This is a genomic window from Trinickia sp. Y13 (assembly GCF_029522115.1).
Taxonomy (GTDB): Bacteria; Pseudomonadota; Gammaproteobacteria; order Burkholderiales; family Burkholderiaceae; genus Trinickia.
This window is the reverse complement of the sequence record NZ_JAKWFK010000001.1, coordinates 115,343-229,457: the sequence shown is the minus strand read 5'-3', so window position 1 is coordinate 229,457 and position 114,115 is coordinate 115,343. Positions and strand designations below refer to the sequence as shown.

The following is a 114,115-nucleotide window of genomic DNA, read 5'->3' as shown; positions in this document are numbered from 1 at the left end:
CGCTTCGGCCAAGACCTTATGCAACTTCGGCGCGTCGTCGTCGGGCGCCAGCACGCGCTTTTGCGGCGCAGGGCGCCCACGCCGCAGCATGGGCGCGCGCACGCCGTCGGTCGCGCCGTTGTCGGCGTCAAAGGCTGGCGACGTCACGTACGCGAACAGGTCTTCCTGCCCGCCGGCGGGCGGCTCGCCGCGCTTGCTCGCCTTATCCTTCTCCTCGCCGCCCGCCGCCTCGCGGCGATTGGCGGCCGGCTTGCGCCCCGTCTTCGGCGCGCCTTTCTGCGGCGCGCGCGGCGCGGCAGGCGCGCCCTCTTGCGCTGAAGCGGCTGCGGCGGCTTCCTCGTCGCCGCCTTCCGCCCCCGGCTGCGCTTGCGCGCCGGCATCGCCCTTGGTCTTGGCGGCCGCCCGCCGACGCGCAATCAGGCTGCGCGGACCGCGTCGCAAACCGCGACGCGGACGATCTTGGTCGCCACCGTCCGCAACAGGAGCGCCCGGTTCGGATGCGCCCGCCGGCTGGGGAGACGGTGCCTCGTCGCGGCCCGCGGCTTGTACGGCATGCCCGGGTGCGGACAAATCGGTGTCGTGGGTATTTGTCAAAACAACCTCAAATGTCTATCGCGCGCGCCCATTGCGGGCACTACGTGCGTTCGGTTACGTCAGGCTCTTCGCGACGCGGGTTCGTCGTCGGTGAATGTGTCCGCATCATCGGCGGGTTCGTCACGCTGCGCGCAGTGCTCGTGCAGCGCTTGCATCGAGTGCCGATCGGCGGCGGACATGGCGCCGTCCTCCGGCGCATGCTCTTGCAGCTCGAGATCGGTCTCGTTCGACGCGATTTGATCGGAGGCAGGCGCTCCGTCGCAATTGGCGTTCGCGGCATGAAGCGTGCCGCCTTCGACAGGCATGGCAACGTTTGCCAGCGCATCGGACGACGCACTCGCGCCGCCATGTTCTTGTTCGTCGCCGTCGATCGGCGCCTCGCCATCGCCCAACGCTGCGTCATCCGGAAATTCGATGGCGTGCTGCGCGAGCAGATCGGCCGCGTTCTGTGCGGAGGGATCCTCGAGCGGCGGCAACTCGTCAAGCGCTTTCAAACCGAGATCGTCGAGGAACTGCTTCGTCGTCGCATACAACGCGGGCCGCCCCGGCACATCGCGATGGCCGATCACTTCGATCCAGCTACGGTCTTCGAGCTGCTTGATCACTTGCGTGTTGACGGTGACGCCTCGAATCTCTTCGATATCGCCGCGCGTGACCGGTTGGCGATAAGCAATGATCGCAAGCGTTTCCAGTACAGCGCGCGAGTACTTCGGCGGCTTTTCCGGATGCAGCCGGTCGAGATAGGTGCGCATGGCCGGCTTGCTCTGAAAGCGCCAGCCGGTCGCCAGTGCGACGAGCTCGACGCCCCGCCCCGACCATTCGGTTCTCAGATCCTCAAGTAACGCACGGACTGTATCCGCCGATACGCCGTCGGCGAAAAGCTTGCGCAAGTCTCCGACCTTGAGCGGTTCCTGCGCGCAAATCAAAGCAGTCTCGAGGACGATCTTCGCCTCTTGGGTATTCATGCAGCTAGGTCAGACCCTGTGGTCAACGAACCGGATCAAACAGACGATATGGAACTGAAGACGCGCTCGCCCGATTCTGATCGGTCATATTGATGGGAGCACGGACCGGGGGGGGTGGCGATTCGAAACAGCTATCGAGCCAAGCCCAGCCGGACAAAGCAGCGGTTTTCCGGAGAAGGCGCCGCGTGACTGAACGCCATCTTACGCAAAAAGCCGGAGGCCGTAAACAACGAAACGAAACCCGCCCCGCGACACAAAGCACGGCGCCTCGCCAAATAATGGGCATGCCTGCAAACCGCTCCCGCGATAAAGGAATCGCAGCGCTTGCTGCGACTGCAAAGCCGTAATCGCAACGGCATGCGCCCGCCGCAAAGCAATTGCGCGCTCGCGAGCCAGCCGATGCGTCCTCGATTTATCGCACCGCAATAAATGCGCAAACGCGCACATGCCGGGCGCAAGGCTGCACAAGATTGGTGATTGCCCTGATTTCCGGCCCAGGCGTTTTGGCGTCTCATACGCCCCTAGCTGACGGCCCCGCAGCCCGGTGCGACGGGGCTGGCAAGCCTACGCCACGCAGATGGCACGCTTCATGCATTTGCTCGGCGCTGCGGGGGGCGCGGCGCGATTCGATGATCCGTTCGCGGCGCCAACCGGCTCGCTCGACACTCGAACCGGGTGTCTTAAGAGTGCGCGGCACGGGGCAGCGCACCGGAGTCAGTTTCGCAGAGGTGAGGACATATGGTGTTCGACGATTTAAGAGATAACGAGTGGGCGCTGGTCGAAACGCTGTTCGGTGCGGAGCCCGCACGGAGCGAGCGACGCGGACGCCCGCGCGTCGAGGCGCGCGCCGTCGTCAATGCCGTGCTGTGGGTGCTTTCGACGGGCGAAGGCTGGTCGAAACTGCCAGGCCGCTATCCGTCGCCGCCGACATGCCGGCGCCGTTTCGACGAATGGCAAGCGGACGGCACGCTGGTGGAGATCGTCAAACGTCTGGGCGCCTGCGGCCGGCAAATCTCGCTGCGCGGACGCATCGGCACCAGCACGATCAAGCCGCCCGCACCGCGAACCCAGGACCGGTTGCGCGGCGCATTCTGGACCAATCCGGAGTCATGGCGCGCGCCGGCCAAGATGGCGTAACAGCTGCTGCGAGCCGGTCGCCCTGACCGGCTTCGCAATGGCGCGAGCATCCGACCGATGCTCGCGCGAATCACGTGTATCTCGCCGCACGAGCGTGTTCGCTAAACGGCGACGCCGCCGTCACCGCGGCATTGCACCGCCGGCACCCAGCCGGCCATTGGGCGCGATTCATTCGCGATTCATTCGCGAACCAGCGCGCTAGCGCAGTGCGCTTCCCCCATTCCGAAACATCCATTTACTAATATTTACAGCGCCCTTTCGTTCGTGCGCCTATTGTGTGGCCATGCGCACATGCCGCCGGCAGGCCGTGCCGGGAGCTCATCGAATGAAGGCTGCGAATTTCACAACGCGTTGGGTCGTATGCAGCGTCGTGTTCGTCTGCGCCACGCTCGCTCGCGCACAACCGCCGCAAGCGCCGCCGCGGGCGCCGGAAATGCCGGCGGGCTGGCGCGCCCCGCCGCCCAATGCACCCTCAGCCGCGTCGGCGCCGCGCGGCAATCTACGCGGCGACATCGAAAACAACGCGCATTGGAACGACAGCGCCACCCATCCGCATTCCCCCCCTCCCCGCTGATCCGCGCGTATCGCGCGATTCAATCCATTCGATGTAAATAAAGGGAACCACTAGCCACCCAGCTAGTCGGAGTAAATGCCATGAGCACTGTGTGGCAGCAGAAATATCCGGTACCCGTATCCTCGCGATACGGGTTTTTTTTGAACGGCCTTGGCAATGGGGCCGCTGCAGCTACCGCCGAAACGGCGTTGCTATTGCCTCAAATCGACTGCGGCGGGCGCTTCGCTCGGGGAGTATTCGTTCAGGCGCGAGGTAGTCCAGGCGAGCATCCGCTCGTCGCGCGCGAGGCGATTGAATTCGGCGCGGCCTTTGTCGGTGAGCACCGCGATATCGACGGGAGCATGGAAACCGGCGCCCGGCGCCACCGTGCGCTGGCGAACCGTCTCCATCAAGCCGAGACCGCGTAGATATTCGAACACCCCCGGGCGCTTGGCCCACGGAACCTGACGATATTGCACTCGCCTGAGCGCTTCGAGCACCGCTTCGTTGGAATACGTGGTCATCTCGACTCTTTCTTAAAGTGCCGCCGTCGTTGTGACGGCGCTTGCCGTACGGCAGCCGGCGCAGTGTGCGCCGAGCCGCCGAGCCGGAGCGGCATCCGGGTGTACCCGGCGCCATCGTGTCGTGGGTACTGCCTATAATCGGGCGATTTGCCGCGGGTGGAAATAGGCGGCCGCCCGTGGTCCCTTTTTTGAATGCATCGCCAACTGAGCGCGATGCGATCCCCGAAACGATACGTTACCCCATCTCAATTGATCATATTCACTTTATTCGCGCTTTTTTCCGCAGTTTTCGTGCTATGGCGCCGCGCACGCAAGGCGATTGCCGTCGGGGCCGCCGCGCTGTTTTGGCTCCTTTCGGCCGGATGGTTGGCGGCCCCCTTGCTCGCAACGGTCCAGCATGACGAAGCGCCGACAAGACCGCCGCGCTTCGGCAATCGCACCGTCATCGTCGTGCTCGGCGACGGCACCCGATACGACGGGCAAGGCAACCTCGTGCCGAAAGCCGACGCGCTACGACGCATCGCGACGGCCGCTTCCTTGTACGCCCAATGCAAGCAACGAGCACGGCAATGCGAAGTGATTATGAGCGGGGGCAACCCGCAAGGTCATTCGGCTGCCGAGGCCGACAACTATGCGCCGTATCTGTTGCGCGCGAATGTCGCGCGAGAAGACCTCGTGCTCGAAAACACGAGTCGCACGACCTATGAGAACGCCAAACACGTCGCCCGTATTTTGCGCAACGAACATTACGATTCGTTGATGCTCGTGACGTCGGCATACCATATGCGGCGCGCACTCTTGGATTTTCATCGATTCGCACTCGAGCCCGAGCCGGTACCGGCGGGCGGGCGGATCGCCAAGTGCGGGCTTTTGCCGCGTTGGTCGAACCTGGTGGCCGCCAACGTAGCGATGCATGAACTGATCGGTACGGCCCAGTTCCACGTCTATCGCGCGCTGGGCTGGTTTTGACGGAGCGAATCCCGACATGTAACGAGACGTAACGAATCGTCGCATTTGCTCCACACGAATCTCGTACTTGGGCTTATGCTGGCTAGAATTTGCACTGTCCAGCCGGACGGGCAGCATCTGGACCACCACTTATCCACTTTTCGCACGGAGGCAATAATGAAGAAAGCGTCCCTGACTGTCTTGGTTTCCTTGTCGATGCTGGCCGGCGCCGCCTATGCGCAATCGGAAGGCGTGACGATGACCACCGATCCCGCCAAAGCGGCCGAGGTGGAGCAACGCGCTCAAATGTTGCAGCAGCAACAGGAGTCGATGCCGTCGCACGAGGCCATGCCGATGAAGAAGAAGACGCCTCACCACAAGATGACGAAAAAGCACAGCAGGAAGCACAAGGCCGCGGGCGCGGCGCCCGCGAGCGGGGCCAGCCAATAACCGCACAGCGTGTGCGGCGGCAAGCCGCGGGCGCATGACCAGCCGAAGCCGGTTTGCCGGCTTCGGCTTTCTTTTTTGTTCAGCGGCGAGCCGCGACGGGTGTGCTAAAGTCGCGCACCGAATCGTTTCACAACCCGCGCGCATGAGGATGCGAAGAGGACAGCATGAGCAACATCCAGTTGGATATCGAATGGACAGAAGCGGCGTCGCGCAAGATCGAAAAGCTGATGCCGCGCGGATCGCAAGAAGCCTATCTCGCTTTGCCGCCTGTCGAATGCCTGCCGATGGAAGGGGATGTCTTATTCCTCGGTCCGACGGGCAAACAGCAGCCGTTCATCGTGGTTGAACGCCAGTACCATCACGAAGGGGACGCAGACTGGACCATCATCTTGATTCTGGACGTGCCGCAGGCAAGCCACTGAGTTGCCTCGTATTCGTTCGTTGTCCTAACGAGTCGGGCGCCGCCTAAGCGCTCGCCGTCATGTCCGGTTCTGCCTGCCTCCCGCACGAAAAAATACCCGCGTTCCGTGGAACGCGGGTAAAACCGTCGCCTTACGAGGATAGACGACGGGGCCACCGGCGCTCGCGCACGAGACGCGAGCCGTGTCTTGCATGAGGCAGTGCTTCGAATGAATTCGGCCTGCTTCTATTGCCGTCGCGACAGCATCGAAACGCTTCGCAAACGGCCCCGGCAGATCGCCAATAATGGAAGTGAAGCGCCCACCCCGTCCCCCCTGCTTGTTGCCCTACCGACTGATAAAAGCAGTTTGCATGCCATTGCAAATCACGCGCGCAGCGCATTGATTTGCAAAGAAAATCCGAAAGCCAATCGAGAAAAACAGCGCAGTTGCCCAAACGTTACGCCGTAACGTCACGTGACACGCGGGGCTACGGGGAACACGGCGCATGCGGTTACACGCAAAGAAAAACCCGCCAGGCGGCGGGTTCTCATCGATGCTTCGCAGCTTGAAACTGCTATTGCCGCGGCTTAGCGCAATTGGTCCACGAGGAGCGACATGATCTCCTTTGCAGGCCCGGTGGTGAGCACGTTGTTTTTATCGTCGACGACTGCAACACGCGTTTGATTTTCGGTCACTGCCTTCACATTGACGCGATATTGCTTCGCCACCTTCTCCTTACGCCCGTGGAACACCTGGCTCCAGAAGCCTTGTTCCTCGGAGCTCTTGTCCTTCGGATCGACGTACCTGACGAAGTAGAGACCCGCATCGCGATCGCGGTCGTCGACGGTGAAGTTCGAACGGTCGAGCGCAACGCCGACGCGAATCCACGCCTGATCGTAGGGTTCGCCGAGGGTGAGTTCGGTCGACGTGTATTGCGCATTGGTCGATGCGTTTTGGGCGGCTTGCGATTGCGTGGAAACCGCGGCGTTGCGGGCTGCGATGGCTGCTGCGTTCGCGTCGGGCTTGCCGGACTTCGTCGCGGCGGCCGCACTCGCCGGCTGCGGCGCAATGTCTGCAGCGACGGGGCCGGCGGCGTCGCCACGCGCGTCGGCCAACGCGAGCCCCGCCATCAGCCGCTTCAGGTATTCGAGTTCGAGCGCGGGATCATTGGGCTTCGCTTCCCATTTGGTGGTGTCGTTGTTGACGCCGTCCAGCGCTTCGCGCATGCCCTTCTGACTGATGAAGACGTAGGTCCCGCCATTCGGCGCGGCCTCGAGACGCGTGCGGAATTTGTTGCGCTCGGCTGCAACGTACGAATTGCCCATTGCTTTGGACAGCGTGTTGCGGATGAGCCCTTGGTTGATCTGCGGACGCGTTTCGTTCCAGTCCGTTTCGAGCACGTGCTTGTCGCGCTGATCGACGACCAGCAAAAAGCCCTGCTCTTGCCAGAAGCGACGGATGCGCGGCCAGACATCGTCCGGCGAGCGGTTGTCGATCACGAGCCAGCTCTCGGTCCCGTCGCGTTGAATGTGCATGCCCTTGACGGGCGGCATGACCGCATTCTCGGGCGGCGCCACCTTTTGCACTTGCTGAAGCCCGGAGAGCGAGGCTTCGCCGCCTTGAGGCGGCAGAGAACGCTGATCGGCCGCTTCGTCGAGGAAATTCGGCGGCACCGCCAACGACGCTTGCTTCGACTTCGAATCGCTCTTGTAGTCGATTTTCGTGGGCGAGGACGTACTGCAACCGGCAACGAGGCCGCCGGCCAAAACCAAAGCGGCGAACCGCGAGGTAAAACGAAGATCGGTCATGTTCGGGAAATCCTTGCGCTTTCGCCGCCAGTGGTGAATGGATCAGCCGAGCATTTTACCGGGCTGGGCGACGCCTGTGCAAAAACACATCCCCGGCACGATTCGATCGAGCGCGCCGATGCGCCGAACACGGGGCTTCGAAGCGATCAATGGGGCGGCGAGCCGTGCTGGAGGATATGTTCGAGCGCTGCCGATTTCGCCGCTTCCTCAGCCTGCAGCGCGGTGGCGAATGGGCCGTTGGCGACGTGGACGATGGGCCAGTCGGCTTCGTCGCCCGGTTCGCCCGAGATCCTGAAGCGAGCGGCGAAACCGCTGGGCGCCGCGGGCACGACCTGGATATCCACCGAGATGCCTTCCATTTGATGCCGGACGAAGCCATCCATGGCCGCCTCCTTGTGCGTTGGGCCGCGCAGCGCGCATGCGTCGACGCGGGTGCTTCCGTAGACGCTGTGCGCCGGCGGGCATGTGCGGGTTGTGCCGCACGTTATGCTAGCACCGCGGCGTATGAGCCGACGCGGCGAGTGCGGCGGCTGCGCCGGGCTGGCGATTCGTCGCTGCGCGCGCCGCGACCAGTGGTAGAATCGCGTCCGCCCTGCCCGGGTGATGAAATTGGTAAACATAGCGGACTTAAGCGATTGAGTGCCCGGCTGGAAACGGTCGGTGCAGAACCCTTCAAATTCGGCGAACCCCCTGGCGCGCCGGCGCTTGCGATAACGATAGCGAGCGAGCCGATTGCGCCGAGGCAACGCCGAGCCAAGCCCGAAAATATGGCCTGCACAGCCAGGCCGTTTCGCGGAAGGTGTAGAGACTAGACGGGGGGCGCCTAATGCGAGGCGCACGAGCTTGCTCGTGTTCGAACGCGATGGCGAAGGCATAGTCCAGCGCACGAACGACGATGCGCGCATCGTCGGCATCGAAAGATGCAGTGTGACGAAAATCCGCCGCCTCACGGCTTGCCGGTTCGAGTCCGGTCCCGGGCACCACTGGTATGTTCCGGCTTGTGCCGATGTGTTTCCTAGAAACCCCGCTAGATCGAGGTCTTGCGGGGTTTTTCTTCCTTTGTGGACCGACTTGGTCCTTCGACAGCTGGTGGTATAGGGTGGTATTTTTGGTGGTATCTGGGGCGCTGCCGCCCTTCTCCGATAGGAGATACCACCATGCCGCTCACCGACGCCCAAGTTCGCAACGCGCGCTATAACCGGGATGGTACCGGCAACCGCTTGTCGGATGGTGGGCGCATGTATCTTAAACTCGACAAATCCGGCGCGAAGTACTGGCGAATGAACTATCGGTTCGCCGGCAAAGACAAGACACTCGCGCTCGGCGTCTATCCGGACGTTTCGCTCGCGGCGGCACGCAAGAAGCGGGAGCAAGTGCGAGAGAGGCTGGCTGCGGGGATTGATCCCAGCACAGCGAAGAAAGCTGAAAAGCGTGCCGCGCGGATCGCTGCCGCCAACTCGTTCGAAGTCGTCGCCAAGGGCTGAATGGAAGAACGAAAGACGGTTGTGGAGATAGGTCAATACGACAAGACGTTGGCCCGTTTCAAGAGCGACGTCTTTCCATGGCTGGGTAAGCGACCGATCACCGAGATCGACGCGCCGGAGATCCTTGCTGTACTGAAACGCGTCGATGGCCGAGGGGCGCGATTTACCGCATCGGATACGCAGCGAGATCAGCCGGATTTTCCGGTACGGTATTAAAGAAGGACTTTGCAAGTCCGACCCGGCCAAGGACCTGATCGGCGCCATCCCCGCGCCGGTTGAGAAGCATTTCGCGTCCATCACCGAGCCCGTCAAGGTGAGCGAGATGCTGCGGGCACTCGACGGGTTCTCCGGCACGTTTACCGTGCTTTGCGCGCTTAAGCTGGCACCGATGCTATTCGTCCGGCCAGGCGAGTTGCGGCAAGCCGAATGGCCGCAGTTCAACCTGGAAAAGGGAGAATGGCGCTACCTCGTCAGTAAGACGAAGACGGAGCACCTCGTGCCCCTTGCCACGCAAGCAATTGCGATCTTGCGTGAACTGCATTCGCTCACGGGGCAAGGGCGATACGTGTTTCCGGGTGCACGGTCGAGACTGCGGCCGATGAGCGATGCAACTATCAACGCCGCACTACGCCGGCTCGGGTATGACACTCGCACGGAGATTACCGGTCACGGCTTTCGGGCAATGGCTCGCACGATTCTGCATGAGGAGCTCGGACACAAGCCTGAGGTGATCGAGCATCAGCTCGCGCACGCAGTTCCAGACAAACTCGGATCGGCCTACAACCGGACGAAGTTCATCCGGGAGCGGCGCGTCATGATGCAGGAGTGGGCTGACTATCTTGATCGGCTCAAAGCTGGAGCCGAAGTCATTTCGATTACGGCTCGCACTTAACATCGAACGCGCAGGAGATCGAATCGTGTCGATGTTCAGCCTCCAACAGGTCTTCAGTATCAGGGCGAAAGTTAGTCATAGTCGAAAACGCGTCCTGAAGCTGCATCGATCGCGGCTGATTTTCGCCCCCTCCCCTTTGTTGCCGTGTATCGACGCGCGGGTCGTCCGCTTGCCTTGAGGGTCTCTTGCGATCCGACGGCTGGTGTCCTCCGCTCCAGCGCCGTGAGCCGGTTGCGTCAACATTGGCATCGGCAGCCGCCGGGCGATACAACGCATATTTGACTGCGCCAATGCTGACATCTAACCCTCGACTCGCCGCCACCTGGATGATTGATCTCTGCGAGCGTGTAGCCCTTCGCCCGCGTTGCGACGATTTGAGCCCGCATCTCCTTCATTGCCTCGCTGACGGTCACGCGTTGCTCGCTCCGGGGCTTTTCTGGCAAGGCCTCGAGCGCACAGAAAAATTCATCCCACTGCTCCCTCGGATACCTCTTTGCACCCGGCATGATTCGCTCCTATGCCTCACGTTCGAGACCATCATGCGAATAGGGAAACGTCCCGTCAATAGCTCCACCGATGCTCTATCTGCGAAGTTGGAACCGCTTGGGATACGCGAGAAACCAATGGAACAGAAAATTATTTTTAACCGTCTACGCACGCCAACAAGTTTGAAGGATGTAGGTTGCAGCGCCAGTTTCGTGAGCCAGCAAACTACCGTATTGCGATGCGCGACCATACAGACCGAACCAGGAGACATGCGGCAAGTAACGAGCCCTCGCCAAGGGTAACGCCGACGAACATGAGACCTCGGCCGGCAGGCTTGATCGGGTGCTCCACCGAGGCCGGACGCGCGCACTTCGCGAACCGGCGAATACGACCTCGCCGCCTCCGTGCAGTAATCTGCCAAACTGAGAATGGATATCGACGTGACATGCAGTGTTACCCACCGCAAATTCGCTACAAGTACCTCGCGAACCGCCGGCCCCGAGCGAACAGACTGCCGCTGTCGATCACTCCGTCTCGGTCGACCCCATGGTCGGCGCGGACCGAATACGCTCGCGGACTTTCGGAACACGAGTAATGGAATCGCGTGAATGACCTCACCAGCTCAGCGGGTCGACGTCGCGGAAATCGCCGAGTTGCATGACCGAAAGATAGTATTGCAAAAGTGATGGCAGGATAGGCTCGCGCCGGTTTTGGGCGCCATGCGCGTCGCGATGCTCTTACCAAACCTGAAGGTGCCGACCAAAGCCCTCCACAGTTCCCAACCTCGCGCGCACAGCCGTCGCAGCGGGGCCGGTCTAGCATGGCGGCCGTTGCCCTGACCACTCGTGCCCGGGATAATGCCCATACCTGTTGACTAACGCTGCTCGCACGGATGGCTGCATGACCGATTCTTTAAGCCCTTGGGGCGACGACGATTACCGACACTGGCTGTCCGAGCTCAAGCAGCGGGTTGAACTCGCACGCCAACGCGCAGCGGCGAGCGCGAATCGCGAACTCGTCACTCTGTACTGGCAGATCGGGCACGATATCCTGGACCGTCAACAGCGTCAGGGCTGGGGCGCGAAGGTCATCGACCGGCTCGCACGGGATCTAAAGGCAGCGTTTCCCGACATGCAAGGGTTTTCACCGCGCAATCTCAAGTACATGCGGGCGTTGGCCCAAGCATGGCCGACGCCCGCAATTGTGCAACAGGCCGTTGCACAATTGCCTTGGTCTCATATCGTGACCTTGCTGGACAAGCTCAAGGAGCCGGGCGCACGCAATTGGTACGCGGCCCAATCGCTCGAGCACGGCTGGTCGCGCAACGTGCTTGCGATGCAGATCGATACCCGCGCTTATTCGCGTGCCGGTGCCGCGATCACCAATTTTGATGCGCGACTACCACCACCGCAATCCGATCTGGCGCGCGAAGCATTGAAGGATCCGTACGTGTTCGATTTTCTGGGGCTGACGGAAGACGCCCAGGAACGCCATATCGAAACCGCGCTCACACGTCACATCACGCGTTTTCTGCTCGAGCTGGGTGCCGGCTTCGCGTTCGTTGGTCGCCAGTATCGGCTCGTCGTCGGCGGCGACGAATTTTTCATCGACCTGCTGTTTTATCACTTGAAGCTGCGTAGCTACGTGGTGGTCGAATTGAAGGCGACGCCCTTCCGTCCTGAATACGCGGGCCAACTCAACTTTTATCTGTCCGCGGTCGACGCGGAACTGAAGGGGCCCGAGGATCAGCCGACGATCGGCTTGCTCTTATGTCGAGAGAAGAACCGGCTGGTCGCAGAATACGCACTGCGCGGAATGACCAATCCGATGGGCGTTGCGGAATACCAGCTTCTCCGTCAGGTTCCGGAACCGCTCGAAGCAGGCTTGCCGTCGATCGACCAGATCGAGGCGGAACTCGGCCCCGACCTGCCCGACGTCGAATGAGGATGGCGTAAAACAAGCTCGGTACTAGGAACGGGCGGGACACCCGCGGCGTTTTGGCGACGTTCCGCGCTAGCGACTAACCGATCGGATCGGGTCGTCGGCACGCAGCCATTCGTTATCTTTGATTCTCGACGCACGTCCGCCCTCCGCCCTCGCCGCTTCGCTCTGTCTCATAGCAAAAGAGAGTTTCGAGGTCAAGCGAGATGCGTCCATACCAGCTCGCGGCGGCAAATCGGCCATTGCTGTCATTCACATGTGGCCAAGTACCGTGGGTGGCGAATGGCCGTCGCTGCGCGTTACAGTAGGGCGGAAGACGGCCCCGTAGCGGACGGCCCGGGGTTCGGTTCATGGCGGTCTGCTCGTGAAACGTCTTCCGCCATTCGTTACTAGACGCACGTGGCGCAGAATCGCACATTGCACACGCTCATTGACCGGAGCTCGATCGCGGATGTCGCGGTTTACGTTGCAATGCGATGCAATGCATTGCGATAAAATCCACGGAGACCAACCAATGAACATCAAAAATGGCCCACTCCTACGATTTGACGAAACTCGACCCATCGGCTTTTGAGCATCTGATCCTGGCACTCGCTATTGAAGTCTTGGGTCCGGGGGCAACAAATTTTTGTCCGGGACCGGATGGTGGGAGGGACGTGGTTTTTGAGGGCGAGGCGAATTACCCGAGTGCAAGGGAAAGATGGTCTGGCACGTGGTACTTGCAATGTAAGTACCATCGTCCTCATTTATCGAAAAACTCACAGGCTTGGCTCATCGAACAGATAAAGGCGGAGATTGCATTATTTGAAGAACCCGGAGAAGATCGTCAGTGGCCCGACAATTGGATAATTGCCACAAATATTGACCCCTCAGGAAAGGCGCAGACGGGCGCATATGACAAGGCGCGAGAACTTGTAAAGAAAGCGCGTCCAAAAATGAATTTCGATATTTGGGGCGGATCGAGGTTACTCACCTATCTGAAACGTTATCCCCTCGTCGCCGATCAATATTCGGAATTTATAACGCCCGGGGACGTTCTTGCAAAAATCAGAAATATCCTTGGTGACCTATATGCGGATGTCGGAAATATAGTCGACCACGTCGTCGTCAGCCAGGTTCGGCAATTTTCTGATATTTGCAACGCATAAAAAAGGGTATCGATTCACGATCGATCATCGTTTTCGATGGATTGCCGCAATTCGGTTGGCGCCATACCGAACGCGGTGCGAAATGCACGATAAACACGGAAATGCCGAGCGCACGCACGGTCATCGCGGGCGTGAGATCCGCTCGATGAAGATTGCATTCGATAAATTCGCGCACCATTTGCCGTCGCGCAGCGAGAACGGCGTCGCGACCGCGATCGGTTACGGACGAGGCAGTGTCGCGCGCGGCGGCGGTCAGCTGTGCCAGCGTTTGCAGCGCCGCGTCGGCAGCTTTGCTGTCGAGATAGTCGATCTCCCGACAAAAGGCATCGAAATAAGCCGTCAGCAATGCACCGATGCCGGCGCTCGGTTGAACGCCTTGTGCGGAATATTGCACTGTCGGATCGGCCCACGGATCGATGCGTGCGAAAGGAATCTTCAATATCGTGCAGTTGAATTCATGGCCGTCGGTTGGTGCGGTGGCGAACGGCAAATCTGAATCGCCCATGGCGAGCGTACTCGTTTCGACGACGAATCGATGGCGCCGATCCACCGCCTCGATCCACGCGGCGCCCGCTGCCTGACGGTAAAGAAACAAGGCGTTGCCCGGCGCAGCTTCGATTTGCTTGTCCAGACGATGAATGACGCAGGCGGATGCTCGCAGGTCCACGAGCGCGGTTTCGCCGATCGATTTGGCCGTGAGACTGGCTTGGAAAGCGGACCGCTTTCGTCGTTCGAGATCGAACGTCATGCCATAGAAGTGCGAGCACATTGCATCGCGCCAAAAATCGAAGCGCTCGCACTGTCGAACATCGTCCGTCGAGAAAGTGACCGTTGTTGACACGATGGAGTCAATCCCGGGCAACGCGGAGCCAGGCTCGTCAGGCTCGCTGGTTCGGCTAGTGTAGCAGCGCTCAAAAATGCAAATAATGAAACGTTGACGAGCGCGATTGCCGAAAGCGCCCTAAGCCGTTCTGCCAACTACTGTCTTGGACGCGTGCCAGAACTGGGCACGTTCCTGGCAAGCAGGATCCCCGAACTCCCCTGGCCGTGTATCCAATCGAAGACAATGACCTGGCGCCCGAGGTTTCCGCCGACTCTTTGAGACGAGCACGAAACGGAGAACTTCGTTACGCAGACCGGGGGCCATCCGAGGGGTGGGTGGCAAGCAATGCATCGCAGCGCTCGCGAAGGAAGGCATGCAACGCGTTGATCGCAGGCGACAGTTGCGCACGGTGAGCGCAAACCAAGTGCAGCGGCGCAGGCTCGCAATACTCCGGGGGAAATAACTCCACCAATCGGCCTTGCTTCAGATCGCCGATGAGGTCCAGCCGCGACTTGTAGACAATGCCTTCCCCGGCAACGGCCCAGCGGCGAACGGCATCGGCGTCATCGCTAATGCGATTGCCCGTGACTGCCACGGTGCGCTCACCGCCCGGCGGCGTAAAGCGCCAACGTTCATGGACCTGCTCACTCCAGACGTACCGCAGACAGTTGTGCCGCCGCAGGTCCTCGATCTTGGACGGTGCGCCATGCCGTTCGATGTACGAGGGCGCGGCGCACAATGCACGCCGGTTGTTGTCGACCAGCTTCATGGCCAGAAGAGACGAATCAGGCAACGCCCCATAGCGCACGACGGCATCCAGCGGCTGGCGGATGAGGTCGGCCGCACGATCGCTCATTTTCACGTGCAGCGACAAGCCAGGGTGCAGGTGCTGAAAGTCGTCCAGCCAGGGCAGCAGCAGGTTTCGACCAAAGTCGGACGGAGCGGACAGCCGCAACGGCCCGGACAACGCCCCCCGGCCGCTCGCCAGGGCCTGCTCGCCCTGCTCCAGCGCACCGATCATGACTCGCGCGTGCGGCAGATAACGCTCTCCAGCCTCCGATAGCTGCATGCTGCGCGTCGAACGGGTGAACAGGCGCGTGTCGAGCGCCTTTTCGAGCCGCTGCACCGACGCACTCGCCTGCGCGGGCGCGATATTCAGCTGGCGCGCCGCCTCCGAGAAGCTGCCGTAGTCGACCGTGCGCACGAAGATCTGAACGTCATCGAGTCGGATCATTTTCATCGAAACGCCGAAAGTGTTTGGTCTTAGCGGGCATTTATCCGTATTTCGATGAAAGATAACATGCTCTCACACACCTTTGGAGCGCACGTGTATGAAAGCCATCGCCTTCTATCAGAACCATCCCATCAGCCACCCGCAGGCGCTGCAGGACATCGAGTTGCCGACGCCGCAGTTGCGCGACCACGATCTGCTCGTGGAAGTGAAAGCGGTGTCGGTGAACCCCGTCGATACCAAAATCCGGCGCGGCGGTGACATTCCGGAAGGCGGAGCGCGCATCGCCGGCTGGGACGCGGCGGGAATCGTCCGCGCAACCGGTCCGCTGGCCACCCACTTCAAGCCGGGCGACCGTGTCTGGTACGCCGGTGACATCACGCGGCCCGGCAGCAACAGCGAACTGCACGCCGTGGACGAACGCATCGTCGGCCCCATGCCGGCATCGCTCGACTTCGCAGAGGCCGCGTCGTTGCCGCTGACGACGATCACTGCGTGGGAGCTGTTGTTCGATCGCCTGCGCGTTCAGGCAGCGAACCCGGCCGACGACAACGTGCTGCTCGTCATTGGCGCGGCGGGCGGCGTCGGCTCGATCCTGACGCAACTGGCGCGCGAGCTCACGGGCCTGACAGTGATCGGCACGGCCTCGCGGCCTGAAACCCGCGAGTGGGTGCTCTCTCATGGCGCGCATCACGTCCTCGACCACAATCAGGCTTGGGCGCCCCAGTTGGCTGCGCTTGGGATCGAGCACGTCACCCACGTTGCCGGGTTGAACAACAGCGCCGCCTACGTGCCTCAGATCGCCGCCGTGCTGCGTCCAGAGGGCCAATTCGCGCTCATCGACGACCCGGTGGGTCTGGACATCGGTCCGTTCAAGGGGAAATCCATCTCGATTCACTGGGAGCTGATGTTCACCCGCGCCATGTTCACCACGGACACCCTCGCACGGCAACACGCCTTGCTGCGTCGCGCGGCGCAGCTCGTTGACCAGGGCCGCCTCAAGCACACTCTGACGCGACGCATCGACGGCATGAACGCCGCAAGTCTGATCGAAGCGCATGCGCTGGTCGAGGCCGGCAACATGATCGGCAAGGTCGTCGTTGCCAACCCCTGAACCGTTCTGAAGCGGAGCATCAACATGACATCGCCAATCATCAGCACGGCCACGATCAGCCTCGAAGCCGCGCAAGCATTGCTGGCCGAAGCACGCCGTGCGTGCGCTGCGCGCGGGTTCGCCGCGACAATCGCGATTACCGATGCGGGCGGCCACCTGCGCGCCTTCGAGCGCGCGGATTCAGCCCCGTTCCTCACCGTCGACGTGGCCATCGACAAGGCATGGACCGCCGCGTCGTTCGGGATGGCCACCCAGCAATGGAATCTGTACATGGCCGAGCCCGCCGTTGCCCCGCTGGCGCACCATCCGCGGCTGACGCCGGTTGGGGGCGGCGTACCCATCTTCCACGAAGGGCGTCTGGTGGGTGGCATCGGTGTCTCTGGCGGAACGTCGGTTCAAGACCATGAGGCCGCCGAGGAGGCGCTGCGTCACGCAGGGTTTATCCAATGAGCGGGAAGTGCTGGCGGGTCGGACGCTGGATGAGCTACGAGATCCGTTTGAACAGCGTCGGATAATCTTCGACCAGCCAATTTTTATCGATCGCCAATTCTGCCTGGAACTGCCGGAATAGGCCCTCGTACAGATAGCGACGCCGAGGCTCGATGCACGTGTACGCCTGCTCGACGGGCTCGATCGTCAACGCCGGCAGCGCCAGATAGGCCACGCGAATTTCACGCCGCTCGCCCTTCATCAACCCGAGCCGACGGATGGGTAGCGTATTGGTGAACGGCGTGGCCGAAATGTCGACGTCGATGCAGCCATCGAGCGCTGCCAGCGGCTTGCCGTCGGTGTCATGCCAATGGCCATTGCCGTCAGCCGATACCACGAGCGTGCGCCCATCGGTCAGGGCGACCAGCACGCGTCGCACCGTCCAGTTAGGCGCCATCTCAACCCGGTAGTGCGCGCCATACGGCTTGCCAAAGCGCGCGCCCACGACCACTGCCTCGCCGACCACACGATCCGGCCATTCGTTCAACACGAGGTGCTCGGCGCCCACGCCCTCTTCTGCGACCCATTGCGCAACGGATGTCATCGCCGAATCCTCCCCAGGCTGAATTGAAGTCGTTCCGAGCGTAAATACACGATTTGCCGTCGGCGGTCAAAGAGCGCCGCTAAAGATTGCTCGTCGGACGGTTGGAGCCAGGTCTAACGTTTCGAAGCGACAGCGCGGCTTTCAGCGCCTGATTTCCGCCGTCGATCAGCGAAGCCCTTCTGGGTACGTAACGCGAATCGTCGTGGCAAGGCCGCTCGGCAGAAAAGACCTCCGTCGCAAAGATCTCCGCGTATAGGCACCACGAGTGCAGACGTTGCACCGGTGGCACCGAACTGCTGGCAAACTGTGCGAAACACCGATCCTGGGAGGATTGTGGTGTCCACCAACGCAAATGGCACGCAAGGCTTCGCGAAGAATGCACCATTGCTCATCGAGCAATGGCAAGGCATTACCTTCGCGGAACACGATCAGCCCATCATGCATCAGGCGGTGATCGGCCAGTTTCTGTCAATCGACAGGGCGGGCTCGATCATCGACAATCGAGCCGTCCACTTGGCTATCCGAGCCGTTAGCCTTCGACCAGCATGAATACCTCGACTCGATAGGGTTTCCCTAGCATTCATCACTGAAAATCACAGGATAGTAACCAGAGGAAGATAACGAATGGCGAATGATGATCGCACCAAGATAATTCCCAGGGGAACACCGGAATCAGCGGCTATGTCAGCGAACGTCAAACGAGCGATGGCAATCACCGCCACGCTCAACCGGTTGACATTCAACGATGCGGACGAAGTCCGGACTTTATTCAGCGATCTCATCGGCAAGAAGGTGGACGACAGCTTTTTATTGATACCACCGTTCTACACAACCGGCGGGATCGATATCAGCGTCGGGCGCAATGTCTTCATCAATCAGAATTGTACTTTCTATGACCTTGGCGGCCTCGACATTGCCGACGACGTGATGATTGGGCCGAACGTGAGCCTCATAACGTCCGGTCACCCCATTGAACCCTCCCAGCGGCGCAACGGCGTAATCGCAAAACCCATCGTGATTGAGAGAAACGTCTGGATCGCAGCCGGTGCGACCATTATCGGGGGCGTAACAGTAGGTGAGAACTCGGTGGTCGCGGCGGGATCGGTAGTCACTAAGGACGTTCCCCCGAATGCTCTCGTTGGCGGAAATCCGGCGAGGGTCATTCGTTCGATTGCTTGTTAAGGGAATATCTACGAAAGGTGTCGACGCGCGCTGCCCACGCGTCGCCGAGCGTAGCGATGGCATCGTCGGGCGGTGTACCGCCATGCGCGGACACTGGTCCGTCGTCCGGCGAACGGCTCGGGTCAGTATTGAACGAGAATCGTCACGCGTCGGTTCGCGGCATTCGCAGCCGCATCCTGACCGAGCACGAGCGGCACGTTATCAGCGCGCCCCACTGCCGCGAGGCGATGCGGCTCGATGCCTTTGTCGACGAAGAAGCGAACGACAGCACCCGCCCGCGCGGCGGAAAGCTCCCAATTCGACTCGTACTTCCCGCCGGAAATGGGCACGCTGTCGCTGTGCCCTTCGACGAGGATGTTCTTGCCCGAATGACTGGCGAGCACTTGCGCCACGCGAGCAAGGACATCGATCGAATCGGGCAGCAATCGCGCGTCGCCCGAATTGAAGAGGATCTTCGCATTGATCGCGATTTCGACGCCTTGCGTCGATTCATTCACGGTGATCGCATGCGCATCGCTCAGCGGTTCGAGCAGGGCGACGAGCGTGGCGCGAGCCGCTTTGCGGGCATCGGCCGCGGCGTCTTTCGCCGCTTGCATGCGCATGCTGGAAGCCTGCGCTTCGAATTTCTTGGTTTGCAAGTCGCGGTCTTTCGCCAGTTCGAGCACGTACAGCGCCAAAAAGAACACCATCAGTGTGGTGATCAGGTCCGCGTACGAGATCAGCCACCGCTCGGCGTGCTCTTCCGTCTGGTCGTGCCCGTCGTGCCAGTCATGCCCGATTTCGCCCGCAGCTTGGCGCTTGCCGTCCGCGAGAATGCTCATCTGCGCGCTCCATTGGAAAAATATCGGATCGCGCCGCCGTACCGGCGCGCGTTGCGTGCCTTGCTGGCGCTATCGCCGCTCAGCCGAGCGACTCGGCGGCGCGCTCTCGCACCTCGGCCGCCAGGCGCGTCTCGATCGTCTGCGGCGACTCCTTGCGAGAAATCGCCAGAAGGCCGTCCATGTACAGCTTCCTAAAACGCAGCTCGCTATCCACTTGCGCCTTGATCTTGCCGTACAGCGGCAAAAAAACCAGATTCGCGAGGGCGAGCCCGTACAGCGTTGCCGTAAAAGCCGTCGCAATGCCGCTTCCCAATTGCGCAGGCTCGAGCACGTGCCCGGTGACGTGAATCAAGCCGAGCACCGCGCCGAGAATGCCGAACGTCGGCGCATAGCCTCCGGCCTGCTGCCAAATCCGCGCCGCAGCCATTCGATTGCGCTCGTAGGCAACCAGCTCGCGATGCAACGCGTCCTCGAGCACAGCGGTCGACACACCGTTGGCGAGCAGTTCCAGACCCCGTTTGGCAAAGGCGCTAATGCCCGTCGCGTCGATCGATTCGAACGCCAGCATGCCGTTCAGCTTGGCTCGATCGCCCCATTCGAGCAGCGTCGACAAGCTCTCTCGGTCGACCTGGCGCGCTTTCATGAACGCGAGATGCAGTTGCTTGATCCCGTCGAAGAAGCGCGCCCAAGTGTTTTGAATCATGACGGCGCTCAGCGTGCCGCCGAGCACGATGACGAAGGCTTCCCCTTGCACCAAGGTGCTGAAATGCCCGCCTTCGAGCCAGAAACCGACGCCGATCGCGGCGGCGCCGAACAACGCGCCGATGACGGTAAGCAGATCCATGACCACTCCTAACGATCCAGCTTTCTACTTGGTTTGCGCTGCTTTACGCTTCGCGCGTCATCGGGGCCTGTGCGTGTCCATTAGCCGATTTGATCGAGCGAATGGTGGCAATGAAGCGCTGCTCGATGTCGTCGACTTCCGCTTGATCGATTTTCAAATCGCGTCGCATGACCCATGACACTTCCTTCTTGCGCGCCTCGGTCATCACCGAGAACAACTTGTCGACGATCGCCTGATCGCAGGCGCTGGCGGCAAGCTTGGCCAGATCGTAGGTATCGGTCGCGCTGACGGCGTCGAACAGCGTGCGGTGATCGACGAACTCGATGTCCTCGAGCGATTTGATCTCGCCGCTGCCGCGCGTGCGCTTGGAGAAGTAGCTCACGCCCTTCTCTTCCACGTAATGGAGCACCTTCGTTTTGCGAAACGCGAACAAATCCTCGGCGATTTCGTCGTGCGAGAGCTTGGTGAGAATCATCTTGCGCTCGACGCCGATCAGCGCTTCCAAATCGGACAGTTCGATCAATTCGAGCTCGCTGTTGATCGCGATGTCGAGATCTTGATCGCCCACTTGCTGAGCACGGTCGGTAATGCGCGCTGGATCGAACGTGACGACTTGCCGGTTCGATACCGCGTCCTGCCCCGCGCGCGAGTTGCCGCTCAGATGTTCGGCGCGGCCGGTGCCAAGCGAGACGAGGTTGAGTCTTTCCATGCGGCCGAGCATGGTCATCACGTGGGGCCGCGAATGGCCGGCAATGGCGCGGCACTTCTTGATGACTTCCGGAAGCGGCACCGAGACCTCATCGGGCTGCCCGCGACGCATGCGCCCGTCCATCGAATCGGCCGTGTCGGCGCCCGCCATCAGCGCGAGCACGTGCGCGTATGAAACGACGCCGGGCAGAAAGTCGGCGTGGGTGTAGGTGGCGAGCAAATCGTCTTTCTTGCGGCTGCGGCGAATCGTCGTACGCATGATGTGCCGCACGAGCGGCGAGGCGCGTGCCAGCTCTTCCTCGACCATGCTCGCATGCACGACCGTAAGTTGGCAGAACGAGAGCGCCTTAGCCGTGTGCGCCCGCGGTTCCGCCTGCAACAACACGGCCTCCCCGAAAAACTCGCCCTTGCCGAGCGTGGCCAGTACCACCTTCTTGTCGTCGCAGCGCGTCGAGAGTTCGATCTTGCCCTCGGTGATGACATAGAGGACAGGCTCTCCGGCAAAACCTTCCGAATAGATGACCTCGCCAGGCGCGGCGGTGCGCGTCCACGACGATCTTTGTTGGCTCACGATGCTTTCCCCGTTCGATTTTTTTTGCCCTCCACCCGCGTTGCACAACGGGCGAGGCGGCGAGCCTGGCCCTTGCCGCGGTAGTCGCGATGCTCGGCTCATGCGTGCGTTAACGTCGCGGCGCGCGCTTTTCTTTAGCGCGCGGCCGCACATCTTCAGACTTATCGGATCAGGTAAACACGCATCGACGGCGCCTTCTGCGCGGTGCAACCATCCAACGATTGGGGCCCCGCTCGACGCTCTTGGATCAACGATGCGCCTGCGCGCGCGCGGCACGCGTGCGCGCTGCCTTCTTGGCCGCAGCCGAGCGCGCGGCGGCGCCCTTTGTATGGGCGGCTTTCTTCGCCGCCGCGGAACGGCTCGCCGCCGGCCGCTTCGCCGCAGCAGTTTTCGCCTGCTTGGAGACCGCGGCGTGGGAAGCGCCCTTGGCGCTTTCGCGCTTGAGCACCGACTCCGTCGTGCGCGAGCGCTTGGCCTTCGTCTCCGTGCTGGCCGAATGCTTGACCTTGCCCTGGCCGGCAGCGACGTCCTTCTCGGCCTTCTTGCGGGTCGCTTCGCTCGTCTGCCCCTTCTTCGGCGGTTTCAGAGCGACGCCCGCACGGCGCGCCTTCGACAAGCCGATGGCGACCGCTTGCTTGGCCGAACGCACCCCATGTTTTCCGCTGCGAACATGGTCGATTTCCTCTTTGACGAATTCGCCGGCCTGGGTCGATGGGGCTTTGCCGGCGCGCTTGTCGGCTTGCGCTCGCGATAACGTTTTTCGTTCGGGCATGGGACACCTCCGTAAGAACGATTGCCTAGTGCCGGCTCACGCAACCCGTGTGCCCGCCGACCCCATTCCGGAGGCCCGGCCGCGCAGCAAACACGCCACGAATAAAAACGCCCGCATGCGGGCTTTGCAAGCGGGCGGCAGGACGGGACACTAGGATGATCCGCCCAGAGTCGATGCGATCGACGGCGCTATTGACGCCGTCGCTGCTGCAAGTATTGCTTCACATCGCTCATCGTGACGCGGCCGCTATGAGATGCGTCGATTTCGTCGAAGTGCTTGGCGATGTAGCCGAGCCCGTTCGTTCGCGCTTGCGCTTTCGTGATCGCCGCACCGTTACTGAGCACGGTATTCGCGCCCAGGCGCGATTCGATCCGTTGTTGCGCTTGCTGGGCCAGCGCGTTGCCGGTGGTGGGCATCACGGCCGCAGCCCGCGCACGCGGAAAATACGGCCCGTCGACACCCCCGCCGCGATTGGGCAAGTGTGCAGGTGCGACCGATTGCAGCGCAGCCGCATGGGCTGCTCCGGCCAGCGCGCTCAACGCGATCAGGGAAGAAATTCGTCGCAGCATATCGATTGGTGACATGATCCGCTCGCTAAAAAGGTAGCTGAAGTAACGCACAATCGCCAGTTACCGCGTGGCGGACTGTGCCGCCAGCGTGGCCGTGGCCGCGGGGCTTTCGTCGCTCCACGGCGGCGGCAGCATCCACAGGCCGAGCGCGCCGGGCGCTTGCTGCCCCGCGTAGAAGTCACGCAGGTCCGACTTCATCTTCGGCCGCGCTCGATCGTCCAGATAGGTCATGTGCCCGCCCGGATAGAACGTCACCTGCAAGTTCGGATTCAAGCCGGGAACGGTCTGCAGCCGCGCGAGCTGTTTCTCGGTATTGAAAAATGGCGTCGCGAGATCGTGATAGCCGTTGATGGCGAGCACCTTCAACTGTGGATTGAGCTCGATCGCCGCCAATAGATCGGGGATGGTATCGGGCAACGGCTGGCCGTCGTGCGAGAAGTCCCACGCGTAAATGATGGCGTCGTTCAGCGGCATGTACGTCGCGTTGGGCGCCGTGTAACCAAGGTAGTTCGGCATCTGCGTCGCCAGCGCAGTGGTGAACGGCTGCGAGATCAGAATGTCGGACGGGTCCCCGTCCGTCTGCAAGCGCGGGTCGGAATTGGGCAGCGCCACACGCCCGTCGTAGCGGCCGATCGTCGTGCCCGGCAACAACTCGTTATTGAACGGATTGATGTTGAAGTACCCGTTCAACGCTTGGAACGACAAGCCCGAGGACCAAGTCCACGATGCCAGCGTCGGCGCGCTCGGGAACACCGGTGTGCCCAAGAACGTCGGCACGCCCAGTTGGCTCAGCACCCACGACTGCGCGTATTGCTTGAAGTTGTCATAGTGCGTCGTGGCGAACAGTTCCGACTGGAACGCAAACAGCGCCGGATCGGCCTGCACCGGCAGCACGGTTTGCTTGAAATAAGATGCGACCGCCGCGTAGCCCGGATAGTAGCCGCTCAGCGTATCGGTATCGAGCTTGAGCGCGTTCATGTCGATCGTGTTGCCGCTCAGAATGGCGACGGCCTCGATCGCATCGGCGAAATAGTTCAGGATCGACGACTGCAGCATGATCCCTGTCAGGTGAACACCGGCCGATTCCAGCGCGAGCGCAAGCATATCCGTGCGTGGCGTGCCGTACGATTCGCCGTACAGATACAGCGGGGAATCGGTGCGATGGTTCGCGGCTACGTAGCGCCGAATGAAATCGCGCATGACGTTCACGTCGGCATCGCTGCCCCAGAACTTCTGGTTGGTGTTCGGGGCGATCGCTTCGGACAGGCCCGTGCCCGGCGGATCGATGAAGACCATATCGGTGGTGTCGATCAAGCTCTCGGCGTTCTGCACGAGCGGGTAGTTCGGCCAATCGGTCATCAACGGATCGGGCGTGGCGACCCGCGTAGGCGCGAACGAGCCGAGCCGCAGCCAAATCGAGGACGAACCCGGCCCGCCGTTATAGAAAAACGTCACCGGGCGCGGTTTGCCATCCTTGCTCGGCGCCGTATAGGCGACATAGGACATCGTCGCTTCGGCATTGCCGCCGAGGTCCGACGCCGTCAAATGGCCCATCGTCGTCGTGTAGTGGATCGCCTTTTTGCCGGCCGTCCACACGTGATGCATGACCGCCGCCTTCTCGGCCACCTGCGTGGGATCGAGGCTATCGCCGGCGCTCGCCTTGTAGGCGATCGGATCCGTATAGGGTTGATCGGCTGCAGCCTGCTGCTGATTGGTGGCTTGCGCTTGAGCCGGTGCGACTTGCTGGGCGTTCGCGCTCGCGGCTACCGACGAGCCGTCGCCGCCGCCGCATCCGGCCAGCGCGAGCGCGGCCGCTGCCATCGCCGTGAGCCAAAGGCCGCCGCCACGGCGACGCTCGCCGCCGGGGATACCACTCCTATCTCGCTTCTTCATTTTTGTCCTTGGTAGTTGAGTTGCCGTTTCTCGATGACCGTTCCTTCGACCGCGAACCGCTTTTTCGGCGCGCAATATCCGGCAACGGTCGAACATTCAGCCCTCTTCTCGATCACGACCAAGAGCCTGACTATCGAACCGCATGAATTAATACTGCCAATGCGAAACGTCTATAGAGCGCTTTTACTACTGGATTTCGGAGGGTAATACAGAGATGCCGCGAGGCGCGGCGATAGAAAACTATGCGCGAACCAATGTATTGTCAAGGGTCGCGGAAACTGAAATGCGCGTCACGCCCCCTGCGGAAAGCGAAACGCAGATCGCGTATCGGGTGGCGGCACGTTATTTCCGAAGCTTTTTCGCCTGATTAAATTCACAATAAAAATTGAAAGCAAATCGTCAATAAATATATAAAGGTCTTTCTACTTTATTGCGTAATTCATTGAATTTTCGAAGAAGCCGCAAAAAACCCACGCCGGAGTAAGTCGACGATCAACCTCGCGGAATTCGGCACAAACATTGCTGCGCGAGCCATATCTTCAGCATGTCATAGGAGCCGAGTCGATCATGGGCAGGCGAACGCAAGTGCTGCCCTGCCCGTTCAGCGCAGCGCCGCGGCGACGCCCTCTTCCAGCGCGCGCGTGTCGGTCGGGCGCACTACGCGCGCCACCTCCACGCCGTCGCGCAAGAAAACGAGCGTCGGCCACAATTTCACCTTGAACGATCGTCCGAGCGGCCGCCCCGGACCGTCTTCGATCTTCAGATGTCGCAATTGCGGCGCATGCCCGAGCGCTTCGACGATGTACCGCTGCGCGCCCTGGCAGTAGCCGCACCAGTCAGTGCCGAACTCGAGCACCGTCGCGCCCGTGAGCGCGTCGACTTCGGCGCGTTCGGGCGCCGTCCGCGCGTAACCGTTGTGTTCCGTCATCGCATTGCCCCCTTTTTAAGCGCCTTGGCCCATGCCCGAATCGGGCCTCACGGCGCGCTCGTCCCTGTTTCTTCGACTCCAACGATGCAACCATTGTGCCGCCGCCGGCGGTACGGCGCTTGCACAAGAACAAGGGAACAGGACGCCAACCGTTTCTTCGGAGGCTCGACTCTTGAAGCGCACAGAGAAGCGGGCGCTACGGCGTCTATCGCGATCGCATCGACGATACATGGAGGCTCCGCATGACGCGCTTTTCGAACGAAGTTCGCCCGCTTGCATACCCGGGCGCCCCTTCCGACCCACCGATCCCGGATCAACCGACCATCCCCGACGCACCGAGCCCCGGCACGCCGGATACACCCGACATCGGCACGCCCGAGCCGGAACCGGACCAGCAACCCGAGCAGCAGCCGGGCAGCCCACGTGGTTGAAGCGACGTTACGGGTTTCGCTGAGGGCGGTCAGAGCGCACCGGGACGAGGGAAGATGAGAATCAGCACGATTTTCAGGAACGCCCACGCGAAGAACAGCGCGCCGCCTAGGCCCGCTGCCGCGAACCACGGCGCCCATTGCGGCGACGGCAAGCGTGGCAAGGGCGGCAAGCGCCGGCGATGAAGGCGCGGTTGGCGCAGCCATGCGAGCAACGCCTCGCGCGTGTCGATTTTGTGCAGCGTCTCGAGCATGCCCGCCCCGCATCAATAACGTTTTTGCCTATTATTCGCAGCCGTTTTGATCAATTCAAGGCGCGCCGCACCGATTCGCACTGATTCGGCCGCGAAATCGCCGTTTCCCGCTTGCGCATCTCACATTTGAAGAATTGCCGGAGCGGCGCAATGGCGCATGGCTATCGGAATCCGCCCAATGCGCTACGCTCTTTACAATCGTTTGGATCTTCGGTTCGCGACGAAGGATAAGATTCGGGCACCGCCGCGCGGCCCTGCTGGGCCGCATCGATTTTCCCGTCTTCCCTATTCCATTCGGAGTCCTAACTATGTCGATGTCGAAACGCTTTCTCGCCGAGACGTTCGGCACCTTCTGGCTGGTGTTCTGCGGTTGCGGCAGCGCCTTGATCGCAGCGAGCTTCCCCGGGGCCGCCCATGGCTTGGGCATCGGCTTCGCCGGCGTAGCCCTCGCCTTCGGCCTCACGGTCCTGACGATGGCCTATGCGGTCGGTCATATCTCCGGCTGCCATTTGAACCCGGCCGTGACCATTGGGCTCACCGTCGCGCGTCGCTTTCCGATTCGCGATGTCGTGCCCTATATCGTCGCGCAATTGATCGGCGCGACGCTTGCCGCATTGCTGTTGCTGCTGATCATGAAGGGCAATCCGGCTTTCGATTTGGCCTCGAGCAGTTTCGCGACGAACGGTTATGCCGAACGCTCGCCCGGCCACTACACGCTGGAAGCGGCATTCGTCTGCGAAGCCGTCATGACGGGCTTTTTCCTATTCGTGATACTGGGCGCCACCGATGAACGCGCACCGGCCGGATTCGCGCCGATTGCGATCGGCCTATGCCTTACGTTGATTCATCTCGTCTCGATTCCGGTCACCGGCACGTCGGTCAATCCCGCGCGCTCGACGGGCCCGGCCCTCGTCGCCGGCGGCGACGCGCTCACGCAGCTGTGGGTGTTTTGGGCGGCACCGATGCTCGGCGCCATCGTCGCCGGCCTGCTTTACCCCGCGATTGCGGGCCATGCCGAAGCCGAGGCGCCGGCGCTGGCCGAAGCCGGGTTGGCTACGAGCGCGAAATGATAGGCGAAGGGCGATGGCCGGCGCGGCTCATGGCGCGCGCGCCGCGTCCCCTGCCAGATGAAAGACGCTGACCGCGGACTCGAGCGATTGGGTTTGCTGACGTAGTCCCACGGACGCCGCGGCAGATTGCTCGACGAGCGCCGCATTGCGTTGCGTGAGATCCGACACTTGCCCTACCGCATCGTTGATTTGTGCGATCTGCACGCTCTGCCCCCGGCTCGCGTGCACGATCTCCTGCAGCGTGTCGGTCAGCCGCGTCACGAACTGCTCGACCGTGTTCATCGTTTCGCCGGCGCGGCTCGCCGTCTGCGTCGCCGTCGTCACGGTATCGAGCGTGCTCTCGATCAAATCCTTGATCTCGCGCGCCGCGCCCGCGGCGCGTTGAGCGAGATTGCGCACCTCTGTCGCAACCACCGCGAAGCCGCGGCCGTATTGCCCCGCGCGAGCCGCTTCAACCGATGCATTGAGCGCAATGATGTTGGTCTGAAACGCGATGCCGTCGATCAGCGACGTGATCTCGGCAATCTTGCGTGAATGATCGCGCACTTGCGCCATGACCTCGACGGTGCGCTGCACTTCGCGCGCGGCCGATTCCGCCGATTCGGCCGTTTCATGCCCCGTTGCGTTGGCGCGTTCGGCGCCCAGCGCATTGCGTTCGGCCGTTTTCGTGATTTCCGCGAGGCTTGCCGTCGTCTTTTCGATCGCGCTCGCCTGCTCGTCGGTGCGATTGGCGAGATCGGCCGTGCCGTTCGCGAATTCTTGCGTCGCGCGCTCGATGACGTCGATCGACACTTTGGCGTCGATCAAAATGCCGATGAGCTTCGCGTTCATCTGATTGAGCATGCGCGCGAGCCGCCGCGCCTGTGCGTCGCCGCGCTCGGGGAACAACGCCTGAATGTGGCCGCACAGGACGTCCAGCGCGCTGTCGTTGAGCGCCCTGAGCGGCGTCAAGACCTCGCGCATCAGGTACACGCCGGTCGCCGCGGCCATCGTAATCCCGAGGCCGCCCAGCGTCGCGCTCAGCGCGAGCGCGGACATGCCAGGCACGAACGAGCGCCCCGCGGCCACGCTCTGCAGCAGAAACAGCACCATCAAGCCCAGCATGACGCCCCACAGGCGCAACGCGACCGGCAAGCCGAGCACGCGATCCACGATCCCGCGCCAGCCCGTGCGCACGATTTCTCCGCCCGATAGGCGCACGTTGCTCGCGTCCGGGCCACCGAGCACTTCGTAAAGGCGCGACGCTTTCGCGATTTGCTCGATGCTCGGCTTCGTGCGAACGGCCATATAGCCGACCTTGCTGCCGTGTTCGAACACGGGCGTCACGTTGGCCAGCACCCAATATGCTTGGCCGTTCTTGCGCCGGTTCTTGAGGACGCCGGTCCAGGGCTGGTCGCGCCCGATCGTCTCCCACAGATCGCGAAACACTTCGGGGGGCATATCGGGGTGGCGCACGAGGCTATGCGGCTTGCCCGTCACTTCTTCGCGCGTGTAGCCGCTGCTCTTGACGAATGCTTCGTTGACATAAACGATGCGCCCGGCGGTGTCGGTGCGCGAAATGGTGACATCCCGTTCGGACAAGTAGTAATCCTCGCCCGCCGCGGTCGTATTCTCGGTCATATTGTGGACGGCCTATCGATGCTGATGAACCGTCCTACGATACAAACAACCCCGTTGCGTCAGTTTGACGTGAGTCAAGCCGACGCGGCGGCGGCAAACGTTGCATCGATCGATGGTAGCCGCCCTAGGGCGGCGCGATCCGGCACTCGGGCATCGCCCGGGCACGGCGCGCCGAACGAGCGCGCTCAGCGCGCCAGGCGGAAGAAGAACAGGACCGTGCTGGCGGTGAAGATGCCGAACAGCGAAAGGCCCATGGCCATAGCGAGATCCATGCTGGCTCCGGAACGGTTTGCGGCTGAGGCGCGCGAGCGACGTGTGACGGATGACGGCAGAAGAGAGACCGGCTTGCCAACGGAATGAGCCCGACTTCGGCTCAAAAAGACAAAACACCCGCACGCGACGTCATTATGACGCCCGGATCCGGTCCCCGAAAGCGGCACTTTCCCCAGCAGGGTTTCTCCCGAGCGCAAGCCGAGGCACAATCGCATGTCGCGCCCGCCGCGCAAGAGAGCGCCGGCCGGCCGCCCCTTTTCCAACTCTCCGTTCGAGCGCATCCCACCATGACCGATTCACCGCAGCAGGCTTTCGTCGATATCGCGCACGGCGTCTCGCGCCTCCAGCTCGCCCCGCAGTTCGGCGGGCGGCTGCTCAGTTGGCGCATCGGCGAGGACACCGTCATCTACTGGCCCGAGCACGCCGACTGGAACAACGTTGCACGCGTGCGCGGCGGCAATCCGCTGCTGTTTCCGTTTCTCGGGCGGCACCGCGTGGACGGCGAGATCGGACAATGGCGCGACCGCCAAGGCGTGGTGCGCGCGTTGCCGATGCACGGCTTTGCGCGCGATTTGCCGTTTTCCCATGAGCGCGATGCCGATGGGCATGGCGTGCGCATGACGCTAACCGATACCGAGGCGACGCGCGTTCAATATCCGTTCGCCTTCCGTTTCGAAGCGGCGTATCGCTTGGCCGATCCGACTACGCTCGATGTGACCTTGACCACGACGAATTTGGGCGATGCCCCGCTACCCTATTACGCCGGTCATCACTTTTATTTCGCGCTGCCGCATACGGCGCGCGGCGAGACGACGCTCTCGCTGCCGCCGACGCAGCGCCGCCGTCAACTCGAAGACGGCTCGATCAGCACACCGGAACCGGGCGCTGCGCACTACACGCTCGACGATCCGCTGATCCACGATCGCTTCCACTGTCTGGACGGTATCGCCCCGCAGCCGGTGCGGCTCGAATGCCCGGCCCAACGCCGGCGTATCGAGATCAGCCTGGATCGGACCGGCTCGGTGCCCTGGTATGCGGTCACGACCTGGACCGAGACGGATACGTCGGATTTTTATTGCGTCGAGCCTTGGCTCGGACTGCCCGACGCGATCCACAATGGACTGGGACTGCGCTGGGTTCAGCCGGGAGCAACGGAGACGGCGTCGGTGCGCATCTCGGTTTCGGCGCTTTGAGCGGGGGACGTGCCTTCGGCCAAGCGCGGCTAGGTAGGCGCCACCGGTTGGGTCCCGCGGCTAGGCGCCTCCGGCCCGGCACCCCCATCCTATTCCCCTTTCCGAACATTCGTCGACATCGGCCCGTTACAATCGGACGTTTTGGCCGCCACGCCCCGGGGTGGGCGCGACGGCGCGTTTCGAAGAAGTCGAGCGAGGTTCAATGTTGCGAAAAACGATAACGCGGCTCGTATGCGCGCCGCTGGCGGCGGCGCTCGTCGCATGTGGGTCGGCGCCGGTCGCGCCGGGGTATTACCGCGTCGAGCGCGGCGACACGGTCACTAAGATCGCGCGCAACCATCGCGCATCGGTGCGAAGCATCGTCCGCTGGAACAACCTGACCAATCCCGATGCAATCGAAGTCGGTCAGTTGCTGCGCGTTGCGCCGCCGGGCAACGGCGCAACGGCGGGTTCATCGACGAGCTCGAACAACGGCAGCCCTGCACCGTCCACGAGCAACGCCGCCGCGCCGCGCGCCCTGCCCGGCGCGGCCGCTCCCGCCAACGGCATTTCGCTCATCTGGCCCACATCGGGCAAGGTCGTGCGCAATTTCGACGGCGTCAACGCCAAAGGCATCGATATCGCAAATGTTGCGGGCACACCTATCGTCGCGGCCGCCGCGGGCACCGTCGTCTATGCCGGCAATGGCTTGCGCGGCTACGGCAATCTGCTGATCGTCAAGCACAACGCCGATTTCTTGACTGCGTATGCACACAACCGCAGGCTGCTCGTAAAGGAAGGCGATCGAGTGACGCAAGGCCAAACGATTGCGGAGATGGGGGACACCGACAATGATCATGTGGCGCTGCACTTCGAACTGCGCTACGGCGGACGCTCGATCGATCCGTCGCGCTACCTGCCGGCGCGCTAGCATTGGCTTTCGCGCTTCTGTGGCCAGCGATGCGTGCGGGAACGCGAGGCAAAGGCGAGAAAAAAAGAGGCCCGACCGAAGCCGGGCCAACGGGGGTTCGGCGCAGTGAGGCAAAGGACCGGTTCGCCATGCGCCAATTGCAATTTAACAATTTTGCAATACACGCACAATGCGATTATTGAAAGAAAAGCGGTAATTGGCACATAGTGCCGAGATAATGTCATAGAAATACGCAATGGCTAGCGCAGTAGCACGGCGCGCCGCTGCGGCGAGCGGAGAGGACCGCTGTGCCCCGCCAATCAAGGAGCAGCGGACGCAGGCATAGCACGCGAACGCGCGGCGGCCCATTGATCAATCGACTGATCTAATCGGCCGAATTGAAATTGATCGGCATTTTGTCGAATTATTTTCGGGCGGATTATCCGGCCGTCCGAAGATAAGAGGAAAGAGGAGACACGGCATGCTTACCAGAACCGACAGCTACGACGCGCTCGTTCGGGCGTTCAAGTGGCGCATCCCCGAACGCTACAACATCGGCGTGGACGCCTGCGACAAGTGGGCGGACGGCACGGGCCGGCTTGCGCTCGTGTACGAGGCGCGCGACGGCGCGCTCTCGCGCTATACCTTCGACGAACTCAAGGCGTTGTCCAACCAGCTCGCGCACAGCTTCGAGCGCCACGGCGTCGCTCGAGGCGAGCGCGTCGGCATCTTTTTGCCGCAAGCTCCAGAAACGGCGCTCGCGCACCTGGCCGCCTACAAGCTCGGCGCGATCGCCGTGCCGCTGTTTGCGCTCTTCGGCGTCGAGGCGTTGCAATACCGTCTCTCGAACAGCGGCACCGTGGCGCTCGTCACCGACACAGCAGGGCTGGAAAAGATCGCGCAGATTCGCGACTCGCTGCCCGAACTGAAGACGATCTATTGCGTCGACGGCGACACGCAAGCATTGCAGGCCGCCGGGGTCCTGCCGTTTTGGCCGTCGCTCGATGAGGAGGGGCGCACCTTCGACGTCGTCGATACGCATGCCGACGATCCGGCCATCATCATCTATACGTCGGGCACGACCGGCAAACCCAAAGGCGCGCTGCATGCCCACCGCGTGTTGCTCGGCCACCTGCCCGGCGTCGAGATGCCGCAAGCGTTCTTCCCCGATCAGGCCCGCCTCATGTGGACGCCTGCCGATTGGGCTTGGATCGGCGGGTTGCTCGACGTGCTCTTGCCTTCATGGCATCACGGCATTCCCGTGCTCGCGCGCCGCTTCGAGAAGTTCGATGCCGAGGCGGCGTTCGATCTCATGGCGCGACACGGCGTCACTCACGCCTTTCTGCCGCCGACCGCGCTCAAGATGCTGCGCACGGTCGAGCGGCCGCGGGAGCGCCACGCGCTCTCGCTCGTCGCCGTCGCGAGCGGCGGCGAATCGCTTGGCGAGGAACTCATCGAGTGGGGCCGCACAGCGCTCGGTGTCACGCTCAACGAGTTCTACGGGCAGACCGAGTGCAATGTCGTCGTCAGTTCTTGCAGCGCGCTGTTCGAGCCTCGCATCGGCTCGATCGGCAAAGCGGTGCCGGGCCATGACGTGCAGATCGTGGACGATGCGGGCCGCGTGCTGCCGGCCGGCGCCGAAGGCAACATCGGCATCCATGCGCCCGATCCGGTCATGTTTCTCGGCTACTGGCGCAACCCCGAAGCCACACGTGAAAAATTCGCGGGCGAATTTCTCGTGACGGGCGACGTGGGCGTCATGGATACCGACGGCTTCATCCGTTTTGTCGGTCGCAACGACGACGTCATCACGAGTGCGGGCTATCGCATCGGCCCCGGTCCGATCGAGGATTGCTTGCTGGGTCATCCGGCCGTGCGCATGGCGGCGGTCGTCGGCGTGCCCGATGCGACGCGCACCGAGATCGTCAAGGCGTACATCGTGCTCAACGACGGGTACGCGCCCGGCGAGGCGCTCGTGCGGGAGATTCAAGACCACGTGCGCACCCGCCTGGCCGCGCACGAGTATCCGCGTGCAATCGCCTTCGTCGACACGTTGCCGATGACGGCGACCGGCAAGATCGTGCGCCGCGAGCTGCGCTCGATGGGTTGAATGCTGGGCGCAAAGCTCGGCGTTGAGTTAACGACGAGCGTCGATCATGGAGCGCTGCCGCCGCTACGGCCGGCCCGGCAGTAGCGGCCTCGGCTAGCGACGGGCGTCACGCCATTCGGCGCAATACGCCGTCGCGCAGGACCACGTGGTGATACAGCGCGCCTACCACGTGCAAGCCGATCAGCCCGAGCATGACCCAAGACAATACGCCGTGGACGTCGCCCAGCGCATGGCCGAACGCCGAACCGGTGGGCGAGAGCGCCGGCAGGTCGACGCCGAACAGCGCGAGCCGCCACCCGCGCGACGAGGCGTTCGCCCACCCCATGAGCGGTTGGACGATCAACAGCACGTAGAGCAAAACGTGCGTCAGATAGGCCACACCGCGCGTGAGCGCGGAACCTTCGACAACGCCCGGCTCTTTACGTAGAAAACGCCATAGCAGGCGCACGACCATGACCGCAATGATCGAGACGCCGAGCGTAAGATGGATAGCGATGAGTCCTACGGGTTGCATACCACGATGAATGTCCGGCATCGTCCATGCGACGACGTACTGCCCCGTTAGCAGCGCCACGATGAGCCAGTGAAGCAGACGGGCAAACGGGTCATATTTCGAAACGGTGAAGGCGTTGGCCATGATGTCCTCATAGATAGACGAATGCCAATGCGATCGCTCGCGCACACACGCCGCATGCTGCGCGAGCGCCATCGCACAATTAGGGCGGATTGTAGCGTGCGGTACCTTAAGAGATCCTTGCGCCGTGGCGCCGCAGTTGCAACATTGCGCTACACGCGATGGTTTATAGTGACGCCCCTCGCTTCGCTTTGACGCACTTCACCATGACTGCCCCTGAGCCCTCCGCCGCCGATGGCGGCCACAGCCCGCTTTATCTGAAACTGCTCGCCGAAACCGCGAAGATCGGCTGGACCGAACTCGAACGTTTTTTCGCGCGCGGCATGCTGCTGCGCGTCGCCCGCGATCTCGATCTAGTGACGGTGGCGGCAGCCATTGCCGAAGACGATGCCGACCAGGTGGCTCGATGGCTCTCGTCGGGTCTCGTCGAGCGCTTGATGTCGGAAACCGCCGCAGATTGGGCGGCGCGCGATCCCGACCTGTGGGCCGTGGTCGTGTCGCCCTGGGTTTGCGTACAAGAACGCGGTTAGCGCCCAGGGGTTCGGCCCGCCCCCTCTCTTTCGCCGCGCATGTTCTAGTATGTAATGGCGCGACTCGTTCGCGAAAGGAGACTGCCATGGACGCTGAATCGATTGCCGGGCTAGTTGGGCTTGCCGTCGGGCTGCTCGTGCTGCTTGCGCTGACGATCTTCGAGTCGCGCTCGTACAAGCGCGATCACGGCGGCGAAGGCATGATCCATCACTGGCTGGCCGAGCATCACATGCTCGACTGGCGTCGAACGAGGCACTGAGCTGCGCTCGCGTTCTCCGGCCTCGCGCTGCGAAACGCCGGCCATGCGTCGCGCGTGTTCTCGCGCGCGGCGCGCTCATGTGCGCGCGAACGCCTTGAGCGCCGCTTGCTCCGCGGCTAGCGTCGCCGGTAATTCCTCGAGCAGGAAATCGATCCAGGTACGAATTTTCGCGTCGAGATACTGACGCGACGGATAGAGCGCGTAGATGTTCAGCGGCATGGTCGTATATTCGGGCAATATCCAGACCAATTCGCCGCTTTTGAGCCAGCGCATGGCCGAATAGGTCGGCAACACCGCCACCCCCATCCCTTCGCGCACCGCAACCGCCATCGAATCGGCGCCGTTCACCTGAAATTTCGGCGTCGAGACGGTGAACGTTTCGACGCCGTTGGGGCCGTCGAAATTCCACTTATCAAAGGCCGCCGCCGGCGTGACGATGCGCAGGCAGTCATGGTTGACGAGGTCCGACGGCGTGCGCGGAACGCCGCGACGTTCCAGATACGACGGCGAGGCGCAAGCGATGCTGAACACGCTGCCGAGCCGCTGTGAAATCAGGCCCGAGTCGGGTAAGTCGTAACCGAGCACGACCGACACGTCGAAGCCTTCGTCGAGTAGGTCCGGAATGCGCTGCGCCAGCGTCAACTCGACCGCTACGTCGGGGTAGCGCTTTTGGTAGCGGGCAACGGCCGGCACGATGTACCGCGTGCCGAAACTCGCCATCACGTGCAGCCGCAACTTGCCGCTGGGCCGTGCGTGGGCGTCGCTCGCTTCGGCCTCGGCCTCTTCGACGTACGAGAGGATTTGCTGGCAGCGCTGCAAGTAACGCTCGCCCGCTTCGGTCAACGCGATGCGCCGCGTCGTTCGATTGAGCAGGCGCGTATGCAGGTGCGCTTCGAGATCGGAAACGGCGCGCGAGGCGTAGGCCGTCGTCGTGTTCAGGTACTGCGCTGCCGCGGTGAAACTACCCGATTCAACGACGCGTACGAAAACCCTCATGTTTTGAAGCGTGTCCATGCCCTTCCCTTGTCTGTCCGCCCTGCGATTGTTGCATATTGCGCAACGTCAATTATCACAGCCACGGCAAAGATCCCTTACATCCTTACCACTTATTTAACAATCAGCTGAAAAATATAATCGATCGCATTCAGTCATGTTCCGTTGGGAGAGAATCTTGCGATTGCCGATCGGCAAACTGCCCGTTGCGTCCGCTTTTCTTGCACTGTCGATAATAATCGCCGGATGCGCAAGCACGGGCGGCATTGCGCCGCAACGGCAGACGCTCGATGCGGCAACGCTCGACCCCGGCGCCGCCGTGCGCGCGGCCGATCGCAGCGCAGGCTGGCCCGACGCCAACTGGTGGCGCGCCTTCGGCGATGCCCAGCTCGATACGCTCGTCGCCGCCGCCATCGCAGGCAACCCGACCCTGGCAGCAGCCGACGCACGCGTACGGCAAGCGCAGTCGCTCGCGGGCGTCGCCGCGGCCGAACTCGCGCCGCATCTGAACGGCAACCTGTCGATCACTCGCGAGCACTGGCCCGACAATCCGTTGTATTACGGTCCCGGCCCGCTCGCCAATCAAAACACTTGGAACAACACCGGCACGCTCGGGCTGTCCTACCGGCTCGATCTGTGGGGCGGCGATGCCCGCGCGCATGAGCAAGCGCTCGACGCCGCCCACCAGCGCGCCGCCGACGAACGCGCCGCGCAGTTGGAACTCGAAGTCAATCTGGTACGCGCCTATATCGACTTCTCCGAGCAATTCGCGTTGCGCGATATCGCGGCCGATATGCTCGCGCGGCAGCGCGAACTGGCCGCGCTTGCGCGCCGGCGCCTCGCAGGCGGCATCGGCACGCAGCTCGATCTGAGCCAAGCACAAGCGCCGCTGCCCGAATACGAACGCCAGATCGAGGCGCTCGACGAAGCGATCGAACTCGATCGCAATCAGTTGGCGGCGCTGATGGGTCGAGGTCCCGGCGCGGGGGCCTCGCTGACACGGCCAGCGCTCGCGTTGGATGCGCCGGTCGGCCTGCCCTCGCAACTACCCGCCGAGCTCATCGGTCACCGCCCCGATGTGGTCGCCGCGCGCTGGGCGGTCGCCGGCGCCGCGCGCGGCGTCGATGTCGCGCATGCCGCGTTCTACCCCAACATCAATCTGCTGGCATCGCTGGGCGGGTTTGCCGCCGGCGGCCCCTTGTTCCAATTTCTGCATGCAGCCAACGGCGGTTGGACCGCCGGGCCGGCGCTGTCGCTCCCGATCTTCGAGGGCGGCGCCCTGCGCGGGCGCCTAGGCGCCGCGGCGGCGGGCTACGACGAAGCCGTCGAGCACTACAACGCCGCCGTGATCGCGGCGCTCAAACAGATCGCCGACCAGATCGTGCGGCTGCATTCGCTCGCGGCGCAAGAAGGCGATGCAATGCGCTCGGCGAGCCTCGCCGAGCGCAGCTATCGGCTCGCGCAAGTCGGCTTCGAACGAGGTTTGAACGATTACGTCAATGTGGTCGTCGGCCAGACGCAATGGCTCGGTGCGCAGCAACGCGTCGCTCACGTGCGCGCCGCGCGGCTCGTGGCCTACGCGTCGTTGATGGGCGCGCTCGGCGGCGGGTTGAGCACGCCGGCGGACGGACCCGAGAAGGCAACGATGAAACCCTCGCACGAAGCGGCGCGCACAACCATAGCGGCGGCGCGCGTCCCCAACGGCCCCGTTGCGCGCGAGGCGTCGGAGGCGTCGGCGTCCGGAGCCGCCCGCGCAGACAACGGCTCTCGTTAGGACGCGCATCATGGCCGATCCGACTGTCCCCCGTGCACGCTCGCTCGACGCCCTGCAGACCGCCTTCGCCGACTGGGCGAAGACCGACGCTCGCACTTGGATTTACTTGTTCAAGGCCCTGGCCGCCGCGTTCCTGGCATTGGGCATCGCGATGCGGCTCCAACTACCGCAACCGCGCACGGCCATGACGACGGTATTCATCGTCATGCAACCGCAAAGCGGTGCGATACTCGCCAAGAGCTTCTATCGGATCGGCGGCACGCTGGTCGGGTTGATCGCGACGCTCTTTCTGATCGCGGCATTCGCGCCCCAGCGCGAGTTGTTCCTGGGCGCGCTCGCCTTGTGGACCGGCATCTGCACGGCCGGCGCCGCACGCAACCGCAACTTTCGCTCGTACGGCTTCTTGCTGGCCGGCTACACGGCCGCATTGATCGGCATCCCCGCCGCGCAGCATCCCGAAGGTGCGTTTCTGGCGGCGCTCACGCGCGCGGCCGAAGTCGCGCTCGGCGTGCTGTGCGCCGGCTTCGTCGGCGCCCTCGTCCTGCCGCAGCAAGCCAGCTTGCAAATGCGCACGACGGTGCGCGCCCGCTTTTCGGCCTTCGTCGAATACGTGGCCGCCGCGCTCGCGGGGCGCGTCGAACGCGCGCAGATCGAACGCACCAATGCGCGCTTTCTCGCCGAAATCGTGGGCTTCGAAGCGATGCGCAGCATCGCCGTGTTCGAAGGCGCCGAGACGCGTGGCCGCAGCGGCCGTCTTGCGCGCTTGAACAGCGAATTCATGACGGCCTCCACGCGTTTTCACGCGCTCCATCAGTTGATGAATCGCCTGCGCGGCGCCGGCGCCACCCGGGCCGTCGAGGCGCTCGAACCGTACTTCAAGGAGCTCGCGCCGCTGCTGCATACGCCGGGCGAACCGGTGCTCACGGCCGCCGACGCCGTAGGCTCCGCTCGCAAGCTCGACGCGTTCAAGGCCGCGCTGCCGCGCCGCGTGCGCGAGGCCCGCATCGTGCTGGCCGAGCAGCCCGGCTTTCCCTTGCTCGACTTCGATACGGCCGCCGAATTGCTCTACCGGTTCGTCGACGATATGCACGCCTATGCGCTCACCTACGCATCGCTCGCGGCGCCCACGCATGAGCGTGAACGTTGGCCCGAACGCTACGAGCCGAAGACCAATGCCGTGCTGACCGCGATCGCAGGCCTGCGCGGGGCGATCGTGATGGCCGTGCTCAGCGCGTTTTGGGTTGCCTCCGCTTGGCCCAACGGCACGGTGCTCGTGCTCAATGCGGCCGCCGTCTGCGCATTGGCCTCTTCTTCGCCGCGCCCCACCCGAATGACCTACCAAATGGCCGCGGGCGCCCTCCTCGCAACGCTCGTCGGCTTCGTCGAAGTCTTCGGCGTCTATCCTCGCATCGACGGCTTCCCACTGCTGTGCGCGGCCCTCGCACCGCCGCTCGCCCTCGGCATCTGGATGACGACGCGGCCCAAGCTCGCGGGATACGGCGCCGGCTATTGCATTTTCTTTTGCGTGCTGGCGGGACCCGACAACATGGTGAGCTACGATCCGGCCGGCTTTGCCAACGATGCGATCGCGTTGGTGCTGTCGATGGCGGCCTGTGCGATCGCGTATTCGGTGCTTCTGCCGCCCTCGACGCCCTGGCTGCGCCGCCATCTGCTGGCCGATTTGCGGCGGCAGGTCGTGCTCTCCTGCCAAGCGCCGCTCGCCCGCCTGCGAGGGCGCTTCGAAAGCCGGGCGCGCGATTTGGCGTTTCAAGCCTATGCGCTGATGGAGCGCGACCCGGCCGCACGCCGCGACGCGCTCGCTTGGCTCATCGCCGTGCTGGAAGTAGGCCATGCCGTGATGGATTTGCGTCGCGAGTTGGGCCAACTGCCCAGCGATGCGCGCTACGCGGCAACGATGCCCTGGCGGCGCGCGATCGCGCGCTCGGCCAACACGCTGGCCGCGCTGTTCGCGCACCCTGCAGCCACGCGGCTGGATGCGGCGCTGGCCGCCAACGTCGACGCGATCGCCGCGACCCAGCAAGCGCTGGCCGCATTCGCGCCGCCGCGGGAAGACCGCCATCGCCTGCAACGTATCTTGAGCTACCTGCACTTCGTGCGCACGGCGCTCATCGACCCGCAATCGCCGCTCGCGCAGTATGCGCTTGCATCTCGCCGCGACGACGCGGCGCCTGCATGAAGGAGACGCCGCCCATGTCCCGCGAGATCGCCGTGCTCGGCGCTTTCATTCCCGCGCTCGTGCCGCTGTGCATCGGCGGCGCGGGGCTCACATGGCTCGTCGACCGCCTGCTCGCGAGCGTCGGGCTTTACCGTTTCGTGTGGCACCCGACGCTGTTTCGCGCGAGCCTGCTCGCGTGCATCTGCGGCGTCATCGGGTTGACCGTGTACCGCTAAACGTTAAACGCTGAACGCTGAACGCTTTTCCAACGACTCTCATCATGACGCTTCGACACATCATCGGTTTCATCGCGACGGCGCTCGTTTTCGTGCTCGCGTTGGCCCTCGGCCGCTCGCTCTGGGTGCATTACATGGACGAGCCGTGGACGCGCGACGGCCGCGTGCGCGCACAAATCGTCAACGTGGCGCCCGACGTCTCCGGCGCCGTCGTGGACCTGCCGATCGCCGACAACATGTTCGTCAAGAAAGGCCAAGTGCTGATGCAAATCGACCCGGCGCACTACCGGATCGCGGTGGAGCAGGCCGAAGCCGCCGTCGCAGCGAGCCGTGCTCAATGGCGCATGCGGCAGGCGGAGGCGGCGCGGCGCGCCGATATGGATAGCCTCGTCGTCTCGAAGGAAAGCCGCGAAAATGCAACGAGCGCGGCAGCCAGCGCACAGGCGCTCTATCAGCAAGCCTTGGCCTCGCTCGACGCCGCCAAGCTCAATCTCGCACGCACCACCGTCGTCTCGCCGGTGGATGGCTACGTCACCAACCTGTCCGTATTTCGCGGCGACTACGCGAGCGCGGGCGCGCCCAAACTCGCGATCGTGGACAGCCATTCCTTTTGGGTTTACGGCTATTTCGAGGAAACCAAATTGCCGCGCGTGAAAATCGGCGCGAAGGCGCAAATGCGCTTGATGAGCGGCGGCGTGCTGCAAGGCCACGTGGAGAGCATCTCGCGCGGCATCTACGATCGCGACAATCCGCAAAGCCGCGAACTCGTCGCCGACGTCAATCCGACTTTCAACTGGGTGCGTCTCGCGCAGCGCGTGCCCGTGCGGATTCACATCGACCAGGTTCCGGATGGCGTGGCGCTCGCCGCAGGGACGACGTGCACCGTGATCGTGTCGCCGGCTCGATGACGGTGTAACGTCGCCCGCATTTGCTTCGCCAGTACCGGCTGCGAGCAACGCGCGGGGGAGCAAAGACGATGACGCGGGCCAAATTCCGGCCCGCGCCGACAGCGACACCTAAGGATGAGGACCGAGGACTAACCGCCCGCGCGCAGCTTGAACTTGCCGACCAAGCGCTTGAGCGCCTGCGCTTGATCTTCGAGCGAACGCGCAGCGGCCGTCGCCTCTTCTACGAGGGCGGCATTTTGCTGCGTGCCGGCATCCATTTGCGTGACGGCGCGGTTCACTTCCTCGATACCCGCGCTCTGCTCGGACGATGCGGCCGAGATTTCGCCCATGATGTCCGTGACGCGCTTGACCGCTTTCACGACCTCGTCCATCGTTTGACCGGCGTCTTGCGCCAAGCTCGATCCGTTCGCCACGCGCTCGAGCGACGTGTTGATGAGCGTTTTGATCTCTTTGGCGGCAGCCGCGCTGCGTTGCGCCAAGCTGCGCACTTCGCCCGCCACCACGGCGAAGCCGCGGCCCTGCTCGCCCGCACGCGCGGCTTCCACGGCGGCGTTCAGCGCCAAGATGTTCGTTTGGAAGGCGATCCCGTCGATCACGCCGATGATGTCGCCGATGCTCTTGGCGCTGTCGTTGATCTGCCCCATCGTCGTGACGACGCGCGAAACCACATCGCCGCAAGTCGACGCGATTTCCGATGCGTTGTTGGCGAGCGCGCTCGCTTGCTTGGCATTGTCGGCGTTCTGCTTCACCGTCGAGGTGAGTTCCTCCATGCTCGTCGCGGTCCGCTCGAGCGACACCGCCTGCAACTCCGTGCGTTGCGACAAGTCGAGGTTGCCCATCGAGATCTCGCCGGCGGCCGAGGAGATCGCCTCCGCGCTCGCCGCGATTTCGCCGACCGTTGCCGCAAGCCCCGTTTGCATCTCCGAGAGCGCATAGAGCATGCTGGCGTCGTCCTTCTTGCCGAGCGCAATGCGGTTGGACAGATCGCCCGCTGCGATATGGCTCGCGATCTCCTTGGCATAGACGGGCTCGCCGCCCAGTTGCCGCGTCAAGCGCCGCACCACCGCCTCGCTGACGAAAAACGCGACGATCATCAGCGCGACGGTCATCGCCGCCATCATCAGGAACGACGACTTGAAGATGAACGCCGATTTCTCGATGGTCGCCTTAGCCTCGGTGCCGCGGCGCGCGACGAGCGCATCGACTTGCTTTTCGAGCTTGCCGGTTTCGACGAGCAGCGACACGTCCTGCATGCCCACTTGCCAGTTCATCTGCGACAGATCGAGCGATTGCGCCTTCACGAGCTTCACGAAATCGCGCAGATGGCCTGCCCACGCGCCCACGTCGGCGCTGAATTTCTTCTGCTCGGTGATGCCTTCGCTGTCCGACGCATCCGTGTATTGCTGCAGCGTCGCGAGTTCGCCGTTGATGGCGGCGAGCCCCTTGTCGACCTCGACGCCCAATTCGTCGCGCTCTTTGGCCGTCGTCGCCGTCAGCAACATCTTTTGCGCGCGGCTGGCGCGCAGCACGTCGGCGCGCACTTCTTCCGCGGCGCGGCTGGCGACATGGCCCTGTTCGTAGATCGATTTGGTCGAACCGTTCAAGCGTTCGATCTGTGCCAACGAGAACACGCCGATGACGAGGGTGCCCACGAGCACGACCGCAAATGCCAATCGCAACGACGCCTTGACCGACAAGCCGCCCGATTTCGTCTTCGCCGCGCGCTTGTGCGACCGGCCGCCGGCCCCCGCACCGTCAGGAACGAACCCCGCGCCGGACCGTTTGCCCAGCGAAACTGCCTTCATATGCAACCCCCTTCTCATTGCGCGCCACCGTGGGTAGGGCGACGAAAGCCGTGTGTACCTTCTCGGGTCAACGGCAACTTTGGTGTCGTTCTTTAATTCGCGGCCGCCGATGTAAACCCGATGTGGCGCACTCGTGGCGCGCCGCTGGCTTTATAACCCGCCAAAAAGACGATGCGGCGAGACGGCGAGCGGGCCGGTGACTTGCCCGCCTGCGTTGCCCCCGCGCGACAAAAGCCGGACTGGATACCAAACCCGATACCGGACCCACGCCGGGCCCGTCCTCGGTCGTCGCCGCACCGCGATGCGCCCCATTCTTGCACTGCCGGAGCAGGGATGTCCTGTTTGCGACAAAATTTGTCCTATTATTCCTTTCGAGACAATCTACACTCGATCCGTACCCAGACGAAGCGAATCCCTGCTTGCCGCGTTCGTCGCGGCACACGCTGTCTTTCTCTTTTTCTCACCGTGCGAACCATGCAAACGACAGTCCCCAAAGACGGCCTTGCCGCGGCGCAGGCAACGGCCGCATCGCCCCCGCTTCACGCCAACGCAAGCGCCGCCGTCTCGCGCACCGTCTATTCGGTGCTCGGCGCGATCAGCTTCTCGCATCTGCTGAACGACATGATTCAGTCGCTGATCCTCGCGATCTACCCGATGCTCAAGCAAAACTTCTCGCTGTCGTTCGCGCAGATCGGGCTCATTACGCTTACCTACCAGATCACGGCCTCACTGCTGCAGCCGCTCGTCGGGTTCTACACCGACAAGCGTCCGCAGCCATACTCCCTGCCGGTCGGCATGGGCTTCACGCTCTCGGGGCTCGTGCTGATGTCCGTCGCCGCGCACTTCAGCGTGCTGCTCATCGCGGCGGCGCTCGTCGGCTGCGGCTCCTCGGTGTTTCACCCCGAATCGTCGCGCGTCGCGCGCATGGCCTCGGGCGGACGCTATGGGCTCGCACAATCGCTGTTCCAAGTCGGCGGCAATGCCGGCTCCTCGCTCGGCCCGCTGCTTGCCGCACTGATCGTGATCCCGCACGGCCAGCGCAGCATCGCGTGGTTCTCGGTGGCAGCGCTCGTGGCGATGGTCGTCCTCGCCAACATCGGGCGTTGGTATAGCCGGCATCCGGCCACGAAGAAGAAGGCAAGCGCGCGGGCGCTGCATCCGTCGTTGTCGAAATCGCGCGTGGCGCTCGCGATCGGCGTGCTCGTGCTGCTCGTCTTCTCGAAGTACTTTTACTTGGCGAGCCTGAACAGCTACTTCACGTTCTATCTGATCGACAAATTCCACCTGTCGGTCCAAGCCGCGCAGATCCATCTGTTCGTCTTCTTGGCCGCGGTGGCCGCGGGCACGATCATCGGCGGCCCGGTCGGCGATCGCATCGGCCGCAAGTACGTGATCTGGGCCTCCATTCTCGGCGTCGCGCCCTTCACGCTGCTCTTACCCTATGCCAACCTGTTCTGGACCGGGGTCCTGACGGTCGTCATCGGGGTCGTGCTGGCCTCCGCGTTCTCGGCCATCATCGTCTACGCGCAAGAGTTGATTCCGGGCAACGTCGGCACGGTGGCGGGCTTGTTCTTCGGCTTCGCGTTCGGGCTCGGCGGCGTGGGCGCAGCCGTGCTCGGCGATCTGGCCGACGCAACGAGCATCGGTTTCGTCTACAAGGTGTGCTCGTTCCTGCCGCTGATCGGCGTGCTGACCGTGTTCCTGCCCAACCTCGAACGGAAACGTCAGGGGCATGCCTGAAGTTCAGCTTTGACCTCGCCTTCGCGCGGGGTCATTGCGGCTGAACGTCGCGCTAGCTGCCGGCTTGCTCCGTGGCGGCCCGCTCGCGCAAGAAACGCCCCAGCACGCCAGACGAATAACTTCCTGCTATATCCGTCAAGAATGTAGTGAACGAGGCCGTGGCGTGATCGTCGGCGGTGTCCGAAATCGTTCGCACGATCGCACACGGCACGCCATGTTCGAAGCATACCTGCGCCATCGCCGCGCCTTCCATCTCCACGGCCATCGCTTCGGGTAGCGCGCTCGCCAGCGCGCGCACTTCGCTCGCGCTCGACACGAAGCGGTCGCCGCTGACGATCAACCCTCGGTGCACGCGCGGTGCATCGAACGCGAAACGCTCCGCGAGCGCGTAGGCTTCTTCGGAAACGAAGCGCACGCAGGCGGCTTCGAGGGCGTCGGCGAGCGGTGCATGCGCCGGAAAATGCGAACGCTCCAAGAGCGGCACTTCGTAGCGCGGAAACAGCGGCGAGGCATCCATGTCGTGCTGCAGCAGTGCATCGGCCACGACGATGTCGCCCACGCGCACACCGGCCCCGACCCCGCCTGCCACGCCCGTAAACACCATCGCAGTGACGCCGAAGACGTGAATCAGCGCGCTCGCGCTGGCAGCGGCCGCTACTTTGCCGACACGCGCGAGCGTCACGACGCACGGCACGCCGTACGCGGTGCCGATGTGGTAATCGCGCTTGCCCAGCGTGACCGTACGCATGCCGCCCTCGGCGCGCATTGCTTCGATGAGATCGCCCAACTCCTGTGGCAACGCGGCGAGCACCCCCAGTCGAGGCGCAGCGCCGTCACCATTGGCGTTGCCCGCACCGTTCGTGGCGTTCATGTCGAGACTCATTCCACGACCTGCAATTTGGCCACGGCAAGCGCGAGCCACTTCTCGCCATGCCGCTTGAATCGGACTTGCGCGCGCGCATCGGCGCCTGCCCCCTCGAGCGCCGTGATCGCGCCTTCGCCGAACTTCGTATGAAAGACTTGCTGTCCGACACGGAAACCCGTATCGGCCGCACGCTGCTCGTTGGCGAAGGCGGGCAGCGGCGCCGCCTCGAAGTTCGCCGCATGGCCCCGATCGGGGCGCGCGAACCAATCGCGGTTCCATGCCGATCCTTCCGCACGGCCACCCCAGCGCGAGCCGGCCTCGACCTTCGGCGTCAGCCACTTGAGCGTGGTTTCGGGCAACTCGTCGAAGAACCGCGAGCGTACGTTGTAGCGCGTCTGCCCGTGCAATAGACGGCTTTGCGCGAACGACAGATAGAGCCGCTCCTTCGCGCGCGTAATCGCGACGTACATGAGCCGGCGCTCTTCTTCCAGACCGTCGGTCTCCATCGCACTGTTCTCGTGCGGGAACAGCCCTTCTTCGAGGCCCGTGATGAACACCGCCGTGAACTCGAGCCCCTTGGCCGCATGCACGGTCATCAATTGCACCGCATCTTGCCCCGCTTGCGCCTGACTCTCGCCGGCCTCGAGCGAAGCGTGCGACAAGAAACCCGCGAGCGGAGTCATGGTGTCGGGGTTTTGCGCCGGGTCGCTCGGGCTCGCGGCCTCGAGCACCACCGTTTCATCATCGAGCGAGGCGGCGCGCAACTCGGGCGCCGCCGTGGCGCCCGGCGCCAGCCGGATCGAACGCGCGGGCGTATCGAGCCCGTAACCCTCTTCGCTGACGAACGCGGTGGCCGCGTTCACGAGCTCCTGCAAGTTTTCGAGCCGGTCTTGACCTTCGCGCTCGTTCTCGTAGAAGACGGACAGGCCGCTCGTACGCACGACGTACTCGACCGTCTCGGGCAAGCTCATGCGCTCGGTTTCGGCGCGCATCTTGGCGATGAGCGTGGCGAACGCGCCTAGGCTCGTGCCGGCTTTGCCCGTCACGTACGGGATCGCCGCTGCCATCGAGGTGCCATACGAGCGCGCTGCGTCGGCCAATTGCTCGATCGAGCGCGCGCCGATGCCGCGCGTGGGGAAGTTGACCACGCGCGCGAACGCCGTGTCGTCGTTCGGATTGTCGATCAGCCGCAAATACGCCAGCGCGTGCTTGACTTCCTGCCGTTCGAAAAAGCGCAAACCGCCGTAGACGCGATAGGCGATACCGGCATTCACGAGCGTATGTTCGATCGTGCGCGATTGCGCGTTGCTGCGGTAGAGCACGGCGATCTCGCTGCGCGCGAGGCCGCTGTTGTTGATCAACGCGCGAATTTCCTCGACGATCCAACCGGCCTCCTGCGTATCGGTGGCCGCCTCGTAGACGCGCACGGGCTCGCCATGGCCGGCGTCGGTGCGCAAGTTCTTGCCCAAGCGCCGCGAGTTGTGGGCGATCAGCGCGTTGGCCGTATCGAGGATGTAACCGTGCGAGCGATAGTTCTGCTCGAGCTTGATCAGGTGGCGTACGTTGAACTCGCGCTCGAAGTCCAGCATGTTGCCCACGTTCGCGCCGCGAAACGCATAGATCGATTGATCGTCGTCGCCGACCGCGAAGATCGAGCCGGACGCGGCCCCGTTGCCTTGCCCTGCGAGCAGCTTGAGCCACGCGTATTGCAGCTTGTTCGTATCCTGGAACTCGTCGACGAGAATATGCCGAAAGCGCGCTTGGTAGTGCGCACGCAGCGGCGCATTGTGGGCGAGCAGCTCGTAGCAGCGCAGCAGCAGTTCCGGAAAATCGACCACGCCTTCGCGTTGGCACTGCTGGTCGTACGCGCGATACAGTTCGACGAATTTCAGATTGAAGCTGTCGCTCGCATCGACCTGATCGGGGCGCAGCCCCTGCTCTTTGGCGTTGTTGATGAAGTATTGAAGGTTCTTCGGCGGGTATTTCTCGTCGTCGACGTTCAGGCCCTTCATCAGACGCTTGATCGCGGACAGCTGATCCGCCGTATCCAGGATCTGGAACGTGGCCGGCAACCCCGCATCGCGGTAATGCGCGCGCAGCATGCGATTGCACAGGCCGTGGAACGTCCCGATCCACATGCCGCGCGTGTCGATCGGCAAGAGCGCCGACAGGCGCCCCATCATTTCGCGCGCCGCTTTGTTCGTGAACGTGACGGCGAGCACCGTGGCCGGCGAGGCGTAGCCTTGTTGGATCAGCCACGCGATGCGCGTGATTAGCACGCGCGTCTTGCCGCTGCCTGCGCCCGCCAGGATCAGCGCCGGTTCGTTCGGCAGCGTGACGGCCGCGTATTGTTCGGGGTTCAGGTTGGCGAGCAGTTCTGGCATGGAGGAAGCGGTTCTCTGCAACGGGAGGAAGCGGGCGGCGCCGCAGGCGGCAACGCTTTGGGAGCCGATCATTATAAGGCCGAGCGCCGTGCGCCTCTGCCGTCCCCTTATAATTGACGGTTTCGAACCTGCGATCGAAGGCCGGCCGCGGCCCGCGGCAGGTTGCGATACCGGATTTCATCTCACTTCAAGCATTTTTCGGCGGATTTCCAACCATGACCGACACCACGCTGGCGAAGAGTTTCGAGCCCCAGACGATCGAGGCCCACTGGGGCCCCGAATGGGAAAAACGTGGGTACGCAAAACCCGCTTTCAAGCCGGGCGCGCCCAACTTCTCGATCCAACTGCCGCCGCCGAACGTGACGGGCACGCTGCACATGGGGCACGCGTTCAATCAGACGATCATGGATGGCCTCACGCGCTATCACCGCATGCTCGGCGCGAACACGCTGTGGCTGCCCGGCACCGATCACGCCGGCATCGCCACGCAGATCGTCGTCGAGCGGCAACTCGACCAGGAAGGCGTCTCGCGCCATGACTTCGGTCGCGAAAAATTCGTCGAGCGGGTCTGGGCATGGAAAGAACGCTCGGGCTCCACGATCACGAGCCAAGTCCGGCGGCTAGGCGCCTCGATCGATTGGTCGCGCGAATACTTCACGATGGACGAGAAGATGTCGTCCGTCGTCAGCGACGTGTTCGTGCGGCTGTACGAGCAGGGGCTCATCTATCGCGGCAAACGTCTCGTCAACTGGGATCCGGTGTTGATGACGGCCGTGTCCGATCTGGAAGTGGCGAGCGAGGAAGAAAACGGCCACCTCTGGCATATCCGCTATCCGCTCGCCGACGGCAGCGGCCACTTGACCGTCGCCACGACGCGCCCCGAAACGATGCTCGGCGACGTGGCCCTGATGGTTCACCCGGAAGACGAGCGCTACGCGCATCTGATCGGCAAGCACGTGAAGCTGCCGCTCACCGATCGCGAAATTCCGATCATCGCCGACGACTACGTCGATCGCGAATTCGGCACGGGCGTCGTGAAGGTCACTCCCGCGCACGACTTCAACGACTACCAAGTCGGCCAGCGCCACAACCTGCCGCAGATCGAAATCCTCACGCTCGAAGCGAAGATCAACGACAACGCGCCGGCGGCGTATCGCGGTCTGGACCGGTTCGAGGCGCGCAAGCGCGTCGTTGCCGATCTCGATGCGCAAGGCTGGTTGGAATCGGTGAAGGACCACCGCTTGATGGTGCCGCGCGGCGATCGCACGGGCGTCGTGCTCGAGCCGATGCTGACCGACCAATGGTTCGTCGCGATGAGCAAGGGCGCGCCCGAAGGCACGTTCCATCCCGGCAAGTCGATCGCGCAGGTCGCGCTCGACGTCGTGCGTAACGGCGAGATCCAGTTCGTTCCGGAAAACTGGACGACCACCTATTACCAGTGGCTCGAGAACATCCAAGACTGGTGCATCTCGCGGCAACTGTGGTGGGGCCATCAGATCCCCGCCTGGTACGGCGAGAACGGCGAAGTCTTCGTCGCCCGCACCGAAGCCCAAGCGCGCGAGCAAGCGCAAGCGCGCGGCTACGAAGGCGCGCTCAAGCGCGACGACGATGTGCTCGACACGTGGTTCTCGTCGGCGCTCGTGCCGTTCTCCTCGCTCGGCTGGCCGGGCGAGACGAAGGAATTGGCCGCGTTCCTGCCCTCCTCCGTGCTCGTGACCGGCTTCGACATCATCTTCTTCTGGGTGGCGCGCATGATCATGATGACGACGCACTTCACGGGGAAGGTGCCGTTTCGCACCGTCTACGTGCATGGGCTCGTGCGCGATCACGAAGGCCAAAAGATGTCGAAGAGCAAAGGCAATACGCTCGATCCGATCGACATCGTCGACGGCATCGATTTGGAAGCGCTCGTCGCCAAGCGCACGACGGGCCTCATGAATCCGAAGCAGGCCGGGTCGATCGAAAAGAAAACGCGCAAGGAGTTTCCGGCCGGCATCGCCGCCTTCGGCACCGATGCATTGCGCTTCACGATGGCATCGATGGCCACGCTCGGGCGCAACGTCAATTTCGATCTCGCGCGCTGCGAAGGCTATCGTAACTTCTGCAACAAATTGTGGAACGCCACGCGCTTCGTGCTCATGAATTGCGAGGGCCACGATTGCGGCTTCGCCAAGCCCGGCGCGTGCGCGCCCGGCGATTGCGGCCCTGGCGGCTACACCGATTTCTCGCAAGCGGACCGCTGGATCGTCTCGCTATTGCAGCGCGTGGAAGCGGAAGTCGAAAAGGGCTTCGCCGATTACCGCTTCGACAACGTCGCCAATGCGATCTACAAGTTCGTCTGGGACGAGTATTGCGATTGGTACGTCGAGCTCGCGAAGGTGCAGATCCAAAACGGCACGCCGGAGCAACAGCGCGCCACGCGACGCACGCTGTTGCGTGTGCTCGAAACGGTGCTGCGGCTCGCGCACCCGATCATTCCGTTCATCACGGAAGCGCTTTGGCAAAAGGTCGCGCCGCTCACCGACGCCTATCCGAAAGATGCGGCGAGCGGCGAGGCCTCGATCATGGTGCAACCATACCCGCGCGCCGAAGAGAAAAAAATCGACGAAAAAGCGGAGCGCTGGGCCGCGGAGCTCAAAGGCGCGATCGACGCTTGCAGAAATTTACGAGGCGAAATGAACCTATCGCCCGCAACTAAGGTCCCTCTGCTGGTACACGGCGACGCCGGCCAATGGCAGTCGTTCGCCCCGTACGCACAAGCACTCGCCCGCTTGTCGGAAGTGCGCATCATGGCCGACGAAGCAACCCTCGACGCGCAGTCGCAAGGCGCGCCGATCGCGATCGTCGGCGGTGACAAGCTCGCGCTGCTCGTCGAAATCGACGCGGCCGCCGAGCGCGAGCGTCTGGGCAAGGAAATTGCTCGGCTCGACGCGGAAATCGCCAAGTGCGCAGCGAAGCTCGGAAACAAGGCTTTTGTCGCAAAAGCACCGGGTGCCGTTGTGGAGCAAGAGCAGAAAAGGCTGTCACAATACCGGGACACCATTGCCAAGCTCAGCGCACAGCTCGCGCGCCTTCCGGCCTAGTGCGGCGTTCGGTACATCGAACGCCGGACGTTGCGTTCAATGGGCACGTTGGTCCCAACAGTACTCGAGAATTAGGGTAACGCCATGCTAAAAGTCACCAAGGCTGTCTTTCCGGTTGCGGGCCTCGGCACGCGCTTTCTTCCGGCCACGAAGGCCAGCCCCAAGGAGATGCTGCCAATCGTCGATAAGCCGCTGATCCAATACGCGGTCGAAGAAGCGATGGCTGCCGGCATCACCGAGATGATCTTCGTCACGGGCCGCAGCAAACGCGCTATCGAAGATCACTTCGACAAATCATATGAAATCGAAGCGGAACTCGAAGCGCGCGGTAAGGACAAGCTGCTCGAACTCGTGCGCAGCATCAAGCCGAGCCACGTCGATTGCTTCTACGTGCGTCAGCCCGAAGCGCTGGGGCTCGGCCACGCCGTGCTGTGCGCCGAGAAGCTCGTCGGGGACAACCCGTTCGCCGTCATTCTCGCCGACGACTTGCTCTATGCCGAGCCGCCCGTCATGAAGCAGATGATCGATGTCTTCGATCACTATCACAGCTCGGTGATCGGAGTCGAAGAAATCCCGCCGCAGGACACGCGCTCTTACGGGATCGTCGACGGCAAGGAGTGGGAAGACGCCATCATCAAGATGTCGGGCATCGTCGAAAAGCCGGCGCCCGAAGTCGCGCCGTCCAATCTCGGCGTCGTCGGCCGCTATGTGCTCAAGCCGCGCATCTTCGATCATCTGCGCGCGCTCAGCCCCGGCGCGGGCGGCGAGATTCAGTTGACGGACGGGATTCAATCGCTGCTCGGCGACGAGCAAGTGCTGGCCTACAAGTATCACGGCACGCGCTTCGATTGCGGCAGCAAGCTTGGCTACCTGAAGGCGACCGTCGAATTCGCACTGCGCCATCCGGAAGTGGCCGAGGAATTCGAGCATTACCTGCGCACGCGTGCGCCCGTGATGGACAGCTGAGTGTTGCGCGCACCTTAGCGGCGCGATACGTCTCATCCTGCGCGACGATCTCGTCCAGCCTGCTGCCAACGAGTCGTCGCGCTTTGTTTTGCCTAGCCGCTGCGCTTACGCCGATCGCACTAGCGCCTGCGCATCAAAAACACGAACGTCTTATCCTGAGTCGAGCTTTCGACGATCTCATTGCCCGTTTGCTTGGCGAAGGCCGCGAAATCGCGCTGCGAACCAGGATCGGTTGCCAAGACCTTCAAAATCTGGCCGCTTTGCATATCCGCCAGCGCTTTTTTCGCCCTCAAGATCGGCAGCGGGCAGCTCAGCCCGCGTGCATCGACTTCCTTATGAATGTCCATCGGCCATTGACCTTTTAGAAAAGCGAACGCGCGCCCCCGCGAATGTGAGGCTTTGCGACAAAATCGCGAAAAGCGAATTTTACCGCAGCGCCGGGCCGCGCTCGAGCGGCCGTCGATGCCAACGCCGGCTTGCCACGCGGGCAAGCCTCGGATCAATCGGGATAGGCCGGAAACGTCTGAAACGTCTGAAGCGCCTATAACGTCACCGGCAACCCAGTCGCGAATGCGTGGCGCAGCGCGTGGCCGATGCGCGTCGCCTCGAGCGCATCGGCGAGCATCGCGCCGGCAGATGCCGCGGACCCCGCGCTCGTCGTACCCGCCCTGCGCGCGCACACGTTTTGGACGAACGCCTGCGCTTCGTGCAGGAACGCCTCTTCGAAACGGTCGAAGAAAGTCGGCGTGCTTTCGCTGCGCACGCCGCCCGCCTCGTAGATTTCCACGCGATTGCGCCGCGGGTTGTGACCGATCGCGAGCGCACCGCCCGTGCCGATCACTTCGCTCTGCGTATCGCAGCCATGCGCCATCGTGCGCGACGCGTAGAACACCGCCAATCTTCCGCCTTCGAATTCGACGACGCCCACGCCGTTGTCCACATCCGCGCATGCGCGCAGACCTTCGTGCAACGCGATCACGCCCGTGGCGAACGCACGCGTCGCCCGCGCGCCGTCGAAGAACCAGCGCGCAACGTCGATGTCATGCACCGTGCAATCGAGGAAGATGCCGCCCGAGGTCGGCGCGAATCGCACGAAAAAACCGTCGGGGTCGTTCAGGTCCGTCGTTTGGGAGCGCACCATGAACGCTCTGCCGATGGCGCCGGCGCTGGCCTTCTCGTACGCATCGCGGTAACTCGGATCGAAGCGGCGCATGAAACCGATCATCGCTTCGAGTTGCGGATATTCGCGCGCCACGCCGAGTACGCGCTCGCATTCGGCGACGTCGAGCGATAGCGGCTTCTCGCAGAAAACATGCTTGCCCGCCCGCAGCGCGGCGGCGATTTGCTCCGCATGCAACGACGAGGGCGTGACGAGCCACAGTGCATCGAGCTCGCGGTCGGCGAGCAATGCTTCGTAGTCCGAATAAAGCCGTGCGCTAGGAAGCGTCTCGCGCGCCCAATCGCGCTCTTGCTCGACGGGGCTGCACGCCGCCGCCAGTACCGCGCCGGGCACGCGGTAAGCCAAATTCGTTGCGTGGCGCTTGCCGAGCCGGCCCAATCCGGCAATCCCGATCTTCACGGGTGCACGCTCTGCCCTCGTCATCACAGTCTCGCTCCTCTCACGCTCATTCGCCCACCGCCACCACACAGCCCTCGCGCCACGAGCGCGTTGCGGCCTCGGCCAATTCGAGCGCCTTGACGCCGTCGGCGATCGTCGTGCGCACGCTCGCCCCTTGCGTCACGGCATCGAAGAAATGCGCGATCTCGTTCGCATAAGCGGCGCGATAGCGTTCGAGGAAGAACGCTTCGGGCAAGTCGCTCGATACCGCGCGCGAAGAATAGGCGAGCACTTCGGTCGGCCGCACGTTGCCGGCCTGCAGCATGCCCGCGCTGCCGAGCACCTCGAAGCGCTGGTCGTAACCGTATGCGGCGCGCCGCGTCGTATTGATCTGGCAAAGCCGTCCGCGTTTGGTGCGAATCGTGACGGCCGTCGAATCGATGTCGCCAGCATCGAGGATCGCCGGGTCCGTCAGGCAGCTTCCGCTCGCATGCACGGTTTGGGCTTCGTCATCGAGAATCCAGCGAAAGATGTCGAAGTCGTGGATCAGCATGTCCTTGAAGATGCCGCCGGAGCGGCGGATGTACTCGACAGGCGGCGCGCCGGGGTCGCGGCTCGTCACGACGAGCATCTCGGGCGTGCCGATTTCGCCTGCGTCGAGCCGCGCCTTGACCGCGGCGAAGGTCGGATCGAAGCGGCGCTGAAACCCGATCATGCACACGACGCCCGCCGCTTCGACGGCGCGTGCGCAGGCGCGCGCACGCTCGAGTTCGAGGTCGACGGGCTTTTCGCAAAAGATATGCTTGCCCGCGGCCGCCGAACGCTCGATCAAATCGGCGTGCGTATCGGTGCTCGAGCAAATGACGCTCGCGCCGACGGCGGCATCGGCGAGCGCCGCGTCGGCCTCGACCACCGTCGCACCGTATTGCGCCGCGAGCTCGGCGGCCGCGGCGCGATTGACGTCCACCACGTACTTGAGCCGCGCGCCCGGATGCCGCGCGAGATTGCCTGCATGAATGCGGCCGATGCGGCCCGCGCCGAATACCGCGACGTCGATCGCGTCGTGACTAATCATCGTATCCTCCAGTGTCCTTGGATTCTTCTACGTTCAACTCGAGCCGGTACGCAAGCGCGACGAACAGCGCTTGGCACAGGCAAATGGTGCTCGTCAGTGCGCGAAAGGCGAATGCGCTGCCTTCCTTGACGAATAACTGCGCGCTCGCGTAACGCCCGAGCGGCGATAACCGGCTGTCGGTAATGACCAGCGTTTGCGCTTGGTGATGATGGGCGACGCGCAAGCAATACTGCGTTTCCCGGCCGTAGGGTTCGAAGCTGATGGCGATGACGACGTCGCCCTTCTTCACGCTGCGGATCTGCTCGCGAAACATGCCGCCGAAGCCGGAAATGAGGTGCACGCGCTTGGCCGTGTGCTGCAGCGCATAGACGATGTAGCTCGCCACCGGGAACGAGCGCCGCACGCCGATCACATAGATGTTCTCGGCATGCTGCAGCATCGAGACGGCCGCTTCGAATTGCTCGTCGTCCAGCGTCGCTTCGAGCTCGTCCAGGCCGTTGCGGCAGGCGGCGACGAACTCGCGCGCGACGTTGCCGCCCGATAAGCGCCCGGGCTTTTCGTCGATCAGTTTGCGAATCCGCTGCTTATAGGTCTGCCCCGAAGGGCTCTGGCCCGCGTAGGCCTGCTTGAATACGGCCTGCAGATCGGAGAACCCCGAAAACCCGAAGCGCTGCGCAAAGCGCACCACGGCCGATGGATGCACGCCGCAGCTCGCGGCGATGTCGCTCGTGCGATCGACCATCACGCTCGCTCGATGCTGTTCGAGGTACGACGCCACGCTCTTCAATTGCCGGGGCAGCGCGTCGTAGGCATCGGCGACGCGCTGCATCAGTTCGTCGACGCTTGGCAACTCATCGGTGGTCTCTTCCTGCATGGCTCTCATCCTGTTGAACGGGCGCCGCGCCCTGCTGCTTGCTCATCGCTCGCTGCCCGGCGCGCATCGTTTCCCGACGATGCGGATTATAGGCATGTCCGCCTCGAAATGGAATGAATTTTCCATTTCTATCTTCAATGAAATTTTCTTTGCAATCCTGATCGAGTTGGCCTAATCTTTGTCGTGAGCGGCGCGCGCCGGTCGCGGCATCGCTCCTAACGACATAACTTCGAATAGGTGGAGACAAATGAGACTTTGCACCCGCAAGGCCGCAGTGAGGACATTCGCCGCGGCATTCACGTCCGCGCTGGCATTGGCGTTCGGTCCGTTCGCGGTGTCGTCGGCCCACGCGGCCGACGCCAAGTTCGTCCTGATCAGTCACGCGCCGGATTCCGACTCCTGGTGGAACACGATCAAGAACGCGATCAAGCAGGCCGACGAGGACTTCAACGTCGAGACCGACTACCGCAACCCGCCGAACGGCGATTTGTCCGACATGGCGCGCCTGATCGAGCAAGCGGCTGCGCACAACTACGACGGCGTCGCCACGACGATCGCCGATTTCGACGTGCTCAAGAGCTCGATCAAAAAAGTCACCGACAAGAAGATCCCGCTCGTGACGATCAACTCGGGCACGCTCGAGCAAAGCAAGCAGCTCGGCGCGATCATGCACATCGGCCAGCCCGAATACGTCGCGGGCCACGCGGCCGGCGCGAAGGCGAAAGCGGCGGGCATCAAGTCGTTCGTGTGCGTCAACCACTACGCGACGAACCCGGCCTCGTTCGAGCGCTGCCGCGGCTTTGCCGAAGCGCTCGGGGTCGACTTCAAGTCATCGACGCTCGACGCCGGCCAAGACCCGAACGGCGTGAAGGCGAAGGTCCAAGCCTACCTGCGCAACCATCCCGATACGGGCGCCGTGCTGGCGCTCGGGCCGCTTTCCGCCGATCCCACGATCCGCGCGCTCAAGGACATGGGCAAGGCCGGCAAGATCTGGTTCGCGACGTTCGACTTCGACAACGACATCGCGGCTGCAATCAAGGACGGCACGATCCAATTCGCGATCGATCAGCAGCCCTACCTGCAAGGCTATCTGGCCGTCGCCGTGCTCGCGATCGCAAAGCAAGACCATACGACCGATCCGCTGAAGATCGAAAAGGCGCTGCAAAGCAATCCGAAGTTCAAGGCTCGCCTCGATACCTACGGGCTGCAGCCCGTCTATCAGCCCGACACGATCCTCTCCGGTCCGGGCTTCATCACCAAAGCCAACGTCGACAAAGTCGTGAAGTACGCGGGGCAGTACCGCTGATTCTCACGCTTGCGGGCGCCCATCGCCCGCAAATTGAGCAGCGGCCTTTGCAATCCAGCTATTGAGCATCACGGCGCGGTTCGGACCGGTTTTCGCTGAACGGTCCGGGCCGCGCTACCGAAGGAGACATTCGATGGGCGTCGCCGATCATTTCCACGCCAACTTACGCAAAGAGGGGCAGCCGAACCCGCAGGGTTCCAGCTCGCTCGACGAACGTGTGCGCCGCGAATCGCGGTTCAAGCAGTTTCTCTCCCGCCCCGAGTTCGCCTCGCTCGCAGGCACCGTCATGGTGTTCCTCGTCTTCGCGATCGGCGCCGGCAATTCCGGGATGTTCAATCTCGACGGCATCATGAACTGGTCGCAGGTGGCGGCCTACCTCGGCCTCATTTCAGTGGGCGCATGCCTCTTGATGATCGCCGGCGAGTTCGACCTGTCGATCGGTTCGATGATCGGCTTCGCGGGCATGATGGTCGCGTTGCCGACGATGTATTTTCACTGGCCTATCGAACTTGCGATCGTCTTCGCGTTCGTGGGCTCGATGGCGCTCGGCGCGCTCAACGGCTACCTCGTGATGCGCACGAAGCTGCCTTCGTTCATCGTCACGCTCGCGTTCATGTTCATTCTGCGCGGCCTGACGCTGGCCCTCTCGGTCATGTTCGCCGATCGCACGATCATCTCGGGCGTGGGCGATGTCGCGGCCCAGAGCGCCTTTGCCCACGCCTTGTTCCAGGGCGTGGCGTTCCACGATCTGTTCCGCTGGCTCGGGCACATGGGCCTCGTCAAACTGCTCGACTCGGGCGAGCCGCTCGTGCCGGGCGTGCCGAAAGTCATCGTCTGGTGGCTCGCGCTCGCGGCGGTGTGCGCGTTCACGCTCGCCAAAACGCGCTTTGGCAACTGGATCTTCGCCGTCGGCGGCGATGCGAATGCAGCGAAGAACGTCGGCGTGCCCGTGCGACGCGTGAAGATTCGCCTGTTCGTGCTGACCGCGTTCTGCGCGTGCCTATTCGCCGTGCTGCAAGTGTGCGACATCGGCTCGGCTGCCGCCGACCGCGGCCTGCAGAAGGAATTCGAAGCGATCATTGCAGCCGTCATCGGCGGCACGCTGCTCACGGGCGGCTACGGGTCTGTCGTCGGCGCCTGCTTCGGCTCGCTGATCTTCGGCGTAGTGCAGATCGGCATCACCTACACGAGCATCGATTCGGATTGGTTCCGCGTCTTCCTCGGGTTGATGCTGCTGTTCGCCGTGCTCTTCAACCATTACGTGCGCAGCCGTGTCGCGCAATCGCGTTGATCGACGGAGACAACCATGACTTCCGCTACCCCTACCCAAGATCAAAGCGCCGACTGCATCCTCGCGCTCGAAAACGTCAGCCGCTACTTCGGCAGCGTGATCGCACTCAAAGACGTCACGCTGCGGCTGCGGCGCGGCGAAGTCCACTGCCTGCTCGGCGACAACGGCGCGGGCAAGTCGACGCTGATCAAGACGCTCGCCGGCGTGCATCCGCCGAGCGAAGGCCAATACCTCGTCGACGGCAAGAGCGTGCACTTCAATTCGCCGAAGGAGGCGCTCGATCTCGGGATTGCCACGGTCTACCAGGATCTCGCGCTCGTGCCGCTGCTGTCGGTCGCGCGCAACTTCTTCATGGGCCGCGAGCCGAGCAAGAAGCTGTTCGGGCTCGTGAACGTGATGGACATCGAAACTGCCGCCACGACGGCGCGCGACAAGCTAGCGGAGATGGGCATCCACGTGCGCGACGCCAATCAGCCGATCGGCACGATGTCGGGCGGCGAGCGGCAATGCCTGGCCATCGCGCGCGCGATTCATTTCGGCGCACGCGTGCTGATTCTCGACGAACCGACGGCTGCACTCGGCGTCAAGCAAAGCTTCAACGTGCTCAAGCTGATTCACAAGGCGCGCGAGCGCGGCATTTCCGTCATCTTCATCACCCATAACGTGCATCACGCCTACCCGATCGGCGATTCGTTCACGCTGCTCAATCGCGGCCGCTCGATGGGCACGTTCACCAAGGACACGATCAGCAAGGACGCCGTGCTCGACATGATGGCCGGTGGCGCCGAAATGCAAAAAATGATCGCCGAACTCGACGGCGCGACGATCTGACGCTCGAGAGCGCCCCCTCACGCAAATACCTATCGACGCGCTACACAACGTTTTTTCAGGACCCACTCCATGGTTGCCTCCCCCCCTTCTCATCCGTCCACCGGCCGCTTCGCCCCAGGGCGCACGCGCGACATCATCTGCCTCGGCCGCCTTGCGGTCGATCTCTACGCGCAGCAGATCGGCGCGAGGCTGGAGGACGTGACGAGCTTCGCCAAATATCTGGGCGGATCGTCCGCGAACATCGCTTTCGGCTGCGCACGGCTCGGGCTCGCCTCCGCGATGCTCGCGCGCGTGGGCAACGATCACATGGGGCGCTTTCTGACCGAGACGCTCGCGCGCGAAGGCTGCGACGTCAGCCACACGCGCGCCGACGCCGAGCGCCTGACCGCGCTCGTCTTGCTCGGCATCAAGGACCGCGATACGTTCCCGCTCGTCTTCCATCGCGAGAACTGTGCGGACATGGCGCTCGACGAAGGCGATTTCGATGAAGCCTTCATCGCGTCGAGCAAGGCGCTGCTCATCACGGGCACGCATTTCTCGACCGAGCGCGTGAATCGCGCGAGCCGGCGCGCCCTCGAATATGCACGGCGCAATCAAGTGCGCACCGTGCTCGACATCGACTATCGCCCCGTGCTGTGGGGACTCACCGGCAAAGCGGACGGCGAAACGCGCTTTATCGCCAATGAAAGCGTCACGGCCCATCTGCAACGCATTCTGCCGTTGTTCGATCTCGTGATCGGCACCGAAGAAGAGTTTCGCATCGCGGGCGGCAAGCACGAACTCATCGATGCGCTGGCGATGGTGCGCGCCGTGACGCCCGCCACGCTCGTGGTCAAGCGCGGCCCGCTCGGCTGCACCATCATCGAGGGCAAAGTGCCGGCTTCGATCGACGAGGCGCCGACCGAACGCGGCATCGAAGTGGACGTGATGAACGTGCTGGGCGCGGGCGACGCCTTCGCCTCGGGCTTTCTATCCGAGTGGCTGCGCGATGCGCCGCTCGCGCGCTGCGCGCACACGGCCAACCTGTGCGGCGCGCTCGTCGTCTCGCGCCACGCCTGCGCCCCAGCGATGCCGACGCCGGCCGAGCTCGACTACTTGCGCGAGGCCGTTAAGCGAGACCCGGCGCGCATGCGCCGGCCCGATCTCGACACGAAGCTCGCCCGGCTGCATCGCGTGAGCGTTGCGCGCGCGCCGCACGACGAAGTGCTCGGCTTCGCCTTCGACCACCGCAATCAGTTCTTCGAGCTCGCCCAGCAAACGGGGGCGAGCGAGTCGCGCATCGCGCAACTGAAGCGCCTGTTCGTCGACGCCGTCGCGCAAACGGAAGCGGCGCTCGGCTTGCAAGGGCGCATTGGCGTGCTCATCGACGACCGCTACGGCCAAGATGCGCTCAATGAGGCGACCGGCCGCGGCTGGTGGATCGGCCGTCCCGTCGAGTTGCCGGGCTCCTTGCCGCTCGTGTTTCAACATGGGCGCTCGGTCGGCACTGCGCTCGTCGCTTGGCCGCAGGAGCATGTCGTCAAGTGCCTGGTGCAGTATCACCCCGATGCGCCCATCGCCGAGCGCGTCGAACAAGAAGCGCAGCTTCGCGCGCTCTACGATGCCGTGCAAGCGAGCGGCCACGAGTTGCTGCTCGAAGTCATCCCGCCGCATCGCGACACCCTGCCCGCCGCGCCCGATACCGTCTTTCGCGCCTTGAAGCGGCTCTACAACCTCGGCATCCAGCCGGAATGGTGGAAGCTCGCTCCGCTGAGCGCCGAGCAGTGGCAGGCGATCGACGCGCTGATCGCCGAGCGCGATCCCTATTGCCGCGGCGTCGTGCTGCTGGGTCTGTCGGCCGGCGTCGACACGCTCAGCGAAGGGTTTCGTGCGGCGGCCGCCTCGACCACCTGCAAGGGCTTCACGGTGGGCCGCACGATCTTTCACGAGCCGAGCCGCGCTTGGCTGGCCAATGAAATCGACGACGCGGCCCTGGTTGCGAGCGTGCGCGCGACATTCGAAACCTTGATCGAAGCGTGGCGCTCGGCGCGAGCCGATAAGTGCGAGGCCACGCAGCCGCAAGCCACGCGGCGGGAGGCGGCGTGATGAACGTGCGTATCGACGAAACGACGCTCGACGCGCACAGCGCGGCAAGCGCCGAAGCCGGTCCGACGATTCGGCTGACGGCCGCGCAAGCGCTGGTGCGCTACCTCGCGGCGCAGCATGTCCAGGACGACGACGGATCGACAGCGCCGCTCTTCGGCGGCGTGTTCGCCATCTTCGGGCACGGCAACGTCGCGGGCTTGGGCGAGGCGCTCTATGAGCATCGCGATGTGTTGCCCACCTACCGCGCTCACAACGAGCAAGCCATGGCGCACAGCGCCATCGCCTATGCCAAAGCGCACATGCGCCGCCGCATGATGGCCGTGACGACTTCGATCGGTCCCGGCGCGACGAACCTGGTCACGGCGGCCGCCCTTGCCCACGTCAATCGCTTGCCGGTTCTACTGCTGCCGGGCGACATCTTCGTCTCGCGCGCCCCGGATCCGGTCCTGCAACAGGTCGAGGATTTCCATGACGGCGGCCTCTCCGCGAACGACACGCTCAAACCGGTCTCGCGCTATTTCGACCGCATCGTGCATCCGGCGCAGTTGCTAAGCGCCCTGCCGCGCGCGATCCGCGTGCTGACCGACGCCGCCCTAGCGGGTCCCGTCACGCTCGCCTTGCCGCAAGACGTGCAAGCGATGGCCTACGACTATCCCCGCGCCTTTTTCGAGCGGCGCGTCGTGCGGTTCCACGCGCCGACGCCCGGCGAAGACGAACTCGAAGCCGCGCTCTCCGCACTGCGCCGCGCGTCCTCGCCGATGATCGTGGCGGGCGGCGGCGTGCTCTATAGCCAGGGCGGCGCCGAAGCATTGCGCGCGTTCGCCGAGCGCCATGGGATCGCCGTCGGCGAAACGCAGGCGGGCAAAGGCGCGTTGCCGTGGAATCATCCGCTCAACGCCGGTGCGATCGGCGTCACGGGCGCGAGCGCGGCGAACGCGCTCGCGCACGAGGCCGATTGCGTCATCGCCGTCGGCACCCGACTGCAAGATTTCACGACCGGGTCCAATACCCTATTTGCGCAAGCGAGCGTCATCGGCATCAACGCCAACGCATTCGACGCGCTCAAGCATCAGGCGACGAGCATCTGCGGCGACGCCCGCGCCACGCTCGATGCATTGAGCCAGCGCCTGGGCGGCTGGCACGCGAACGCGGATTGGACGCAGCGTGCCCGCGGCCTGTGCGACGCATGGCGCGAGACCGTCACGACGCGCACGAACGCGCCGCGCGTGGACGGGACGCTGCCCTATGACGCCGACGTGGTCGGCGCGGTGCAGCGTTCAAGCTCAAACTCGCCCGAGGGCGACATCGCCGTGTGCGCCGCAGGCACGTTGCCGGCCGAGCTGCACAAGCTTTGGCGCGCAGCGCGGCCCGGCGGCTATCACGTCGAATACGGCTACTCGTGCATGGGATACGAGATCGCGGGCGGTCTTGGCGTGAAGCTTGCGCGGCCCGAGCGCGAAGTCATCGTCTTCGTCGGCGACGGCAGCTATCTGATGATGAACAGCGAGATTGCGACTTCGGTCATGCTCGGCGCCAAGCTCATCGTCGTCGTGCTCGACAACCGCGGCTACGGCTGCATCAATCGTCTGCAGCAAGCCTGCGGCGGAGCCCCCTTCAACAACTTGCTCGACGACTGCCTGCAGGGGCCGCTCGGCGCCCCCGCGATCGACTTTGCCGCGCATGCGCGCTCGCTCGGCGCGCACGCCGAGCATGTGGCCGACATCGCCGGGCTCGAAGCGGCGCTCGCTCACGCGCGCGCGGCCGATCGCACGTCGGTGGTGGTCATCGACACGGATCCGGCGCGCACCACCGACGACGGCGGCTGGTGGTGGGAAGTCGCCGTGCCGGAAGTGTCGACGCGCGAGGCGGTGCGCGCCGCGCGCAAGCAATACGAAACGAAGCTGGCCGAACGCAGCGGCGCACCCGCCGGCGAATCGAACCGGCGCAACGACGCTTGAAAGCGTTGCGGGCCCCTGACCGCCCGCAACGCTTTCGCAACGTGATACGAACCAAGGAACGCAGCATGACCGATTTTCAAGTGCGCATCGGCGTGAACCCCCTCTCGTGGATGAACGACGATCTTCCCTCGCTAGGCGGCGAGACGCCGTTGTCCGTCGCGCTCACCGAAGGCCGCGCCATCGGCTACGAGGGGTTCGAGCTCGGCAACAAATTCCCGCGCGAACCGGAGGCGCTCAGAGCGCTGCTCGCGCAGTACGACCTCGCGCTCGTCTCGGGCTGGTATTCGGGGCGGCTCGCCGAGCGCAGCGCCGAAGAGGAGATCGAGGCCGTCGGCCCGCATCTGGAGTTGCTCTCGAAAAACGGCGCGACCGTGATGGTCTACGGCGAAGTCGCGCAAACGATCCAAGGCTCGCCCGTCCCGCTCTATCAGCGGCCGCGCTTTTTCACCGCGGATCAGTGGGACGCCTATGCCGCGCGGGTCGATCGCTTCGCGCAATACACGCTCTCGCACGGCGTGCGCGTGGCTTACCATCACCACATGGGCGCTTACGTCGAAACGCCCGCCGATGTCGAGCACCTCATGCGGCGCACGAGCGATGCCGTCGGGCTGCTGCTCGATACGGGACACATCACGTTCGCGGGTGGCGATCCGCTCGCCACGCTCGAGGCCTACGCATCGCGGATTTGCCACGTGCATTGCAAAGACGTGCGGCCCGAGATCGTCAAATTGGCCCGTAATCGCGATTGGAGCTTTCTCGAAGCCGTGATCAACGGCGCGTTCACCGTGCCCGGCGACGGCGCGGTCGATTTCGCCGCCGTCATCGCGAGCTTGAAGCGCCACGGCTATCGTGGCTGGCTCGTCGTCGAAGCGGAGCAAGATCCCACCGTAGCGCCGAGCTTCGAGTATGCGCAGCTCGGCTACCGGACGCTGCGCGCGCTCGTCGATGCGGCGAGCGCCCCAACCGACACCGAGAGGGTCATCGCATGAGTCTGCTAGTCAAAGCCCAGCGCGAGGGCATGACGATCGCGCGCGTGACGCCGGAGACGGCGGCCTGGCGTTACGTCGGTTTCGCCGCCTACCGGCTTGCACGCGACGAGGTGCTGTATGTTCACGAAAGCGAGCGCGAATCGTGCATCGTCGTGCTCTCGGGCGCCGTGTCGATCGAAGCCGGCGGGCAGCGCTACACGAGCGTGGGCGCGCGCGACAGCGTGTTCGAGGATGCCGCCCCCTACGCTCTGTACGTGCCGCCCAATGTGCGCGCGACCGTGCGCGCCGAGCGCGACGCAGAACTCGGCGTAGCCAGTGCGCCCGCCAAGGGCCGCTACCCGGTGCGACTCATCGAGCCGTCGCAGATGAAACGATCTGTGCGAGGCAAGGGGCTCAATACGCGCTACGTCTGCGACGTTCTTCCGCAAACGGAGCCGGCCGAATCGTTGCTCGTCGTCGAAGTGCGCACTCCGGGCGGCCACTCGTCGAGTTATCCGCCGCATAAGCACGACGCCGACCAAATTCCGACGGAAAGCGCGTTGGAAGAGACGTATTACCATCGGCTCAACCCATCCCAAGGGTTCGCGTTCCAACGCGTCTATACCGACGCACGCGATCTGGACGAATCGATGGCCGTCGAGGACCACGACGTCGTGATGGTGCCGCGCGGGTATCATCCCGTCGTCGTGCCGTATGGATACGAGTCGTACTACCTGAACGTGATGGCCGGCCCCGAGCGCGTTTGGCATTTCAAGAACGATCCGGCGCACGACTGGATCGCGCAGCGCGACGCCGGTTGAGGAAGGCCGCAATCCTTCATGGTTTGCGCTCGGTTTCTTCCGAGCGCAAATCGCGCAGGTAATAGACGAAGATGGCGCCCGCGATGGCGGCGATCGTCGCCACCTTCAAGAGAAAGCGCACCGGCGCCTGGCCGCCGAGAAAATTGGCGACGAGCGACGTGCAATCGCCGATCAGCGTGATGCTGGCCACGAACAGCGTGAGATAGGTCAGCCATTTACGCACCTTCGACGCGCGCTTGGCGGGGTCGCGAGCAATCGCACGGCGCAACCGCCACCCGATGAACAGATAAATCGGCACGGTAATGATGAGCGCGGCCAGCGACCAGCGCACGCCGGCGAGAAACGCTCGATCGCCATGCCCCGTCGTCGTGGCTGGCGCGCCGGGAAACGCGTGGTCGATCCATTGAAAGACGAGATCGCCGAGATTGAAGGCGGCGATGTAAAGGGTCGTGAAGAGCAGCAGATACATGAATGCATCGCGTGCCGATAGATACGGCTTGGGCATCGGCACGGGAATAGGATAGTCGATCTGCGCGTAAGCGCCCAACGCATCGTCGATTTGATCGACGCGCCACCCGGCCTTGCCCAGAACCGAGCGGATCTGATCGCGCGGCAAGCCACGCAGCAGCGCGTCCCTCACGAACAGCGTCAATTCTTCGCTCGCAGCCAAGCGTCCCCCGTAGAAAGAATGCGCTCGCATGCATTCGTCCTCGCGCGCATACGACGCACTATAAGTGACCGTGCGGCCGTTGCCTATCTGGCGTGCACATCAGGGCTGCGTCACGCGCGCCGTCCGCGTTCGTGTGCCTCGCCCAAACCCACGTTTTGCGACGCGCTGGCCCGCGGCCTGCACATTCGATGACGCGATCCAAGCACATAAGCGCAAGCGCGCGATCGCAGTCGACGCCGAGCGGCGCATCGCCTGGGCGCTCAGCGCCCGCTCCCTATTGCAACCCATTCGTCGATGGTCTTGGCATCGAGCGTCCCCGCCGCGCCGTCGAAAACGATGCGGCCATGGCCCATCACGGCGACGCGCGCCGCCAAGCGCTGCGCCAGTGTCAGACGTTGCTCGATCAGCAGGACCGCGCCGCCCTGCTCGCACAGCCCCCGCAAGCAGTCGGCCACGGCGGCTACGGCCTGGGGCGCAAGTCCCTCGGTCGGCTCGTCCACGACGAGCAAGCGCGGCTCGCCCATGAGCGCGCGCACGAGCACGAGCATTTGTTGCTCGCCGCCCGAGAGCGCGCCCGCTTCGGTCCTGCGCCGTTGCGCCAGCATCGGGAAGCGCTCGAACGCAGCGTCGATCTTTCTTGCGGCCGAACGCCCTGCCCCGGGCTTGATGCCAAGGTGCAAGTTCTCTTCCACCGAGAGCGTGGGAAACACCTCGCGCTGCTCGGCGACGTAGCCCATGCCGAGGCGCGCGATCTCGAACGTGGGGCATGCGGCGATCTGCCGGCCGGCGAACACGATCGAGCCCGTGCGCCGCACGAGACCAGCGAGCGCTTTGGCGAACGTCGAACGCCCCGAACCGTTGCGGCCGCACAGCAATACGAGCTCGCCAGCATCGATGCGCAAATCCACGCCGTGCAACACCTGTGCCTGGCCGTACCAGGCGCAAACCGCGCGCGCTTCGAGCAACGCCGTCATGACGCAGCCTCCCCGCGCGACGCGCCCAAATACGCTTCGCGCACGCGCTCGTTCGCGGCGATCTCGGCTGGCGCGCCCGTCGCAACGATGCGGCCTTGCACCAATACCGACACGCGGTCGGCGAGTGCGAACACGGCGTCCATGTCGTGCTCGATGACGAGCAATGTCTTGCCAGCCGTCACGCCGCGCAACCATCGAATCGTATGCGCCGCCTCGTCTCGGTTCATGCCTGCCGTCGGCTCGTCGAGCAACAGCACGCGTGCGCCGCTAGCCAACGCGATGCCCAGGTCGAGGCGGCGCTGCGCGCCGTATTCGAGCGTACCTGCGCGCGTATGCGCCGCCTCGTCGAGTTCGAGCTCGGCAAGCAAGCGCCGGGCGCGCTCGTCCAGTTCGCGCGAACGCCGCCACCACAACGCCCAGGTCGAAAACGGCTGCCGCGCCGCTACGCCGCTGCGCGCCGCGAGCGCGCCGCACCACAGCGCGCACCGCAGGTTCTCGAGCACCGTCAGCCGCGCGAACACGCGCGTCGCTTGAAAGCTGCGACCGAGCCCTGCGCGAGCGAGGGCATGCGGGCTGCGTCCCGTCACGTCGACGCCGTCGAGCCGGACCGTGCCCGCATCGGGCCGCAGCACGCCGTCGACCACGTCGAACAGCGTGGACTTGCCAGCGCCGTTGGGCCCGATCAGCGCATGGCGCTCGCCAGCGGCGACGGACAGATCGACGCCGTTCAGCACGCGCGTCGGGCCGAAGCGCCGGGCGATGCCTTCGAGACTGAGTGCAGGCGCGATCGTCACTCGTCCTCTCCCGCAGGCGTTCCTACCCGCACGGCGGCGCGCAGCGCCCAGCGCGCCGCTGCCCCGAGCGCGACGAGCCCGCCCAGCGCCCCCTGCGTAGCCGGCGAAGTCAAATCGAAGGCGAGCCGCCCGAGGCGCCAGACGCCCCCGGCATCGGCAGCGAAGCGCAACGCATAGAGCGACTCCACGGCGATGACGAGCGCACCGAGCCATGCCGCAACGGCAACGCCGCCAAGCAGGTAGATCCGGCCCCGCGCGCGCCAGTCGAACGCGCCGATTCGCGAACGATGCGCGCACCACCAACCTGCGATGCCCTCGGGCCAGCGCAGCACGACGCCGACGAACAGCAAGCCGAGATAGACGGGCCATGCGCGCGACACGCCGGCCAATGCGCCGCTCAGCCCCGTCAGCACGAGCGCCCCGACGACGGGGCCGAAGAACGTCGACGAACCGCCGATGACGGTCGCGATCAAGACCGCCCCGGAGCGCGTCATCGCCACGCTTTCAGACGAAGCCAGCTCGATGTCGATCAACGTGAGCGTGCCGGCAATGCCCGCAAAGAATGCCGCGAAGACGAACATGGCGTACCGAACGCGGCGTGGATCGACGCCGAGCGCGGCAACGCGCGTTGCGTTCTCGCGCACGGCATTGGCGATGCGCACGAGCGGCGTGCGCGTCAGTGCGAACATGGCGGCGACCGAGAGCGCCGTCCACACCGCGATGACGGCATACGCTTGGCGCGGCGCGCCAAAATTCCAAGCGCCCCATGCGGGCCCGCTGCCGCGATCGATCGCAACGCCCGCCGCGCCGCCGAATCCTTCGGGCAGCGTCCATACGGCAGCGGCGACCAGTTCGCCGATGCCGAGCGTGATCATGGCGAACGCAGTGCCGGCGCGACGGGTGGCGATGGCGCCAAAGAGCGCGCCGCACACGGCCCCCGCGCAACCGCCGGCAAGCGGCAGCCACGGCAGCGCAACGCCGCCGCGATTGAACCAGTGGGCGGCGGCGAATGCGCCAAGGCCTGCGAACGCCGCATGACCGAACGACAGCAACCCGGTCTCCCCGAGCAGCAAGTTATAGGAGAGCGCCAAGACGATCATCGCCGCCGCTTGCGCGAGATAGCCGAAGACCCAACTGTCATGAACGAAAAACAACGGCGCCGCGAGCAGCACAGCGCCGGCGGCCCAACGCGAACCTGCGCCGAGATGGCGACCCTGCGCACCGTCGGCGCGTGCGCACCCATCCGTCGGCTTACGCATCGCCCTCGCGCCTTCCGAAGAGACCGCGCGGCCGCCAAGCCAGCATCGCGATCAGCAACACATAAGGCACGAGCGGCGCGGCTTGGGCCACGGTGAGCTCGGCCCAGGCCGATGGCAGGCGCACGCCGACCGTATGCAAGAGAGCGCCGAGCGAAGCCGTCGCGCCGACCGCCCACGTTTGCACGCACCCGATCAGCAACGAAGCGGCGAACGCGCCGCCGATGGAACCCAACCCGCCCACGATCACGACGACGAAGACGATGGAGCCGACGGCCTCGGCCATCCCCGGCTCGACCACGGCGAGCGGCGCGCCGATGACGCCGGCAAGCGCCGCGAGCCCCGTACCGACGGCAAACACCCACGTGCCGATGCGCGCAACGTCGTGCCCGAGCGCCTCGACGGCGCGCGCATGCGTCAGCGCGGCACGCAAGACGAGGCCGGTGCGCGAAGTGCGTAGCAACGCATACAACGCGCCGAGCGTGGCGACCGACACCATCATCATGAACGCCCGATAGCGCGAGAACGTGGCATCCCCCCAGCTCATCAACGGGCCATCGAGGATTGGGGGCAACGCGATCGACACGCTACCGAGCCCCCAGACGAGCTTGACGAATTCGGCCAGCAGGTAAGCCACGCCGAACGTCAGCAGCAACTCGTGCAGCGGGCCATTCACTCGCGCGCGCCGCAGCAGCGTGCGCTCGAGCGCGGCCCCCGCGCCCCCCGCGACGACCGGTGCGCACAGCAGCGCAAATCCGAACCCTGCGTGAGCCGCGATGCTGTAGCCGAGATAGCCGCCGAGCATATAAAAGCTCGCATGCGCGAAGTTCAACACGCCGAGCATGCTGAAAATCAGCGTAAGCCCGGCCGACAACATGAACAGCAACAGCCCATAGCTGACGCCGTTCAGCGTGGCGACGGCGAATGCCTGCACCTTAGGCTCGCCCCTCGTCCACCGCGACGACGAGCGGCGCGAGCGCGCGGCGCAGCGGCTCGGGCAACGCTGCAGGGCGGCGCGTGGCGCGTTCGACATAGACATGCACGAAGTGCCCTTGCGCGGCGGCTTGCGCGTTCCCCTCTTGGAACAGCGCGACCTCGTAGCGCACGCTCGAGGCGCCGATACGCGCCACGCGCAAGCCGGCTTCGACGCGCTCGGGAAAAACGAGCGGCGAAAAATAATTGCATTGCGTCTCCACCACGAGCCCGATCGTTTCGCCGCGCTCGAAATCGAGCACGCCCGCGCGGATCAGGTACTCGTTGACGACCGTGTCGAAGTAGCTGTAGTAGACAACGTTGTTCACGTGTCCATAGACGTCGTTATCCATCCAGCGTGTCGTAATGGGCAGGAAATGACGATAGGCGTCGCGCGACGCGGGCGTGGGTTTGCTCATGGTGCGAAAGCCGTTGGCAATGGGCGGGATGAAGCGGCAAGGAATCGGACGACGGGGCGCGCCGCGAACGGATGCCGCAACGCGCGGAGCGCCGTCATTGTCCCGGCTTGTCGACGAACTCGAACGGCAAGCCGCGGCGGCGCATCCAATCGGCAAGCGCGAGGCCCGTCGCGGCGCGCCAGGGGCGCAGCTTGGCCGGTTCGACGAGCCGATACTCGAGCAGTTCGGGCGAGAGCGAGATTTCGCCTTCCGCCTTCACGTGATAGGCGACGATCAACTCGTTCTTGCGAATGAAGTCGTAGACGCCGACGAGCTCCGTCTCGCGAACGTACAGCGACGTTTCCTCGAGCACCTCGCGCGCGATACCGGCCTCGGGCGTTTCGCCCTGCTCCAAGAAACCCGTGATCAGCGCAAACATCCCTTCGTCCCAAGCAGCGTTGCGCGCGAGCAGGATCTTGCCTTCGTATTCGACGATCGCTGCGACGACGGGAAGCGGGTTGTTCCAGTGCACGAACCCGCACGCGGCGTCGGGGCAAACGTGACGTAGGCGACCGCCCTCTTCGGCGGCATCCGGCCGTTGGACGAGCGTGCTCGCACAGCGTGGACAGAATCGATAGTCGCTCATAGGGGTGAAGAGGCCGGCAGGCGCCGGCCGTTGGCGGAAACGCGCTAATTCTAGCGGCTTTGCGCCGACGTGTGCCCCGGGTCAGTCATCGGCCGAGCGCGATTTGACCGCAACCGCGACGAGTCCCACGGCGCCGACGAGCAGCACGAGCGCGGCGAGCCAGAGCGCAGGGCCGAACGACCCGACCCGCGCGGCGATCGGCGCGGCGACGAGCGGCCCGGCGATTTGGCCCACGCCATACGCCGCCGTCGCGTAACCCATCAGCCCCGCCGCGTGCTCGCCATGCAGCCGCCGCGCCTCGCGCATCGCGAACAACGTGATCGCCGTGAACGGCAAACCGATCAGAATGCTGCCCAGGGCGAAACCGGCGGCAGTCGGGAACACGATGCCGAGCGCGATGCCGGCCGCCTGCACGAGATAGCACAGCGCGAGCAGCGCGCGGTTGTCCCATTGGACCGGCATTCGCGCGGCGAGTAGCGACCCCGGAATCAGCGCCGCACCGAACATGGGCCAAAACAGATCCGGCCAGTTCGATCCTGGCAGCGCCTGACGGGCGATCACGGGCAAGAAGGTAGCCGTGATGATGTAGCCGAAGCCCGGCATGCCGTACAGCACGACGAGCCAAATGCTTTGGGCGCGGCGATCGGCCGCGCTCATCGGCGCCGCTGCGCCGGCAGCCGCCGCGCTGCGGGCGGACGCGCGCTCGCCGCCGGACGAACCGCGTTGCCGTGCGAGGGTATCGGGCGCGGCGGCGTGGCGGGCGCTCACCCTGGACGGCGCAAACGTGCGCCATACCAACACCGTGCAGACCGCGCACAGCACCCCGAACAGCAGCCAACCGAACGCCGGGCCTTCTCGCCCGGCTGCGCCGACCAAGAGCCCCGTCGCGACGATGCCGATGCCCGGCCCGGTATAAATCACCCCGCTCCACGCGGGCGCTCCAAGCCGAGCAAGGCGCGCGAGTCCCCACTGGGAGGCGAACACGAAGGTCCAAGCGCTCACCACCCCGGCGACGAACCGCACCGCGACCCAAACGGGCAGGCTGTGCGTCAGCCCCATCGCAAGCGTGAGCACGACCGTCGTCGCCAGTCCCGCGCGCACCATGCGCGAGTGCTCGACGGGTAGAAAAGCGCAGGTCAGCGCGCCGACGAAATAGCCCGCGTAATTGACCGAAGCGAGCAGCCCGCCCTCTTTCAGATCGAGCAAACCCGCGTGCAGCATCAGCGGCAACAACGGGGTGAAGGCGAAACGGCCGACGCCCAGGGAAACGGCGAGCGCGATCATGCAAGCAATGGCGACGCTCGCAGCGCCGGCGGCCTCCGACCCCGGAAGAAAAAAGATATTGCGCATCGAATTTGATCGGGCCATCGGACCATCCTCACGGCTTGCGGTTGAAATCGACTGGGGATTGACGACGGACGAAGCACGCGCAATGCCGCGCCGCCGCCAAGATCCCCCTGAGCAAGCCATAAAGCGCCCGAATCGCGCACTGGCTCGCCCATTCGTTATCGACGATGGTAGCCCGCGGGTTCGATCATGGAAAATGAATAATTTGGATTGGATCTATCTCCCGGAGAGAATCAGGAGTGCGGCCGCGTGGACGCTTTTCCCTGTGCGGCAAGGCTGCATCAGCCCGCTAGCTTCCTGAACGTCTCGAGCACGGCCTCGCCCTTGAACGGCTTGACGATCCAGCCTTTGACGCCGGCCGCCTTGCCGCGCTCCTTCATCGCGGGACTGCTTTCGGTCGTCAGCATGATGACGTTGACCGCGCTATTGGCCAGTTCGCCGCGGATCTTCTCGACCATGGTGAGGCCGTCCATGTTGGGCATGTTGACGTCGCTGATGACGAGTCTTACGCCCGGGTTCGTCTTCATCTTGGCAAGCCCGTCCTTGCCGTCGATCGCCGTATCGACATCGAGGCCGTTCTTGCGCAGAAAGCCGGCGACTTCGTCGCGCACGGTGCTCGAATCGTCCACCACCAGAATCTTTGCCATAGCCAATTGTTTGGGTTGAGGTTGGAATTTCAAAAAAGCTCGAGCTCACCCGCGCTCTCATGGACGTCGGCCACCTGCGCGGTGAAGTCGATCGGTTCGCTCGCACAAACGCACAAGGTCATGCGAAGCCTCGCGCCGTCTTCGATCGTCACGTCGTAGGCCGCCAGGTGCGCCGGCTCGAGTTCATCCAGATAGCCCATGCAATCGCTCGAGAGCGTGTAGGGCGTCGACATGCCCAGGTCGGGAAAATGCTCGACGAGTTGTTGATTGATGGCGCCACAGCATAAATTGCCGATCTCCAGCGCAGCCTCGGGCAACGCGCGATTCGCCGCCTCGCCCGCGTAGTACGAGCGCGTGGCTTCGTCGTCGGCGAATTGCAGCAAGAGCACGATGCGAAATCCGATCGACACGATCGTCAGTACGTGCACTTGCGCACTCACGCCCTGCCCGGCGCGTTCCTGCACCGCAGCGCGCACGATCTCGCAAGCGTGCGCCGGATTCATGGTCAACCGCGTGCGAGCCGCCTGAAACACGATGCGCTCGAAACTTTCCTTGGCGGCTTGGCTGATCACGTGGGATTCCGTTCGAGCTTCGATTGAAATTGCTGGGCGAGCGACTCGACGCTACCGAGCGCGGCCGTGATCATCTTTCCTCCGGCCTGAATATCCTGGAACGTGGCCGTCGTGACGAGATCGTTGCGATCGAGACTGTCGCGATAGCTCTTGGACAACTCCTGCGAGCGCGTGGCGAGTGCACGCACCTCGCCCGCGACGATCGAGAAACCGCGACCCGCGGCCCCCGCCCGAGCGGCCTCGATCGACGCGTTGAGCGAGACCATCAGGACGTGATTGACGATGCGCGCAAGTTCATGATTCTTGCGATGCATGTCTTGGTTTTGCGCCATGAGCGAGATCATCTGCTCGTGCCAGCGTTCGAAGGTGGCCGCCAATTGTTTCAGACGTGCCGCTTCGCTCGCGATGCGCCCAGCATGCGCCAGCAGATCGTCGTGACGCGCGCGCGACTCGGCCAATGCTGCCCGAGCGTGGGCCAGCGCGTCCGCTTCGCGTGCGAGCGCATCGGACAGACGCTGCGTCTCGGCGCCAAGCTCGCTCGCGCGCATTTGCTCGGCAGCGATGAGCGCTTGATCGTGCGCTTTGCGCTCATCGTTCGCGCCGCTCATCCGGGCAAGCGCTGCGCTGTGCTCGCGCCACGCGCACAGCCTCGCTCGTTTGAAGGCGACGAACGCAGCAAGCGCCGCCACCGCCGCCACCGCCGCCGCGACCGCCAGCGCCAACATCGAATTCGTTAGGACCACAACTTTCCCTACCCTTCTCTGACATCCGTGCTCGATTGGATCGAAGCGTCGTGCGCCGCTCACGCGAACGCTCCGCTTTACGCAAGCATCCCGTTTATGCGAGTGCGTCGTCGCGCGCCGCCTTCGCGCCCTGCTCGAGCGGCGCGCCGAGACTGTCGACGACCCAGGCCTCGGGCAAATGCACGATCGTTTGGAAGCGCCGAAAATCGGCGCCGTCGCGCTCGTCGGTGAAGCGCAACTCGATGCGCCCGAGCTCGCGCTCGAGCATCGCCTTGACCGCATCCATGCCCACGCCGCGGCCCGACACTTCGGTCACGGCCCCAGCAGTCGAAAAACCCGCCCGGAAAATGAAGCGCGCCACGGCGTCATCGCTGAGCGTCGCGTGCGGCTCGATCCAACCGCGCTCGGCGGCGATCGCGCGAATGCGCCTCATCGCCAGCCCGCGGCCATCGTCGCTCAACGTAATTTGCAACGCGCCTGCATCGACGCCCACATCGATCTCGATCGCTCCCGCTTCGGGCTTACCGGCCGCCACGCGCTCATCGGCCGGCTCAATGCCGTGATCCACGCTGTTGCGCAGCAGGTGCGTAAAGACGTCGCGCAGCGCGCCGCTTGCGTGGCGGCGCAACCGGTAGCCGTTGTCGTCGATCGCCACCTTCGGCGCGCGCTTGCCGAGTTCCTCGGCCAGCGACGGCAGCGATTCGATCAGACCGGCAAGCGCTTGCTCGAAGCTCTCGGTATCGAGCAAGCGCAGCGTGCGACGGACCGCGTCGCGCATGGCCACGAGCCCGGCGGTATCGCTGTCGCCGACCGACTCGACGAGCCGTACGCTCTCGTCGATATGCGAACGATCGACCACCATGTAACGCCCGCTTTGCGCGCGATGCGACAGTGCGCCCGGCCCCTTGCGGCCGAGGCTGACTTCATTGATCGTCGCGTAATGCTCGACGGCTTGCTTCACGCGTGCGAGCTCGGCGATCGACGCCTCGCGGTCCCACGCCTCGTCGGCGCCCAGGCGGCGCATTGCGTCGTAGCGCTGTTCGGCTTCGTGAACGATGCTCGTCAAGTGCCGCAGGCCATACGTGCGCGCGTTGCCCTTGATCGTATGCATATTGCGGAACAACTCGGCCAGCGCCGATTCGTCGGCATGCTCGTGCTGCCCGATGATCCGCTCGTTTTCGTGTATGAAGCCCTTCGCGCTTTCGACGAATTGGTGGAACTTGTCTTGGCTGACGGCCAGGATTTCGCCGATCATTTCAAGCTGCCGCTTTTGCTGGGTCGATTCGGCGGCGAGCCGGCGCAGTTCCGTGACATCGCGCACGCACAGCATGAGACGCACGACGGTATCGCACTCGTCGGTAATCGCCGACCAACTCAAATCGAGCGTTTTGACGCGCCCGTCGGGCATCGTCTTGGCGACTTCGTTGACGAGCAGGTGTTCGTTGAAGGCGAAATTGATCGCATCTTCGCCGATGCAAGCGTGAATGGCTGCCTCCACTTGCGAGCGCGCGTCGGCGTCGAGGCTCGTCTGACCGAACACGAGCGACATCACGTCGCGATCGGCGATGTCCTCCGTCTCGAAGATGGCCTCGAGGTACGCCGAGTATTCTCCATGCACGAGACCCCCGTCGACGACGGTCAAGATACCCTGCTGCATGTTCTGCAACATCGCTTGGATGTCGGCAGTCTTTTGCTTCAACTGCAGCGCGCTCTCTTCGATCTTTTCGATCATGTCGTTGAACGCGACGATCGAGCGACCAATCTCGTCCATGCGCGCGACGGGCACGCGCCGCGTGAAGTCCTGCTTCTCCGCGATCTCGCTCATCTCGGCCTGCATGCGCGTGAGCGGCCGCGTGATCTGTCGATACAGCAGCATGCCGATCAGCGTCAACAGCGCGATCGCAGCCGCCGTCGCGCCGCCGATCGCGGTGGTCGTGGTGGCGAGCATCCCGTTGAGCGAGCCGATCGCATCGTCTTTCTGGCGGTTCTTTTCGATGCGCATCGTCTCGACGATGCCTTCGAGTTCGTTGCGGTACTCGCCCACGTCGGCGAACAAGAAAGCTTGCGCGAGCGCTTCCTGGCCCGAAGCTTTCATACGCTCGGTTTCCTCGATGGCCGAGAAATAGTTCGCCATGCTTTCGCGCGCCTGTGCGACGAGCCCCCGCTGCGCATGGCTTGCGGCCGCCTGCGCCTGTAGGTCGAGCGCTTGGCGCAGCTGCGCCTGCTTCGTCTTCAATTGCGCTTGCGCCTGCGCCACCATATTGGCGTCGGGCGCGTAGACGAGCGTCATCGTTGCCAGTTGGACGTCCTTCACTTCAGCGACGAGATCGCTCGAGGCGAGCGCGCTCGGCACGACCCCTTGCGTGACCTGGCGTACTTGCGCGGCGCTACGGCGGGCTTGGTACGTGGCGTAGCCCCCGATCGTCGCGAGCGCGACGAACATGAGCAGCACCACCAAAGTGATGCGATGACGGATCGTCATGGGTGAACCCCGTTGCGTGGTCTATCGCCCGCGGTCTTGGCCGCACGCGATTCATTTGCCAATTGGCTTTGTATTGAACTCTTACTTCCTTCGCGGCGATTATCGATGCGCGTCGATGACGAAGTGATGACCAAAGCAATCGGGGGTAGGCGCGCTAAAACGAAAAGGCCGCTTGCAGTCACCCTGCAAGCGGCCTTTGACGATGCCGAAGAAACGGTAGGAACCGAAATCGAACCAGGCGTTCAGACCGGTCCTTTACAGCCAACCTTTACGGTCGACTGTTATAGCTGCCCTTGCACCCACGCCTTCACGCCCGCGAGCGCCGCGGGCAGCTTCGCAGGGTCGGTGCCCCCGGCTTGCGCCATATCGGGCCGTCCACCGCCTTTGCCGCCCACCTGCTGCGCGACGAAGTTGACGAGTTCGCCCGCCTTTACCTTCTTGCTCGCATCGGCCGTGACGCCAGCGATGAGGCTGATCTTGTCGCCATCGACCGCGGCCAGCACGATCGCCGCATGCTTGAGCTTGTCCTTGAGCTTGTCGACCGTCTCACGCAGCGTCTTGACGTCTGCCCCGTCGAGCGTCGCTGCGAGCACCTGCACGCCCGACACGTCGACCGCTTGCGCCGCGAGTTCGTCGCCTTGGCTCGAAGCGAGCTTGGACTTGAGCGCCGCGAGCTCCTTTTCGAGCGATTTGACCTGCTCCTGCACTTGCGCGACACGCTGCGTGAGTTCCGAGGGCTGCGCTTTCAATGCGGCGGCAACCGCATTGACACGGCCCTCTAGGCTTTGCACGTAGCGCACGGCGTTATCGCCCGTGATCGCCTCGACCCGCCGAATGCCGGCCGCCACACCCGTTTCGCCCACGATCTTGAACAGGCCGATATCGCCCGTGCGGTGCACGTGCGTGCCGCCGCAAAGCTCGCGCGAGAAACCGAGATCGAGCACGCGCACTTCATCGCCGTACTTTTCGCCGAACAAGGCCATCGCGCCGCCTTTGACCGCCTCGTCGTAGGGCATGACGCGCACGATGCCGGGCGCATTGGCGAGCACTTCGGCATTGACGATATCTTCGACGCGGCGCAACTGCTCGTCGGACATCGGCGCGTTGTGCGCAAAGTCGAAGCGCGTTTTTTCGTCGTCGACGAGCGAACCCTTTTGCTGGACGTGGGACCCGAGCACTTCGCGCAACGCCTTGTGCATCAAATGGGTCGCCGAGTGGTTACGCGCCGTGCGCGCGCGGCGCACCGCGTCGATCTCGGCTTTGACGACATCGCCCACGCGCAAGACGCCCTGTTCGAGCGTGCCGTGATGACCCACGACGTCGGCTTGCACCTTCAGCGTATCGGCCACCGCGAAGCGCACGCTAGCGTTCGCGAGAACGCCCGTATCGCCCACCTGCCCGCCCGATTCCGCGTAAAACGGCGTGTGGTCGAGCACGACGACGGCCTGTTGCCCATGCGCGACTTCGTTGACGGCCGTCCCGTCGACATAGAGCGCCACGACCTTCGCGTCGTCGAAGATCGACTCTTCGTAACCGTGGAAGGTCGTCTTCGCGCCCGAATAATCGAGACCCTGCGCCGCCTTGAATTTGCCGGCCGCGCGCGCCTGTTCGCGCTGACGCGACATGGCCTCGTCGAATGCGGGCTCGTCCACCGTCATGCCGCGCTCGCGGCAGACGTCTGCCGTGAGGTCGAGCGGAAAGCCGTATGTATCGTGCAGCTTGAACGCGATATCGCCGGAAAGCACCTTGCCGCCCTTGCTTTCGAGCGTGGCGAGCGCGTCGTCGAGAATCGACATGCCGTGCTCGATCGTCTCGAAGAAGCGCTCTTCTTCTTGACGCAGCACATCCGTCACGCGCGCTTGCGCATCGGCGAGTTCGGGGTAGGCGCCGCCCATTTGCGCGACGAGATCGGCAACGAGCTTATTGAAGAACGGCCGCTTGCAGCCAAGCTTGTAACCGTGGCGAATCGCGCGGCGCACGATCCGGCGCAGCACATAGCCGCGCCCTTCGTTGCCGGGAATGACGCCGTCGACGATCAAAAACGAGCAAGCGCGAATGTGATCGGCGATCACTTTCAGCGAGTTGTTCGACAGATCGCTCACGCCCGTTTCGCGCGCCGCAGCGGCAATCAGCGCTTGGAACAGGTCGATTTCGTAGTTGCTATGCACATGCTGCAAGACCGCCGCGATGCGTTCGAGCCCCATGCCCGTATCGACGCAGGGCTTGGGCAGCGGCGTCATATTGCCTTGGGCGTCGCGGTTGAACTGCATGAACACGAGATTCCAGATCTCGATGTAGCGATCGCCGTCTTCCTCGGGCGAGCCCGGAGGGCCGCCCCAGACGTCGGGCCCGTGATCGTAGAAAATTTCCGAGCACGGCCCGCACGGCCCCGTATCGGCCATCTGCCAGAAATTGTCGGACGCGTAGCGCGCACCCTTGTTGTCGCCGATGCGGATGATGCGCTCGGTCGGCACGCCCACTTCCTTGGCCCAGATGTCGTGCGCTTCGTCGTCTTCCTGATAGACGGTCACCCAGAGCTTTTCCTTGGGCAGCCCATAGACGGTGGTCAGCAGTTCCCACGCGTAATGGATGGCGTCGCGCTTGAAATAATCGCCGAACGAGAAGTTGCCGAGCATTTCGAAGAACGTGTGGTGCCGCGCGGTGTAGCCGACGTTTTCGAGGTCGTTGTGCTTGCCGCCCGCGCGCACGCTGCGTTGCGCCGTGGTCGCCCGCGAATACGGGCGCGACTCCGCGCCGAGAAACACGTCTTTGAACTGCACCATCCCCGAATTGGTGAAGAGTAGCGTCGGGTCGTTGCCGGGCACCAAGCTGGACGAGCGAACGATCGTGTGGCCCTTCGATTCGAAGAACTTGAGGAATTTCTCGCGGATTTCGGCGGCTTTCATAGGAAACGGAAGGGGGACGGTCTCGACTGGAAACCGGCCGCGCCTTATGCCCCATGGCGCACGGCCGTTTTCCCCTAAACGAGCCATTATACGGAATTGTCGCGCGATAGCCTTAGCCGCCGCTGCGCGCACCGATTCAAGCGCGGACCGGCCCGCGAGCCGGCCCGGCGCCCGACGCGATCAAAGCGCTCGTTTGACGAGACGAATGACGAAGAGCAAAACTACCGCGCCGATGACGGCGACGATCAAGGTGCCGATGAACCCACCGGCTATGCCGATATGCAACATCGCGGCTAACCATCCGCCCACGAACGCGCCCACGATGCCAACGATGATGTCGACGATCAGACCGAAACCGCCTCCCTTCGTAATCACCCCGGCGAGCCAGCCCGCAAGGGCGCCGATGATCAACCAGCCAATAAGACCATGATGCATTGTGCTTTCTCCCATGTATCGGAATTTTGCTACCCAGCCCGCCTCGGCCCATCGGGCGCTCGCGCGGCGCCGGCGTGCGACGATGCGGCGCATCCAGTCTAGCTGGTGTGGCCCCGATTCGGACGATTTGCAACGCACGGTGACAATTGTTTGCTTCGCCCGGCGGCAATGGCGAGACTTGCGGGTAACATCACCGCGACAACCGACGCTGGCCGCCCGGCCGGCTAACGGCTGCCGACAACTCGAGGAGATACCCGCAGCATGGGAGCGCTCAGTCATATCCGCGTGCTCGACCTGACCCGCGTCCTTGCGGGCCCGTGGTGCGCGCAAACGCTCGCCGATCTCGGGGCCGACGTCATCAAGATCGAGCGCCCCGGCGCCGGCGACGACACTCGCCATTGGGGGCCCCCGTACCTGAAGACGCCCGACGGCGCCGATACGCGCGAGGCGGCCTACTATCTGTGCGCCAACCGCAACAAGCGCTCGGTCACCGTCGACATCGCCACCGCCGAAGGCCAACGGATCGTGCGCGAACTGGCTGCGACGAGCGACGTCGTGCTCGAAAACTATAAGGTCGGGCAATTGGCGAAGTACGGGCTCGACTATGCCTCGCTCAAGGCCGTCAAGCCCGACCTCGTCTATTGCTCGGTAACCGGCTTCGGCCAAACGGGGCCGCTGGCCGATCGCGCCGGATACGATTTCATCGTGCAGGGCATGGGCGGGTTCATGAGCATCACCGGCGAGCGCGACGATCTGCCCGGCGGCGGCCCGCAAAAGGCCGGCGTGGCGATCGCCGATTTGATGACGGGCATGTACGCCAGCGTGGCCGTGCTCGCCGCGCTGGCGCACCGCGACCGCACCGGCGAAGGCCAGGCGATCGACATGGCGCTGCTCGACGTGCAGGTGGCGATGCTGGCGAACGTCGGCTCGAACTATCTGGCGAGCGGCAAGGCGCCGCAGCGCTGGGGCAACGCCCATCAAAACATCGTGCCGTACCAAGCGTTCCAGACGAGCGACAGCTGGATCATCGTAGCCGTGGGCAACGACGGACAGTTCCGCAAGTTCGTCGAAGCGGGCGGGCGGCCTGAGCTAGCCGACGACCCGCGCTTCGCGACGAACCCCGAGCGCGTGCGCCATCGCGACGTGCTCGTGCCGATCGTGGCCGAGATGGTGAAGACGCGGGCCAAGCGCGAGTGGATCGAGGCGCTGGAAGCCGCCGGCGTGCCGTGCGGGCCGATCAACGATGTCGGCGAGGTCTTCGCCGACGAGCAAGTTCGCGCGCGCGGCATGCGCGTGGAGGCGCCGCATCCGAGCGGCGCGATGGCGCCGCTCGTGCGCAATCCGATCCGCATGAGCGCGACGCCGCCGGAAGTGCGCAGCGCGCCGCCGCTGCTGGGCGAGCACACCGACGACGTCTTGCGGGACGTGCTCGGCTACGATGCAGCCGCCATTTCCACGCTACGCGGCAAAGCGGTGATCTGAAGGACGATTCGAGGGCGAAACCGATGCGATACGCGCCTGCGCGCGGCGCTCGCGCAGGCTCACTCAACGCCTACATCAACCGCGCCGTTGCATTGGCCGTGCCGATGCTCAACCGGCGAGCGACGCGAGCCATGCCCGGCCCTCTTCCCAATCGCCGAGACCGCTTTCGGCGTTGATATGTCCGCGCGGGCCGATCTCGATCAGGCGGCTGCCCCAGGCATGGGCGCAGCGCTCGGCGAACGCGAGCGTGCCGTACGGATCGTCGCTGCTCGCGACGACGATCGAGGGAAACGGCAGCGGCGCGAGCGGGACGTCGTCGTAGCCGTGCGCGTCGCGCGGAAACGACGGGCCGCTCGGATCGGGCAGCGCCACGAGCAACGCGCCCGCGATCTTGTCGAGCTGCGCCGGTTGCGCTTCCCGCAAGGCCCAGTGCGCGAGCGTGAGGCAACCCAAACTGTGCGCCGCGAAGCAAATCGGCCCGCGCGGCTGCGCCGCGACCGCGGCGTCCAGCGTCGCGCACCACGCTTCGCGCACGGGATGATCCCAGTCGGGCATCGCCACGCGTGCGAACGAAGGGTCGAGGGCTTCCCAGCGGGTTTGCCAATGACCGGGGCCCGAATTCGCATAGCCGGGCAGAACGAGGGTTTGGGTTCGAATCATGGTGCGTCGTGGGTGCGAAGGTATGCGCGCTTGCGCGCGCCGTCCGAAGGTTCGCGCGTAGTATAAGCGCTCAACCGTTCGCTCGAAGGAGACGCAATCGATGACGCGCCCGGTGTGGGCGAGCGGGCGCTCCCACGCCAAGCATCCCACCCGTCCCGTCACGGGGCCTGCATCGCGCCGCGCGTCGCTGCCCGCATCCTTTAGGTAGAATGATCGGATCGCCGCGGGCTCGTCCCGTGTAACTTTCGCCGATTTCCGACTCTCGCATGAACAACGAACGCAACGACGCTGCGGCGGCTCCGCCGTCCAATTTCATCCGCAACATCATCGATGAGGACAACCGCACGGGCAAATGGGGCGGGCGTGTCGAAACGCGCTTCCCCCCCGAGCCGAACGGCTACCTGCACATCGGCCACGCGAAGAGCATCTGCCTGAATTTCGGCGTGGCGCGCGACTATGGCGGCGTCTGCCATTTGCGTTTCGACGATACGAATCCGGAAAAGGAAAGCATCGAATACGCCGATTCGATCGTCGACGCCGTGCGTTGGCTCGGCTTCGACTGGGAGAAAGACCGCAAGTCGCATCAGTACTTCGCGAGCGACTACTACGACAAGCTCTATCAATACGCCGAATTGTTGATCGAGCGCGGCAAAGCCTACGTCGACAGCCAAACGGCAGACGAAATCCGAGCCCATCGCGGCTCGCTCACGGAGCCCGGGAAGAACTCGCCCTATCGCGACCGCACGCCCGAGGAAAACCTCGACCTGTTCCGTCGCATGAAGGCCGGCGAATTCAAAGAAGGCGAGCATGTGCTGCGCGCCAAGATCGACATGGCTTCGCCGAACATGACGATGCGCGACCCGGTGCTCTACCGCGTGCGCTTCGCGCATCACTACCGCACGGGCGATACCTGGTGCGTCTACCCGATGTACGACTACGCGCACTGCATTTCGGACGCGATCGAGGGCATTACCCACTCCCTTTGCACGCTCGAATTCGAAGATCACCGCCCGTTGTACGACTGGGTGCTCGACCAACTCGCGCAAGCCGGTGTCTTCACGCGCCCGTTGCCGCAGCAAATCGAGTTCTCGCGGCTGAACCTCACGTACGCCATCACGAGCAAGCGCAAGCTCTTGCAACTCGTGACCGAAGGCCACGTCGACGGCTGGGACGATCCGCGCATGCCGACGATCGTCGGCGTGCGCCGGCGCGGTTTCACGCCCGAGGGCATCCGGCTCTTTTGCGACCGCATCGGCGTCACGAAGGTCGACTCGTGGATCGACATGAGCGTGTTCGAAGGCGCGTTGCGCGACGATCTGGACGAGAAAGCGCCGCGCACGGCGGCCGTGCTCGATCCGCTCAAGCTCATCATCGATAATTTCCCCGCTAATTTGGCCGACGCCTGTTCGGCGCCGGTCCATCCGCATCACCCGGAACGCGGCCAGCGCACGTTCCCGATCACGCGCGAGCTATGGATCGAGCGCGACGATTTCACCGAAACACCGCCGAAAGGTTACTTCCGCCTGTTCCCAGGCAACAAGGTGCGGCTGCGCTACGGTTACGTGATCGAATGCACGGGCGCGGAAAAGGACGCGAACGGCAATATCGTCGCCGTCCACTGCAACTACTTCCCCGATAGCAAATCGGGCACGGAAGGCGCGAACAGCTACAAGGTGAAAGGCAACATCCACTGGGTCAGCGCAACCCACGCCGTGCCCGCCGAAGTGCGGCTGTACGACCGCCTGTTCAAGGAAGCGCAACCCGATGCGGGCGGACGCAATTTCCTCGAGGCGCTCAATCCCGATTCGAAGCGCGTGGTGCAGGCCTATTTGGAGCCGGGCGCGGAAACCTTTGCGCCCGAGGAACGCTGCCAGTTCGAGCGCCACGGCTACTTCGTCGCCGACCGCTACGATTCGAAGCCGGGCAAGCCCGTGTTCAATCGAATCGTCGGCCTGCGCGACAGTTGGGGCGGCAAGTAACGGAGCGAGCGGCGGCAGGCTCGCCGCCTGCCCGGCGCGCCGCGCCGTTTCTCGACGGCCCGCTATCTGGCGGGCGCTTCGCCGTCGCCCACGTCCACTTCCACCTCTACAAAGAGCGGTGTAATTCCGTGAGCGAAAGCGCTGTCGCGAATAGCCGCGTGAGACTGCCGCTCGCATAGCGGCCTACCGCATGCGGCGCCACCCAGCGGAACGCATCCATTTCGGGGATGGGTCCCCCATGCTTGCGGCTCGGAAACATCGACGTGCACACGCAGCGGGCTAGATCGATCTCGCCGTCTTCGACGCGCGCGGCGAACAAATGCAAGTCCTTATCGCGGCGATAAGCGAAGCGGCCGAGGTCTTTCAGGCGCTGCGGCGCGAGTTCGATGCCCGTTTCCTCGCGCAACTCGCGCAAGGCGGCCTCGCGGGGCGCCTCGCCGGCGTCCGGCTGGCCTTTGGGGATATCCCAGTGCGACGTTTCCGTGGCATGGGCGAGCAAGACCCTGCCGTGACCGTCGAGCAAGACGACGCCACACGATATCGTTCGCTCGCTCATGGCCGCGGCTCGAGCCTTCCGAGGTCTACCGAGCGAGTTTGCATGAGTTTCAGGCGCACGTTTGCTCCGGTATCGAGGACATGACCCGATGATAACGGCGGCGCGGGCCGCGCGGCAAAGCCGCAAAGAAGGTTCAAGGCGATTCCGGGCCGAGCGCGAGAGAAGCGGCGAAGCACATACGCGAGGTATTCCCGACGCGCGTCGCGCCAACATCGACCCTGCCCGCGGCAGGCTTCAAGAAAAAGCTCCGTTTCACCCCAACGAACATGCCTGTGCAATAGCGCGCTCGATCGCCGCCGATAACGCGCGCACCGATGCCTGCACCCCCTCCTGTTGCTCCAGCGCTTGCTGAAGGCGAACGGCCGCATCGGCCACCGCGCGCAGTTGAAACCACGCCGCCGTGCCGGCAATCGCATGCGCGACCTCATGCATATGGCCGCTATCCCCCTTCGACGACGACGTGAGCAGCGCATTCAAATCCGCCGCAAGCGTTCGGCAAAGCTGCTGCCACAACTCGTCGCGCACGAGCGCATCGTCAAAGCCCGTATTCCACGAATCGACGAGCCGATGCCGCACGAGCAACGCGCGCAGTTGCTCGATCGATAGCGGTTTGACGAATACTTCATCGGCGCCCGCGTCGAAGCAGGCTTCCCGCTTTTGTGCGGTGGCGTCCGCCGTCAACACGACGAGCACGGTGCGACGCCCGGGATCGCCTCCGACCGCGCCATCGCGCTCTCGCCGGCGAATGCGCTCGACCAGAGTCAAACCGTCGAGCAAGGGCATCGCGCAATCGGTGATCACCATCGCGTAATCGCCCTGCTCGTAGGCCTTGAGCGCTTGCACGCCGTCCTCGGCCAAATCGCAGTCGACGACACTCAAATTCGCGAGCTGTCGTTTCAGGACTTCGCGGTTGATGAGTTGGTCCTCGACCAGCAAAATACGCCTCGGCGCGCTCTCCGATGCACGCGGCGGCGCCGCGTCCGCGCGAAGCGAACTACCGCCGTGGCAGTCGACACCCAGGGGCGTGCCATCGATCGGCAGGTCCAATGTGACGGTGACCGTCGTGCCCTGCCCCAACGCGCTTTCGAGCGTAATGGCGCCGCCCATCCGTTCGATCAATCGCCTGCAAATGGCTAGCCCCAGACCTGTTCCGCCGTACCCGCTGCCGGCCGTGCCGCGCGCCTGAGAGAACGGCGAGAACAAGCGCGCCTGGTCGTCCCGGGAGATGCCGATTCCGGTATCGGCGATACGCAGGCATAGCGCTTGAGTGCCGGCCGTCTCGCCGAGCACCTCGACCGTCAACGAGACTGAGCCTCGTTCCGTGAACTTCACGGCATTGCCGAGCAGGTTGAGCAGCACCTGTCCGAGCCGCTGCATGTCGCCGAGATGACGCGGCGCCACGGCGCGCGAAATATGCACGTGCAACTGCAGCCCCTTGCGCTCGATCTCCGGCGCCACGAAGCCCGCAGCCCGCTCGACGATCTCAGCGATGCAGATGGGCGCCGATTCGAGCGAGAACTCGCCATTTTCGCTTTTAGCGAAATCGAGGATGTCATTGAGGATTCGTAGCAAGAGCTCGGCGGCGTTGCCGGCCATCGCGACGAGACGGCGGTCGTCATCGGCCAAAGCGTCGTGATCGAGCAACTGCAAGATGCCGATGATGCCGCTCATTGGCGTACGCAGCTCGTGACTGACCGTCGCGATGAACGCATCTCGCGCGCTTGCGGCCTCTTCGGCCTCGTGCTTGGCATCGATCAGCGCCGCGTGAGACTCTTTGTCCTCCGTGACATCATGCAAGTACCCATTCCATTCGACGCTGCCGTCCTCGCGCGATCGCGGCTCGGCTTCGACGTGAAACCACGCGAGCCGGCCGTCGGGCATTTCCAGCATGAACTCGGCGCGCACGCGCTCGAGCAAGCGGGCCGAACGCAGGAACATCTTCGTCAATCGTCTGCGTTGAGGCAGATCGAGCGAGCGCACGAACGGGGCAAACGCATCGGTCGCGTGGGTGTCGTGCGAGCGCACGAGCGTATCGGCTCGCCGATTGGCGAATACCAGCTCGAACGTCGGGCGCGGTGCGCGCCGCAAGCGCAATTGGAACACGACGGAAGGCAGCGCCTGCGTCAATTCGACTAGCCGGCGCTTGTGCTCCAGCTCCCTGCGTTCCATACGGCGCAGGTCCGAGACATCGACGAACGCGCACAGCACCGCGGCCCGACCGTCGTCTTCGCCGCTGCAAAGCCGAACCCAGTACACGGCCTCATGGGTCGTGTCGTCGTGCCCGCGATAGCGCAGCTCGCCCTGAGCGGGCCGTCCCGTTTCGAGGACCGCGCGCGCCGCTTGCGTAAATACATCGACATCGACGTCACGCCCCGGCCCCGGCGGAGGCAGGATTTTTCCGACGACATGTTCGGACCGCACGCCCATGGCCTGCTCATAGGCGGGATTGACGGCGACATATCGACCCTCGGCATCTTTGACGCAAACCGGAATCGGCACCGTATCCATCAGCAGCGCCTTGAAACGAGTCTCGAACACCAGTTCGCGTTCGGTTCGACGGCGATGACGAACCTCTTTGCGAAGACGCAGCATGTTGAACGACAACAGCGCGAGAAAAACCATCGTCACCGCGCCCAGCGGCGTAAGCACGAGCCACAGGGTGCGCGGAGCGACCCCGAACGTGAAGCGGCTCGAGAGCCAACTGTTTTGGATGCGGTCGCGCTCGATTTCGGGAATGTCCGACAGCACACGGTCGATGAGAGGCAGCAGTGGCGCGAACTGCGGCGCGACGCCAAACGACAACTCTTGAACGCGATCGGCTGGCGCCGCAACGCGCAACGTGCCCGCATAACGCTCTCGCACGAGCCGATCGATGACGCCGAGATTGCCGATATAAGCGAAGGCGCGCGCTTGCGCAACCGCGTCGAGCCCGTCCTCGGCGGAACCAACCGTCACCGCATGAACGCTGGGCAAGCCGGGGAACCGAAGATGCGCCGTCTGCACATCGCCGACGATGGCAACCCGCGCCCCTTCGAGGTCCTGCAGACTGCCGATGAAGGGCGCCGTTTCGCGCGTGACGATGACGAGGGGGTAGCTGACATAGGGTGTCGACAAGCCGAATCCGGGCGCTAGTCCGTCGAACTGCGAGACGGCGACCACCATGTCGATGCGGCCTTCATTGGCGAGCCGAATCGTCTCGCCCCATGAGCGCGTCGGCACCAAACGAAAGCGGAACCCCAGCGCACTTTTCAGAAAGTCGAGGTAATCCGCGGAGATGCCATCGATGCGCCCCTGACGATCGACGAACGCCATTGGCGCCCAACGCGGGTCGACACCCAGGCGCAGCGGTGGCAGGGACTCGAGGTAATTGCGTTCGGCTTGCGATAGCGGCACGCGCAAATCGCGCGCAGCGCCCGACGAAGCGACGTGCGGATGTTGCGGACACCCGGCGAGTGCCGCGACAGCGATGAGGCAAGCCGCTAGCCGATACCCGATACGCCGGAGTCCGGCACGCACCGCCGCCATCGCTATGAACAAAGATTATTGTGCGCTCGCCAGTACTCGAGCAATTCTTGGTTGGTTCCCACCCCGAGTTTGTGCTGCGCGCGGACCTTATGCGCGCTCACCGTCTTGACGCTGCGATTGAGCCTTTCCGCAATTTGGGCGGCGGTTAGCCCGTCCGCCGCGAACAAGCGAATCACCTCCATCTCCGCGGTGGTCAGCGTCGCCTCCCGGCCGACGCGCTCGCCGACGAGATTCATGCGTGCGAGCAGCTTTTCCACGCCGGGACTGACGTAGGTCCTACCCTGCCCCGCGGCGACGAGCGCACAATGCAATTCGTTCACGCCGCCCGCCTTTTCGACGACTCCCTTCACCCCTTTGGCCAGCAGCTTGTTCAAGATGGCCGCATTGCGCAGAGCGGTGACGACGATGATGGGCACACCGGGGCAAATCCGTTGCAATCGGTCGACGAGGGCGATGCCGTCCCGCGTGCGTGTACCGGGCATCGACAAATCGGTCACGATTGCGTCGCACGGATATTGCCGTACGGCCGCAATCAGTTCGTCGGAATTAGCGGCTTCGGCAATGACATGTGCGACGTGCCCCGCCTCGATGGCCAGCCGCATGCCGTAGCGGACAATGCCATGATCTTCCGCCAATATGATCTGCAGTGGTTTGTTCACGACGTTGTATGCCTCTATGATCTGCCGGCGATCCGGTTGGGATGCCAGTTCGGCCGACTGCCGCGTCGCGACCAGCCCCGTTGATTGGCACGTCGGCGGTTATCGATAAATTGTAGTCACGGGCGGCCAATATGAAACTGTAGGGACGTTATGCAGATCGGCGAATAAGAAAATTCTCGAATAGTGAAACAAACAGGCGTTTGCAATCGATTTCCAGCGCCGATCCGCGACCGGAAATCTGATTGGTGGATTGGCGAAGTGTGGGTTTGTTTATTCGCGGAATGGCATTACCCGGGGGTGGCACGGTCGACGCCGCCGTCCTTGCCTCCTTTGGGACGGCGCCACGCCACCCGACGCAGCAGCGAGTGGGCGAGAAACCCGAGCCCCGCGGCTACGGCAACGACCGGCATCGACGGCAGCCGGGGCGGATCGTTAGCGTTGCCGCCCGAAACCGCCCGCGCGCCGGCGTTGGGTTGCTCCGGCACCAGCAAAACCGTGACGCGTCGATCGTCCTCGCCCGCCAACCCCGGCGCACCGTTCTTGACGAGCTTGGCAATACCCGGCAACAGCGGCGACAAATCGACGCCCGCACGATGCTTGACGAGGACGGAAGCCGACGCGGGCATCAGCGGTGCGCCGGGAGACGGGCGCTCCGGCGGCACGACGCGCACCCGCGCCGCGATGACGCCGTCGATATCCATGAGCGCCGCTTCGAGGTCTCGTTCCACCACATGTACGTGCCGCAGGCGCTCCTCCAGCGGCGTCGGGGCGATGCCGCGCTTGCCCAGCGCCTCGTCGACGCTCTGCCGGCTTGGCCGCAACAAGCCGGCTTCCCGCAGCGCCTGCATCGCCTGTGCAAAATCGGCCTCGCCGACGTAAAGCATCACCCCGGCCTTCTCGGACTTGCGCTCGACCTCGATTCCCCGCGCACCCAGCACGGCGGCGATCTCGCTTGCTTGACGCACATCGGCTGCGTGTTGGAATGCGACCTTGCGCCCGCACCCTGCTAAACCCGCCACCGCGATCACCACCGCCAGCCATCTCAGCCCCACGCGCACAGACAGTCTCATTGCAAACCGCTTATGCCGGCGAGGTCAACTGCTTGAGGGCGCTCGTCGTCAGGCCGACGAGTTTCGCGCTCCACATGACGCTCATGTTGTAGGAAGCCATGGCGCGCGCATGACGGTGCATTTTCGCCGCGAGCGCCGGCAGATCCGTGCCGTGCGCCCAAGCGCCAGCCAAGTCGTCGGACAGCGACTGCGCCTCCAACCGATGCCGGGCCAGCATGTCGAGGTGGCGCGCAAGAGCGGGAGCCAAGGGGCCGGGCGAGCCGACGGCGGGCGCCTCGCGTGCCGCCGCACCGAGCGAAACCCGGTTGACGTCGATGGCGTCCATCGCGGCGGCGAACGTATTGAACCGGCCACTCACAGGCGAAACGACGTAGCGGGACACGACACCCGGCGGTTCGACGCCGATGGGCTTCACCTCCCCACTCGCGACGGTCATGGCCGCAACTGCTGGGCGAGGTTGCGCAGGGCATTGATGAGTTCCGTTTTCGCATGCCCCTGAACGGATGCGAGCGCGTATTCGGCGTCGACACGGCGCTTTTCATGCGCGAACACGATGCCGGCTTGCGCCGCCCACCGCGCTGCATGCCGTTGATCCGCCGCGCGCGCGGCGAAGCTTTCCACTGCCTCGATCATATTCTTCCATCCGTTGGACGGCGGGCGCGATCGCGCGCGCCCGCCTGCTTCACACATGTTTAAAAATGAATGCCTTGAGCCGCTTTGATACTGGCGTTCTGCGCTTTCGCTCCGGAATCGAGATGGCCGCTTGCGATGCTGTTGACCGTATCGGTCATCATCTTTTGGATGCTGGCCTCTGTCTGCATCTCCATCGCCTTCAACTGCATCGCTTCCTGCCGTTGCAGGATGCGCTCCATCTGATTGACGGCCATGCCGTTCGTCGCGCCCGCTGCACCCGGCGACACCGCGTCCGACGTGCCAGACAGCGCCGACACGACCGACGAAGCAAGCGTTGCGAGCGAACCAACCGCCTGAAGGGCGGGAACTATGGCTGCAATGGTCATGATTGGACTCCCCCTATTTACCGAGAATGGAACTGGCGCTCTTCCGCTGATCGAACGATCGCATGCCGGAATTGCGGGCTTAGTAACAGCCTGCTCGCCGTGGTTCCATTGCGCCGCGAAAAGCGATTCGAACCGCATCGCCGATGCGTTACATCGTCCGGTTTTTTAGTCGATCGAGTCCAAGCGCGAGTCAAATCCGAGATCATGCGCGGATCGCCATGTCACGAGTCTCGACCCGCCTATGATTTCGACACGCTCGCATGCGGTCCGATCGGCCGATGCGGATCGGACCACCGAATTCGACGACTGGTACCGCGCTCACGGCCGTTCCATATATCGCTTCATCGCGCGCCGGGTGCGCAGCGCGGAAGACGCCGAAGACATTCTGCAGTCCACCTATTTGGGGGCTTGGGAAAACCGCATGTCTTATCGCGGCACGGCGCAGCCGAAAACGTGGCTGACCGCGATCGCGCTCAACGTCGTGCGCAATCACGTCAATCGCACGTCGGACTACCGGTTCGTGACCGAACGCATCGACGATCATGAGCACGCGCTCGTCGATACGCGCGCACCCGAACGTTGCGTGTCCGTCAAGCAAACGTTCCTGCGGTTCCTCGACTTCGCGCAATCGCTGTCTCCCGAACAACAGCACATGCTCGAATTGCTGTTCATCGATAACGTCAGCTATGTCGACGTCGCCGCCATCCTCGGCATCCCGGTCGGGACGGTCCGCTCGCGGTTGTCGCGCCTGCGCGTGAAGTTGGACCGGCACTTCGAACAAACCGGAGGGCCCTGACATGCGCCGCTCGTCCTGGCGCAAAACCGTCGCCGTTCGCCGGAAATACCAGGCGTCTCGCCGCTTGCGCCCGTCCGGTTCGAATATCGCGCGGCGCCTCGCGCATTCGCCCGTGCTCGTCCGCAACGGGATGACTCCAATCCGCATTCTCGACACATGACCGCTCCTCTCGCCGAAACCCACCTGTTCAACGCACTGCGCCATACCGAACATCTGCGCCGCTCGCTCTCGCCCGCCGCGCCGGAGCGGTGGCAGGACTATGTCGAATCGTTGCGCGGCGTCTCGCTCGCGAACTGGAGCGCAACGACAGACCTTCAAATGAGGTTTGCCCTGCTACGCACGGTCATCAATGAGATTCGATAGCAGCATGTCGTTTCGCATCCATTTGTATCGCCTCGTGCTGGCAGGCCTTTGCGCACTCACGCTCGGCGCCGGCGCGAGCGCAAGCCCGTCTGCCGGCGCCGCCGGCAGCGCCACGTTGGCCGCGCCCTACGCGCTCGACGCCGCCGATCTCACCGTGCACGACGTGCTGCGTCGATTCGCGGCCGATCACGGCCTGACGCTGCGCATCGATCCGAGCAAGCAGCCGGATTGGCAGTCGGGCAAGCTCGACGGCTGGGTGCGGGCCGATACAGGCCGGGCCTTTCTCGAACATCTCGCCCATGCGCACCGCTTCTCATGGTTCGTTGCGAATCGCACATTGCATGTCAGCTCGGCGCACGATTCCACGGTGGAGCGCATCGCGTTGGCGGGCATGCGCGCCGACAGCGCGCGCGGCGCGCTCGAAGCGGTCGGAATTTACGATGCGCGCTTCGGATGGGGCGAGTTGGATGGTCAAGATGCCGTGCTAGTGGGCGGCCCGCGCGCGTACCGGGCGCTCGTGCGGCGCTTCGTGGCGGGCCACGCTCATCCTCAAAGCGACGGAACCGCGCCGGAAGCGATGATTTTTCCGTTGCGTTACGCGCAAGCCGCCGATAAACCGCTGTCGTCCTCCTCGCTTGCGCTTCGTCCCGGCGTCGCAACGCTGCTGCGGGAATTGCTCGCCCCGAGCTCGGCGCCCGCACAGCCGGTTTTCTCGTTGCCAGCCCAGCCGGACATGCCTCCGCCGTTGCCAGGCGCAGCCCCATCGCTCGCGCAATGGATCGGACTGCCCGTGGGGGCCGCTCCCTTGCTTGGAACGCCGCGCGCCCGTGGCGCGATCGCCCCGCCTGCGTCCGCACCCGCGCTCGTGAGCATCGTCGCCGACGAAGGCACGAACGCCGTGCTGGTATGGGGCGACCGCAGCTTGCGCGCCGATATTCAACGGCTCGTCGATGCGCTCGACCGACCCTCGGCGCTCGTCTCGATGGATGTGCTCGTGATCGAAGCGGACGCCGCGACGCTGCTCGCGCTCAAGGCGGCCGGCGAACGCGGCGATATGGGCCTGGCGGCGACCCAGCCCTCGAATCCTGCCTCGTTCGAGATGCAGCTCGCGCAAGCGGTCGCCGATCAGCGCGTGCGCCTGCTCAACCATCAAACTGTCGTTGGCCGGATGAATGCCCATGCCACGCTCGCGATCGGCGCCGAGTCGTCCCACCGCGGCGCCGTGGGCGATAAGGCCGAAGCGCTACCCGCCAACGGCCGCGGCGGCAGTCAGGGCGATCGCCTCGATCTCGCCGCCCGCATCGTCCCTGCGGCGGCAGCCGGCACAACTGCGATCGGCATCGACGTGGACTTGCTGATGGCCCAGCCCACTGGCCTGCCGGGCCAAACCTGGGCCAATACGAGCAGCGTCAAATTCGACACCGCCGTCACCCTAGAAAGCGGCGCACCGCCGCGCCTGATCGCCCGTTACCCCGTTGCAACGGCACGTGCCGAGCAGCGCGCCATCTTCATCAGCGCCAAAGCGCTTTGAAACAGGTAAGCGCAATCGGCCATGCTTGAACTGCGTATCTTCACGGGCTTGCATCGCGGCGCCGCGCTTGCGCTCGAAGGCGACCAGATTCGCATCGGAAGCGGCGACGAAAACGACATCGTTTTGCTCGACCCCGGTATGCCCGTGCATGCGGCCACCATCGAACGATCTGCGGCCTCGTCGTGGTCCTGTCGCGTGCAGGGTTCTGCGCAACAATGGGGCGAACTGCCTCCCGGCGTTCCAGCGAAGAACCACTTCGAAGTGGTCGCCGGTGCGCGCTGGTTCGCCGGTCCGGTGCTCATGGGCTGCGAGGAGGAAAGCGCGCCATGGTGCGACGCCGTCGCAGAACCGAGCCGTGCGCCGCCGGATAAACCGCGCTTTCCGATGAAAGCGAAGCTCGCGATGGCGGTCGTCGCCGCGGGCTTAATCGCCGCGGTTGCGGCAAGTCTCGATGGGCAAGCTCCTTCTCGTCTCGGCATGCGCAAACCCGCGGTTCGCGCGTCGGGCACGGCCGCCGGCACGCCCGCGGGCGATGCGGTCCGCCTCACGCAAGGGACAACGCCCGCCTCGGCGCAGGCCTCCGACGTTCGCGTGCTGACAGCAACCGTTTACCCCGACGATACGAGGGAACGCCCGCCTTTCTCGATCCGCAGCGCAAGCGGCGGCCCGTATGGATTCATCGTGACAGACGACGGCCAGGTCTTGATGCCTGGCAGCCGATGGCGCGCGTTCACGCTCGTGCGCATCGAGCCGGGACGCGCGGTTTTCACAGGTCCTCATGGGGCGGAGCTGACATGGTGATACCGGATAGGGACGAAGTTGGTACGGCAAGACATCCCTCACCCCCTACGCCCTCGGAGGACTCGATTGAACGTCTCGATGCTACGTAACGAAATCGTCCATCACCGCATGCCCGCGGAAGAAGCGCCGCCTCCCGATACGCCGCGCCTCTTGCAAATGTTGGCCCGATGCTCGGAGGCGCATCAGAAGCGCACGGCGCGCACGCTCGCTCCCGTCCCAACGCGATGCGCTCCGAGCTCGCTTGGTGTGCGCGTTCGACCGTCCGGTCCGGATTGGCCTTGCGCTCGCGGGTGCGCTTTGAGTCGGCCGTCGGCATCCGGTCTCGCTCCGCCCCGGCAGCGACGCATCAAGCCGATGGCGATCGCCAGACAGCGGCTTGCACCCGCCCATGGCACGCCGTGCTGCGGTGCACACGGCGGCGAAGCGCAATGGCTCCATCGCCCCGATGAAAGCGGTTCGCCCAAGCCATGATGCTCGATCAGCACCCGCTCGCCCTGATCGCACTGCTCGGCCTCGTTTCCTTATTGCCGCTCGTCGCCATCGCCACCACCTCCTATCTTAAAATGTCGGTCGTCCTTGTATTGGTGCGCAACGCGCTCGGCGTCCAACAAGCGCCCACGACGCTGGCGCTCAATGCGATCGCGCTCGTCGCCACCTTGTTCGTCATGTCGCCGACGCTGTCGGCATGCATGACGAACGCAAAGACGATCCCCGTCGCGCCGGGATCGGGCGCATTGCAAATCGAAGCGGCGCTCGCCGTTGTCGAACCGCTCAAGCAATTCGTGCTGCGCAACGGCAGCAAACGCGAGCGCGAACGCTTTCTCGAACTGGCGCAAAAAAGTTGGCCCGATGACGCACGCGCGTCGGCACGCACCGACGATTGGAGCATCGCCGTGCCCGCGTTCGTCGTCTCGGAACTGCAGGCAGCATTCGAAATCGGCCTGCTCTTGTTCATCCCCTTCATCGCCGTCGACATTCTCGTGTCGAATGTGCTGCTCGCCATGGGCATGCAAATGGTGCCGCCCATGATCGTCGCCTTGCCGATCAAGCTGTTGTTGTTCGTGCTGGCCGACGGATGGGGAAAACTCCTGCACGCCCTCGTCCTCTCCTATCACGGATGACGCCATGCCAGAGTCGCTCGCCTTGTTGCAGCACGCACTGGTCTTCGCATTCAAGGTGTCGGTCGCGCTCGCGCTCGCCGCATCCTGTGCTGGGATCGCCATTTCGCTCGTCTTGTCGGCATTTCAGATACAGGACCAAGCGTTGCCGTTCGCGATCAAACTGGTCGTCGTCGGTATCGCAGTCGCAATCACCGGGCACGGTGCGGGCGTGGAACTCGTTCGCATGGTCGAGCGAGCGTTCGAGCTGGCGAGCGTCCCTCGCGCTTGACGTTTCGACGTGATAGGCGCCCTCGAATCCGCTCTCCCCTTCGTGGCCGCGCTGGCCTTATGCGCGCTGCGCTGGATGCCCGCGATCGCGCTCGTGCCGGTCTTCGCCGGACATGCGCTAGGCGGCACGGCACGCGCCGTGATTGCGCTCGCGCTTGCATGGCCGATTGCGCCCGGCGTGGCGGCCGCGCTCGCTCGCGCGCCTATGTCCGCGGCCGACTGGATCGCAACCGCGGGCAAGGAGACCGCGCTCGGGATCGTGATCGCATGCCTCGTCGCCGCGCCGTTCTGGGCCATCGAGGCCGCCGGCACCTATCTCGACTACCAGCGTGGCGGCAATCCGCAGGCGCTCGACCCAGCAGCCTCGATCGACGCCTCCGTGCTTGGCGCGATGCTGCAACAGGCCCTCGTCGTCTTTCTGATCCATACCGGTGGCCTATCCGCCCTCCTCGACATCGTTTGGACGAGTTATGCCGTTTGGCCGGCGCTAACGCCGCTGCCGCCGCTCGGTCCGCAAGCATGGGGATCGGTGTGCGACCTTCTCGCGTCGACGATGCGATTCGCCCTCACGCTCGCCGCGCCCTATTTGCTGGCGCTCGGCGCGGTCGAAGCCAGCTTCGCGCTCTTGTCTCGCGTCAACGCAAAATTTCCCGCTTACGTCGCTGCGCTGTCGTTCAAAAGCGTGTCCTTATTGCTCCTGATCGCATTGACGATATCCGGCCTCTTGAACGCAACGGCAGATACCGCCGCCGAACATTTCTCCGACGTTCAACAGTGGATGCGCAACGCGGCGCCGGATCGCATGTCTGTCCAACCATGATGGGCGCTAGACAGACAAGCGGCGCTCGGACAAGCTTGGATCTCGCCGACCGATGAGCGACAAATCGCTGCCTCCGACCGACAAGCGTCTGCGCGATGCACGCAAAGATGGCAACGCCGCGCGCAGCGACGTGCTCGCCGGACTCTTCGTAGCCGTATTGACGGTCGAGGTCGCTTTCGTTTCGATCGACGCGAACCTGGCGCGCTGGCTTCGTCTTCAAGACGCAGTATTCGCGCAGCTCGGAGCGCCGGATCGCACGCACGCTTGGCTCGGCTTGTGCGGACAGGCTATTCGCCTCGTGGCGGTCGCTATCCTGCCCGTGGTCGCGGCGGCTGTCGTCGGCTCGATCGCCGCCGCCTGGCTCATCGGCGGATTGTCGCTCGCGCCGAAAGCGGTGAGTCCCTCGCTGAAGCGGCTCAATGCCGCGAAACATTTGAAAGGGCTCTTCGGCGCAAACAACCTCGTTTCCATCGGACTTGCGTTGGCGAGCGCGGGGCTGCTCGCCACGGCCGCCTATTGGCAACTGCGCGAGCAGTTGCCGATCGTCGACTCGATGATCGCTTGGCAAGCGCTTCAATTCGACCTGCAAGCAGGCATCACGCTGTTACATGGTTTCGTTCGCATGCTCCTCGCCGCTTTGCTCGTGCCAGCCGCGCTGGCCGCGATCGTCGCGAAGCGGCAGCATCGCCGGGGGCTTCGCATGTCCCATCGCGAACTGAAAGACGAGCTCCAGCATGCAAACGGCAATCCCTTGATTCGATCCCATCAGCGAGCGCAGTCCCACGAGGCCGCCGCCGGCGTATCAACGCGCGTTAGCGGCGGAAAACGCGCGCTCGTCACCAACCCCGAACATATCGCGGTCATGCTCGACTACGCGGCAGATGCGTCGCAAGCGCCGATCGTCATCGGCAAGACGACCGACGATGGCGCCCTCTCCCTCACGAATAGCGCTTTGCTCGAGCGCATACCCGTGTTTCGATGCCGGCCACTCGCGCGCCATCTTTTCCAGCACGGCGAACTGCACGCGGCGATCCCGCCCGATTGCTACCGCGCGGTCGCCATCGTCTATCGAATCGTCGACGAGATCGAACATTTGGAAGAACGCCCCAACGTTCCTATCGAAATCGATGATGTCGTCTTCGATCCGTAGCACCAGCCCCCCGAATTGCCGCTGTTCCAGTCTCGACATCGGCACCGCCGCCCGCCGCCCGCCACCCGCCACCCGCCTCCGCCTCCGCCTCCGCCTCCGCCTCCGCCTCCGCCTCCGCATCGACATCGACATCGACATCGACATCGACATCGACGCCAAGCATCCCAGCCACATCGACCGCGGTACCTCATCCGGCGCCCCGGGGCTGCTCGTCGAGAGAAACCGTAGCGAACACTTGCACCCGTTGCATCGGCCCAACCTCGGCGTAGGACAGCACGTGCGCGTCGAAGAGGTCGTCGGCCAGCAGTTGCCGCAGCGGGCGACGCAGCGCCTGCGTCGTCAACAGAACGGGAACGATCCGCCTTTCCGCACACGCGCAGTTGAGCGTGCGGATACGTTCGACGAGCGCCTGCGTCGTGTCGTGGTCGACGACGAGCATGGGGCCGAGCGGCGCCTGCTGCAGCGCGGCGCCCAACTTTTCCTCCAATGGCCGCGCAAGCAGCAAAGCATGCAGAACCGCGTCGTGCGCGAACTCTTGGCATATCTGAGCGCCAAGCGCCGCGCGCACATGCTCGGCCAGCGCCGCGGTTTCTTTCTCGCGCGGCGCCCATATGACGAGCGTCTCGGCAATCTCGCGCACGTTGCGCAGCGAAACGCGCTCGACGACGAGCAGCTTCATGACTTCAGCGAATCGCGGCAGCGTCAATGCTTGAGACAGCTCCTTCGCCGTCGCCGGCATTTCCCTCTGCAGCCAATTGAACACGAGCTGCGCCTCGTGAATGCCGACGAACTGAGCGGCATGCCGGTGCAATAGCCGGCGCAGCAGCAGGGCGAAGTACTCGGCCGGCCCCAGCCGCAGCCCGTCCCCGGCAACCGTTTCCGGCAACCGCCCAGGCTCGAGCCATACGGCCCCGTCGACGAGCGGAAACGACTGCGACACGCCGCGCTCGCGTGCGAGCGTTTCGATGTCGTCGGTCACGTGCACGCACACTCGATCCCAATGAAGGCGTCCCGCGGCGACCACGACTTCGTGAATGGCGATTTCGTAGTCGCTCTCTGCTACCCGCGCAAGTTCGTCGATCTCGATGACCGGCACCGTCACGCCGTAGCGCAAGACGAGTTCGTTGCGCACTCGCCGGGCCGCCCGCATGAGCGCGGCTACACGCTCGGCGCCGGCATCCGTTTGCCGATGGGCGAGCGACACGACTAGCGGACGCATCGGTACGATTTGGCGCACGTCGGCATCGTCGGGAACGACACCGGGCACGGGCGCCGCCGCCGACGCCTCGGATCGGGCCTGCGCATGCTTGTCGCGGCGCAGCCGAAGCACGGCCGCCGCGAGCATCGCGCCGCCAAGGAGCAGAAAGACCGGCCAGGGCATGCCGGGCGCCGCCGCGAACATCGCCATCACCGCGGCCGCCGCCAACCACGCGGCCGGCGCGCCAGCCAGTTGGTCGGCGATCTGCCGGCCCACCGTCGCGCCCGCCGCGCCAGTCTCGCCGCTGCGTGTGACCAACAAAGCCGCCGCCAGCGCGATCAGAAGCGCGGGGATCTGCGCGATCAGCGCATTTCCGATCGTGAGAATCGAATAACGCGCCACGGCCTGCTCGAACGAAAGCCCGTGCTGCACGACGCCAAGTGCGATCCCCGCCGTGAGATTGATCGCGACGATGACGAGCCCGGCGATGGCATCGCCTTTGACGAATCGCATCGCCCCGTCCATCGCGCCATGCATCCGGCTTTCTCGCGCGAGGTCCAACCGCAGTTGTTGCGCCGTCTCGGGGCGGACGAAGCCCGCGCGAAGATCGGCGTCGATCGCCATCTGTCGCCCGGGTATCGCATCGAGCGTGAAACGCGCCGCCACTTCGGCCACGCGTTCCGCGCCTTTGGTTACGACCAGAAACTGCACGATGGCGATGATCGAAAAGACGATGATGCCGACCGCCAAATTGTCGCCAGCGACATAGCGGCCAAACGTGTCCACGATCTCGCCTGCGTCGGCGTGCAGCAGGATCGAGCGGCTGGCGCCGACCTCGATGCCGAGGCGAAACAGCGTGGTCAACAGCAGCACGACGGGAAAACTCGAAAAGCAGACGGCGCTCGGCAGATACAGCGCCAACGCAACCAGCAATACCGCAGCACCGATATTGACGCCGATCAACGCATCGATGACCACGACCGGCAACGGCAGCATCATCATCGCGACCACGAGCGCGACCAACAGCGCGGCAGCAACGTCGCCGCGCGCGCCCAACCAGGTCAGGCACCGCGTCAATTGCGCTTTTTCGGTCACATGCAAGCGCAGAATCGACAGCAAACGGAGCAACGGCAAAGCGGCGGTCATCGTGGTGCGTACAGAGAAGGAGCCGTTTCAGTAACGCCTGGCATGGCAACGGTTCCCATGCGAGCGCGGCAAAAGACGACGCGGCGCAGCGCTATATCCCGGTTGGGCAGCGAAAAGCGGGCAGCGCCTGCGATGCGATTGGATTGACCGCGCTGGTCGCCGACGCGTTGCGCGAAGGTCGCAACGGCGCCTTGCTCGTCCGCTGTCGCTCGCAGCACGCCGCCCCCCCCGACACATGCGCCTGCGCCGCGGGCGCAGCCGTTTTCCAATAGACGCCCCTTGCTTGCCGGGCGGACAAACGTTCGATATGGAGCACCGTCGTTGCTAGCGAGTGCGGGATCGCGCGTACGGGAAATCGTGTCGATTCGGCCATCTCGCCCAATATTTCTGCCAAGCGCGCGCGACGCCGATCGCTGCCTTGGTCAGCACCGTTCGGTGGCGCCGTCGCAGCGATCTGGGTTGGATCCATTGGCGAGGTCATCGCCGTCTCGCGAATCGACGGTATCTGCATCTCTGTCCTTCGTCTTAACGCGCGCATTCGCTGGTTCGGCAGCGAGTGCGGCTCGGAAGGCGACGAGCATCGCACGGGCTCGCGCGATCGCTCGCGCCGCCTGGATCGCATCCCCCCGGCGCAAGCCGCGCTCCAAGCGGGAAAGCGGATCGAGCGCGCGTTCATCGCCTATGAAAAAGGCCACCGTGCCCGTTAGCCGATGCAACGCCTCGGCCGCCGGTGCCCACTGTTTTCGTTCGAACGCGGCATCGAATGCCAGCTGCTGGCAGTCGAACTCGTCCAGCGCCACCGTCAGCAACAGGCGCAAGTCGCTTTCGCCGTACAACGCACGCAGCTCGGACAAGTCCAACGGCCACTGCGCCGACGCCTCGTGCGGCTCAGCTCCGCGCCCTGCCTGCTTTCGCATCTGCGCCCTCCATCCACTTCTCGAGCATCGCGGCAAGCTTGCTCCGCGTGATCGGCTTGGACAAATAGTCGTCCATTCCTGCCTCCCGGCATGCGCGCACATCATCCTGGGTCGCGTTCGCGCTTACGGCGACGATCGTCGTGCGGGCTCCGTCGGAGCCTTCGGCTTGCCGGATCGTGCGCGCGAGCGTGTAGCCGTCCATGCCCGGCATATGGCAGTCGAGCAGGATCAGCGCCGCACGCGTGCGCTGCCAACGGGCATAGCCCTCGATGCCATCGGCCGCCGCGTCGGCGCGAACCCCAAGCGCGCGAAGCTGCCGCACCATGATGTCTCGGTTGATGTCGTTGTCCTCGATCACGAGCACTTGTTGGCCGACGTTCGCCGGCGCGTGAGCGACGGGGAACGCGGGCGCACCGGCGCAATCGCCGGGATGCAATTCAATACCTCGCACGCCCGCCGTCGCGTGCGGCGCGCCGGCGCGCGTCGGCGTGGCATGGCCCAACGCCGCGAGGACGGCATCGCAGAGCTCGTCTATGCCGCGAACGATGCGAGGCGCACCGCGGCGCGAGGTAACAACGAGCGCCCCCATCGCATTGGCCGCGATCTCGAGATCGGCGTGTTTGCCCTGGCTCGTGCATCGAACGCCCATCTTCGTCAGAATGGCGCGCACCGAAACCGTCAGCGCCGGCACCGGCGTTCGCACGGCCGCGCGCGCGGGCGCGACGCACGGCCAGACGCGTGCGCCATCGCCCCATTCGATCGGCAATCGAACGCGCACGCGCGTGCCTTCGCCCACACGGCTGTCGATTTCGATCGAGCCGCCCATGAGATCGACGAGACGCTTGACGATCGACAACCCGAGGCCGGTGCCGCCATAGCGCCGCGTCGTCGTGGTGTCTTGTTGGGTGAACGGCGCGAACAAGCGGGCGCGGTACGCTTCGGAGATGCCCACGCCCGTATCGGCAACCGACAGCACGAGCCAGGCGCGGCCCCGGGCCACTTTTCGTCGCGCCTCGAGCAGCACGTAACCGCGATCGGTGAAGCGAAGTGCGTTGCTGAGCAAGTTCGTCACGATCTGGTTGATGCGCGCCTCGTCACCGAGGAGCCGCCGATCGAAGTGCGGCATCGCCGCCAGATAGACGGCCAGCCCCTTGCGCGCGGCCAGCGGCGCGTGCAGTTCGACAGCCGCGGCCGCGAGCGCATAGAGATCGAACGGCTCGGCGGCGAGGGCCAATGCCCCCTGCTCGATCTTCACGTAGTCGAGCGTGTCGTCGACCACGTGCAGCATCAGCCGCGCCGAATGTTGCGCGATGCTCAGGTAGCGGCGCGGCTCGGGCGCCAACGCCATCGTTTCGAGCAGATCGAGCACGCCGACGACGCCGTTCATCGGCGTGCGGATCTCATGGCTGATCATCGCGACGAACGCCGATTTCGCACGATCGGCCGCAAGCGCTTGCTCGCGCGCGGCGACAGCCTCGCCATGCGCCGCCAAGGCGGCCCCGCGAGCGGCGCGGGTGCGCCGGTAGGCCCACCCGAGCGTGGCAATGATGCCCAGCGCGATGGCTGCGCCGGCCGATGTGATCGCGATCACCGCATTCTTCTCATAGCCGAGCACGATCGTGAGCGGCCTCGCGCGGCTCGCGAGCCTTGCCAGCTCGCGCGGGCTGTAGGAAGTCAAATAACGATCGAGCATCTGCGCGAGCGCGCGGTGATGCTGCGTCGTGGCGAAGCCAATGCGTTCGACACCGGCTACGGTCGGATCGGAAAGCAACCGGCCGTGCGCATAGCGGTCGCCGAGCTCTTCGGCTGCGATCGTGTTGATCAGCGCGGCATCGGCGTTGCCCGCCAGCACCGCGCGCAATGCATCGGCAGCGTCGCTGCGCGGCACGAGCGTGGCTGCCTCGAGGCTTGGCGCGGCCGCCAATCGCCGCATGCGCCACGGAGTCGTCGCGATCCGGTTCGCGCTTGCATCGTCGCGTTCGGCGCGTACGAAAGACCATGGGAAGCTGTCGTAAGCACGCGTCGACGCGTAGCCCGATTCGGCCCCGGACGCCCCCAGCGGAAAAGACGAGATGAGATCGACGATGCCGTCGCGCAGCACTTGGTCCGGCTCGAGCTCCGGTTCGAGCGGCACTGGCTCGAAGCGCACGCCCGTCGTTTGCGCGAATTGCCGCAAAAGCGCCGCGCCAAGCCCTTGCCAGTGGCCCTGATCGTCGATGAAATCGTATGGCCGGCCGAGCCGCTGAACGCCGACGCGCACGACCGGATGCGAGCGTATCCACGCGCGCTCCGCATCGTTCAGCGCAAAGGCCGCGGGTTCCGAGGCGTGGCGCATCGCAGCCGGCAGCGGTTGGAATTCGAGCTCGGCGAGCGCCGACGCGGGAATCGCGGCCAAGCCATCCTCGATCAGCGCCGCCACGGGGGTGTCGGCGCGGCGCGACGCGAGACAAAGCGAGAGCGACAGCGGCATGGCGACCGGCACGAGCGCGCCGAGGCCCGACGCATTGACCGCTCCGACGTTCAGCGCATGCATCCCGACGAATGCATCGGCTTCGTGGCTCGCCACAGCCGACAGCGCTGCGTCGCGATCCGCCATCTCCAGCCATGCGACGCTGGCGAGCTTGGCCTTCAGCGTCGCCGCCCCGGGGCTGCCGGCCGTGATCGCGACGCGCCGACCGGCGAGGTCGCGCAGCGTCACGGGCACAGCGCGGCCCTGCGCCACGACGGCGCCGATGTGGGCATGGGCGTACGGCGGCGACAGAACACCGACGCGCCGCGGCGTCGGATCCTCGCATGCGACGGGAACGATATCGATCTCACCGTGCTCGAGCGCGGCCCATGCCTGCCCCACCGACGAAAACATGCGATAGACGAGGGAGATTCGATGACGATCCGCGATCGCGCGCAAGACGCTTGCGTTCAGGCCCTGCCGAACGCCCGCATGATCGACGTAATCGAGCGCGCTCATTTCGTCGCGAAAGGCGGCGACGCGCAGCTGTGCTCGCTCGCTCTTTCCGGCGTTCGCCGCGCTGGCGAGACAACTGGCCGCCAATGCACATGCGATGCCTCGAGCGAGCCCGCGCCATCGGCGAGCGCACGAAGCAGCGGTCCGCTCGAGTAGTAGCGCGCCCGTAACCATCGCCGTCTCGTGCGCACTCAATACCGAAATTTCTCTTTGAGAAAGAGCGCCAACCCGAGGTCGTCCGCGACGCGCAACTTGCGCATGGCGCTGCGCTTGTGCGTGCTCACCGTTTTCTTGCTGCGCATGAGCCGGGCTGCCGTTTGCGTGACGGAGAGCCCATCCGCGATGTGGCGCAAGATTTCGATCTCGGATGCCGACAGCTTGTCCTCGCGCGGACGCGGAACGCGCGCCTCGACCCTTCCCTGGCGCACCACGAAGAACTTGCGCGGCGCGGCCACGGCATAGCGGACGGTCTCGGCGATCAGCGGCAGCGAAGTCGTCTTTTCGACGAAGGCATTGGCGCCTGCGCGATGACAAACGCACTCGGTATCGGCAGCGCGCGCCGCGGACAACACGACAATGGCAACTGGAGGCGCTTCGGTCCGCAATCGCCTGACGAAGGTCGCGCCATCGAACCGATCGCCGGGAAGGTAGTAGTCGACGAGCGCAGCGTCGCATTCGCCCTGTTCGACGACCGCGAGTAGATCGTCGATGCACGAGACGTTCGCCATGAGCTGGAAGTCTGCTTGATCACGCAGATAGGTTGCGATGCCGAGTGCGACGATCGGGTGATCGTCTAGCACGGCGATACGAATTCGATGCCTGGGACGAGACAACAATAGGACTTGTCGGGGGGTCATGCGTTTTCATCCTCGCTATTGCCATTGCGACGTGAAAGGACCGCCGCTTTCATCTAATGAACCTCATTGCGCGGCGACGAAATAATGCACGAAGCTGATCGAATAATTGTCTCTACATTGACATTTCACAATTGAACCGAGAATTGCGACTTGTCTCCTGGAAAACTCTGAGTTAATTGTGGCGGGCCGCGATGCCGGCTACCGGCTACCGGTACTGGGCATGCGCCACGGCCGCGAGGCGGCGGAGACTCTTACGACGCCGCAATTCTAGCCGAATGGTATAGGCTCAACAATATTCTGCGACGGGTATTTTTTCCAAAAACGATGAAATCGATTTAATTATCTTCTTTCGGTCCTATAAATTCTCCGTCATTCACCACAACGACCGATTTCGTGCTTCAGACATCGGAAAGCGAAAATAGCCAATAGGAATTGTCGCGTTTTATGGTGGGCGGGCAGCGGCTATGCGGCTATGCGCGATTGGTTAATTTTGAGATAACGCTACGAACTGGCACTGACTGAATTCACCAGGAACGTCCTCATCTCTCGCGCGCACTTGACGTGCTGAGTAAACATCAAGTTTGCATTCCTGCGGTCCAACCTGTTTCGCCATCACCTGCACGGTTACCGTCGCAATCTTTTGTACAGTCGTTCGGCCGAGCTATTGTTGCTGCGCTACGCGGGGCTTGTGGCCGCATAGTCGTTCTGAGAAGTGCTGTCATGCATCAGTAGGGTCCAGGCGGTTCGGGCCATCTTGTCGGCGAGCGCGATAGCGGCGACATTGCGGGGGCGCGGCAGCGAAATCTGCTCGCACGATGGGCCTTTGTCCCTGGCTCTGCTCAGCACCACTCGCGCGCCGTGAATCAATAGCGTGCGAACGTAGCCGTCGCCTCGTTTACTGATACTGATCTTCCCCTGCTTGATCCGGAGCCAAGCGGAGCGGATCGCGGGCGGCGGATAGAACTTACGCTTGAGCCACTCGTCTAGACATATCTTCGTCGCCTGCTTTGTCGCAAGCTGTTTGCGCGATATTAGGGCTACGCGATGATGGCGCGATCGAGGTCGGCGTTGGGGCGCCCTCGACACCAAACCTGACGCGGCACAGCATCGCACCAATACATCCCCGCGCCCACGAAAATCCCATCATTTGGACGTCGCTGGACGTGCCGCCGCTCTCTCCCGGGCCGTAGTCGCTGCGTGTAGGCTTTCAGTCGACACATGACATGCGGAACCCATATGCGCGAGGACAAGCAACTGATCGTCGGCGCCTTCTACTGGGTCATCCGCGAGGTCGATCCGGAATCCGCCTGTCGGGACGAATGGGAGCCGGGCCAGGAATGGTTAGACGAGATCCAGCCCGCGCGCTTCAACGGCTGGAGCGCCTCGGGCGAGATGCTGTGGAATTTCATGGGCTTCGACGGCTCGTCGAACTGGCCGGTGCTGTGGATTGGGGAGGAGATCGAGGTGCCGATCCTGGCGGCGCGGCCAGCGGTGCTGCAGATGTGAAAAAGCCCGCGCGGGCGGGCTAATTCCTTGGGTCAAAATAGAACGCCATTGCAGCAGTCAACAGGCCTATTTCAGCAGGAAAGACGATGTGAAGATATTCCCAATGTTTCTCTGTTAAGCACACGCCGAACGCTCCAAGAACAAACGGGATGAATACCGTAAGTCCATTGATCAACAGTAAAGCGTAGACAATCCAAAGACGAGCCCATGCCTTCTCTTTGCCCGCCGGCTGCTTTGTCCTCGGGTCTTCGGGGCCCTGGACGGGACCGAGATCCTCTTCGGTATCGTTAGGCTCTTGCATATCTCAGGTCGTCACGAGCTGTTTCCGCTCGCCACCCTTCTCCAGCATCACATCCCATCCTTCCTGCTGTTGCCTGAGAATGAATCTATACGCGCCAAGCGATCGCCTGAGCGCCTCCGCTTTACTACCGCCGATGCGCTTCGCAACCTCGTCGAGAGCTTGATATGCCTCGGCGGAAAAGTCCACGGTCACCCTTGTTGTTTTGTTTTCCATGTTTCGTCCCCATTCGTCCGTTTTACAAACCGGCGCAAGGCTAACGTCGCCAATGATCGCTACCGGGCCAAGGGTGCTCACGTCTTTCCGGACCAGGCGTAACCGGGATAGTTTGGGGATCTTCAGGCGGATCTACTGTCCAGATCTCGCCTTCCCTCTGTTGATCCTGTTCGCCTTGACTTTCGGACCTGCCGGGCCAGCTCGACATGTTTGTCCCTCTCAATTTCGAGGCTAGATCGAGGATAAGGAGGCGTCAAGTAAAAATGCAGTACTTTTGCCGTAGGTCAAACATTAATTTGGGGTCAGCTATCAGAATAGCGTCGTCATTCGGCATACGATACCTCGTAAACCCCTCGGGGCTGCAAATTTTGCTTTGAGGTAAGGGGGTCACTTTAACGCATTGCCCGTGCCGACTCTGTCAGATAGTCCGCCCACCACTGCATCATGCGCCGCCGCTCCGGTAGGTACTGAGCGTGGTTATAGGCCGCCCGGACGTCGTTGCGCTCACTGTGCGCAAGCTGCCGCTCAATCCAGTCGGGCTCGAAGCCGTTTTCGTTGAGAATCGTCGACGCGAGCCCGCGGAAGCCGTGGCCCGTCATCCGTGAGTGGTAGCCCATGCGGTATAACGCGAATAGCACCGTGTTCTCGCTGATCGGTTTCTGCGTGTTTGACTGGCTCGGGAAAACCCACTTCCACCGCCCATTGAGCTCTCTGAGCTGACGAATCACCTCGAGCGCCTGCGTCGACAGCGGCACGATATGCGGGCTCGGCATCTTCATCCGCTCCGCGGGGATCCTCCATTCGGCCTTCGCCTCGTCGAACTCCGACCATTCGGCAAACCGCATCTCGCCGGTCCGCACGAACGTCAGCGCCATGAATTGGAGCGCCAGGCGGGTTTGGAATTCGCCATCGTACGCCGCGATCTTGCGCATCAGCTCGGGCAATTCGGCCTCGGAAATGCGCGCCATGTGCTTGACCTTCCGGGTCTTCAGGGCGCCCCTGAGATCCGGCGTCGGATCGCGTTCGCAGCGGCCAGTTGCCACACCAAAGCGGAACACCTGCCCGGCGAGTTGCATCGATTTCTTCGACATTTCGAAGGCGCCGCGTGCCTCAATCTTCCGGAGCACGGCGAGCAACTCGGGAGGCGTAATCTCCGCGATCGGCCGCGCGCCAAGCGCCGGAAATAGCTCTTTCTCGATCAGCGCAATCACGCCGTCGGCATAGCTCGACTTCCACGTCTGACATTTCGCCTCGTGCCACTCGCGCGCGATCGCCTCGAAGGAATTCTTGCGGCGTAGCCCCGCCTCGAGCTTCACACGGCGCTTCTCATGGGAAGGGTCCAGGCCGGCGCGGATCTGGTCCTTGATAGCCTCACGCGCCTTGCGCGCAGCCAGCAGCGACACGGTCGGGTAGACGCCGATGGCGTGCACCCTCTCCTTGCCGTCGACGCGGTACTTCAGCCGCCAGTATTTGGCGCCGCTCGGCGTGACGTGGAGATACATGCCTTCGCTGTCAGCCAGCTTGTAAGCCTTCTCGCGAGGCTTCGCGGCACGCACCGCGGCATCAGTCAGGGGCATCGGAAACAGGGGGTATCTTGGTACCCCATTCGGTCAAAAAGTACCCCGAAAAGTACCCCCGTGGATTGTGGGTGTCAATGGGAAAACTTTGGCAACGATGGGAAGTGAACTGGCCGCAAGCCCTTGACTGGCTTGGGATTTTGGTAGACGATGGGAAACGTTAGGAGCAATTTTGGCCCCCCCACGAGGAATCGAACCTCGATTTCAGGTTTAGAAGACCCGTGTTCTATCCGTTGAACTATGGGGAGGCAAACGGTGATTGTACGACGCCCCGACCACAGCGGGCCGGGGGCGCAAATTATACTCGATCGGGTCAAGCGCAGCCGGAAGAGGGCCTCAAACCGGCTGGCCGCGCGTGACGAACCAGAAGAAGCAAGCCAGCCCCGCTAGCACGCAATAGATCCCGAACGACGCCAAGCGGCCTCGCCCCTCGAAATAGCGCATCAAGAAACGCACGCTCAGGTAAGCGGCAATCGCTGTCAACACGCCGCCCAGGAGCGCGTCCGCGAGTTGCCCCGGCGCATGAAACAACTTGGGCACCTCCAGCAACCCAGCCGCGAAAATAATCGGCGTGCCGAGCAAAAAGGCGAATTCCGCCGCGCTTTCCGCCGTCAGCCCTGCCGCGTTCCCGGCAATCATCGTCAACCCGCTGCGCGAGAAGCCGGGAATCAAAGCGCCGACTTGCGCCAACCCAACCAGAAACGCCTGCTTGAAGCTCAGGCTCTCCGGCGGGCGGTGCGCGCGCGCGCGCTGCAAGCGATCGCCGAACCACAGCAGCAGCCCGTTCACCACGAGCGCCAGCGCAACGATGCGCAAATCATGAAAAATCCGCTCCAGCCGCTTTTCCAGCAAAAGCCCGACGAGCCCCGCCGGAATCGTGCCGATAATGAGCGCCCACATCATATGGCCCTCTTCACTGCGCCGTCCCGCGAGAGAGCCGAACCAGCCCCCGATCAGCTCGATCCAGCGCTTGCGGAAATACCAGAGCAACGCGAACGCCGTCCCTAGGTGCAGCGCAACCAGAAACGGGATCAGCTGCGGCGCATGCTTGTCGATATGCATCCCGAGCAACGCAGGCGCGAGCAACGTATGTCCCAGGCTGCTGACGGGGAATAGTTCCGTGACGCCCTGTAGGACGCTTAGAAAAATCAAAAACCAAAGGCTCACGCGTCGATCCTTTCTTTCTTCAACTTGCGGGTTACGGGAAATATTTCAGTCGCCAGCGTCCACGCCGACAGCCGATCGGGTCCGATTATGCCTAGTGCAGCCGGTAGAGCCAAGCCGACAAAACATTTTTTTCAGTCCAAATATCGAGCAAAAACGTCATAGGTCAGTCATAATCGACGTCGATAATCGTTGCGACGTAAACGTTTCCAGGCCCAGCACTACCGGACTGCACAGAAAGATGAAACACACGATCAAGGACGTGGCCGCCTACGCCGGCTTTTCCATCGCGACGGTCTCGCGCGCGATCAATGCACCGCATACGGTGAACCGCGTGACGCTCGCGAAGATCCGAGAGGCGATCGAAGCGCTGCAGTTCAGCCCGAGCCCGCTCGGCAGGCAGTTGCGCGGGGAGCGCACGCGCCTGATCGGCATCGTCCTGCCGACGCTCGCCAATCCCGTCTTCGCCGAATGCCTGCAGGGAATCGACGAACTCGCGTCGGCCCAAGGCTATCGCCTGATGCTAATGACCACCCAGTACGACGCCGCGCGCGAGCGCCATGCGATCGAAACGCTGCTGGCTCAGCGCGTCGAGGGCCTGATCCTGACCGTCGCCGACGCGGACACGCATCCGCTGCTCGACGAACTCGATCGCGACGGCAAGCTCTACGTGCTGATGCACAACGATACGGTGCGGCGTCCGTCGGTGTCGGTCGATAACCGGCGGGCCGCCTACGACGGCGTGCGCATGCTGATCGAGCACGGCCATGAACGGGTGATGATGCTGGCCGGCACGCTCGCCGAGTCCGATCGCGCGCGGCTGCGCTATAAGGGCTATGCCGAAGCGATGCGCCAAGCCGGGTGCACGCCGGCCCCCGCGCTGGAAGTCGATTTCAACGCCGACGAACTCGCGCCGTCCGTGCTCGCGCACTTGACCTGCGGCGCGGCACGTCCCACCGCGCTGTTCTGCAGCAACGATCTGCTCGCGATGGTCGTCATGCGCGGCTTGCGCCGAGCCCGATACAGCGTGCCCGAAGACATGTCCATTCTCGGCTTCGACGGCCTCGCGATGGGCGAATTGCTCTCGCCTACGCTCGCGAGCATCAGCACCCCCAACCGCGAAATCGGCTGCGCCGCCTGGCGGCGCCTGATGGCGCGCATCCAGGGGGCCGACGACGGCGAATCGCTTTCTCTCACGCTGCCTCACACGCTGCGCCAAGGTGCGACCATCGGCGCGCTCACCGGCGCGCAGGGCCCTTCGCTGCCCATTCACCCGGTCGCGTAAGCGGCGTGCGGTCGCCTGTTTCCCGCGCTGGCCCGCCACGGGCCGGCGCAGCATTGCCACGACGTCCCAATCAATCGCTTTCCCGTCCCGTAAGGAGACCTCAAGTGACACGTCGCTCATTCCAGCTTCGCGCCCGCCTAGCTCGGCTCGGTTACGTCGCCGCCGCGCTCGTTGCATTCGCGGGGCCGCTCGCACCCGCAGCCCACGCCCAACAATCCGCCATTTGCTACAACTGCCCGCCCGAATGGGCCGATTGGGCAAGCGAGCTGAAGGCGATTCAAGCCGCCACCGGCATTCACGTGCCCTCGGACAACAAGAATTCGGGCCAAGCGATCGCCCAACTGATCGCGGAACGGAAGAGTCCCGTCGCCGATGTCGTTTATCTCGGCGTGTCGTCGGCGTTCCAAGCCAAGGACAAGGGCGTCGTGCAACCCTATAAGCCGGCGCATTGGAACGACATTCCCGCCGGCCTCAAGGATCCGCAAGGGTACTGGTTTGCGATTCACTCGGGCACGCTCGGCTTCTTCGTGAACAAGGACGCGCTGGAAGGCAAGCCCGTGCCCAAGTCGTGGGCCGATTTGCTCAAGCCCGAGTACAAAGGAATGATCGGATACCTCGATCCGTCCAGCGCGTTCGTCGGCTATGCCGGCGCGGTGGCCGTCAACGAGGCGCTCGGCGGTTCGTTCGACAATTTCCAGCCGGCCCTCGACTGGTTCAAGAAGCTCAAAGCCAATGCGCCGATCGTGCCCAAGCAGACCGCCTATGCGCGCGTGCTGTCCGGCGAAATTCCAATTTTGCTCGACTACGATTTCGACGCCTACCGCGCGAAATACAAAGACAAGGCCAACGTCGAGTTCGTGATTCCGACCGAAGGGACGATTTCGGTGCCGTACGTCATGAGCCTCGTCAAGGGCGCGCCGCACGAGGCGAACGGCAAGAAAGTGCTCGACTTCGTGCTGTCCGACGAGGGCCAGAAGATCTGGGCGAATGCCTACTTGCGGCCCGTGCGCGCCAGCGCGATGAGCAAAGAAGCGGCCGCCAAGTTCCTGCCGGCGAGCGAGTACGCGCGCGCCAAGCCCGTCGATTTCGGCAAGATGGCCGATAAGCAGCAAGCGTTCGGTCAACAATATTTGCAAGTCATGCACTAACGCACGCGGGCAGTCTCCGGGTTGCGCGGGCGCGCGGCAAGACCCACGCGCCCGCCGTTTCTCCGAGGCCGCTTTTCTTCGTTACGAGCGGTCGTCACCATGCACGACATCACCTTTCCGCTGCGCTGGCGCATCGTCTTGATCGCGCCCGCGCTCGCCGTTTTCATCGCCTTTTGGCTGCTGCCGATGGGCGTGCTCGTTCACGTAAGCGCCAACGGTCACGCCTTCGCGACTTATCGCGCGCTGCTGACCAATGCGCGTTACATGGACAGTCTCGTCGCGACCGTCGCGCTGTCGGCCTCGGTCACCTTCGCCACGCTCGTGCTGTCGGTCATTTCGGGCCTGCTGCTCGCGCGACGCGAGTTCCCCGGCAAACGCGCGCTCGTCGCACTGTTGACGTTCCCGCTCGCGTTTCCGGGCGTCGTCGTCGGCTTCATGGTCATCATGCTGGCCGGACGGCAAGGGCTCATCGGCGCGCTCACGCAAAAGCTGACCGGCGACAGGTGGGTGTTCGCCTACTCCATGACGGGCTTGTTTCTCGGGTATCTGTACTTCTCGATCCCGCGCGTGATCGTGACCGTCATGGCGTCGGCCTCCAAGCTCGATCGCTCGCTCGAAGAAGCCGCCCGATCCCTCGGCGCCTCGTCCTGGCAAATCATGCGCGATGTGATCCTGCCCGGGCTCGCCCCCGGGCTCGTCGCGGCCGGCGCGATTTGCTTCGCCACCGCCATGGGCGCATTCGGCACCGCATTCACGCTCGCCACCGACATCGACGTGTTGCCGATGACGATCTACACCGAATTCACGTTGAATGCGAACATGATCACGGCCGCGGGATTGTCGGTGATCCTCGGCATCGTCACCTGGCTCGTGCTCGCGCTAGCGCGCAGTGCGACGGGCTCGGCCGTCGCGGCCACGGCATGAGGCGAGGTTCGCAATGAAGCTATCGGCCGAACCCGCCCGCATCGATCGCAGCGCTGCAGCGGCACTGGCCACGCGCCTCGCGCCGCGCCGCTTCCTCGCCTTCGGCCAGTGGCTCGTCACGTTCGCGCTGTGCGCCTTCCTCGTCGTGCCCGTCGTCATGTCCGTGCTGGCCGGGCTCACCGTCAATTATTTTCGCGGCGTCTCGAGCGGCCTCACACTGCGGTGGCTCGAGCAGGTCTGGTCGCAGTATCACGGGTCGGTGCTGCTCTCGTTCGAAGTCGCCGCCGCCACGCTCGCGATCACGCTCGTCACCGGCGTGCCCGCCGCTTATGCCCTCGCACGCAGCAAGACTCGCCTTGCCCGCGTCGTCGAAGAATTGCTCGTGCTGCCGATAGCGCTGCCCGGGCTCGCGTCGGCGCTCGCGCTGATCGTCGTCTACGGGGGCTTCACCGCATTTCGAATGAGCATTGCGTTCATCGTCGTCGGCCATGTCGTGTTCACGCTGCCGTTTATGGTGCGCGCCGTCGCGGCAGTCGCAGCCAGCGCCGATCTGCGCACGCTCGAAGAAGGCGCGGCCAGCCTGGGCGCCACCTTCGTTCAGCGTTTTTTCACCGTCGTGCTGCCCAATTTGCAGCCGGGCATCGTCGCGGGCGCGCTCGCCGTCGTCACTTTGTCGATCGGCGAATTCAACCTGACCTGGATGCTGCACACGCCCGAAACGAAGACGCTGCCGGTTGGGCTTGCCGATACGTACGCATCGTTGCGAATCGAAGTGGGCAGCGCCTATACGATTCTGTTCTTCGCGATGACGATGCCGTTGCTCGTCGCAATGCAGCGCCTTGGCGGTCAAGGCGAGATCATGCGCGGGGCGGACGCCGCGCACCGCGGCAAGAACCAGACGGAATAATTTCTCGACCCATTCGCTCCAATGAAATTCACTCCGGTTCCCATCGCACTCGCCCAGTGCTCGAAGACCTTCCACGGCACCCGAGTGCTCGAGCCCATCGATCTGACGATCGGCGCCGGCGAAACACTCGTCTTGCTCGGGCCCTCCGGGTGCGGCAAAACGACGACGCTGCGCATCGTCGCAGGCCTCGAGACACCCGATGCCGGCGGCGCAGTATTCTTCGGCGGTGACGACGTCACGCGCTTGCCGATCGAGCGGCGGCAAGTGGGCATGGTGTTTCAAAGCTATGCGTTGTTTCCCAATTTGACCGTGCGCGGCAATGTCGGCTACGGGTTGAAGATCGCCAAGACCGAGCCGGCGCTCGTGCGCAAACGCGTGGACGAGCTACTCGCGATGATGCGACTCGAAGCGCACGCGGACAAAGCGATCCATCAGCTATCCGGCGGCCAGCGGCAACGCGTGGCGCTCGCTCGCGCGCTCGCGCGCGAACCGCGCGTGTTGCTGCTCGACGAACCGCTGACCGCACTCGACGCGCGGCTGCGCGACACGCTGCGGCGCGACATGAACACGCTGCTGCGCGGGCTGGGC

Annotated in this window: 105 protein-coding genes, 1 tRNA gene and 3 pseudogenes (2 of these 109 cut by a window edge); 50 read left to right on the top strand and 59 right to left on the bottom strand. The window is 64.0% G+C overall.

Going from position 1 to position 114,115, the window contains the following annotated elements:
* On the bottom strand, positions 1–594 hold the beginning of the coding sequence (rluB, locus tag MMB74_RS00995; RefSeq protein WP_277426725.1) for a 23S rRNA pseudouridine(2605) synthase RluB. Its footprint begins 1,185 nt before the window's first position; the window shows 594 of its 1,779 coding nt (coding positions 1–594); its start codon is at positions 592–594; the stop codon falls past the left edge of the window.
* 371 nt (positions 595–965) lie between these two features.
* Positions 966–1,559: pseudogene (gene scpB, locus MMB74_RS00990) on the bottom strand (SMC-Scp complex subunit ScpB); the annotation flags it as partial.
* Between the two features lie 738 nt (positions 1,560–2,297).
* Between scpB and MMB74_RS00985 the strand changes: the two are divergent.
* Both MMB74_RS00985 and MMB74_RS00980 read left to right on the top strand, forming a co-directional pair.
* Positions 2,298–2,696 carry a transposase gene (locus tag MMB74_RS00985; RefSeq protein WP_277426724.1) on the top strand — a complete coding sequence of 133 codons (399 nt, stop codon included), beginning with the start codon at positions 2,298–2,300 and terminating at the stop codon, positions 2,694–2,696.
* Between the two features lie 325 nt (positions 2,697–3,021).
* Positions 3,022–3,270, top strand: coding sequence for a hypothetical protein (locus MMB74_RS00980; RefSeq protein ID WP_277426723.1), 249 nt, complete (start codon positions 3,022–3,024; stop codon positions 3,268–3,270).
* Positions 3,271–3,461: 191 nt separating this feature from the next.
* Here the strand turns inward: MMB74_RS00980 and MMB74_RS00975 are convergent, their stop codons facing one another.
* Positions 3,462–3,773: a hypothetical protein gene (locus MMB74_RS00975; protein ID WP_277426722.1), complete on the bottom strand. Its 312-nt coding sequence runs from the start codon at positions 3,771–3,773 to the stop codon at positions 3,462–3,464.
* A 378-nt stretch (positions 3,774–4,151) separates the two neighbouring features.
* On the opposite strand from MMB74_RS00975, the gene MMB74_RS00970 reads away from it, so the two are divergent.
* From MMB74_RS00970 to MMB74_RS00960, 3 genes are all read left to right on the top strand, one after another.
* Positions 4,152–4,742, top strand: a complete 591-nt coding sequence (locus MMB74_RS00970) for a YdcF family protein (protein ID WP_346780658.1) — start codon at positions 4,152–4,154, stop codon at positions 4,740–4,742.
* 156 nt (positions 4,743–4,898) lie between these two features.
* Positions 4,899–5,171 (top strand): hypothetical protein, encoded by a 273-nt coding sequence (locus tag MMB74_RS00965; protein ID WP_277426720.1) that lies wholly within the window; start codon positions 4,899–4,901, stop codon positions 5,169–5,171.
* A gap of 164 nt (positions 5,172–5,335) precedes the next feature.
* Positions 5,336–5,593 carry a DNA-binding protein gene (locus MMB74_RS00960; RefSeq protein ID WP_277426719.1) on the top strand — a complete coding sequence of 86 codons (258 nt, stop codon included), beginning with the start codon at positions 5,336–5,338 and terminating at the stop codon, positions 5,591–5,593.
* Between the two features lie 566 nt (positions 5,594–6,159).
* Here MMB74_RS00960 and bamC read toward each other — a convergent pair.
* Both bamC and MMB74_RS00950 read right to left on the bottom strand, forming a co-directional pair.
* A complete protein-coding gene (gene bamC / locus MMB74_RS00955) occupies positions 6,160–7,380 on the bottom strand; it encodes an outer membrane protein assembly factor BamC (protein ID WP_277426718.1) in 1,221 nt (406 codons plus the stop codon).
* 146 nt (positions 7,381–7,526) lie between these two features.
* Positions 7,527–7,763: a hypothetical protein gene (locus MMB74_RS00950; protein WP_277426717.1), complete on the bottom strand. Its 237-nt coding sequence runs from the start codon at positions 7,761–7,763 to the stop codon at positions 7,527–7,529.
* A 774-nt stretch (positions 7,764–8,537) separates the two neighbouring features.
* Here MMB74_RS00950 and MMB74_RS00945 point away from each other — a divergent pair.
* The 3 genes and pseudogenes from MMB74_RS00945 to MMB74_RS00935 all read left to right on the top strand — a co-directional run bounded on the left by MMB74_RS00945 (position 8,538) and on the right by MMB74_RS00935 (position 13,331).
* A pseudogene (locus MMB74_RS00945) lies at positions 8,538–9,756 on the top strand (integrase arm-type DNA-binding domain-containing protein).
* 1,386 nt (positions 9,757–11,142) lie between these two features.
* A complete protein-coding gene (locus MMB74_RS00940; RefSeq protein ID WP_277426716.1) occupies positions 11,143–12,186 on the top strand; it encodes a PDDEXK nuclease domain-containing protein in 1,044 nt (347 codons plus the stop codon).
* A gap of 524 nt (positions 12,187–12,710) precedes the next feature.
* Positions 12,711–13,331 (top strand): hypothetical protein, encoded by a 621-nt coding sequence (locus tag MMB74_RS00935; RefSeq protein WP_277426715.1) that lies wholly within the window; start codon positions 12,711–12,713, stop codon positions 13,329–13,331.
* Here the strand turns inward: MMB74_RS00935 and MMB74_RS00930 are convergent.
* Both MMB74_RS00930 and MMB74_RS00925 read right to left on the bottom strand, forming a co-directional pair.
* The gene (locus MMB74_RS00930; RefSeq protein ID WP_277426714.1) at positions 13,291–14,172 is read right to left on the bottom strand and encodes a hypothetical protein; all 882 of its coding nucleotides are present in this window, start codon (positions 14,170–14,172) and stop codon (positions 13,291–13,293) included. The genes MMB74_RS00935 and MMB74_RS00930 overlap by 41 nt on opposite strands.
* 286 nt (positions 14,173–14,458) lie before the next feature.
* On the bottom strand, positions 14,459–15,388 hold the full coding sequence (locus tag MMB74_RS00925) for a LysR family transcriptional regulator (protein ID WP_277427112.1): 930 nt from the start codon (positions 15,386–15,388) through the stop codon (positions 14,459–14,461).
* Positions 15,389–15,485: 97 nt separating this feature from the next.
* On the opposite strand from MMB74_RS00925, the gene MMB74_RS00920 reads away from it, so the two are divergent.
* Both MMB74_RS00920 and MMB74_RS00915 read left to right on the top strand, forming a co-directional pair.
* Entirely contained in the window at positions 15,486–16,499 is a 1,014-nt protein-coding gene (locus MMB74_RS00920) for a zinc-binding alcohol dehydrogenase family protein (protein ID WP_277426713.1), read from the top strand.
* A 24-nt stretch (positions 16,500–16,523) separates the two neighbouring features.
* Positions 16,524–16,949: a heme-binding protein gene (locus MMB74_RS00915; RefSeq protein WP_277426712.1), complete on the top strand. Its 426-nt coding sequence runs from the start codon at positions 16,524–16,526 to the stop codon at positions 16,947–16,949.
* 34 nt (positions 16,950–16,983) lie between these two features.
* Here MMB74_RS00915 and MMB74_RS00910 read toward each other — a convergent pair whose 3' ends face one another.
* Positions 16,984–17,532, bottom strand: coding sequence for a putative glycolipid-binding domain-containing protein (locus MMB74_RS00910; protein ID WP_277426711.1), 549 nt, complete (start codon positions 17,530–17,532; stop codon positions 16,984–16,986).
* A 336-nt stretch (positions 17,533–17,868) separates the two neighbouring features.
* On the opposite strand from MMB74_RS00910, the gene MMB74_RS00905 reads away from it, so the two are divergent.
* Both MMB74_RS00905 and MMB74_RS00900 read left to right on the top strand, forming a co-directional pair.
* A complete protein-coding gene (locus MMB74_RS00905; RefSeq protein WP_277426710.1) occupies positions 17,869–18,081 on the top strand; it encodes a hypothetical protein in 213 nt (70 codons plus the stop codon).
* A gap of 75 nt (positions 18,082–18,156) precedes the next feature.
* The gene (locus MMB74_RS00900; RefSeq protein WP_277426709.1) at positions 18,157–18,714 is read left to right on the top strand and encodes a sugar O-acetyltransferase; all 558 of its coding nucleotides are present in this window, start codon (positions 18,157–18,159) and stop codon (positions 18,712–18,714) included.
* A 122-nt stretch (positions 18,715–18,836) separates the two neighbouring features.
* On the opposite strand, the gene MMB74_RS00895 is transcribed toward MMB74_RS00900, so the two are convergent.
* The 7 genes from MMB74_RS00895 to MMB74_RS00865 form a co-directional block, all read right to left on the bottom strand.
* The gene (locus tag MMB74_RS00895) at positions 18,837–19,535 is read right to left on the bottom strand and encodes an OmpA family protein (RefSeq protein WP_277426708.1); all 699 of its coding nucleotides are present in this window, start codon (positions 19,533–19,535) and stop codon (positions 18,837–18,839) included.
* Between the two features lie 79 nt (positions 19,536–19,614).
* Positions 19,615–20,379 (bottom strand): flagellar motor protein, encoded by a 765-nt coding sequence (locus tag MMB74_RS00890; protein WP_277426707.1) that lies wholly within the window; start codon positions 20,377–20,379, stop codon positions 19,615–19,617.
* A 43-nt stretch (positions 20,380–20,422) separates the two neighbouring features.
* A complete protein-coding gene (locus MMB74_RS00885; RefSeq protein ID WP_277426706.1) occupies positions 20,423–21,658 on the bottom strand; it encodes a Crp/Fnr family transcriptional regulator in 1,236 nt (411 codons plus the stop codon).
* Positions 21,659–21,905: 247 nt separating this feature from the next.
* Positions 21,906–22,430 carry a DUF6496 domain-containing protein gene (locus tag MMB74_RS00880; protein ID WP_277426705.1) on the bottom strand — a complete coding sequence of 175 codons (525 nt, stop codon included), beginning with the start codon at positions 22,428–22,430 and terminating at the stop codon, positions 21,906–21,908.
* A gap of 188 nt (positions 22,431–22,618) precedes the next feature.
* Entirely contained in the window at positions 22,619–23,014 is a 396-nt protein-coding gene (locus MMB74_RS00875) for a 2-oxoglutarate dehydrogenase (RefSeq protein ID WP_277426704.1), read from the bottom strand.
* A 45-nt stretch (positions 23,015–23,059) separates the two neighbouring features.
* Positions 23,060–24,820, bottom strand: coding sequence for a peptidase S10 (locus tag MMB74_RS00870; protein WP_277427111.1), 1,761 nt, complete (start codon positions 24,818–24,820; stop codon positions 23,060–23,062).
* A gap of 673 nt (positions 24,821–25,493) precedes the next feature.
* The gene (locus MMB74_RS00865) at positions 25,494–25,820 is read right to left on the bottom strand and encodes a thioredoxin family protein (RefSeq protein WP_277426703.1); all 327 of its coding nucleotides are present in this window, start codon (positions 25,818–25,820) and stop codon (positions 25,494–25,496) included.
* Positions 25,821–26,062: 242 nt separating this feature from the next.
* Between MMB74_RS00865 and MMB74_RS00860 the strand changes: the two genes are divergently transcribed.
* Positions 26,063–26,251: a hypothetical protein gene (locus MMB74_RS00860; protein ID WP_277426702.1), complete on the top strand. Its 189-nt coding sequence runs from the start codon at positions 26,063–26,065 to the stop codon at positions 26,249–26,251.
* A gap of 29 nt (positions 26,252–26,280) precedes the next feature.
* Here MMB74_RS00860 and MMB74_RS00855 read toward each other — a convergent pair whose 3' ends face one another.
* A complete protein-coding gene (locus MMB74_RS00855) occupies positions 26,281–26,502 on the bottom strand; it encodes a hypothetical protein (RefSeq protein ID WP_277426701.1) in 222 nt (73 codons plus the stop codon).
* A gap of 308 nt (positions 26,503–26,810) precedes the next feature.
* On the opposite strand from MMB74_RS00855, the gene aqpZ reads away from it, so the two are divergent.
* Complete coding sequence (gene aqpZ / locus MMB74_RS00850) at positions 26,811–27,572, top strand: aquaporin Z (protein ID WP_277426700.1); 762 nt, start codon at positions 26,811–26,813, stop codon at positions 27,570–27,572.
* Between the two features lie 27 nt (positions 27,573–27,599).
* Here the strand turns inward: aqpZ and MMB74_RS00845 are convergent, their stop codons facing one another.
* Both MMB74_RS00845 and MMB74_RS00840 read right to left on the bottom strand, forming a co-directional pair.
* Positions 27,600–29,192 (bottom strand): methyl-accepting chemotaxis protein, encoded by a 1,593-nt coding sequence (locus MMB74_RS00845; RefSeq protein WP_277426699.1) that lies wholly within the window; start codon positions 29,190–29,192, stop codon positions 27,600–27,602.
* 185 nt (positions 29,193–29,377) lie between these two features.
* A complete protein-coding gene (locus MMB74_RS00840) occupies positions 29,378–29,746 on the bottom strand; it encodes a hypothetical protein (RefSeq protein ID WP_277426698.1) in 369 nt (122 codons plus the stop codon).
* Between the two features lie 6 nt (positions 29,747–29,752).
* On the opposite strand from MMB74_RS00840, the gene MMB74_RS00835 reads away from it, so the two are divergent.
* The 3 genes from MMB74_RS00835 (at position 29,753) to MMB74_RS00825 (ending at position 33,657) form a co-directional block, all read left to right on the top strand.
* Positions 29,753–30,658, top strand: a complete 906-nt coding sequence (locus tag MMB74_RS00835) for an aldose epimerase (RefSeq protein WP_277426697.1) — start codon at positions 29,753–29,755, stop codon at positions 30,656–30,658.
* A gap of 202 nt (positions 30,659–30,860) precedes the next feature.
* The gene (locus tag MMB74_RS00830) at positions 30,861–31,568 is read left to right on the top strand and encodes a peptidoglycan DD-metalloendopeptidase family protein (RefSeq protein WP_277426696.1); all 708 of its coding nucleotides are present in this window, start codon (positions 30,861–30,863) and stop codon (positions 31,566–31,568) included.
* A gap of 460 nt (positions 31,569–32,028) precedes the next feature.
* Positions 32,029–33,657, top strand: coding sequence for an acyl-CoA synthetase (locus tag MMB74_RS00825; RefSeq protein WP_277426695.1), 1,629 nt, complete (start codon positions 32,029–32,031; stop codon positions 33,655–33,657).
* Between the two features lie 106 nt (positions 33,658–33,763).
* Here MMB74_RS00825 and MMB74_RS00820 read toward each other — a convergent pair whose 3' ends face one another.
* Entirely contained in the window at positions 33,764–34,294 is a 531-nt protein-coding gene (locus MMB74_RS00820; RefSeq protein WP_277426694.1) for a cytochrome b, read from the bottom strand.
* A gap of 203 nt (positions 34,295–34,497) precedes the next feature.
* Here MMB74_RS00820 and MMB74_RS00815 point away from each other — a divergent pair, with 203 nt between their 5' ends.
* Positions 34,498–34,821: a DUF2288 domain-containing protein gene (locus MMB74_RS00815; protein ID WP_277426693.1), complete on the top strand. Its 324-nt coding sequence runs from the start codon at positions 34,498–34,500 to the stop codon at positions 34,819–34,821.
* 86 nt (positions 34,822–34,907) lie between these two features.
* Positions 34,908–35,081, top strand: coding sequence for a hypothetical protein (locus tag MMB74_RS00810; protein WP_277426692.1), 174 nt, complete (start codon positions 34,908–34,910; stop codon positions 35,079–35,081).
* Positions 35,082–35,156: 75 nt separating this feature from the next.
* Here MMB74_RS00810 and MMB74_RS00805 read toward each other — a convergent pair whose 3' ends face one another.
* Positions 35,157–36,095, bottom strand: a complete 939-nt coding sequence (locus MMB74_RS00805; protein WP_277426691.1) for a LysR family transcriptional regulator — start codon at positions 36,093–36,095, stop codon at positions 35,157–35,159.
* A 157-nt stretch (positions 36,096–36,252) separates the two neighbouring features.
* Between MMB74_RS00805 and MMB74_RS00800 the strand changes: the two genes are divergently transcribed.
* The 4 genes from MMB74_RS00800 to MMB74_RS00785 are packed head-to-tail and all read left to right on the top strand — an operon-like array spanning position 36,253 to position 41,168.
* The gene (locus MMB74_RS00800; RefSeq protein ID WP_346780657.1) at positions 36,253–37,848 is read left to right on the top strand and encodes an efflux transporter outer membrane subunit; all 1,596 of its coding nucleotides are present in this window, start codon (positions 36,253–36,255) and stop codon (positions 37,846–37,848) included.
* Positions 37,849–37,858: 10 nt separating this feature from the next.
* Positions 37,859–40,045: an FUSC family protein gene (locus tag MMB74_RS00795; protein WP_277426689.1), complete on the top strand. Its 2,187-nt coding sequence runs from the start codon at positions 37,859–37,861 to the stop codon at positions 40,043–40,045.
* 14 nt (positions 40,046–40,059) lie between these two features.
* Positions 40,060–40,260 carry a DUF1656 domain-containing protein gene (locus MMB74_RS00790; protein ID WP_277426688.1) on the top strand — a complete coding sequence of 67 codons (201 nt, stop codon included), beginning with the start codon at positions 40,060–40,062 and terminating at the stop codon, positions 40,258–40,260.
* Positions 40,261–40,304: 44 nt separating this feature from the next.
* On the top strand, positions 40,305–41,168 hold the full coding sequence (locus tag MMB74_RS00785; RefSeq protein WP_277426687.1) for an HlyD family secretion protein: 864 nt from the start codon (positions 40,305–40,307) through the stop codon (positions 41,166–41,168).
* 128 nt (positions 41,169–41,296) lie between these two features.
* Here the strand turns inward: MMB74_RS00785 and MMB74_RS00780 are convergent, their stop codons facing one another.
* Entirely contained in the window at positions 41,297–42,973 is a 1,677-nt protein-coding gene (locus tag MMB74_RS00780; protein WP_277426686.1) for a methyl-accepting chemotaxis protein, read from the bottom strand.
* Positions 42,974–43,447: 474 nt separating this feature from the next.
* On the opposite strand from MMB74_RS00780, the gene MMB74_RS00775 reads away from it, so the two are divergent.
* Positions 43,448–44,713, top strand: a complete 1,266-nt coding sequence (locus MMB74_RS00775; protein WP_277426685.1) for an MFS transporter — start codon at positions 43,448–43,450, stop codon at positions 44,711–44,713.
* A gap of 52 nt (positions 44,714–44,765) precedes the next feature.
* Here MMB74_RS00775 and MMB74_RS00770 read toward each other — a convergent pair whose 3' ends face one another.
* Positions 44,766–45,584: a 5'-methylthioadenosine/adenosylhomocysteine nucleosidase gene (locus MMB74_RS00770; protein WP_277426684.1), complete on the bottom strand. Its 819-nt coding sequence runs from the start codon at positions 45,582–45,584 to the stop codon at positions 44,766–44,768.
* An 8-nt stretch (positions 45,585–45,592) separates the two neighbouring features.
* Positions 45,593–47,962, bottom strand: a complete 2,370-nt coding sequence (locus tag MMB74_RS00765; RefSeq protein WP_277426683.1) for a UvrD-helicase domain-containing protein — start codon at positions 47,960–47,962, stop codon at positions 45,593–45,595.
* Positions 47,963–48,177: 215 nt separating this feature from the next.
* Here MMB74_RS00765 and MMB74_RS00760 point away from each other — a divergent pair, with 215 nt between their 5' ends.
* Together MMB74_RS00760 and galU are read left to right on the top strand one after the other, a co-directional pair.
* Positions 48,178–51,045, top strand: coding sequence for a valine--tRNA ligase (locus MMB74_RS00760; RefSeq protein ID WP_277426682.1), 2,868 nt, complete (start codon positions 48,178–48,180; stop codon positions 51,043–51,045).
* Positions 51,046–51,129: 84 nt separating this feature from the next.
* Positions 51,130–52,011, top strand: coding sequence for a UTP--glucose-1-phosphate uridylyltransferase GalU (gene galU / locus MMB74_RS00755; protein WP_277426681.1), 882 nt, complete (start codon positions 51,130–51,132; stop codon positions 52,009–52,011).
* Between the two features lie 119 nt (positions 52,012–52,130).
* On the opposite strand, the gene MMB74_RS00750 is transcribed toward galU, so the two are convergent.
* The 4 genes from MMB74_RS00750 to MMB74_RS00735 form a co-directional block, all read right to left on the bottom strand.
* Positions 52,131–52,358 carry a sulfurtransferase TusA family protein gene (locus tag MMB74_RS00750; protein ID WP_277426680.1) on the bottom strand — a complete coding sequence of 76 codons (228 nt, stop codon included), beginning with the start codon at positions 52,356–52,358 and terminating at the stop codon, positions 52,131–52,133.
* Between the two features lie 194 nt (positions 52,359–52,552).
* On the bottom strand, positions 52,553–53,614 hold the full coding sequence (locus MMB74_RS00745; RefSeq protein WP_277426679.1) for a Gfo/Idh/MocA family oxidoreductase: 1,062 nt from the start codon (positions 53,612–53,614) through the stop codon (positions 52,553–52,555).
* Positions 53,615–53,636: 22 nt separating this feature from the next.
* The gene (gene iolG / locus MMB74_RS00740; protein ID WP_277426678.1) at positions 53,637–54,644 is read right to left on the bottom strand and encodes an inositol 2-dehydrogenase; all 1,008 of its coding nucleotides are present in this window, start codon (positions 54,642–54,644) and stop codon (positions 53,637–53,639) included.
* Positions 54,637–55,518: a MurR/RpiR family transcriptional regulator gene (locus MMB74_RS00735; protein ID WP_277426677.1), complete on the bottom strand. Its 882-nt coding sequence runs from the start codon at positions 55,516–55,518 to the stop codon at positions 54,637–54,639. Before MMB74_RS00735 ends, iolG begins: the two co-directional genes overlap by 8 nt.
* Between MMB74_RS00735 and MMB74_RS00730 the strand changes: the two genes are divergently transcribed.
* The 8 genes from MMB74_RS00730 to iolB all read left to right on the top strand — a co-directional run bounded on the left by MMB74_RS00730 (position 55,517) and on the right by iolB (position 64,778).
* Positions 55,517–55,693, top strand: a complete 177-nt coding sequence (locus MMB74_RS00730) for a hypothetical protein (protein WP_277426676.1) — start codon at positions 55,517–55,519, stop codon at positions 55,691–55,693. The genes MMB74_RS00735 and MMB74_RS00730 overlap by 2 nt on opposite strands.
* 72 nt (positions 55,694–55,765) lie before the next feature.
* Positions 55,766–56,824, top strand: coding sequence for a sugar ABC transporter substrate-binding protein (locus MMB74_RS00725; RefSeq protein ID WP_277426675.1), 1,059 nt, complete (start codon positions 55,766–55,768; stop codon positions 56,822–56,824).
* A gap of 133 nt (positions 56,825–56,957) precedes the next feature.
* Positions 56,958–58,115, top strand: a complete 1,158-nt coding sequence (locus tag MMB74_RS00720; RefSeq protein ID WP_277426674.1) for an ABC transporter permease — start codon at positions 56,958–56,960, stop codon at positions 58,113–58,115.
* Positions 58,116–58,130: 15 nt separating this feature from the next.
* The gene (locus MMB74_RS00715) at positions 58,131–58,946 is read left to right on the top strand and encodes an ATP-binding cassette domain-containing protein (protein ID WP_277426673.1); all 816 of its coding nucleotides are present in this window, start codon (positions 58,131–58,133) and stop codon (positions 58,944–58,946) included.
* A gap of 69 nt (positions 58,947–59,015) precedes the next feature.
* Positions 59,016–61,031 (top strand): 5-dehydro-2-deoxygluconokinase, encoded by a 2,016-nt coding sequence (gene iolC / locus MMB74_RS00710; RefSeq protein ID WP_277426672.1) that lies wholly within the window; start codon positions 59,016–59,018, stop codon positions 61,029–61,031.
* Positions 61,031–62,989: a 3D-(3,5/4)-trihydroxycyclohexane-1,2-dione acylhydrolase (decyclizing) gene (gene iolD / locus MMB74_RS00705; protein WP_277426671.1), complete on the top strand. Its 1,959-nt coding sequence runs from the start codon at positions 61,031–61,033 to the stop codon at positions 62,987–62,989. Before iolC ends, iolD begins: the two co-directional genes overlap by 1 nt.
* A 65-nt stretch (positions 62,990–63,054) precedes the next feature.
* Positions 63,055–63,978 carry a myo-inosose-2 dehydratase gene (iolE, locus tag MMB74_RS00700; RefSeq protein WP_277426670.1) on the top strand — a complete coding sequence of 308 codons (924 nt, stop codon included), beginning with the start codon at positions 63,055–63,057 and terminating at the stop codon, positions 63,976–63,978.
* Complete coding sequence (gene iolB, locus MMB74_RS00695) at positions 63,975–64,778, top strand: 5-deoxy-glucuronate isomerase (RefSeq protein ID WP_277426669.1); 804 nt, start codon at positions 63,975–63,977, stop codon at positions 64,776–64,778. The genes iolE and iolB overlap by 4 nt, the downstream gene beginning before the upstream one ends.
* 16 nt (positions 64,779–64,794) lie before the next feature.
* Here iolB and MMB74_RS00690 read toward each other — a convergent pair whose 3' ends face one another.
* The 14 genes from MMB74_RS00690 to MMB74_RS00625 form a co-directional block, all read right to left on the bottom strand.
* Positions 64,795–65,478 carry a DUF5671 domain-containing protein gene (locus MMB74_RS00690; protein ID WP_277426668.1) on the bottom strand — a complete coding sequence of 228 codons (684 nt, stop codon included), beginning with the start codon at positions 65,476–65,478 and terminating at the stop codon, positions 64,795–64,797.
* A 230-nt stretch (positions 65,479–65,708) separates the two neighbouring features.
* The gene (locus MMB74_RS00685; RefSeq protein ID WP_277426667.1) at positions 65,709–66,422 is read right to left on the bottom strand and encodes an ABC transporter ATP-binding protein; all 714 of its coding nucleotides are present in this window, start codon (positions 66,420–66,422) and stop codon (positions 65,709–65,711) included.
* Positions 66,419–67,210: an ABC transporter ATP-binding protein gene (locus MMB74_RS00680; protein WP_277427110.1), complete on the bottom strand. Its 792-nt coding sequence runs from the start codon at positions 67,208–67,210 to the stop codon at positions 66,419–66,421. Before MMB74_RS00680 ends, MMB74_RS00685 begins: the two co-directional genes overlap by 4 nt.
* Before the next feature lie 2 nt (positions 67,211–67,212).
* A complete protein-coding gene (locus MMB74_RS00675) occupies positions 67,213–68,475 on the bottom strand; it encodes a branched-chain amino acid ABC transporter permease (RefSeq protein ID WP_277426666.1) in 1,263 nt (420 codons plus the stop codon).
* Entirely contained in the window at positions 68,468–69,406 is a 939-nt protein-coding gene (locus tag MMB74_RS00670; protein ID WP_277426665.1) for a branched-chain amino acid ABC transporter permease, read from the bottom strand. Before MMB74_RS00670 ends, MMB74_RS00675 begins: the two co-directional genes overlap by 8 nt.
* 1 nt (position 69,407) lies before the next feature.
* Positions 69,408–69,863: a thioesterase family protein gene (locus tag MMB74_RS00665; protein ID WP_277426664.1), complete on the bottom strand. Its 456-nt coding sequence runs from the start codon at positions 69,861–69,863 to the stop codon at positions 69,408–69,410.
* A 94-nt stretch (positions 69,864–69,957) separates the two neighbouring features.
* Positions 69,958–70,488: an NUDIX domain-containing protein gene (locus MMB74_RS00660; RefSeq protein WP_277426663.1), complete on the bottom strand. Its 531-nt coding sequence runs from the start codon at positions 70,486–70,488 to the stop codon at positions 69,958–69,960.
* An 81-nt stretch (positions 70,489–70,569) separates the two neighbouring features.
* Positions 70,570–71,838, bottom strand: a complete 1,269-nt coding sequence (locus MMB74_RS00655) for a YbfB/YjiJ family MFS transporter (protein WP_277427109.1) — start codon at positions 71,836–71,838, stop codon at positions 70,570–70,572.
* A 278-nt stretch (positions 71,839–72,116) separates the two neighbouring features.
* Positions 72,117–72,482, bottom strand: coding sequence for a response regulator (locus MMB74_RS00650; RefSeq protein ID WP_277426662.1), 366 nt, complete (start codon positions 72,480–72,482; stop codon positions 72,117–72,119).
* 29 nt (positions 72,483–72,511) lie between these two features.
* Positions 72,512–73,054, bottom strand: a complete 543-nt coding sequence (locus MMB74_RS00645; protein WP_277426661.1) for a hypothetical protein — start codon at positions 73,052–73,054, stop codon at positions 72,512–72,514.
* Positions 73,051–73,779, bottom strand: a complete 729-nt coding sequence (locus MMB74_RS00640) for a methyl-accepting chemotaxis protein (RefSeq protein ID WP_277426660.1) — start codon at positions 73,777–73,779, stop codon at positions 73,051–73,053. The genes MMB74_RS00645 and MMB74_RS00640 overlap by 4 nt, the downstream gene beginning before the upstream one ends.
* A gap of 112 nt (positions 73,780–73,891) precedes the next feature.
* On the bottom strand, positions 73,892–76,279 hold the full coding sequence (locus MMB74_RS00635) for a HAMP domain-containing protein (protein ID WP_277426659.1): 2,388 nt from the start codon (positions 76,277–76,279) through the stop codon (positions 73,892–73,894).
* Between the two features lie 281 nt (positions 76,280–76,560).
* The gene (gene alaS / locus MMB74_RS00630; RefSeq protein ID WP_277426658.1) at positions 76,561–79,185 is read right to left on the bottom strand and encodes an alanine--tRNA ligase; all 2,625 of its coding nucleotides are present in this window, start codon (positions 79,183–79,185) and stop codon (positions 76,561–76,563) included.
* A 180-nt stretch (positions 79,186–79,365) separates the two neighbouring features.
* Positions 79,366–79,620 carry a GlsB/YeaQ/YmgE family stress response membrane protein gene (locus MMB74_RS00625; protein ID WP_277427108.1) on the bottom strand — a complete coding sequence of 85 codons (255 nt, stop codon included), beginning with the start codon at positions 79,618–79,620 and terminating at the stop codon, positions 79,366–79,368.
* A gap of 261 nt (positions 79,621–79,881) precedes the next feature.
* Here MMB74_RS00625 and MMB74_RS00620 point away from each other — a divergent pair, with 261 nt between their 5' ends.
* Positions 79,882–81,102 (top strand): CaiB/BaiF CoA-transferase family protein, encoded by a 1,221-nt coding sequence (locus MMB74_RS00620; RefSeq protein WP_277426657.1) that lies wholly within the window; start codon positions 79,882–79,884, stop codon positions 81,100–81,102.
* Positions 81,103–81,210: 108 nt separating this feature from the next.
* Here MMB74_RS00620 and MMB74_RS00615 read toward each other — a convergent pair whose 3' ends face one another.
* Positions 81,211–81,762, bottom strand: coding sequence for an alpha/beta hydrolase (locus MMB74_RS00615; protein WP_277426656.1), 552 nt, complete (start codon positions 81,760–81,762; stop codon positions 81,211–81,213).
* A gap of 266 nt (positions 81,763–82,028) precedes the next feature.
* Here MMB74_RS00615 and MMB74_RS00610 point away from each other — a divergent pair, with 266 nt between their 5' ends.
* Positions 82,029–83,741 carry a glutamine--tRNA ligase/YqeY domain fusion protein gene (locus MMB74_RS00610; RefSeq protein ID WP_277426655.1) on the top strand — a complete coding sequence of 571 codons (1,713 nt, stop codon included), beginning with the start codon at positions 82,029–82,031 and terminating at the stop codon, positions 83,739–83,741.
* 106 nt (positions 83,742–83,847) lie between these two features.
* On the opposite strand, the gene MMB74_RS00605 is transcribed toward MMB74_RS00610, so the two are convergent.
* The 7 genes from MMB74_RS00605 to MMB74_RS00575 form a co-directional block, all read right to left on the bottom strand.
* Complete coding sequence (locus MMB74_RS00605; RefSeq protein ID WP_277426654.1) at positions 83,848–84,297, bottom strand: NUDIX hydrolase; 450 nt, start codon at positions 84,295–84,297, stop codon at positions 83,848–83,850.
* Positions 84,298–84,549: 252 nt separating this feature from the next.
* Entirely contained in the window at positions 84,550–87,813 is a 3,264-nt protein-coding gene (locus MMB74_RS00600; protein ID WP_277426653.1) for an ATP-binding protein, read from the bottom strand.
* 11 nt (positions 87,814–87,824) lie between these two features.
* Complete coding sequence (locus tag MMB74_RS00595; RefSeq protein ID WP_277426652.1) at positions 87,825–88,481, bottom strand: response regulator transcription factor; 657 nt, start codon at positions 88,479–88,481, stop codon at positions 87,825–87,827.
* Between the two features lie 287 nt (positions 88,482–88,768).
* Positions 88,769–89,551, bottom strand: coding sequence for an EscJ/YscJ/HrcJ family type III secretion inner membrane ring protein (locus tag MMB74_RS00590; RefSeq protein ID WP_277426651.1), 783 nt, complete (start codon positions 89,549–89,551; stop codon positions 88,769–88,771).
* A gap of 10 nt (positions 89,552–89,561) precedes the next feature.
* Positions 89,562–89,987, bottom strand: coding sequence for a hypothetical protein (locus MMB74_RS00585; protein ID WP_277426650.1), 426 nt, complete (start codon positions 89,985–89,987; stop codon positions 89,562–89,564).
* A complete protein-coding gene (locus MMB74_RS00580; protein ID WP_277426649.1) occupies positions 89,984–90,184 on the bottom strand; it encodes a hypothetical protein in 201 nt (66 codons plus the stop codon). The genes MMB74_RS00585 and MMB74_RS00580 overlap by 4 nt, the downstream gene beginning before the upstream one ends.
* Before the next feature lie 59 nt (positions 90,185–90,243).
* Positions 90,244–90,708, bottom strand: coding sequence for a hypothetical protein (locus tag MMB74_RS00575; protein WP_277426648.1), 465 nt, complete (start codon positions 90,706–90,708; stop codon positions 90,244–90,246).
* Positions 90,709–90,811: 103 nt separating this feature from the next.
* Between MMB74_RS00575 and MMB74_RS00570 the strand changes: the two genes are divergently transcribed.
* The 8 genes from MMB74_RS00570 to MMB74_RS00535 all read left to right on the top strand — a co-directional run bounded on the left by MMB74_RS00570 (position 90,812) and on the right by MMB74_RS00535 (position 97,419).
* Positions 90,812–91,366, top strand: coding sequence for an RNA polymerase sigma factor (locus MMB74_RS00570; protein WP_277426647.1), 555 nt, complete (start codon positions 90,812–90,814; stop codon positions 91,364–91,366).
* Between the two features lie 156 nt (positions 91,367–91,522).
* Positions 91,523–91,729, top strand: a complete 207-nt coding sequence (locus MMB74_RS00565; RefSeq protein WP_277426646.1) for a hypothetical protein — start codon at positions 91,523–91,525, stop codon at positions 91,727–91,729.
* A gap of 4 nt (positions 91,730–91,733) precedes the next feature.
* Positions 91,734–93,260 (top strand): secretin N-terminal domain-containing protein, encoded by a 1,527-nt coding sequence (locus MMB74_RS00560; protein WP_277426645.1) that lies wholly within the window; start codon positions 91,734–91,736, stop codon positions 93,258–93,260.
* Positions 93,261–93,281: 21 nt separating this feature from the next.
* Entirely contained in the window at positions 93,282–94,061 is a 780-nt protein-coding gene (locus MMB74_RS00555) for an FHA domain-containing protein (protein WP_277426644.1), read from the top strand.
* 467 nt (positions 94,062–94,528) lie between these two features.
* Positions 94,529–95,182, top strand: a complete 654-nt coding sequence (gene sctR, locus MMB74_RS00550; protein ID WP_277426643.1) for a type III secretion system export apparatus subunit SctR — start codon at positions 94,529–94,531, stop codon at positions 95,180–95,182.
* A gap of 4 nt (positions 95,183–95,186) precedes the next feature.
* A complete protein-coding gene (locus MMB74_RS00545) occupies positions 95,187–95,450 on the top strand; it encodes a flagellar biosynthetic protein FliQ (protein WP_277426642.1) in 264 nt (87 codons plus the stop codon).
* 9 nt (positions 95,451–95,459) lie between these two features.
* Entirely contained in the window at positions 95,460–96,269 is an 810-nt protein-coding gene (sctT, locus tag MMB74_RS00540) for a type III secretion system export apparatus subunit SctT (protein WP_277426641.1), read from the top strand.
* Positions 96,270–96,321: 52 nt separating this feature from the next.
* Positions 96,322–97,419, top strand: coding sequence for an EscU/YscU/HrcU family type III secretion system export apparatus switch protein (locus MMB74_RS00535; RefSeq protein ID WP_277426640.1), 1,098 nt, complete (start codon positions 96,322–96,324; stop codon positions 97,417–97,419).
* A gap of 187 nt (positions 97,420–97,606) precedes the next feature.
* Here the strand turns inward: MMB74_RS00535 and MMB74_RS00530 are convergent, their stop codons facing one another.
* The 5 genes and pseudogenes from MMB74_RS00530 to MMB74_RS00510 all read right to left on the bottom strand — a co-directional run.
* Positions 97,607–99,763: a flagellar biosynthesis protein FlhA gene (locus MMB74_RS00530; RefSeq protein ID WP_277426639.1), complete on the bottom strand. Its 2,157-nt coding sequence runs from the start codon at positions 99,761–99,763 to the stop codon at positions 97,607–97,609.
* 422 nt (positions 99,764–100,185) lie between these two features.
* Positions 100,186–100,680, bottom strand: a complete 495-nt coding sequence (locus MMB74_RS00525; protein ID WP_277426638.1) for a hypothetical protein — start codon at positions 100,678–100,680, stop codon at positions 100,186–100,188.
* A complete protein-coding gene (locus MMB74_RS00520) occupies positions 100,652–103,648 on the bottom strand; it encodes a transporter substrate-binding domain-containing protein (protein WP_277426637.1) in 2,997 nt (998 codons plus the stop codon). Before MMB74_RS00520 ends, MMB74_RS00525 begins: the two co-directional genes overlap by 29 nt.
* Before the next feature lie 188 nt (positions 103,649–103,836).
* On the bottom strand, positions 103,837–104,502 hold the full coding sequence (locus MMB74_RS00515) for a response regulator transcription factor (RefSeq protein ID WP_277426636.1): 666 nt from the start codon (positions 104,500–104,502) through the stop codon (positions 103,837–103,839).
* 675 nt (positions 104,503–105,177) lie between these two features.
* Positions 105,178–105,417: pseudogene (locus MMB74_RS00510) on the bottom strand (IS110 family transposase); the annotation flags it as partial.
* A 321-nt stretch (positions 105,418–105,738) separates the two neighbouring features.
* Between MMB74_RS00510 and MMB74_RS00505 the strand changes: the two are divergent.
* Positions 105,739–106,008 (top strand): hypothetical protein, encoded by a 270-nt coding sequence (locus MMB74_RS00505; RefSeq protein WP_277426635.1) that lies wholly within the window; start codon positions 105,739–105,741, stop codon positions 106,006–106,008.
* A 19-nt stretch (positions 106,009–106,027) separates the two neighbouring features.
* On the opposite strand, the gene MMB74_RS00500 is transcribed toward MMB74_RS00505, so the two are convergent.
* The 5 genes from MMB74_RS00500 to MMB74_RS00480 form a co-directional block, all read right to left on the bottom strand.
* Positions 106,028–106,309, bottom strand: coding sequence for a hypothetical protein (locus MMB74_RS00500; protein ID WP_277426634.1), 282 nt, complete (start codon positions 106,307–106,309; stop codon positions 106,028–106,030).
* A 3-nt stretch (positions 106,310–106,312) separates the two neighbouring features.
* On the bottom strand, positions 106,313–106,522 hold the full coding sequence (locus tag MMB74_RS00495) for a hypothetical protein (RefSeq protein ID WP_277426633.1): 210 nt from the start codon (positions 106,520–106,522) through the stop codon (positions 106,313–106,315).
* 392 nt (positions 106,523–106,914) lie between these two features.
* Positions 106,915–108,099 (bottom strand): integrase arm-type DNA-binding domain-containing protein, encoded by a 1,185-nt coding sequence (locus MMB74_RS00490; RefSeq protein WP_277426632.1) that lies wholly within the window; start codon positions 108,097–108,099, stop codon positions 106,915–106,917.
* A 173-nt stretch (positions 108,100–108,272) separates the two neighbouring features.
* Positions 108,273–108,347 (bottom strand) — tRNA-Arg (locus tag MMB74_RS00485).
* 88 nt (positions 108,348–108,435) lie between these two features.
* Positions 108,436–109,266 carry an undecaprenyl-diphosphate phosphatase gene (locus tag MMB74_RS00480; RefSeq protein ID WP_277426631.1) on the bottom strand — a complete coding sequence of 277 codons (831 nt, stop codon included), beginning with the start codon at positions 109,264–109,266 and terminating at the stop codon, positions 108,436–108,438.
* A gap of 238 nt (positions 109,267–109,504) precedes the next feature.
* On the opposite strand from MMB74_RS00480, the gene MMB74_RS00475 reads away from it, so the two are divergent.
* The 5 genes from MMB74_RS00475 to MMB74_RS27390 form a co-directional block, all read left to right on the top strand.
* Positions 109,505–110,548 carry a substrate-binding domain-containing protein gene (locus MMB74_RS00475; protein WP_277426630.1) on the top strand — a complete coding sequence of 348 codons (1,044 nt, stop codon included), beginning with the start codon at positions 109,505–109,507 and terminating at the stop codon, positions 110,546–110,548.
* Between the two features lie 104 nt (positions 110,549–110,652).
* Positions 110,653–111,696, top strand: coding sequence for an ABC transporter substrate-binding protein (locus tag MMB74_RS00470; RefSeq protein ID WP_277426629.1), 1,044 nt, complete (start codon positions 110,653–110,655; stop codon positions 111,694–111,696).
* 99 nt (positions 111,697–111,795) lie between these two features.
* Positions 111,796–112,620: an ABC transporter permease gene (locus MMB74_RS00465; RefSeq protein ID WP_277426628.1), complete on the top strand. Its 825-nt coding sequence runs from the start codon at positions 111,796–111,798 to the stop codon at positions 112,618–112,620.
* A 13-nt stretch (positions 112,621–112,633) separates the two neighbouring features.
* Complete coding sequence (locus MMB74_RS00460) at positions 112,634–113,527, top strand: ABC transporter permease subunit (RefSeq protein ID WP_277426627.1); 894 nt, start codon at positions 112,634–112,636, stop codon at positions 113,525–113,527.
* A 21-nt stretch (positions 113,528–113,548) separates the two neighbouring features.
* On the top strand, positions 113,549–114,115 hold the 5' portion of the coding sequence (locus tag MMB74_RS27390; protein ID WP_346780656.1) for an ABC transporter ATP-binding protein. 477 nt of this gene lie beyond the right edge of the window; only the first 567 of its 1,044 coding nucleotides appear in the window; its start codon is at positions 113,549–113,551; its stop codon lies off the right edge, out of view.

Excerpts from the sequence above, each read along its gene's own strand:
- MMB74_RS00500 (WP_277426634.1), bottom strand. The coding sequence starts at position 106,309 with ATGCAAGAGCCTAACGATACCGAAGAGGATCTCGGTCCCGTCCAGGGC.
- MMB74_RS00765 (WP_277426683.1), bottom strand. The coding sequence starts at position 47,962 with ATGCCAGAACTGCTCGCCAACCTGAACCCCGAACAATACGCGGCCGTC.
- MMB74_RS00620 (WP_277426657.1), top strand. The coding sequence starts at position 79,882 with ATGGGAGCGCTCAGTCATATCCGCGTGCTCGACCTGACCCGCGTCCTT.
- MMB74_RS00830 (WP_277426696.1), top strand. The coding sequence starts at position 30,861 with ATGTTGCGAAAAACGATAACGCGGCTCGTATGCGCGCCGCTGGCGGCG.
- iolG (WP_277426678.1), bottom strand. The coding sequence starts at position 54,644 with ATGATTAGTCACGACGCGATCGACGTCGCGGTATTCGGCGCGGGCCGC.
- MMB74_RS00610 (WP_277426655.1), top strand. The coding sequence starts at position 82,029 with ATGAACAACGAACGCAACGACGCTGCGGCGGCTCCGCCGTCCAATTTC.
- MMB74_RS00745 (WP_277426679.1), bottom strand. The coding sequence starts at position 53,614 with ATGACGAGGGCAGAGCGTGCACCCGTGAAGATCGGGATTGCCGGATTG.
- MMB74_RS00780 (WP_277426686.1), bottom strand. The coding sequence starts at position 42,973 with ATGAAGGCAGTTTCGCTGGGCAAACGGTCCGGCGCGGGGTTCGTTCCT.
- MMB74_RS00605 (WP_277426654.1), bottom strand. The coding sequence starts at position 84,297 with ATGAGCGAGCGAACGATATCGTGTGGCGTCGTCTTGCTCGACGGTCAC.
- MMB74_RS00725 (WP_277426675.1), top strand. The coding sequence starts at position 55,766 with ATGAGACTTTGCACCCGCAAGGCCGCAGTGAGGACATTCGCCGCGGCA.
- MMB74_RS00980 (WP_277426723.1), top strand. The coding sequence starts at position 3,022 with ATGAAGGCTGCGAATTTCACAACGCGTTGGGTCGTATGCAGCGTCGTG.
- MMB74_RS00685 (WP_277426667.1), bottom strand. The coding sequence starts at position 66,422 with ATGACGGCGTTGCTCGAAGCGCGCGCGGTTTGCGCCTGGTACGGCCAG.
- MMB74_RS00920 (WP_277426713.1), top strand. The coding sequence starts at position 15,486 with ATGAAAGCCATCGCCTTCTATCAGAACCATCCCATCAGCCACCCGCAG.
- MMB74_RS00965 (WP_277426720.1), top strand. The coding sequence starts at position 4,899 with ATGAAGAAAGCGTCCCTGACTGTCTTGGTTTCCTTGTCGATGCTGGCC.
- MMB74_RS00505 (WP_277426635.1), top strand. The coding sequence starts at position 105,739 with ATGCGCGAGGACAAGCAACTGATCGTCGGCGCCTTCTACTGGGTCATC.
- MMB74_RS00715 (WP_277426673.1), top strand. The coding sequence starts at position 58,131 with ATGACTTCCGCTACCCCTACCCAAGATCAAAGCGCCGACTGCATCCTC.
- MMB74_RS00900 (WP_277426709.1), top strand. The coding sequence starts at position 18,157 with ATGGCGAATGATGATCGCACCAAGATAATTCCCAGGGGAACACCGGAA.
- MMB74_RS00845 (WP_277426699.1), bottom strand. The coding sequence starts at position 29,192 with ATGACCGAGAATACGACCGCGGCGGGCGAGGATTACTACTTGTCCGAA.
- MMB74_RS00910 (WP_277426711.1), bottom strand. The coding sequence starts at position 17,532 with ATGACATCCGTTGCGCAATGGGTCGCAGAAGAGGGCGTGGGCGCCGAG.
- MMB74_RS00775 (WP_277426685.1), top strand. The coding sequence starts at position 43,448 with ATGCAAACGACAGTCCCCAAAGACGGCCTTGCCGCGGCGCAGGCAACG.
- MMB74_RS00870 (WP_277427111.1), bottom strand. The coding sequence starts at position 24,820 with ATGGCAGCGGCCGCGCTCGCGCTGGCCGGATGCGGCGGCGGCGACGGC.
- MMB74_RS00560 (WP_277426645.1), top strand. The coding sequence starts at position 91,734 with ATGTCGTTTCGCATCCATTTGTATCGCCTCGTGCTGGCAGGCCTTTGC.
- MMB74_RS00975 (WP_277426722.1), bottom strand. The coding sequence starts at position 3,773 with ATGACCACGTATTCCAACGAAGCGGTGCTCGAAGCGCTCAGGCGAGTG.
- MMB74_RS00615 (WP_277426656.1), bottom strand. The coding sequence starts at position 81,762 with ATGATTCGAACCCAAACCCTCGTTCTGCCCGGCTATGCGAATTCGGGC.
- MMB74_RS00750 (WP_277426680.1), bottom strand. The coding sequence starts at position 52,358 with ATGGACATTCATAAGGAAGTCGATGCACGCGGGCTGAGCTGCCCGCTG.
- MMB74_RS00570 (WP_277426647.1), top strand. The coding sequence starts at position 90,812 with ATGATTTCGACACGCTCGCATGCGGTCCGATCGGCCGATGCGGATCGG.
- galU (WP_277426681.1), top strand. The coding sequence starts at position 51,130 with ATGCTAAAAGTCACCAAGGCTGTCTTTCCGGTTGCGGGCCTCGGCACG.
- MMB74_RS00935 (WP_277426715.1), top strand. The coding sequence starts at position 12,711 with ATGGCCCACTCCTACGATTTGACGAAACTCGACCCATCGGCTTTTGAG.
- MMB74_RS00585 (WP_277426650.1), bottom strand. The coding sequence starts at position 89,987 with ATGACCGTCGCGAGTGGGGAGGTGAAGCCCATCGGCGTCGAACCGCCG.
- MMB74_RS00635 (WP_277426659.1), bottom strand. The coding sequence starts at position 76,279 with ATGACGATCCGTCATCGCATCACTTTGGTGGTGCTGCTCATGTTCGTC.
- MMB74_RS00795 (WP_277426689.1), top strand. The coding sequence starts at position 37,859 with ATGGCCGATCCGACTGTCCCCCGTGCACGCTCGCTCGACGCCCTGCAG.
- MMB74_RS00675 (WP_277426666.1), bottom strand. The coding sequence starts at position 68,475 with ATGCGTAAGCCGACGGATGGGTGCGCACGCGCCGACGGTGCGCAGGGT.
- MMB74_RS00925 (WP_277427112.1), bottom strand. The coding sequence starts at position 15,388 with ATGATCCGACTCGATGACGTTCAGATCTTCGTGCGCACGGTCGACTAC.
- MMB74_RS00985 (WP_277426724.1), top strand. The coding sequence starts at position 2,298 with ATGGTGTTCGACGATTTAAGAGATAACGAGTGGGCGCTGGTCGAAACG.
- MMB74_RS00530 (WP_277426639.1), bottom strand. The coding sequence starts at position 99,763 with ATGACCGCCGCTTTGCCGTTGCTCCGTTTGCTGTCGATTCTGCGCTTG.
- MMB74_RS00490 (WP_277426632.1), bottom strand. The coding sequence starts at position 108,099 with ATGCCCCTGACTGATGCCGCGGTGCGTGCCGCGAAGCCTCGCGAGAAG.
- MMB74_RS00655 (WP_277427109.1), bottom strand. The coding sequence starts at position 71,838 with ATGCGCAATATCTTTTTTCTTCCGGGGTCGGAGGCCGCCGGCGCTGCG.
- MMB74_RS00940 (WP_277426716.1), top strand. The coding sequence starts at position 11,143 with ATGACCGATTCTTTAAGCCCTTGGGGCGACGACGATTACCGACACTGG.
- MMB74_RS00875 (WP_277426704.1), bottom strand. The coding sequence starts at position 23,014 with ATGTCACCAATCGATATGCTGCGACGAATTTCTTCCCTGATCGCGTTG.
- MMB74_RS00835 (WP_277426697.1), top strand. The coding sequence starts at position 29,753 with ATGACCGATTCACCGCAGCAGGCTTTCGTCGATATCGCGCACGGCGTC.
- iolC (WP_277426672.1), top strand. The coding sequence starts at position 59,016 with ATGGTTGCCTCCCCCCCTTCTCATCCGTCCACCGGCCGCTTCGCCCCA.
- MMB74_RS00575 (WP_277426648.1), bottom strand. The coding sequence starts at position 90,708 with ATGCGGTTCGAATCGCTTTTCGCGGCGCAATGGAACCACGGCGAGCAG.
- MMB74_RS00735 (WP_277426677.1), bottom strand. The coding sequence starts at position 55,518 with ATGCAGGAAGAGACCACCGATGAGTTGCCAAGCGTCGACGAACTGATG.
- MMB74_RS00790 (WP_277426688.1), top strand. The coding sequence starts at position 40,060 with ATGTCCCGCGAGATCGCCGTGCTCGGCGCTTTCATTCCCGCGCTCGTG.
- MMB74_RS00950 (WP_277426717.1), bottom strand. The coding sequence starts at position 7,763 with ATGGATGGCTTCGTCCGGCATCAAATGGAAGGCATCTCGGTGGATATC.
- MMB74_RS00915 (WP_277426712.1), top strand. The coding sequence starts at position 16,524 with ATGACATCGCCAATCATCAGCACGGCCACGATCAGCCTCGAAGCCGCG.
- MMB74_RS00690 (WP_277426668.1), bottom strand. The coding sequence starts at position 65,478 with ATGCGAGCGCATTCTTTCTACGGGGGACGCTTGGCTGCGAGCGAAGAA.
- MMB74_RS00525 (WP_277426638.1), bottom strand. The coding sequence starts at position 100,680 with ATGCGAAAGCAGGCAGGGCGCGGAGCTGAGCCGCACGAGGCGTCGGCG.
- MMB74_RS00890 (WP_277426707.1), bottom strand. The coding sequence starts at position 20,379 with ATGGATCTGCTTACCGTCATCGGCGCGTTGTTCGGCGCCGCCGCGATC.
- MMB74_RS00590 (WP_277426651.1), bottom strand. The coding sequence starts at position 89,551 with ATGAGACTGTCTGTGCGCGTGGGGCTGAGATGGCTGGCGGTGGTGATC.
- MMB74_RS00555 (WP_277426644.1), top strand. The coding sequence starts at position 93,282 with ATGCTTGAACTGCGTATCTTCACGGGCTTGCATCGCGGCGCCGCGCTT.
- MMB74_RS00960 (WP_277426719.1), top strand. The coding sequence starts at position 5,336 with ATGAGCAACATCCAGTTGGATATCGAATGGACAGAAGCGGCGTCGCGC.
- MMB74_RS00785 (WP_277426687.1), top strand. The coding sequence starts at position 40,305 with ATGACGCTTCGACACATCATCGGTTTCATCGCGACGGCGCTCGTTTTC.
- MMB74_RS00660 (WP_277426663.1), bottom strand. The coding sequence starts at position 70,488 with ATGAGCGACTATCGATTCTGTCCACGCTGTGCGAGCACGCTCGTCCAA.
- MMB74_RS00535 (WP_277426640.1), top strand. The coding sequence starts at position 96,322 with ATGAGCGACAAATCGCTGCCTCCGACCGACAAGCGTCTGCGCGATGCA.
- sctR (WP_277426643.1), top strand. The coding sequence starts at position 94,529 with ATGATGCTCGATCAGCACCCGCTCGCCCTGATCGCACTGCTCGGCCTC.
- MMB74_RS00460 (WP_277426627.1), top strand. The coding sequence starts at position 112,634 with ATGAAGCTATCGGCCGAACCCGCCCGCATCGATCGCAGCGCTGCAGCG.
- bamC (WP_277426718.1), bottom strand. The coding sequence starts at position 7,380 with ATGACCGATCTTCGTTTTACCTCGCGGTTCGCCGCTTTGGTTTTGGCC.
- alaS (WP_277426658.1), bottom strand. The coding sequence starts at position 79,185 with ATGAAAGCCGCCGAAATCCGCGAGAAATTCCTCAAGTTCTTCGAATCG.
- MMB74_RS00805 (WP_277426691.1), bottom strand. The coding sequence starts at position 36,095 with ATGGACACGCTTCAAAACATGAGGGTTTTCGTACGCGTCGTTGAATCG.
- MMB74_RS00565 (WP_277426646.1), top strand. The coding sequence starts at position 91,523 with ATGACCGCTCCTCTCGCCGAAACCCACCTGTTCAACGCACTGCGCCAT.
- MMB74_RS00770 (WP_277426684.1), bottom strand. The coding sequence starts at position 45,584 with ATGAACGCCACGAACGGTGCGGGCAACGCCAATGGTGACGGCGCTGCG.
- iolE (WP_277426670.1), top strand. The coding sequence starts at position 63,055 with ATGACCGATTTTCAAGTGCGCATCGGCGTGAACCCCCTCTCGTGGATG.
- MMB74_RS00880 (WP_277426705.1), bottom strand. The coding sequence starts at position 22,430 with ATGCCCGAACGAAAAACGTTATCGCGAGCGCAAGCCGACAAGCGCGCC.
- MMB74_RS00825 (WP_277426695.1), top strand. The coding sequence starts at position 32,029 with ATGCTTACCAGAACCGACAGCTACGACGCGCTCGTTCGGGCGTTCAAG.
- MMB74_RS00720 (WP_277426674.1), top strand. The coding sequence starts at position 56,958 with ATGGGCGTCGCCGATCATTTCCACGCCAACTTACGCAAAGAGGGGCAG.
- MMB74_RS00625 (WP_277427108.1), bottom strand. The coding sequence starts at position 79,620 with ATGCATCATGGTCTTATTGGCTGGTTGATCATCGGCGCCCTTGCGGGC.
- MMB74_RS00810 (WP_277426692.1), top strand. The coding sequence starts at position 34,908 with ATGGACGCTGAATCGATTGCCGGGCTAGTTGGGCTTGCCGTCGGGCTG.
- MMB74_RS00760 (WP_277426682.1), top strand. The coding sequence starts at position 48,178 with ATGACCGACACCACGCTGGCGAAGAGTTTCGAGCCCCAGACGATCGAG.
- MMB74_RS00520 (WP_277426637.1), bottom strand. The coding sequence starts at position 103,648 with ATGAGCGCGCTCGATTACGTCGATCATGCGGGCGTTCGGCAGGGCCTG.
- MMB74_RS00475 (WP_277426630.1), top strand. The coding sequence starts at position 109,505 with ATGAAACACACGATCAAGGACGTGGCCGCCTACGCCGGCTTTTCCATC.
- MMB74_RS00515 (WP_277426636.1), bottom strand. The coding sequence starts at position 104,502 with ATGACCCCCCGACAAGTCCTATTGTTGTCTCGTCCCAGGCATCGAATT.
- MMB74_RS00495 (WP_277426633.1), bottom strand. The coding sequence starts at position 106,522 with ATGGAAAACAAAACAACAAGGGTGACCGTGGACTTTTCCGCCGAGGCA.
- MMB74_RS00855 (WP_277426701.1), bottom strand. The coding sequence starts at position 26,502 with ATGCTCGAGACGCTGCACAAAATCGACACGCGCGAGGCGTTGCTCGCA.
- MMB74_RS00820 (WP_277426694.1), bottom strand. The coding sequence starts at position 34,294 with ATGGCCAACGCCTTCACCGTTTCGAAATATGACCCGTTTGCCCGTCTG.
- MMB74_RS00650 (WP_277426662.1), bottom strand. The coding sequence starts at position 72,482 with ATGGCAAAGATTCTGGTGGTGGACGATTCGAGCACCGTGCGCGACGAA.
- iolB (WP_277426669.1), top strand. The coding sequence starts at position 63,975 with ATGAGTCTGCTAGTCAAAGCCCAGCGCGAGGGCATGACGATCGCGCGC.
- MMB74_RS00730 (WP_277426676.1), top strand. The coding sequence starts at position 55,517 with ATGGCTCTCATCCTGTTGAACGGGCGCCGCGCCCTGCTGCTTGCTCAT.
- MMB74_RS00465 (WP_277426628.1), top strand. The coding sequence starts at position 111,796 with ATGCACGACATCACCTTTCCGCTGCGCTGGCGCATCGTCTTGATCGCG.
- MMB74_RS00640 (WP_277426660.1), bottom strand. The coding sequence starts at position 73,779 with ATGTTGGCGCTGGCGGTCGCGGCGGCGGTGGCGGCGGTGGCGGCGCTT.
- MMB74_RS00545 (WP_277426642.1), top strand. The coding sequence starts at position 95,187 with ATGCCAGAGTCGCTCGCCTTGTTGCAGCACGCACTGGTCTTCGCATTC.
- MMB74_RS00895 (WP_277426708.1), bottom strand. The coding sequence starts at position 19,535 with ATGAGCATTCTCGCGGACGGCAAGCGCCAAGCTGCGGGCGAAATCGGG.
- aqpZ (WP_277426700.1), top strand. The coding sequence starts at position 26,811 with ATGTCGATGTCGAAACGCTTTCTCGCCGAGACGTTCGGCACCTTCTGG.
- MMB74_RS00815 (WP_277426693.1), top strand. The coding sequence starts at position 34,498 with ATGACTGCCCCTGAGCCCTCCGCCGCCGATGGCGGCCACAGCCCGCTT.
- MMB74_RS00840 (WP_277426698.1), bottom strand. The coding sequence starts at position 29,746 with ATGCGCTCGAACGGAGAGTTGGAAAAGGGGCGGCCGGCCGGCGCTCTC.
- MMB74_RS00580 (WP_277426649.1), bottom strand. The coding sequence starts at position 90,184 with ATGATCGAGGCAGTGGAAAGCTTCGCCGCGCGCGCGGCGGATCAACGG.
- MMB74_RS00865 (WP_277426703.1), bottom strand. The coding sequence starts at position 25,820 with ATGACGGAACACAACGGTTACGCGCGGACGGCGCCCGAACGCGCCGAA.
- MMB74_RS00860 (WP_277426702.1), top strand. The coding sequence starts at position 26,063 with ATGACGCGCTTTTCGAACGAAGTTCGCCCGCTTGCATACCCGGGCGCC.
- MMB74_RS00665 (WP_277426664.1), bottom strand. The coding sequence starts at position 69,863 with ATGAGCAAACCCACGCCCGCGTCGCGCGACGCCTATCGTCATTTCCTG.
- iolD (WP_277426671.1), top strand. The coding sequence starts at position 61,031 with ATGAACGTGCGTATCGACGAAACGACGCTCGACGCGCACAGCGCGGCA.